The following is a 113577-nucleotide window of genomic DNA, read 5'->3' as shown; positions in this document are numbered from 1 at the left end:
ACGGCACCTATGAGCAGGTTTCTGCCGCCGTCGAGGAAATGGCCGTTCCGGGCAATGCCTTTCGCCACTCGGCGCGCGAGGCGCTCGGTCTTGCAGCCTACAAGGCTGGCAACATGGCGCAGGCGCGCCAGTGGTTCCAGTCGATCGTCGACGATGTGGACAGCCCGCGCGGTGTTGCCAATCGTGCCCATATGATGCTTGATCTCATCACCGCATCCGGCAAGGCGCCCGCCGCGCAGGGCTGAGCTTAAGGGAAAATAATGAGTTTTACGGTCGCCATCGTCGGACGCCCGAATGTCGGCAAGTCGACGCTTTTCAACCGGCTGGTCGGGAAGAAGCTTGCGCTTGTCGATGACACGCCGGGCGTGACCCGCGACCGCCGTCCGGGTGAAGCGCGGCTAATCGACCTGCGTTTTACAATTGTCGATACGGCAGGCCTCGAAGAGATGACGGATGAAAGCCTGCAGGGCCGCATGCGCCAGCAGACGGAAACGGCCATCGACGAGGCCGATCTATCGCTCTTCGTCGTCGATGCCAAAACCGGTCTGACGCCAGTCGATACGGCGCTCGGCGAGATGCTGCGCCGTCGCGGCAAGCCGGTTGTGCTCGTTGCCAACAAGTCTGAGGCGCGCGGTTCCGACAGCGGTTTCTACGATGCCTATTCGCTGGGGCTTGGCGAACCCGTGCCGATTTCGGCCGAACATGGGCAGGGCATGCTCGATCTGCGCGACGCCATCGTTGCCGCGCTCGGCGAGGATGTCGCTTATCCGTCGAAGGACGATGTTGCCGTCACCGACGTCGATCTGCCGCAGCCGACCGGTGAAGAGGGCGAAGAAGACGAAGAGCCCGCCTATGACGACACCAAGCCGCTGCGCGTGGCAATTGTCGGTCGTCCGAATGCCGGCAAGTCGACGCTGATCAACCGCTTCCTCGGCGAAGACCGGCTGCTGACCGGACCGGAAGCCGGCATTACGCGCGATTCCATCTCCGTGGAATGGGACTGGCGTGGCCGCACCATCAAGATGTTCGACACGGCCGGCATGCGCCGCAAGGCCAAGGTGATCGAGAAGCTGGAAAAGCTTTCCGTTGCCGATGGGCTGCGCGCCATCCGCTTTGCCGAGACCGTCGTCATCGTCTTCGACGCGACGATCCCCTTCGAGAAGCAGGATCTGCATATCGTCGATCTCGTGCTGCGCGAAGGCCGCGCGGCCGTGCTCGCTTTCAACAAGTGGGATATGATCGAGGATCGCCAGGCCGTGCTTGCCGACCTGCGCGAAAAGACCGACCGGCTGCTGCCGCAAGCGCGCGGCATCCGCGCCGTGCCGATCTCCGGCCAGACCGGCTGGGGCCTCGACAAGCTCATGCAGGCGATCATCGATACGGACCGTGTCTGGAACAAGCGCATCTCCACCGCCAAGCTCAATCGCTGGCTGGAGCAGCAGCAGGTCCAGCATCCGCCACCGGCCGTTTCCGGTCGCCGCATCAAGCTCAAATATATGACGCAGGTAAAGGCGCGCCCGCCGGCCTTCATGGTGTCCTGTACCCGGTCGGATGCCCTGCCGGAATCCTATACGCGCTATCTGATCAACGGGTTGCGGGCGGATTTCGATATGCCGAGCGTACCGATCCGGATCCACTACCGGTCGCCGGACAATCCGTTTGAGGGCAAGAAGAGGCGGACTTAGTCCGCTTCTGTCGCTTGCTGATATAGCGGAGCAGTCAATGCTCGGCGTAGGCTTGAGCAAAGGAAGATGGTGCAGGGCGTACTGGGTACGGTCTGCCGATCTGCTGTGTCGTGCCATCTGCAAAGCTGATCGCAAAAGAGCGTATCGACCGTGTATCGACTGTGATCTTGTCAGTAGAGCCGGCGAAAGTGATCGTTGTCTTATCGCCAGATACCGAGATGATGGTATTAGCGGCCGCGAGACCCGGACCAAGCGCTATGGTGTTGTTTTCACCCCGAAGCTTGATGCTATCCTCACCATCCCCTGCAGAAAAACGGATGGTTGAATCCGCTGTCGCAGTAATGGTGTCATTGCCCTTGCCGCCTTCGATCGTGCTTTCGTAGTCGCTACTAATGATATCGTTGCCCGAGCCGCCTTTGGCCGAGCTTTTGTACCCTGTCTCGATCCTGTCGTCGCCCGTACCGCCATCCACAGCGCTGTAATATTTAGTGGTGATGATGTCGTTACCTGCGCCGCCGCTGATAAGTCGCTCATAGATCGTCGCATTGCAGCCGGCGATTATGATATCGTCGCCGTCGCCACCATCGGCGCTGGTATCATTGCCGACAGTTAGCACGTCGTTGCCTTTCCCTCCGCGCATAGGGCTGTCGGCCACGCCGTAGTCGGGGCCGCTAACGAGGATATCGTCACCGTCGCCGCCATCAATCGTGGTCTCTGTGTCGCCAAGAATTATGTCCCTGCCGGCCCCGCCCTTAACGACGCTGTTGTGCCCCGCATGTATGGAGTCGTCGCCCGCACCACCGTTGACCGTGCTCCGCGAACCCGAGCGAATCTTATCGCTGTTGTTGCTGCCGTTGATCGTTGAACCATCTTCGCCGGCGGACGTGTTTCCGCTGCCAAAGAGCGTCTCGCTGATCGTTTTGAGGGCGTTCGCCATTGCTTCATCATTGACCGTATAAGATGCAAGAATACGTCGCGCCGTGTCTTGAGCTGCGTCTTCATATCCCGGATGGCGCGAGTCACGCAGAATGGCGAGAGCCGACAGGTTAAGTGGAGGGATGGTCGTCATTGAACGGTTCCTTTCAGCCCGGCCATCAACATTGATGTCGGGACTAAGCGAGCGTTTGGCTTCATGCCCAGAAAGGTAACCAACTGTTAACAATTTCGACCTGAAATTGCAACTTCTATATGCAATGAAAAATTGTTCTTTTATGTGGTGCTCTTATTCAGCGCTTCCCGCAGCGCGATGATTTCCGCCTGCAGCCGCGCAAGTTGATCCGTGTCGCGGCCGCTTGCGTCGATGATGCAACCCGGCACGGTCTCAGCTCTTTCCTTCAGACGCTTGCCTTCCTCCGTCAGGCGAAGCACGACGACGCGCTCGTCCTGCCTGCTGCGTTCGCGGCGGATGTAGCCTGCCGTTTCCAAGCGTTTGAGGAGAGGGGTCAGCGTGCTCGATTCCAGGAAGAGCTTTTCGCCGAGGCCGCCGACGGTCTGGCCGTCTTCTTCCCAAAGGGAAACCATCGCCAGATATTGCGGATAGGTGAGACCGAGTTCGTCCAGCAGAGGCTTGTAGACGCGGTTAAAGGCGTGGCTTGCGGTATAGACGGCAAAGCAGATGAAACTGTCGAGTTTCAGTTGGTTCGACATGGCACGATCTCCAAAACCGCTGGATATTATATCGCGCGATAAATAATCGTAGCCGCTTTTAATGCATGGCAGCTATGTAATAATTTCTATCGTGCGATAATTAGTCGTGTGCGATATAAATCTCGTGTTCAGGACGAACGCAACAAACCCGAAGAGGACACGACAATGTCGACGATCAAGACCGCAGTTTCCGCAGCAGCAATCCTGGCAGCTTCCGCCATTGGAGCGTTTGCCGATCCGGTACTGGAACCGACAACGCAGAAATTCATCGATAGCCTGGCCGGCTCCAAGCCGATCTACACGTTCTCGCCTGCCGATGCCCGCAACATTCTCGCCGGTGCCCAGAAGGGCGACGTGAAGAAGTTGGCGGCTCAGGAAGAGGATAAGGTGATCAAGGTCGGCCCGACGGGCAGTGTCAAGCTGCGCGTCGTCCGCCCTGAGGGCGCTAAGGGCACATTGCCTGTGATTATGTATTTCCATGGCGGCGGCTGGGTATTGGGCGATGCCGATACACATGACAGGCTGGTGCGCGAAATTGCCAATGGCGCGAAAGCCGCTGTCGTCTTTGTCGACTATGATCGTTCGCCGGAAGCGCGTTACCCGATCGCCATCGAACAGGCTTATGCCGCCACCAAATATGTCGCCGATCATGCCAAGGAATTCCACGTGGATGCAAGCCGTCTTGCCGTTGCCGGCGATAGCGTCGGAGGCAATATGGCGGCTGTCGTGACGCTGCTTGCCAAGGAACGTGGCGGTCCTGCTATCGACCAGCAGGTGCTGTTCTACCCTGTCACCGACGCTAATTTCGACACTGGCTCCTACAACCAGTTCGCCAATGGCCCGTGGCTGACCAGGGAGGCCATGAAGTGGTTCTGGAACGCTTACCTGCCGGACGAAGCCAAGCGCAAGGATCCGACCGCTTCGCCGCTGCAGGCCTCACTCGAGCAGCTGAACGGCCTGCCGCCGGCCCTCATCATCACAGATGAAAACGACGTGCTGCGCGATGAAGGCGAAGCCTATGGCCGCAAGCTCACTCAGGCCGGCGTGAAGGTCACATCGATCCGCTACAACGGCACGATCCACGATTTCGTGCTCTTGAATGCGATTGCCGAAACGCCGGCCGTGCGTGGCGCCATCTCCGTCGCCAACGATACGCTGCGCGCCGCCCTTCACAAGTAAGGGTCAATCAGCTGAAGAGAGAGGCCCGGCGGTATCGCCGGGCTTTCTGCTTCTTGGAAGGGATTTGGTGGCATATTGCCACGCCTTCTTCCATTTCGGCGTGATGACGCCGTTGGCGGCGCGGATATTGTTGATGAATTGCAGCGTTGCCGCTTCCCAGGAATATTGCAGGGCAAGCTCGCGTGCCTTCTCCCGCGAGCTGGAGAGGGCAGCAATGCAGGCAGCCTGCAGGTTCTCGTCCAGCGCGCCGACAAGGCTTTCTTCGCCGATGATATCCAGCGGGCCGGTAACGGGATAGGCCGCGACCGGGACGCCTGATGCAAGCGCCTCCAGAATGGTGTTGCCGAACGTATCCGTCAGCGACGGGAAGACGAAGACATCGGCCTGCGCATAGGCATTTGCCAGTTCTTCGCCGAATTTCACGCCGGTGAAATGCACATCCGGATAGCGTTCTTCGAGTTCGGCGCGTGCGGGGCCGTCGCCGACCACCACTTTCGAGCCGGGCAGATCGAGATCCAGAAAGGCCGGCAGGTTCTTTTCCAATGCCACGCGGCCGACTGTCATGAAAATCGGCCGGGGAAGGCCGAAGGGCTTTTCCTCCTGCGGCATCGGATGAAATTGCGTGGCATCGATGCCGCGGCTCCAGGGCATCAGGTTCTTGAGCCCCCTGGCAGCCAGTTCGCGGGCAAGGCTGGGCGTCGCCACCATGCAGCCGGCGCCGCCATTATGGAACCAGCGCACGAAGGCGTAGAGCCAGCTCTCGGGGATCGGCAGGCGAGCCGACACATATTCCGGAAAGCGGGTGTGGTAGCTGGTGGAAAAGGGCATGCGCTTGCGGATGCACCACCGCCGCGCCGACAGGCCGAGCGGGCCTTCCGTCGCGATGTGGACGTAGGAAGGATTGTGCTTTTCGATCTCGCGGGCGACGCGCCGGTACCAGGCGATCGACAGGCGGATCTCAGGGTAGGTGGGGCAGGGGATGCTGGCGAAACGCTCGGGCGTCACCATCGAGACTTCGACGCCCATCCTGGCCAGTTCGCGATTGGTGTTTTCGATCGAGCGGACGACGCCATTGACCTGCGGATGCCAGGCATCGGTGACGATCACAAGCCGCTCCGGCACAGCCCCAGCGGCTGCGGCACTAGCCCAGCTTTCGCCGCTATATGAATTTGACGGACGTTGCAGCATGTTTCCATTTCCATCAGCGTCGCTTAGTTTTGGCAACGCACAACCCCTGGCGGGGTTTCCGGAATGGCGATTCCCGCATTCTTATTTTGGCGGAAGTGCATGATGGAAATATTACAGCCCTGTACGAGTATTTACAGGAACTTGCGGCAGCCGGGGCCAGCAATTATGTCGGCGATGAATCGCCGAAAGGCGTTTGCGCCTTGAAAAGGAACGGCGCCGACGGGGAAGTCGGCGCCGCAGTAAAACTTAGGCTGCAGCCGAAGCGAAACCGGAAGTCGGGACTTCCGAGATGGTCTTCAGAACCTGCGAAGCGATCTGGTAGGGGTCGCCCTGGGAGTTCGGGCGGCGATCTTCGAGGTAGCCCTTGTAGTCGTTCTTGACGAAGGAATGCGGAACACGGATCGAGGCGCCACGGTCAGCAACGCCGTAGGAGAACTTGTTCCACGGAGCCGTCTCGTGCTTGCCGGTCAGACGCTTGTCGTTGTCGGGGCCGTAAACGTTGATGTGGTCCATCAGGTTCTTGTCGAACTGCGCCATCAGCGCTTCGAAATAGGCCTTGCCGCCGACTTCGCGCATGAACTTGGTCGAGAAGTTGCAATGCATGCCCGAACCGTTCCAGTCGGTGTCGCCGAGCGGCTTGCAGTGATACTCGATGTCGATGCCGTATTTTTCGGTCAGGCGCTGCAGCAGGTAGCGCGCCATCCAGATCTGGTCGGCGGCCTTCTTGGAGCCCTTGCCGAAAATCTGGAATTCCCACTGGCCCTTGGCCACTTCGGCGTTGATGCCTTCGTGGTTGATGCCGGCAGCGAGGCAGAGGTCGAGGTGCTCTTCAACGATTTCGCGGGCAACCGAACCGACATTCGAGTAGCCGACGCCGGTGTAGTAAGGACCCTGCGGAGCCGGGTAGCCGCTCTCGGGGAAGCCGAGCGGACGGCCGTTTTCGTAGAAGAAATATTCCTGCTCGAAGCCGAACCAGGCATCCTCGTCGTCGAGGATGGTCGCACGAGCGTTGCTTGCATGCGGTGTCACGCCATCCGGCATCATGACTTCGCACATGACGAGCACACCGTTGGTGCGGGCCGGATCTGGGTAGATGGCAACCGGTTTCAGCACGCAGTCAGAGCTGCGGCCTTCAGCCTGCATCGTCGACGAACCATCGAAGCCCCAGAGCGGGAGCTGTTCGAGCGTCGGGAAACTATCGAATTCCTTGATCTGCGTCTTGCCACGCAGGTTCGGTACCGGGGTGTACCCATCGAGCCAAATATACTCGAGCTTATACTTTGTCATCGCGACTCTCTCTGCTGCGAACTTGAGCAAATCCTGAGGCAGTAGACGCAAGGGTGCGCTCTCCCGCCAGGGGATGCCTCTTGTGAAGCACGTAGCGTGCCAGATCGGGCGGTCGACATAAAAAATTTACGAATCATCCCGCGGTCGCAATTTCGGAGCGGACGCGGCAGGAGGCGGATGGAGCCGGTATGTGGCTGTCCCGCTTAGAGATGAGCATTTTCCGCGTTGGAACCAGATGAAAATTCTGGCGTTGAGGCTGACGGATTAAGTTTTAAACAAATCAGCGCAAGCTTAATCAGGAAATGCTGCATCGATCGTTTATAATTGCAACATTGCTGTTATTTTGTGCAATTTGCATAAACTATGTGCATTGTGCTATTATACAGACCGTGAATGTTGATAGGCCGAACTGAAGAAAGGCTATCTCATGGCAATCGGTTTCCATCGTGAATCCGCGACAATCTACCAGTTTCCCGTCAAGGCCGTTCAGGCACAGAACCGCTTCGAGCGCTTTCGCATGATGGAGCGGGAGGCCGCTGATGTGTGTGACGCTGCGCTCGACAGCTGCTGGTATCACGACGAAGCCGTTCGCGCCGACGACAAGAAGCCCAATTCCTGATCTGACGATCGATGATGAATGACCGCTTAGGCGGGGGCCGGCCTGCGCGTGGCCGCGCGATAAGCGACATGCGCAGGCTTCATCATTATATCAGAGGCCGAGCTTTTCCTTCGGCACGAGTGCGCCATGTTCGCTGACCACGCGGGCGGCGATTTTAGCCCCGAAGCGAGCGGCTGCCGGGGCGTCCCGGTTTTCCAGATAATGAGCAAGGAATGCGCCGTTGAAACTGTCGCCCGCGCTCGTCGTGTCGACGACCTTTTTGACCTTTTCCGCCGGCACGTAAGCTTTCTCGTTGGCGAAGCTCAGCGTTGCACCTTCGGCGCCGTTCTTGACGACGACATGCGAGGCACCAAGCGCAAGATAGCGCGCAATGGTGGCGTCGATGGAAGCGTCTCCGAAATGGGCGGCCTCATCATCGAAGCTCGGCATGACCAGCGAGGAGGAGCGTGCGCCTTCATTGATTGTGATGTGCATCACGTCGTAGCTCGACCATAGGCGCGGGCGAATGTTGGGATCGAAGACGACGAATTTGCCGATGGCCTTAGCACGGCGGATTTCCGCGAGCAGCGTCTCGGCATCGTCTTGGGAGAGGATGGCGAGCGTGATGCCGGAGAAATAGACGACATCGGCACTTTCCACTGCTTCGCGCAGGCGGTCGGGATCGGTCGCGAGACTGCGGGCGGCCGAACTGTCGCGCCAATAGCTGAAGGAGCGCTCGCCGTTCCTCAGATTGATCATGTAAAGGCCGGGCGTCTTGCCCTTGATGCGGCGGATGAGATCCGTGCCGATGCCGGCCTTGCCCATGAAGGCGACCATCTCGTCGGACATCGGATCATCGCCGAGCGCGGTGAAGTAATCGACCGACCAGGCGGGGGGCAGGCAGGCGCGGGCATACCATGCGGTGTTGAAAGTATCGCCGGCAAAGCCTTTCCGCAGCAGGCCTTCACCCGCCTGCGAGAGCTCCACCATGCATTCGCCGATCGACAGAAACCGTCCGCTCAAGCCATCCTCCCGGATTTTTTCTGCTCTTGCGGATACGCGAAGAGGCGGGATGAGACAAGTCAACGAAAGCGGAAAGTCCATCGCCCCGATGGCGGGGCGATGGGGAATTCAGGTCAGGGCCTGTCCATATGATAGCAGGCAGCCGTCTGGCCGGGACGAACCAGTTCCGTCGGCGGCATCTCGGTGCGGCAGATATCCGTCGCCTTCCAGCAGCGGGGCGAAAAGACGCAGCCCTTCGGCGGATTGAGCGGCGAGGGCGGGTCCCCCTGCAGGCGGATGCGGCTGCGCAGGCGCGCAAGTTTAGGATCCGGGATCGGAGCCGCCGAGAAGAGCGCCTGCGTGTAGGGATGGGCCGGGTGTTCGAAGACCGTCGCGCAATCACCGGCTTCCACGACCTTGCCAAGATAGAGCACCAGCACGTCATCCGAGATCAGACGTACGACCGAGAGGTCGTGGCTGATGAAGATCAGCGTCAGGCCGAACTCCTTGCGCAGCTTGCGAAGCAGCGTGATGACCTGGCCCTGGATCGACACGTCGAGAGCGGAGACCGGTTCGTCGCAGATGATGAGCTTCGGCCGGGTGACGACAGCGCGGGCGATGCCGATGCGCTGCGCCTGACCGCCCGAGAATTCGTGCGGATAACGGTTGATCATTTCCGGCACCAGACCGACGGCGGTCATGATCTCCCGCACGCGCTCAAGACGCTGAGACCTTGTCAGCTTCGGCTCGAAGACGGTGAGCGGCTCGGCAATGATATCGCCGACCGTCATGCGCGGATCGAGCGAGGCGATCGGATCCTGGAAGATGATCTGCATGTCGCGGCGTGCGGCACGCATTTCCTCATCCGTCAGATCGAGCAGGTTGCGGCCCTGCCAGAGGATACGGCCCTTCTGTGCCTTCAGAAGACGCAGGATAGAGCGGCCGAGCGTCGACTTGCCGCAGCCGGATTCACCGACAATGCCAAGCGTGCGGCCTTCGGCGAGATCGAAGCTGACATTGTTGACGGCCGTCAGCATCAGCGGCGGCTTGAAGAAGGATTTCGAGGGGATCTCGAACTGGGTTGTCAGGTTCTCGACCCTCAGAAGCGAGCGTTCAGCCATGGATCAGCAACTCCTCGCGGCGGGGGAAGGGATGGAAACAGGCGGCGCAATGATTTGCCCCCTGCTGTTGAAGCTGCGGCGGGCGGTCGATGCAATCGTCCTGGACCTGCGAACAGCGCGGCGAGAAATTGCAGCCCTTCGGCAGGTGCTGCAGGTTCGGCGGGCGGCCGGGAATGACGACGAGGTCGTCGACGTCCTGGTCCGGGCGCGGGATCGAAGCATGGAGCGCGGCCGTATAGGGGTGGGCCGGGTTTTCGAAGAGCTCATCGACCGGAGCTTCCTCGACGATGCGGCCGGCATACATGACGGCAACCCTGTCTGCGAGACCCGCGACGACGCCGAGGTCGTGGGTGATCATTAGAAGCGCCGTGTTCATCTCGGCCGTCAGATCATTGAAGAGATCGAGGATCTGGGCCTGGATGGTTACATCGAGAGCTGTGGTCGGCTCGTCGGCGATCAGCAGTTTCGGCTTGGTGAGCAGCGCCATGGCAATGACGATGCGCTGGCGCATGCCGCCCGAAAGCTCGTGCGGATAAAGATTGAAACGGCGTGTCGGATCGGGAATGCCGACGCGCTTCAACATCTCCAGAGCCGCGGCAGAGGCCGCCTTGGCGGTAAAGCCGCGATGAATCTCAAGCTGTTCCGTCAACTGCCGGGAAATCCGGAGCGACGGGTTCAGCGCCGTCATCGGGTCCTGGAAGACCATGGCCATATCCTTGCCGCGGACATGGTCGAGCTCACGGGGTTTAAGCGCCAGCACGTCCTTGCCTTCGAGCAGAGCCTGACCGGTCGTTTTACCGTTCTTGGCGAGCAGGCCCATGATGCCGAGGAAGGTCTGGCTCTTGCCCGAACCGGATTCGCCGACGATGGCGATGCGCTCGCCGCGGCGCACCGTCAGGTTCATGTTGGAGACCGCCTTCACCTGCCCTTCGGGCGTTTCGAAGGTGATCGAATAGTCCTTCAGTTCGAGAAGGATATCGTTCTGTTTTTCTTTTTGATTTTCTGGGGTCATCCTATCGATCCTTCGGGTCGAACGCATCGCGCAGGCCGTCGCCGATGAAGAGCAGGCTCAGCAGCAGGGCCACGAGGAAGCTTGCCGGGAAAATCAGCAGCCAGGGCATGCTTTCCATGGCATCGGTGCCTTCGGCAATCAGTGTGCCGAGCGAGGTCAGCGGTTCCTGAACGCCGAAACCGAGATAGGAAAGGAAGCTCTCGGTCGCGATGATCTCAGGCACGGTCAGGGCGGCGAAGATGACGACGGGGCCGACGAGGTTCGGGATGATGTGCTTGGTGATGATCTTGAAGGGCTTCTGACCCGAAGCGCGGGCAGCCTCCACGAATTCACGGTGCTTGAGCGACAGGGTCTGGCCGCGCACGATGCGGGCCATGGTCAGCCATTCGAGCGCGCCGATCGCCGCAAAGAGCAGGTAGACGTTGCGGCCGAAGATGACCATCAGCAGGATGACGAAGAGGATGTAGGGGAGCGCATACATGATGTCGACGAAGCGCATCATGATGGAGTCCAGCCGGCCGCCAATATAGCCGGAGACCGCACCGTAGAGCACGCCGATGACGACGGAGACGAGGGTTGCCGTCAGCGCCACGGCCAGCGAAACGCGCGTGCCATAGAGCACGCGGGCGAGCAGGTCGCGGCCGTTCGGGTCGGTGCCGAAATAGTGGCCGCTTTCGAAGGAGGGCGGGGTGCGGAAGGCGGCCCAATCCGGGTCTTCATAGTTGAAGGGGATGAAGTTCGGGCCGAGGAAGGCGGCGAGGATCAGCAGCACCAGCACGCCGATGGAGATGACTGCCGCCTTGTTGCGGGAGAGACGGCGCAGGGCGTCTTTCGTCAGCGAGCGACCTTCCGGAGCCAGGCCTTCCGCTTCCAGCAATTCGGCTGCGAGCAGCTCTCTTTTTGCAGGATTGAGGATCATCTGTTTCTCACTTTCGGGTCCAGCCAGGCATAGGCGATGTCGACCAGAAGGTTCAGGAACACGATCAGCACCATGTAGAAGATGACCGTACCGAGAACCATGCCGTAATCGCGGTTCAGCGCTGCGTTGACGAAATAGCGGCCGATGCCGGGCAATCCGAAGATGCTTTCGACAACCAGCGAGCCGGTGAGAAGGTAGCTTGCCGCCGGGCCCAGATAGGAGACGACGGGCATCATGGCGGGCTTCAGCGCGTGGCGCATGACCGTCAGGCGCGGGCCGATGCCCTTTGCCTTGGCGGTGCGGATGAAGTTCTGGTTCATCACCTCGATCATCGAGCCGCGGGTGATGCGCGAGATGCGGCCGGCATGCGGTAACGCCAGAACGAAGATCGGCAAGACGAGGTATTTGATCGAGCCGTCACCCCAGCCACCGACTGGAAACCACGCGAGGTGGATGCCGAAGACGAGCTGCATGATGGGCGCGATCAGGAAGTTCGGGAGAACGACGCCTACGAGAATAAGGGCACCCAGAATATAATCCGGTGCCTTGTTCTGATAGAGCGCCCCAAGACAGCCGACACCCACGCCGACGATGATGGCGATCAGGAAGGCAGCCGTACCGATGGTGAAGGTGTAGGGCAGGCCGATCATGATCTGCTGGGTGACGGTGAAGTCCTCGCTCGCGAAGGAGGGGCCGAGGTCACCTTTCAGCAGGTCGCCGACATAGATCAGGTACTGCTGAATGAGCGGCTTATCCAGATTGTAGTGGGCCGCAAGGTTTTTCAGGATCACCGGCGGCAATGGCCTTTCGCCATCGAAGGGGCCGCCGGGGGCAAGGCGCAAAACGAAAAAGCAAGCTGTGACGGCGATCCACAGAACGGGGATCGTCGACAGCAATCGACGGAGTGCATATTTGATCATGGGCGTGGAGCGGCTCTTCCCGGGAGAACCGGGAAGAGCCTTTCATCCTTATTCCTTGATGGACAGCCAGCGGGTGCGGTGGATGTCCTGAACGTTGTCGACGAAGCCCTCGATCTTGGGCGAGACGACGTTCTTGGAGACGTAGTAATAGATCGGAAGTGCGGCGGAATCGTCCAGCGCGAGCTGTTCGGCCTTCTTGAAGATTTCGGCGCGCTTCGTCAGATCGGTCTGAGCGTTGCCGTCCTTGATCAGCTTGTCATAGTCGGCATTCGACCAGCGGCCGTAGTTCATCTGAACGCCCGTGACGAGCAGGTTCAGGAAGTTGTCCGGATCGTTGTAGTCGGCGAGCCAGCCGGCACGTCCGATCTGCACTTCACCACGCTGCAGCTGGTCGTAATGGACCTTCGTCTCAGCGTTGACGAGCTCAACATTCACGCCCAGCGGCTTCCACATGGAGGCGATCGCGACGGCGATACGCTTGTGGTTGTCGTTGGTGTTGTACTTGAGCTCGGTGGTCAGCGGATGATCCGGGCCGAAGCCGGCTTCCTTCAGCAGCTTCTTGGCTTCTTCAACCTTGTCCTTGTAAGGAAGGTCGTTCCAGGAAACGTAGGCCGGTTCGCCGTAATTTGCCGTGCCCGGCGGAACCCAGGAGTAAGCCGGCAGTTCGCCGGTGCCGAGGATCTGCGGGCCGATGACTTCGCGGTTGATCGCCATCGAGAGAGCCTGACGGACGCGCTTGTCGTTGAAGGGCGGCTTGGTCGAGTTGATGACGTAGTAGTAGAGGCCGGAGAAGGGGGCGACATGCGCCTGGCCCGGCAGGTTCTTCTTCATCCACTCGTACTGGTCGGTCGGGAAGTCGGTGAGGATGTCGAATTCGCCGGCGCGGTAGCGCTTCAGCGCGGCTTCCTGGTCTTCAAGCACGAAGAACTTCGCGCCGTCGATCTTCACATCCTTGGCACCGTAATACTGGTCGTTCTTGACGGTCGTGACGTGCGAACCGGGGACCCACTCGACCGGCTTGTACGGACCGTTGGTGACGATGTTGCCAATCTTGACCCAATCCTGACCTTTGGCCTCGACGACATGCTTCGGCAGCGGATAGGCCGTGTAGTGCATCAGGGCGTTGATGAAATAAGGGGTCGGGTTTTCAAGGGTGATCTCGAGCGTCTTGTCATCGATTGCCTTGACGCCGAGCTCGTTGAGATCGGTGATCTCGCCCTTATTGATCTTTTCTGCGTTCTTGACGGTGAACTGCAGATAGGCGTAGTCGGCCGCATTTTTCGGATCGATGAGGCGCTGGAAGGCGAACACAAAGTCGCCGGCCGTTACCGGTTGGCCATCGGACCACTTGATGCCATCACGGAGCTTGAAAGTGTAGACCTTGCCATCAGGGGAAATGGTCCAGCTTTCAGCCTGGCCGGGAACCGGGTTGTCCTTGGCGTCTTCGGTGACGAGGCCTTCGAAGATGTCGCCGGCAATACGGTTTTCCCAGTCGCCGGAGAGTTTTTGCGGATCCAGCGAGGTGGGGTCGCCACCATTATGGATATTCAGCGTGGCCGCATGGGCCGAAAATGCGAGCAATGAGCCAACCATTGCAGACGCGAGAAATTTTTTCGTGAAAAAGGACATACTGGGTCCACCTTTCTAGGCTTTTCGCCTTTTCTTTAGTCATTTGTTCCCGATTTGACCTGTTACGTGCAGGTCAACGGCACCTTAACGCAAAGGTTTGGCGTTGCAACCCCTAAACCGGTGGGTAGCATTCGGGTGTGGACAAGCTTATAAGCGTCTCCCTTTTGTCCGATCGCGACCGTCCATCATTCAAGTCCAAATGCGCTATTGCGCTGTTGTTTTTTGCTTCGCCGCCTTTAGTGTTGCGGGCGAAATGAAGCAGGAGGCGGTGGTCAATGGTGCTGCAGACAGGCGGGAATGCGGATTGGTGGCGCGGTGCGGTGATCTATCAGGTCTATCCGCGATCGTTTCAGGATACGAATGGCGACGGGCTCGGCGATCTCAAGGGGATAACCCGGCGCCTCTCCCATATCGCAAGCCTTGGCGTCGATGCCATCTGGCTCTCTCCCTTCTTCAAATCACCCATGGCCGACATGGGTTATGACGTCTCCGACTATTGTGACGTCGACCCGATTTTCGGCACGCTCGACGATTTCGATGCGATGATGGCAGAAGCTCACAGGCTCGGAATAAGGGTCATTATCGATCAGGTGATTTCTCATACATCAGACCGGCATCCGTGGTTTGTGGAAAGCCGTTCCAGCCGCACGAACGACAAGGCCGACTGGTATGTATGGGCCGACCCGAAGCCGGATGGGACAGCGCCGAACAACTGGCTGTCGATCTTCGGCGGGCCTGGCTGGGAATGGGACGGCGTGCGCCGGCAATATTACCAGCATAACTTCCTGACCTCGCAGCCCGACCTGAATTTTCACAGCACGCCGGTTCAGGATGCGCTGCTGCAGACGGTGAGGTTCTGGCTGGACCGCGGCGTGGACGGTTTTCGGCTGGATACGGTGAATTATTACTTCTGCGACAAGCAGCTCCGAGACAATCCGCCGCATGAGCCAGACCCGGATCAGCCCGGCCTCGATGCGCCCGACAGCAATCCCTATGGCATGCAGAACCACCTTTACGACAAGACGCAGCCGGAAAACCTTGAATTCCTCAAGCGCTTTCGGGCTTTGCTCGACCAGTATGAGGGGCGCACGACCGTCGGTGAAGTCGGTGACGGTGCGCGTTCGCTGAAGACCGTTGCGGCCTATACGACCGGCGGCGACAAGCTGCATATGTGCTACACCTTCGACCTGCTTGGTCCGGACTTCACGGCAGATCATATCCGCGGCTGTGTCGAGAGTTTCCAGCGCATGGTGAAGGACGGCTGGGTCTGCTGGGCCTTCTCCAATCACGACGTCAACCGCCACGTCAGCCGTTTCGCGCTGACGGAAGAGGAGCGTCCGGTCATCGCCAAGCTGGCGATTTCCGTTCTGGCAGCACTTCGCGGTTCGATCTGCCTCTATCAGGGCGAGGAGCTGGGGCTGCCGGAGGCGGAGCTTGCCTTCGAAGACCTACGCGACCCCTATGGCATTCGCTTCTGGCCGGCCTTCAAGGGCCGCGACGGGTGCCGCACGCCGATGCCATGGGAAGCCGGCAAGGCGCATGCCGGTTTCACCAGCGCCGAGAAGAGCTGGCTGCCGGTGCCCTACGAACAGGCGGCGCTTTCCGTGGACACCCAGGAAAACAATGACAGTTCCGTGCTGCACCATTACCGGCGTACGCTGGAATTCCGGAAAACCTATCCGGCGCTCGTCGACGGCAGCATGGAATTCGTTGGCAGCAATCAGGATCTCCTCGCCTTCGTGCGCGAGAAGGGAGACGATAAACTGCTCTTCGTCTTCAACCTGACGCGTGAGCCTGCGGAATTTCAACTTCCTGCCGGCATGGTGCTGGGCGCTCCATTGTCCATGCCAGGGTTCAAAGCCGTCGCCAGCATCAAGACAGTGCAGCTCGATGCGCTTGATGCCTTCTGCGCTCGTATCAGCTAACGCAGTCGTCAGCTGATCAGCGCGAAGCGATCGACGTCCACCATCCCCTTGTCCGAGATCTTCAAATGCGGGATCACGGGCAGGGGCAGAAATGCGACCTGCAGGAAGGGTTCTTCCAGCGTCGTGCCGAGGGCATAGGCAGCCTTGCGCAGATGGTGCAGCGTGTCGCGCACCGCCTCATAGGGTTCCAGGCTCATCAGGCCGGCGACCGGCAGGGCAATCTCGCCGGTGACCTTGCCGTCTTCGACGACGACGAAGCCGCCCTTGATCTCGCCGAGACGATTGGCCGCAAGCGCCATGTCATCCTCGCTGACGCCGACGACGCAGATATTGTGGCTATCGTGGCCGACTGTCGAGGCGATGGCGCCTTTCTTCAATCCAAAACCCTGGACGAAGCCGTTGGCGTGATTGCCGTTCTTGCCGTGACGCTCGATGACTGCGACCTTGATGATGTCATTGCCGAGATCAACGATGGTCTGGTTGCCCCTGGCCGGCAGGCGGTAGCGACGATGCTCGGTGATGATCTTGCCGGGCATGACGCCGATGACAGGCGTTTCGCCTTCCGAAACGGGTACGCCGAAGTGGGCCGCATTGACCGGCCGCGCCTTGACGCTGTCGAGGCCGACAGGCGAGACAGGCTTGCGGGTGGCAAAGAGCGCATCGGTGACGCGGCGGCCGGCCGAAAAGACCATCTCTGCCTTGCAATTCTCCAGGCTGTCGATAACGACGAGGTCTGCCTTCCAGCCGGGGGCAACGAGGCCGCGGTCACGCAGACCGAAGGCGCGGGCGGCGGAGATCGATGCGGCCCGGTAGATCGCCAGCGGCTCGACGCCAGCAGCGATCGCCGTGCGGATCATGTAGTCGAGATGGCCCTGCTCGGCGATGTCGAGCGGGTTGCGGTCATCGGTGCAGAGCGCGAGGTATGGCGAGAGGCGTTCGGTGATGATGGGCATCAGGGCGTACAGGTCCTTGGAGACGGAGCCCTCGCGCACGAGGATATGCATGCCCTTGCGGATTTTCTCCAGCGCTTCGACTGCATTCGTGCATTCATGCTCGGTGCGAATGCCGGTGGAGAGATAGCCGTTGAGATCGTTGCCTGAGAGCAGCGGTGCATGCCCATCGATATGGCCGCCCTGGAAAGCATCGAGCTTTGCCATGCAGACGGGATCCTTGTGGATCACACCGGGGAAATTCATGAATTCGGCAAGGCCGATGACCTTAGGATGGTCGCGATAGGGCAGGAGGCTTTCGACCGGCAGATCGGCGCCTGATGTTTCCAGATGCGTGGCCGGCACACAGGAGGAAAGCTGAACACGAATGTCCATGATCGTTTCGAGCGCTGAAGCGAGGAAGAACTCGATGCCTTCCTTACCAAGTACATTGGCGATCTCGTGGGGGTCGCAGATCACGGTCGTCACACCATAGGGCAGCACGCAGCGGTCGAACTCATGCGGTGTGACCAGCGAGGATTCGATGTGCAGATGTGTGTCGATGAAGCCTGGAACGACGATCTTGCCGGAGATATCGATCTCGGTCTCGCCGCTATAGGCGCCGCAGGTGCCGACAATACGCTCGCCACCGATGGCAATGTCCGATTGGATGAGTTCACCCGTCACGAGATCGAAGAAGCGTCCGCCTTTCAAGACGATATCGGCCGGTATGCGACCCACACCCTGATCGATGAGACGTTCGAGCTTGGCGGTCATGACTATCCTCGCGATACAATCGATTCCGCGAGTTATAGCGCATCTGTCTGCGGATTGGATGCCCGCAAACGAAACCGGACGCCAATGGCGCCCGGTCCCGTGTCTCATTCGTTTCGATTACTCGGCAGCAACGATCTTGCCGCCTTCCCACTTGTAGAGCGAGAAGCTCTGCGAGGTGAGGTCGCCGGTTTCGCCGTAGGTGAGCTTGCCGATGACGGTCGAGATCGGCTCACCGCCCTTCAGGGCAGCAGCAACGGCTTCCGCATCCTCGGCGCTACCGGCCTTTTCGATGCCAGCCTTCAGGACTTCAACGGCTGCATAGGCGTTGAGCGTGAAGGCTTCGGCCGGGATGTTCTTGGCGGCCAGTGCATCGGCAGCAGCCTTGGAGTCCGGGCTCTTGGTGGCGTCGGAGGCGTTGGTAAACAACGTGCCGGCTGCCGCATCCGTGCCGATCGACCAGAACTCGGTGTTGGAGAGGCCGTCGCCGCCGATGATCTGAGCGTTGACCGAGAGGTCATGCAACTGGCGGGCAAGCAGGCCGCCTTCCGGGTGGTAGCCGCCGAAATAGACGAGATCGACCTTCTCGGCCTTGATACGGGTCGTGAGTGCGGAGAAGTCCTTGTCGCCGGGCGTGATGGAGTCATTGATGACTTCGGTGACGCCGCCGGCGTTCAGCGTTGCCTTGAAGGCGTCGGCAAGGCCCTTACCGTAAGCGCCCTTGTCGTTGATAATGGCGACGCGCTTGTCCTTGAAGTGTTCCAGAGCATATTTGGCGGCGACTTCGGCCTGCTGGTCGTCACGGCCGCAGGTGCGCAGAACGTTGGTCAGGCCGCGCTTGGTGAGGTCAGGCGCGGTTGCCGTTGGCGTGACCATCAGCACGCCGTTTTCGGCCAGAACGTCGGAAACCGGGATTGCAACGCCGGAGGTGACCGGACCGACGACGAAGCGGATGCCGTCGGCGACAACCTTGTTCGCGGCGGAAACGCCCTGCTTCGGTTCGCCCGCGTCGTCAGCGAGTTCGATCACGACCTTCTCACCGAGAATGCCGCCGCTCTTGTTGATTTCATCGACGGCGGTCTGCGCGCCGTTCTTTACCTGGTCACCATAGGCTGCCACCGGGCCGGTCAGCGGTGCGATGAGGCCGATGACGATATCCGCATGCGCGAGTGGCGCAAATGCCAGCGAGGCGACAAGCGTCGCCGTCAGGGTCTTCAGGGTCATGTTCTCTCTCCTTGGGTAGGGTCGTCTTCGACCACCGGTTGCTTGCCGCGAAAGCCGTTTCTTTTGTCAGCGATCCCTTCGGGAGCGTGCCAAGGACGAGGAAAAGCTGCGCGATCAATGAGCCCCGCGGCCATATTTGGCTCGCGCGGCGCATGGCAAGATTTCTAGGAATTTCGGTGAGATTCCGCAAGATGATAACAAGATCAGGTTCGTTTTCGCCAAATCTGGAAAGATTGCGCCCGATTTTTTGATTTTTCAGTCCATTTCCCGCAATTTTCGGTCTGCCTTGTGTCGGCCCGCCAATGATCCTTGCGGTAATTCATATATTCAATCCAATTAATAATTGATTCTGAGAATCCCAGTATAACTGTCGTTCCTGTAGATATTGTTGCGGTGCAATAAAATATTCGATTTGTCGATATATGGATAGCGGGAACAGATATCTGGATGCTCAAGCGTATTGAAGCCAGGCAGGTGCGGACCGGAATGTTTATCGAGATGGTCGAGGGTATCTGGCACGATCCTCTTCTATCTCGGCGACGGTTCTTACTGCGACGCGAGAGCGATACGCTGAAGCTCAATGAGTGCGCGGATGCAGGTGTCGTGATCAACACCACCAAGGGCCTCGATGTCAGGAACACCTCACGCAAGATCGAGATCGACGTCAAGGCAGCGCGCGAGACCATTCAGAGATCCGTGGAGGTCCTGGAAGATGTCTTCGGTCGGCTGCAGGGTGGAGATGGGATCACCGTCGATCAGGTCGAGCCGGTGATTTCCTCCGTTTCCAAATCGATGGATGACCACCCTGCCGTCTTCATGAGCGTCACCCGGCTGAAGTCCAAGGATGAAGTGACCTTTCTGCATTCCCTTTCGGTCAGTGCCTTGATGATCCTTTTCAGCCGCCATCTCGGACTGGATGAGGAAGTGGTGCAGACACTCGGCACGGCTGGGCTGTTGCACGACGTCGGCAAGCTCGAAATTCCGCTCGAAGTACTCAACAAGGAAGGGCGCCTGAACGAAGACGAGATCCAGTTGATCCGTGATCATCCGGAAAAAGGGCATGCGATCCTGTCGCGTCAGGAGGGCATGTCGGAAATCGTTCTCGACGTTTGCCTCAATCATCATGAACGGATCGACGGCAAGGGTTATCCGCGCAAGCTGTCCCACGGCGAGATCAGCCTTCACGCACGTCTTGCCGCGATTTGCGATGTCTATGACGCCGTTACTTCGGTGCGCCCCTACAAGGCTCCGTGGAGCGCGAAGGAGGCGCTGAGCTGGATGCTTGCCAATGAAGGGCATTTCGACCGCCGGCTCGTCAAAAAATTCGCCCTCTGCCTGTCGATAGCCTCCGTTTCCTGAGCGTATCTGTCTCATCACACAAGGCTGCAGGGATCTGATCCGCCGCAGGCCGAATGTCTTCGTGATCCGTGGCTTCCCGAAAGCGCGCAGGATGAGGAAGCTGCTCTATTGATCAGCGAGCGCCTTTCCCAGGAAATCCGTGACCATGCTGGAAACCTGCTGGTGAATCGTTCCGCGATCCGCGCCAACACCATCCCGGCAGACGATGCTCTCCCCTGGCGCTTCCTTCTCGATCAGTTCGGCGGCGTCAGGTTTGCAGGACTGCATGAAGCTGAAATGCAGCGATCCGGGGATAAGGCTGTAGGTGGTGGTCGCTGGCGGCAGATAGCGGGCAAGGTAGCCGGAATCCTTGTTGGTGGCGGCTATGTCCGCCTCGGTTGCCGTCTCCGCATCGACATCCGCCGCAGCACCCAGCACCATGAGAGGGATATGGATTGCCGCAAGGCTCTCCGGTGTCAGCCCGCGGCCAGGTCCGAGGTCGAGCGTCACCGCGGCACGAATTCTTGCATCACCGAGATCGGCGGCCATCGCCGCGTTGGAAGCCGCATCGCGTCCGATGCCGAGCGCCTCGAATATCTTGCAATAGATCGCGCTGAATTCAGCCATGCAATTCTTCGTCACCTTGGCCGCGTCGAAGCGGCCGCCCGCCAGTTCGACGACCGTCCAGCCGCCGAGCGAATGGCCGATGGCGGCAATCCGATCGGATGCCACGCCGCCCGTCAGATCGGGATTGTCGAGCAGCGCATCGATCGTGCGGCTGAGGTCGCCAGGGCGCTTCCACAGTTTAACGGCATCGGGCTTTCGCATGTCGAGTGTGGTCGTGCCGGGATGATCGGGTGCGGCGACGACATAGCCCGCGTCAACGAGGTCGGCCGCAAGCCAGGCGAGGTTGCGCCAGCTGCCGCCATAACCATGGGAGAGGACGACCAGCGGATGCGGGCCGGCCACGGGTTCGGCGTCCTTGATGACAGGTTGGCCGACGAAGGCCGGTGTTTCGCCGAGAAGGACGGGTGTGGCGTCAGACGCGGTCGGATACCAGATGCTGACATGCATCGAGCGATCGGCGTTTTTGCCGGGCAGGGTGGTTTGGCGGAACCCGGTTCCGGCATGTGCTGCTGATACCAGCAGCAGGAGCAGAGGGAGGACAAAGGCGAGTCTTGGCATGGGATCTCCATTGGGTTGATTTGCCCTGTCTGGAGGAAATCCCTGAGGCTGGAGACCGATAACGCGATCGAGGTCGCCGATATCAAAAGAAAGGGCGAGGCCGAAGCCTCGCCCTTGAATTCAATCGGGACGATCGAGCTCAGATGTTGTTCTGCAGGATCGTACGCAGCTTGCCGAAGAGTTCGTCGATGTGCTTCTTCTCGATGATCAGCGGCGGTGAGAGAGCGATGATGTCGCCTGTCGTGCGGATCAGCAGGCCGCTTTCGTAAGCCTTGAGGAAGGCCGTGAAGGCCCGCTTGGTCGGCTCACCGGCGATCGGGTCGAGTTCGATGGCGCCGATAAGGCCGGTGTTTCTGATGTCGATGACATTGGGGCAATCCTTCAGCGAATGCAGCGCGTCGGCCCAGTAGTCGGAGAGTTCGGCTGCGCGGGTCAGCAGGTCCTCTTCCTTGTAGGTGTCGAGCGTTGCAAGAGCTGCGGCCGAGGCGATCGGGTTACCGGAATAGGTATAGCCGTGGAAGAACTCGATCATGTGCTCGGGGCCATTCATGAAGGCATCATGGATTTCCGAGGTCACGAAGACAGCACCCATCGGGATGACGCCGTTGGTTAGGCCCTTGGCGGTGGTGATGATGTCGGGCTTCACATCGTAGTACTGAGCAGCGAAGGGAGCGCCCAGACGGCCGAAGCCGGTGATGACTTCATCGAAGATCAGCAGGATGCCATGCTTGGTGCAGATCTCGCGCAGCTTCTGCAGATAGCCCTTCGGCGGGATGAGAACGCCGGTCGAACCCGCAACCGGTTCGACGATCACGGCGGCGACCGTGGATGCATCGTGCAGAGTGACGATGCGCTCGAGTTCGGTGGCGATATCGCCGCCAATTTCGGGTTCGCCGCGGGTGAAGTTGTTCTTGCCGGGCAGGTGGGTATGCGGCATGTGATCGACGCCGGTCAGCAGCGTGCCGAACATCTTGCGGTTGGTGACGATGCCGCCGACCGAGATGCCGCCGAAATTGACGCCGTGATAGCCGCGTTCGCGGCCGATCAGGCGGAAGCGTGAGCCATTGCCCTTCACGCGATGATAGGCGAGCGCCACCTTGAGCGCCGTTTCCACCGATTCCGAACCGGAATTGGTGAAGAGGACATGGTCCAAGCCCTCAGGCGCGATGTCGACCAGGCGGTTGGCGAGTTCGAAAGCCTTGGGATGACCGAGCTGGAAGGCCGGGGCGTAATCGAGTTCGCCGGCCTGTTCGCTGATCGCCTCGGTGATCTTCGGGCGGCAGTGGCCGGCATTCACGCACCAGAGGCCAGCCGTACCGTCCAGAACCTGACGCCCGTCATGGGTCTGGTAGTACATATCCTTGGCGCTCACGAAGAGGCGCGGTTCCTTCTTGAACTGGCGATTTGCGGTAAAGGGCATCCAAAAGGCGCGAAGGTCGTTTGGCGTTGCATTCAGGCGGTTGGACATGCTGTTCTCCTGGCCGTTGGGGAGGCCGTTCCCGTTCAAGGCTTGGTGCCGTTTATTTTTACTGCCCGGTCAAATTATCAGCGCCCGGCAAGGCGTCAAGCCGAAGAAGCGCCGCTGTCTGCCGTTGCCGGACACTTCGGGCGTCATCAATCCTTCGCCCGGCATTGCTACAAAAATCGATGGCCGCAATGGCCGAGGGCATTTCATTCATTTCCTTGAAATTCAACCATTTTTACCGGAGGTAGTCATGACGGACCGCCAGAAAACCAGACCGCGTCCCAATCCGCGGCGTGCATTTGCGCCGAGCTACGGCACCATTCTCGAAGAAGGCGTTCGTCGCCGTACCGTTCTCAAGGGCTTCATCGCCGCCATGGGTGCGGCTGCTTTTGCGCCGGCGCTCGAAGCAACGAGGGCAGAAGCTGCCGAGTCGACCCTTACTTTCCCCGAACTGAAGCGCGTGCGCGACACCGCCGACCATTGGCCTGATGGTTACGAGCGCCAGATCCTCATTCGCTGGGGCGACGCTCTCTTTACCGACAGCCCGGAATTCGATGTCGCCAAGCTGAATGGCAAGGCGGCCGAGCGCCAGTTTGGCTACAACAATGACTTCACGCAGTTCCTGCCGCTGCCGTGGGGCGAAAAGAGCTCCGATCACGGCCTGATGGTCGTCAGCCATGAATATGCGACGCCCTTTCTGATGTTCCCGGGCCTGACCGCTGACAACTACCGCGAGAAGACGACCGAGGATCAAATCCGCGCCGTCATGGCTGCTGTCGGCGTATCCGTTTTCGAAGTGCGCAAGGATGGCAATCAATGGCACGTGGTCAAGGACGGCAAGTATAACCGCCGCATCCACATGAGTACGGAGATCGGCATTTCCGGCCCGGCTGCCGGCGACGACCGGCTCAAGACCAAGGCCGATCCGACCGGCACGGTTGTCTTCGGCACGATCTCGAACTGCAATGGCGGCATCACACCCTGGGGCACGATGCTCTCAGGCGAAGAAGGCGCGATGGATGTTTTTGCCGGCGACTATACCAAGTTGCCGAACCAGGAACTGGTCGAGCGCCAGGGTTGGGACGAGGATGAGAACGACATCTATTCCGTCAGCCGCGTCGAGCCGCGCTTCAAGTTCGAGGAAGAGTCGAACGAGTGGATGCGTTTCGACTGGGTCGTCGAAATCGATCCCTTCGATCCGACGGCAAAGCCGGTCAAGCGCACCTCGCTCGGCCGCATGACACATGAAGGCGCGCAATGTTGCGTCGCGCCTGACGGCCGCGTCGTGGTCTTCATGGGCGATGACGACGATTTCGAATATATCTACCGCTTCGTCACCCGCGATCCGTGGAACCCCAACGATCGCGCCGCCAACAAGGATCTGCTCGATCACGGCACGCTGTCTGTCGCCAAGTTCGAAAGCGACGGCACGATGCGCTGGATCCCGCTGATCGCCGGCGAAGGCCCGCTGACGGCGGAAGCCGGCTTCAAGACGCAGGCAGACGTGGTTCTCGCCACCCGCACTGCCGCCGACCTTGTTGGTGCGACGCCGATGGACGGGCCGGAGGGCTTCATCCCGCATCCCGGCACCGGCAAGCTCTATGTGGCGATGACCGAAAACGAGGATCGCTTGCCGAAGGGCCAGGGGGACGACGAGAAGGAACAGGTCAACGTTGCCAATCCACGTGGCCCCAACCCGCATGGGCATCTGCTGGAGCTTGTAACGCCAGGCGGTCCTGATAAGCCCGATTACGCCGCTGAGAGCTTCAAGTGGGACGTCTTCGTGCTCTGCGGCGATCCGGCCAAGCCCGAAGACCAGGCGATGTTCCACCCGGCGACCACCTCGGCCGGCTGGTTCACCGACCCCGATAACCTTGCCGTGGATCCAGCAGGCCGCCTTTGGGTGACCACCGACGGCCCGCCGCCTGAGGGCATCGCCGATTCCGTCTATGTGATGGATACGGAGGGTTCGGGCCGCGCTTTGCCGAAGCTCATCTATATCGCGCCTGTCGGTTCGGAGACCTGCTCGCCGACCTTTACCTCGGACGGCTCCAGTGTCTTCCTCTCGGTCCAGCATCCGGGTGAATTGCGCATGGCCGATAACGAGGATGCGACCTCAATGGAAGATGCCGGCACTAACTGGCCGGACTTCAAGCCGGGTGTGCCGGCGCGTCCGTCGCTCGTCGTGCTGACGCGCGCTAGCAACGGAGTGGTGGGCAGCTAACCTGTCGTTCTGACACAGACGGGACCGGCAATTCTTGCGAATTGCCGGTCCCAAAGGTTTTACGTGCTGAAAATCGTTAAGCGGCGCCCGCGGAAGCATTTCCCTGGAACGCTGCTCAGACTGACATCATGTCAGCGCTGACATCAGGCTGCAGACCTGCTCCGGTTCTGAGCCACGTAGATATCCTCCAGCGTCGCGAGGATCTTCATGACCGGCTCGGAGTTGCTGGAATAGTAGATCGTCTGTGCATCACGACGGGTCTTGACCAGCTTCTGAGCGCGCAATTTCGACAGATGCTGGGAGAGGGCCGACTGGCTCAGGCCGACCTGGGTGGCGAGAACGCCGACAGGCACTTCTCCCTTTACCAGGCTGGTGAGGATCAGCAAACGCTTGGGGTTGGCCATGGCCGATAATAAAGCTGCCGCCACATTGGTGTGCTCGGCCAAATCAGAGGTTTCCATATTTTTTCTTCCTAATGCGAAACGTACATCATCCGTACAGGCACAGGCCGTCAGACGGTTCTTTGACTGACGGCGAAAACTAGCAATTGGGCTCGAAGATTGTATATACCTAAATTTAAGGTATCAGGTATGCTATTTTAGATATGTTTGAACAAATGTGATCTAAGTCCTCAGCGGGTATGTCGAACTCGCAACGCATCAATAAGTCACCTGAAATCATATCAAAACCTTCGGAATCGACCCCACATATGCGCCAGGGACCCGCTTCAGGTGCCTTCAGCCTGGATGTCAGCGCTAACATGAGGTCCGGATGGCGCGCTACTAAATCTTGCACTGCGGCGTCAGCTTTTTCAGCGATGTGATCATTTGCCTCGGAGTGAATCACGAGATCGCTGCCGTCCAAAATGTAAGCACGGCCGAATCCGCCATTAAGGCTGGCCGATTGCGGGATGAGCCGGAAGAAACGGAAATCAGGGAAATCGATATAGAGTTTCGCCTTGGCGTGACGGTTGAGGAAACGAGTGCGGATGCGCGCGTGGAGAGGCGTATCCCGCTCCACCTGTTCCGCACGGCATTGGGTCGTCAGGCGGGCATGGGCGAGCGGATCGCCCTTGCCGGGCTCGCCGGTCAGGAGCGAGGCCCTGGCATCGGCAGCGAGCGCTTTCGTGTGGGTCGAGAGCGCGGAAACGAGAATAACAGGCACGCCGTCTATGTCGGTGCCGAGGAGAACCCGGCTTGCGAAGGGAAAGCCGGTTTCGGGATCGAGAACGGCGAGGGCAGCATAGCGGGCGGAGCGCAAGAGAGTGCGCGCCAGCTTGCGGGCCTCGTCGTCGGTTTCGCGGAGCGTGGAGGACGGTTCTTTCATATCCGCGTTGTCGCAAAGCGGAGTGAAAGGATCAAGTCTAAAGCGTGTCGCGATGTCCAGGATTCGCTTGCCACGCTTTAGTTTTCGTTTTCACATGTCGTTACCGCGAAACCGCTGCACACTTTTGCGCGACATGCTCTATTCCTTCCGCTTGTGCCGCGTGAGGCCGGTGACGACATCCTGCGCCGAGATCGTGCCGACGATCTGGCCGTTGTCGACCACGCCGATACTGCCGGGCTGCCGGGAGAGGGCATCGAGGATATCGACAAGCGGCGTCGTGGGGCGCGCAGTGGCGCTGACCGACATGCCGATTGCGGCGTCGCCAAGCCCAGGCTGCATGATGTCAGAAGCCATCAGCATGTTGATCGGATTCATGTTCTGCACGAAGTCGGCGACATATTGATCGGCCGGGTTCTTGACGATCTCCTGTGGCGTTCCGCACTGGATGATGCGTCCGCCCTCCATGATGGCGATGCGATTGCCGATGCGGAAGGCCTCGTCGAGATCGTGGCTGACGAAGAGGATGGTCTTCTTCAGCCGCCGCTGGAATTCCAGCAACTCGTCCTGCAGGCGCGTACGGATCAGCGGATCGAGCGCGGAGAACGGCTCGTCCATAAGGAGGATCGGCGCGCCGGTGGCGAATGCACGGGCAAGGCCGACGCGCTGCTGCATGCCGCCGGAGAGCTCGTTGACCTTGCGGTCCGCCCATTTCGTCAGGTTGACGAGTTCGAGCTGCTCGCCGACCCGGCTCTTGCGCTCGGCTTCCCGTACGCCCGAGAGCTCAAGGCCGAAACCGACATTCTCGGCAACGGTGCGCCAGGGCAGGAGGGCGAATTGCTGGAACACCATGGAGACCGTATGCGTGCGCAGGTCGCGCAGCGCCTTGGCACTGCATTTGTAGGGGTTTACCGGCCCCGTTGCCGTCGAAACGGCGACGTCGCCGCGCACGACCGGCGCAAGCCCATTGACGGCGCGCAGGAGCGTCGACTTGCCGGAACCCGATAGGCCCATCAGCACGAGGATTTCGCCTTCCTCGATGGTCAGCGAGGCATTGGCGACGCCGAGAACAAGACCGGTCTCGGCCCCGATCTCGTCACGTGAGCGACCCTGGTCGACCATGGCGAGCCCAATTTCCGGACGGTCGCCGAAGATGATGTTGACGTCTCTGAAACTGACCGCGGTCATGCGCCGTCTCCTTCGCCTGCGGTGCGGAACATGCGGTCCAGAATGATTGCCAGAATGACGATACAGAAACCGGCCTCAAAACCCTTGGCGATGTTGACGGTGTTCAAGGCACGCACGACCGGTACGCCGAGACCGGGAGCGCCAACGAGGGCGGCGATCACGACCATCGAGAGGGAGAGCATGATGGTCTGCGTCAGGCCGGCCATGATCTGCGGCGTTGCAAAGGGCAGCTCGACCTTGCGCAGAACTTGGATCGGCGTCGCGCCGAACGCGACGGCGGCTTCGACGAGGGAAGGGGGCGTCGAGATAATGCCGAGGCGGGTAAGGCGGATGGGGGCGGGGATGGCGAAGATGACGGTTGCGATCAGGCCCGGCACCATGCCGAGGCCGAAAAGGATAAGTGCTGGAATCAGATAGACGAAGGTCGGAATGGTCTGCATGAGGTCCAGAACGGGCCGCATCGCGGCATAGATCCAGGCGCGGCGGGCAGCGGCAATGCCGAGCGGAATGCCGATCACCATGCTGACGAAGGTCGCGGCGAGTACGAGCGCCAGCGTTTCCGTCGTCTCCTTCCAATAGCCCTGGTTCATGATGAGCAGCAGCCCAAGACAGGTGAAGACCGCCACTGTTATCGATCGGCGCAGCCACCAGGCGACGAGGCTGATGGCAAGGATGGCAATCAGCGGATTGGGCGTCTGCAGCACGAAAAGCAAGGCATTGATGACGTGGGACAGCAGCGCGGAGAGTTGGTTGAAGAACCATTCGCCGTTTGTCGTCAGCCAGTCAACGAAGGACTTGGCCCAGGGGCCAATGGGAATTTTAGCGTCGGTGATCCAATTCACGAGGCGCGCCTGTCTTTTAAGAACGAAGATCGGGATGAAAACGAAAACGGGGCGGCAGATCCGCCCCGTTCATTTCATCAGAGGCCGAGGCCGGACTTGACGGCTGCGAGGCCATCGCTGCTGCCATCGCGCGTCTTGACGCCGGCAAGCCAGGGATCAACCGTGGACGGATTGGCCTTTAGCCATTCGCCCGCTGCCTTTTCCGGATCTTCGCCGTCGTTCAGGATCTTGTTCATGATCTCGTTCTCCATCTTCAGGGAGAACTTCAGATTCTTGACCAGCGTCCCGACGTTCGGGCACTCATCGAGATAGCCGGCACGCACGTTGGTATAGACTTCGGCGCCGCCGAAATTCGGTCCGAACGTGTCGTCGCCACCCGACAGATAGGTCATCTTGAAGTTGGTGTTCATCGGATGCGGTTCCCAGCCGAGGAAGACGATGGGCTTGCCTTCCTTCTCGGCGCGGGCGACCTGCGCCAACATGCCCTGCTCGGAGGATTCGACCAGTTCCATCTCCTTCATGCCGAAGGTGTTCTTGTCGATCATGTCGATGACGTGGCGGTTGCCGTCATTGCCGGGCTCGATACCGTAGATCTTGCCGTCGAGATCACTCTTGTGGGCAGCGATATCCTTGAAGTCCTTGATACCGAGTTCGGCGCCCTTGGCATTGGTTGCCAGCGTGTACTTGGCGCCGACGAGGTTCGGACCGTAAGATTCGACCGACTTGTCGTCGAGGTAGGGCTGGATATCTGCCTTCTGGGACTGCATCCAGTTGCCGAGGAACACGTCGATGTCCTTGTTCTTCATCGAGGTATAGGTGACCGGCAAGGAGAGAACCTTGATGTCGGTCTCATAACCAAGCTTCTTGAGGAGCAGGGAGGCGGTCGCCGTAGTCGACGTGACGTCCGTCCAGCCGATATCCGAAAGATGGACGGTGGAGCAGCTTTCAGGGTCTGCGGAGAAGGCGGCGGTCGCAACGGAGAGAGCTGCGACTGCAGTTGCGGTAATGAGTTTGAATGCGCTTGTTGTTTTCATTTTAGACTCCCAGTCTTACGTTCCCAAGCCAACCATCAATAGACCAGTTTTACAAGCGATCTCGGCGCGTTTGCGGCGTTCCGGACTATATGATTGCGACGCCTCAGCGTTTTTTGGGAAAGCTTGAATTTCAAGGCCTTTGGCGATTTCGCCACCAGGATTTCCTGTGATTATCGATTTGTCGGGGCTTTTCTTTGCGTTCTCCAGCTTTCAAGAAGCCAGATAAGGAGAATCCGATGGCAAAACTCTATTTCAACTACTCGACGATGAATGCCGGCAAGTCGACCATGCTGCTGCAGGCCTCCTACAATTACCAGGAGCGCGGCATGCGCACGGTTCTCTTGATCGCGGCCTTCGACGATCGGGTGGGGCGGGGCATCATCGGTTCGCGTATCGGGCTCGAAGCGGAGGCCATCCCCTTCGAAAGCGACAGCGATCTCTATGCGCTGGTCCGGAAACTCAGCAGCGAAGGACAGGCGATCTCCTGCGTCTTCGTCGATGAAGCGCATTTCATGACGCGCGATCATATTTGGCAGCTTGCCCGCGTCGTCGACAGGCTCGGCATTCCCGTGATGGTCTACGGCCTGAGAACGGATTTCCAGGGCAAGCTCTTCCCGGCCTCGCAGGAGCTGCTGGCGATTGCCGACGAGATGAGGGAGGTGCGTACCATCTGCCATTGCGGGCGCAAGGCCACCATGGTCGTGCGGCTCGATGCCGAGGGCAAGGTGCTGCACGAGGGCGCGCAGATCGATGTCGGGGGGAACGAGAAATATGTTTCGCTCTGCCGCCGCCATTGGGATGATGCAATGAACGGCGAATGGATTGCCGAGCCGGTCTGAACGGATCGACGCCTGTTTTCTTTAGCGCGGCAAGTGAATAGTCTGGAAGACGGAGATTCCATGGGAGTGCCCGGTGCGCAAGAGCCCGCCCTTCGATAGCCAGTATGATGCTGCCCGTGACCTTGCCGAGGCCATGGCCGGCGAAGCCGACTATTGCGCCGCCTGCATCACAAGTTTCGATGGTGACGAGTCGCGCTCATCCGACGAGATTTTCCTGGAGCAGAATGCGCGCTTCCAGGCCTTCTTGAACGACAGTGCCACGCTCGATGTGCTGCTTGCGGAACTCGTCTTCTCCCTCGACCGGCTGACGGCCAAGGTTTCGGCCGATCTCGACAGTTTTCGCGGGCTGACGCGGCGTGAAAAGATGGCCGGATGGTTTTCCCGACAGCGCATGTGGCGCATGCATAGCGCGCGGGTGCGCGAGGCGCCGGTCGTGGAACAACTGCTCGATCTTCTGACGAAATCCGATCTGCTGGCGACGCTGCTTAAAGGCCAGAGGCTGTCCCTTGTCGAGCGTCACAAGAGCGCCGAATTGAGCCTCATCGACATTGTCGAGCATCGGCGGCGGCTTGTTGACGAGATCGACATTGCGCGGATGCGGATGAAGGAGCTCAACGCCAAGGCATTGAACACGCAGGGGCGCATCGGCGTCTATGGCAACAAGGCGCACTGGGAGCAGATGGAAGCGGAGCGCCTAGCGTTAAAGGCGGAGGCCGAGCGCATTTCCGTCGAGGAACATGCGATGCGCGACGAGAGCCAGCGGCGCGAACGCTTCATCGGCATGTTCCAGGCCTTCGTCGACAGGCTTAATGGCCGTATCGCCGGCTGCAACGTGCTCGTCCGCAAGCTTTCGGTCGATACCGAGGAGCGGCTCATCATCTATCAGGCGCAGGTCGATACCGACCGTCCGGGCATGAAGGTGAGGATCAAGCCGGAGCTTTTCCCGAATATTGCCGCATCTATTGCGCTTTTCGAAAAGGGCATGCTGGTGCCTCAGGATCTGGTCCAGCGAAAGAGCCGTGCAGATCAGGAATTTGCCCGGAAATTTCCCGCCTATGCCGAGGAGCCCTCGGAGGCGCCGCTGATCGATGTGGTGCGAAAATCTCCGATGTTCGGCCTCGGATTCCTCCGTTCGCTGCGCTCCTAACGGGGCGGCGAGGGAAGGCGTATCCGATCTGTCGCGTCTGGCTCGCACTCCGTTGGCCGAAATATCCTTGTCTGTTGTTGTACTTGGGCGATCGAGCGCATATGTGGATGGAAAGGATATCCCTGTTTTCGCCGCCTGACAGGAGACGACGATGCTCGACCGGATTGCCGGTTTTTTCAGACTGATCGGCCAGACGATCAGCCGCTGGGTTCGCCTTTTTGCCGCCTGGGCGATCTGGCCATTCATGGCCGCGCACGGATGGTATGCGCGGCGGACCTGGATGATCCGGCTGCCGATCATCGCGTTTCTCGCACTTCTCGTCGTCCTTTACGGCTATTTCATCTGGCAGACGCAGGCCTGGTCGAATTTCAATACGAACTTCGTCGATCAATATCGCCTTTCGGATCGCAAGGTGCCGGCAGGACAGGAAATTCCGGCGGCCGACGGAATTGCTGCCAAGACCTGCCAGCGCTCGGCGATCGTCGATGTCGCGGCCGATCTGACGGATTTCAACGTCAACCAGAATGCCTGGATATCGTCGATGGTGCTCTACAAGATGGGCCTGTTCGGCATCGATTGGGATCACACGCCCTTCCTGGACAACAAGGCATCCTTCCAGCGCGGCATCAACCAGGCGGTCCGGCGAACTTCGGCGGAGCTTGTTGATACGCTCGGGCGCGTGCGAGGCACGTCCGGCATCAACAATGATCTGCAGAGCGCGCGCGGCAATCTGCAGTTCGATGAACACAGCTGGTATTTCGGGCTCGATCCCTTCGGACTGAAGACGCCGACGCCTGCCTATTATCGCACGGCCATCAAAGACTTGCGCAAGTTCAACACTGATCTCGCCGCCTGCAACGCAGTTTTCGACGGTCGCGCGGACAACCTGATGCAGTTCATCGACCGCATCGCCAACGATCTCGGCAGCACCTCCGACATGCTGGCCGAGCGCTCGGAAAACCATAATCGCGGCTGGTTCGACACGCGGGCGGACGATCGATTCTGGTTCGCCTACGGGCAGCTCTACGCTTATTACGCGATTCTGACGGCCGCACAGTCTGATTTCTCTCAGGTTGTGTCGGAGCGAAACCTCGGGGCGATCTGGGCCGGCACGACACGGCAATTCCAGGCAGCACTTCGCATCCAGCCGGCAATCATTTCCAACGGACGGGAGGATGGCTGGATCATGCCGAGCCATCTCGCCACGATGGGCTTTTATATGCTGAGAGTGCGGTCGAACCTGGTTGAAATCCGCTCGGTGCTGGACCGTTAAGCCGGAGTGCCGCCGTCCTCGAAGCCAAGGATGCGCAGCTTCTCGACGAATTCATAGGTGATACCGACGATACCGCCGCCGCTGGCGTCGTCGCGGAACTTGCCGACGGAGCGCACCATCTTGTAGCCGCCGAGCCCGTTGTCGACGCGATAGACATAGTGGAAGCCGACCCGGTAGAGGCTTGCCTGCTCGAAGGTTTCGGCAATCAGCAGCCGGTCTTCCGCATGGATGCGCGACATGAGTTCGGTCAGGTTGACCGGACCTTCGCTGTAAGGAAGATCGAAGATCTGGTGTACGTCTTCGCTGGCGAAGAAATGCCCGGTCTCGAGGTTCATCCGCCAGAAGCCGAAGAGGCGGTAGGCAGCGAACATGGTCAGCGCTTCTGCATCGGTAATTCCGATGTGGGCACGGGATTGCAGCCGATGTTCGACGGCTGACTGTTCGAAACGAAGAGGCACGGTTTCCCCCTAATTCGGGATGGCGCGCTGATTCTCTTCTGATTCCTCAGTTGATCAGCTTCAATCGGATGGCTTTTGCTACCAACTGGGTGCGGTTGACGCAATCGAGTTTTTTAATTGCGTTGGTCATATAGGCATTTACCGTGTGATCCGAGAGCGCCAGGATCTGGCCGATCTCGATCGAGGTCTTGCCCTGCGCTGTCCATCGCACGACCTCAAGCTCGCGGGCCGAGAGCGCGCTATGGGGGCTCTCCTCATTGCGCTTGACGCTGTTGTAGGTATCGACGGCGTGGAGAACGATCATCGCGAGTTCGTTGATCTCGCTCTGGCCGAGGGATGCACGTTCGCCGCCAAACCAGAAGACGAGGCGCTGTCCATCGGCCGAATTGATCGGCATGGCAATGCCGGCGCTCATGCCGTGCTGCAGCATCAAGTTTCTGGTGCCGGCAGGGAAAGACTGGGCATGGCCGGGATCGTTAAGATGCCATACCTGCGGTACGGCTGATTCCCTCATGCGTGCGGCAAAGGGACAGGCGCGCAGCATATGCGCTCGATCGAAATCCCTGATGTAGGAAACCGGCAGCGAGCTCTCGATGATCAGCGGCTTGAGCAGCAAATCTTCTATCGTCGGCGCGTTCAGCAGGGTGGCGTGCTCAAAACCGAATGCGGCCGCCACCCTTCCAAGCGCTTGTGCGAACAGGCCGCGCGTGCGCGCCACTGCCAGTTCGCTCGATAGTAATGACTGCCTTTCAGAGGTAGTCATGTAAGACATTATATGCCCCCGCAAGTCCCTATGTTACCGCTATCAAATACATAAATCCGCCTGCATGCTAGCCCTAATTGACTTAGCACACGCTGATTAATTCATTTTGTGAAAAATTAACCAGATGAAAAACGCGCTTAAGTTGATTTTCGAGCTATACGGGTAGAAGGGCTGTGCCTTTTACCTCCTCCATGACCGCATAGGTGTGTGTTTCGCGTACGCCGGGGAGGGAAAGAATCACCTCCGAGAGGAATTGGCGATAAGCCTCCATCCCCGCCATGCGCGCCTTCACAAGATAGTCGAAACCTCCTGCGACCATATGACATTCCATGACGTCGTCGCTGCGTTTTACTGCCGCAGCAAAGGCATCGAAAACGTCAGGCGTGGTGCGGTCAAGTTTCACCTGTACGAAAACGAGGAGGTTGCGGCCGAGTTTTTCCGGCGAAAGGATTGCCATATAGCCCGTGATATAACCGTCTCGGGTTAGCCGCTTGACGCGCTCGGCAGTGGCCGTGGGAGACAGGTTAACGCGTTCGGCGAGCTCTATGTTGGAAAGTCGTCCTTCCTTCTGCAGCGCACGCAGAATCTTGCGGTCGAGACGGTCGAGCTCTTTCATTTTTCGCGGCCTTTCAGGCGGTCGGTAGGCGAAGATCGTGTTGGTCGGCCTCAGTTTAGTGAAAAACACCACGAATGAACAGCTATGTTGCCGAAATCACGGAGAACACTTCATGCCGACCCAGATTTCCACGCCTTTTGCCCTGTTCAACGCTCCATTTGCCGGTGACGATGATCGCCTGCTGCATGGTTTCGCCGAAGGTTTGCGATTTTCGGCCTCCCAGGATGTTGCGATCGACAAGCGTGCCGGGGGCATGATCGAGGCGATCCGCAGCAATTCGGGATCGATCGGCGGCGTAGAGGATTTCCTCAGGGAATACGGGCTTTCCACCAAGGAGGGTCTGGCGCTGATGGTGCTTGCCGAAGCGCTGCTGCGCGTGCCCGACGCGTTGACGCAGGACAAGCTGATCGAGGACAAGCTGAAGGAAGGCGGCTGGAGCGAGCATGAGGGCAAGGCCGACAGCTGGTTTGTCTCGGCATCCGCCTGGGCGCTCGGCGTTTCAGCCCGCATCATCCGCCCCGGTGAGACGCCCGAGGGCGTGCTTCGCGGCCTTGTCAAACGCATGGGCCTGCCGACCGTTCGCAATGCCACCAAGCAGGCCATGCGCTTCCTTGGCCATCACTTCGTGCTCGGCGAAACCATCAAGGACGCTCTCAACCGCGCGGCCAAGAGCGAGGAGAAGGGCTATCGCCATTCCTTCGACATGTTGGGCGAGGGCGCACGGACGGCCGAAGATGCCAAACGTTACTGGCAATCCTACGCCATGGCGATCGAAGCGATCGGCGGCTGGATGGCGAAGAACGCCAAGGGCAAGGATTTGCCCGATCGCATGGGTATTTCCGTCAAGCTTTCGGCGCTGCATCCGCGTTATCTGGCCACTCACCGCGATCGCGTGATGAAAGAACTCGTGCCCGACCTCCTGAAGCTTGCGCAGATGGCCAAGGCACATCAGCTCAATTTCACCATCGATGCCGAAGAAGCCGACCGGCTGGAACTTTCGCTCGACGTGATCGCCGCGGTCTTTTCCGATCCGTCGCTTGCCGGCTGGGATGGTTTTGGCCTTGCAATCCAGGCCTATCAGAAGCGCGCGGTCGCCGTGATCGATTATATTGATGAACTCTGCGCAAAGCTTGGCCGCCGCATGATGGTGCGCCTCGTCAAGGGCGCCTACTGGGATACCGAGGTCAAGCGGGCGCAGGAACGCGGGCTTGACGATTATCCGGTCTGGACGCGCAAGCAGGCGACAGACCTTTCCTATCTCGCCTGCGCGCAGCACATGCTCGCCAAGCGGGCGCGTATTTTCCCGCAATTTGCCACGCATAATGCACTGACGGTTTCCACCATTCTGGAGCTTGCCGGCAATGACCGTACCGGCTTCGAGTTCCAGCGCCTGCATGGTATGGGCGAGAGCCTCTACAATCATCTGCTTGATACCAACGACCGGATCGCCTGCCGGATCTATGCGCCTGTTGGAGGCTACCGCGATCTGCTCGCCTATCTTGTCCGCCGTCTTCTCGAAAACGGCGCCAATTCCTCCTTCGTTGCTATGGCCGGCGACAAGAATGTGCCGATCAAGGCATTGCTGGAGCGTCCGGCGGACAAATTGCAATTCGATGTCGGCGCCAGTGCCCGCAACAGCAAGATTCCGATGCCGCTGCAGCTCTACGGCAAGCGCAAGAACAGCGCCGGACTGGAATTCGGTCATCGTGCAACGCTTGAAAAACTGATGGAGGCGATCCGCAAGGGTCTTCCCCCCATCGCGGCGACGCCTCTCATCCCCGGTGTGGTTGCCAGCGGTTCGGAAACGCCCGTCGTTTCGCCGTCCGATCGCTCCAAGACCGTCGGCTCGGTTCGCAATGCCACCGCTGCCGATGTCGACAAGGCCTTTGCCGTTGCCGCCAAAGGCTACAAGGCATGGTCGCGCCGTTCGGTCGAAGAACGTGCATCTGCGCTGGAGCGCATGGCCGACCTTATGGAAGAAAATCGCGGTAGGCTGCTTGTGCTCCTGGCCGCAGAAGCCGGCAAGACGCTCGACGACGGCATTGCGGAAATACGCGAGGCGGTGGATTTCTGCCGCTATTACGCCAGCGAGGCGCGCCGGCTCTTCGGTACCGCGACCAAGATGCCGGGGCCGACCGGAGAGGATAATCGGTACCTGTGGCGTGGTCGCGGGGTTTTTACCTGCATCTCGCCCTGGAACTTCCCGCTGGCGATCTTCCTTGGGCAGGTTTCGGCCGCCCTCGTTTCCGGCAACGCCGTGCTCGCAAAGCCTGCACCGCAGACGCCGCTGATTGCCTATGAAGCAGTGAAGCTGTTCCACAAGGCCGGCGTGCCGGAAGACGCGCTGCTCTTCGTGCCTGGCGGTCCCGACGTCGGTGCCGCTATCACGGCGCATGCAGCGCTTGCCGGCGTTGCCTTCACCGGTTCGACGAAGACGGCATGGGCAATCAACCGGGCGCTTGCCGCCAAGGACGGACCGATCGTGCCGCTGATTGCCGAAACCGGCGGACTCAACGCCATGGTGGTCGATGCGACGGCGCTCGGCGAGCAGGTGGCCGATGATGTGGTCCTATCGGCCTTCCGTTCGGCCGGTCAGCGCTGCTCCGCACTCCGCCTGCTTTTCCTGCAGGAAGACATCGCCGAACATATGACGCAGATGATCGAAGGCGCTGCGCGCGAACTGCAGCTTGGCGATCCCGCATTGGAAACGACTGATGTCGGCCCGATCATCGACGAGAAGCAGAAGGCGATGCTGGAAGCCCATATCGCCGACATGCAGAAAACGCAGAAGGTGCGCTATGCCGGCAAGGCGCCTGATGGCGGAAGCTTCTTCGCGCCGCATATCATCGAGCTCGACAAGCCTGCGGCACTGACCAAGGAAGTCTTCGGGCCGGTGCTGCACATCGTCAGATGGAAGGCGAAGGAATTGCCTAGGGTGCTGCAGGATATCCAGGCCTCCGGCTACGGCCTGACGCTTGGCGTTCACAGCCGCATCGAATCCACGATCCGCACCGTCACCGATGCGCTCGATACTGGCAATGTCTATGTGAACCGTAACATGATCGGCGCCGTCGTCGGCACCCAGCCCTTCGGCGGTTCGGGTTTATCCGGCACCGGCTTCAAGGCTGGCGGGCCGGCCTATCTGCAGCGTTTTGCGCTGGAACAGGTGATCTCCGTGAACACGGCAGCTGCAGGTGGTAATGCCAGCCTGATCGCGATGGGCGAATAAAGTAATAAGGCGGCGGCAAGCCCTCGGAATCCCGCTTGCTGCCGTTTAATCCAATTGCTAAGTGTATGGTCAGGTGCAACTAAGGCGATCTAATCGTGCGCTTTGCAGTTTCTTTTTTGGTGAAGTGCCTATCCTTCCGATCATTACTTATTTTGTTTCTTTTGAACTTGCCGATCGGAGCTACTGCCTCCGAAGCTGCCAAGCAGAAACAGGCGGGGCAGCCCCCGATGGATTTCATTCTCGTGCACAGCCTCTCCTGTCTGGAAGACTGTCCTGAATGGATATCGGCGGAGGGGCGTGTAACGTCAGATACGCCAGCGCGGCTGAGAAAATTTCTCAAGAAGATCGGCGACCGGAAAGTACCTGTCGTCCTCCGCTCGGAGGGTGGCGAAGTCGATGCCGCCTATGCGATGGGGCGGATGATCCGCAAGGCCGGTCTTGAAACGGCAGTCGGCGGTACGCAGCTGAAGGATTGCCCCGATGACAATAGGCGCTGCGCTGCGGCTATCGCAAAGGATGGCACTGCGGTCGGGGACACTTATTCGGACGGTGCGTTCTGCTATTCCGCGTGTCCTCTGGTGCTGGCTGGTGGCACGTCGCGCGCCTCGTCGCAGTGGGCCTATATCGGCGTCCACCAGATCACGACCGTCTATCAGAAGGTGCGTATCTCTTACCGGATCGAATACAAAATGGTGAACGGCAAGAAGACGGAAGTCTCCCGCAAGGAGGTTGGACGAAAGGCGGCTGGGCAGCGCAGCTCCACCAAGCTGGGCAAGAAGGCCACTGCTGCCCTTACGGGCTATTTGAAGGAAATGGGCGTCAGTGGTGATCTGGTCGATGTGATGATGGCTACCACCCCTGCAAGCATCGCAGTCATACCGCCTGAAGACGCAGTTCGAATGGGTCTTCTCACGGATGTGCTGACATTCAGTGAGTGGCCCGGTATGCCGCTCTGTCCTAAAGACGCTGCGGCGAGCGCCGTCTGCTATCGCCATCCTGTGGCCGAGGTGGCTATAGCGCCGGCGCCTGTGGCGGAGGCACCGGTGAAGCGTGCGACCGTATACACAAGCGGCGGTCTGCCTAACACCCATCCTATGGACTTTCTCGTGATGTACGATGGCAATTGCCAGGACGAGTGTACGCAGTGGATTTCTGCGGATGGGGACATCACGCCGGATACGCCGGCTCAGCTGGACGCGATCTTGAAGACGCTCGGAGAAAAAAAGCTGCCCGTCATCTTTCAGTCCTATGGCGGCGACAGAGATGCTGCTTTCGCGATGGGGCGTATGATCCGCGCCGCAGGTCTCGATACGTCGATTGGTAGAACGCGCTTGCCGAATTGTCCGATGCAGGATCCGCGTTGCACTGCGAGTATGGCCAAAAACGGGCCGACCGAAGGTGAGGTCTTTGCCGGCGGTGCGTACTGCTTTTCGAGCTGCACGCTTGCCTTCATGGGCGGAGAGTTGCGGTTCGTCGGAAAGACTTCTGCTCTTGGCCTCAGCCAGCCGGCGATCGAGGTTACGGAGACCGAGCGCGGAAAATTCATTGCCTATTTCAGCGAGATGGGCATCAGTCCCGAGACATTCGACACGATGATGATAACGCCGTCATTCGGGAGAGGCGATATATATCCACCTCAGGCGCTCAAGCTTGGCATCATCGATGGTGTGATTCCCTACGATGAAGAGCCGGGCCTTCATCTCTGCGGACCGAACGCGAAGGAAAGCGTCCGGTGCCCCAGGAGATCCGGTGTGGAAACTGTGCCGGTTGCGGCCACGGTCAATTGATGCCGATATCCGAAAAGATGCGCCGCCGCGATACGGCACTTTTGCTTTGTGCGGCTCTCGTTCGCCGGATGTGTCCGGCTTGACGCCGCCTTACGCCTTGTCCTTCAAATCATTCTTCGAGGTCACGCTCATCAGCTTCTCGAGGAACCCGAGCATGACCGCCGAGACGACAAAGGCGAGATGCATGAGGGTCAGCCACATGATCCTGCCGTCGGTATATTGATCGACGTTGAGGAAGACCTGCAGGAGGTGGATGGAGGAGATGGCGACAATCGAGGAGGCGACCTTGATCTTCAGGCTGCCGGAATCGAGCTTGCCGAGGAAGGAGACTTCGCCTTCTTTTTCGGCCTCGTCGAAACGGCTGACGAAATTCTCGTAGCCGGAGATCATGACCATGACGATGAGGCTTGCGACGAGTGCCGCATCGATGAGACCGAGCATGGCGAGGATCATTTCCGCCTCGCCGAGTTCGAACACGCTTCCTGCGACCTTCAGGAACTTGAAGGCGAAAGATACGGCATAAACGGCCAACGCAAGCACAAGGCCGATATAGAAGACCACCAGCAGCCAGCGGCTGGAAAGAATGATGCGCTCGACCAGAAGTTCGAGTGATTTCATGATCTACCCCGTAAATCCCAGAATCGTTGGCCCCTAATAAACAATGGAATAGGCGGACTGCAAGGCGCAGTACTATTCACAGGTTCGGGATATTTCGCTATCCGATTGAAATAAACGCCGAGTCCGTTGTGCTGAGAGAATGAGGACACGATCCATGGCTGCCATCAAATCCGATATCGAAATCGCACGCGCGGCGACGAAGAAGCCGATTTTCGAAATCGGCGCCAAGCTTGGCATCCCCCCGGAACAGCTTGTTCCTTATGGACATGACAAGGCGAAGATCAGCGCCGAGTTCATCGCCGCCCAGGAGGGCAAGAAGGACGGCAAGCTCATCCTTGTTACCGCCATCAACCCGACGCCGGCGGGCGAGGGCAAGACGACGACCACCGTCGGTCTCGGCGACGGGCTGAACCGCATCGGCAGGAAGGCGATCGTCTGCGTGCGCGAGGCCTCGCTTGGTCCCTGCTTCGGTGTGAAGGGCGGGGCGGCAGGTGGCGGATATGCCCAGGTCGTGCCGATGGAAGACATCAACCTGCATTTCACGGGCGATTTCCACGCGATCACCTCGGCACACAATTTGCTGGCCGCAATGATCGACAATCACATCTACTGGGGCAACGAAGAGAATATCGACCTGCGCCGCATCACATGGCGGCGGGTGATGGACATGAACGACCGGGCGCTACGCAGCATGGTGTCTTCACTCGGTGGGGTTTCCAACGGCTTTCCGCGGCAGAACGGCTTCGATATCACCGTCGCCTCTGAAGTGATGGCAATTCTCTGCCTTGCGACCGATCTCAGGGATTTGGAACGTCGCCTTGGCGACATCATCATCGGCTATCGCTTCGACAAGACGCCGGTTTATGCCCGCGATCTCAAGGCGGATGGGGCCATGGCCGTGCTCCTGAAAGACGCCATGCAGCCGAACCTCGTGCAGACCCTGGAGAACAATCCTGCCTTCGTTCACGGCGGTCCTTTCGCCAATATTGCTCACGGCTGCAATTCGGTGATTGCGACGAAGACCGCGCTGAAGCTCGGCGAATATGTCGTGACGGAAGCGGGCTTCGGGGCCGATCTCGGCGCAGAGAAATTTTTCAACATCAAGTGCCGAAAGGCAGGGTTGAAGCCGAGTGCTGCCGTGATCGTGGCGACTGTCCGGGCGCTGAAGATGAACGGCGGCGTGAAGAAGGACGATCTCGGCGCGGAGAATGTTCAGGCGCTGGTTCGCGGCTGCTCCAATCTTGGCCGCCATATCGCCAATGTGCGCCGGTTCGGCGTGCCTGTCGTCGTTGCGATCAACCATTTCACCTCGGATACGGATGCGGAAATCGCTGCTGTCAAAGATTTCGTCGCGCGTCACGGAGCGGAAGCCATCCTCTGCCGTCATTGGGCGGAAGGGTCTGAAGGCATCGAGGACCTCGCCTATAAGGTTGTGGAGCTTGCCGAATCCGGACAGGCGAAGTTCGAGCCGCTCTATGGCGACGACCTCCCGCTGCTCGAAAAGATCGAGATCGTCGCCTCGAAGATCTATCACGCTGGCGAGGTGACGGCTGACAAGGCTGTACGAGACCAGCTAGCGGCCTGGGAGGAACAGGGCTACGGCAACCTGCCGGTCTGCATGGCGAAGACGCAATATTCCTTCTCCACCGATCCGAACCTGCGCGGTGCGCCCGAGGGGCATATCGTAACGGTGCGCGAGGTGCGCTTGTCAGCCGGCGCCGGTTTCGTCGTGGTCATCACCGGCGAGATCATGACGATGCCCGGTCTGCCGAAGTCGCCGTCGGCGGAGCGGATTTACCTCAATGATCAGGGTTATATCGAAGGACTATTCTAGGCCGCCGCCACTTCACAAGCCGATTCAAGGCTTTCGCAACCGGATTCCGATCTCGCGATCAAACATTGATCTGTCTCGTATTTCAGTGACAGTAACGAAAGTCGCCCTTTCTCTCGATCACATCGAGATGGAAGTGGGTTTCGTGGGCAGCATCGCTCTCGGGATCGAGCACGGTGGTGAAATAGAGGCAGCCTGCGGCGCTGACGGTGCGCTGGAATGCCCCTGTCAGCGTCGAATCCTCGCGGCGCGAGCGGACGGCAACATCCTCGCCCTTCTTGAAGCTGAAGCTTGCGATATCGATGGCATTGCCGCGGGCATGTTCGGAGATCTTGCCGGTGTCGGCGCCGTTGCGCAGGCGGCAAATGTAGGCGGAAGCCTGATTGATGGTGGTGATATCGCCGCTTTCCGGCAAGGCGACCGAGGCTGTGGGAATGACGCTTCCCTTCATCCATCGTGCGAGCGCCAGTGCCGTCGGGCAGCGTAGTGTGGCTTCAGGCTTCAGCGTGATGCCGGGCAGCGCTTGGGAGACGATGATCGGCTTGTCGATGCCGCAGCCGTTGCCGTCGTCGATGCGGGGTGTCTCGCGGAAGACGACGCCGAGGCTCTGCAGTTCTCTAGTGCATTCGGCATGGTCCGCGTCGCTTTCCGGTTCGATGGTCAGATGCTGCTCTTCGAGCGTCGGTTCAGTCGGGGGCTTCGCCCGGTCTTCCGGTGTGGGAGAGGGTGGACCAAATTTTTCGCCGGCTGGCGCGGCCGGGGTCTCGCTCGGTTTGGGCTGCGGTGTCGGAACCTCGGAGGCGGCCGGCGGTGTTTCGGGGTTTTGCGCAGGCGCAGGTTCGGGCTGAGGCTTGGGAACCTGCTCTTCTTCCTGTTTCTTTTCTGGCTGAGGGGCCGCAGGCGCTTCGATTGCTGCTTCTGGCTTTGCCTGAGGCACCGGGCCGGTTCGCGGCAGTCTTGCGCCGGGGAGCAGGGCGAGTGCGGCCAGAATGACCGCCATCTTCCGAAATTCTCTCACACGTCGTTTCCCGTTGATCGAGCGGAGGGGAAACGCAAGAACGGCGAATTCGTTGCAATTGCGCAACGTTTCCTGAGATCCTTAAAACTTGACGTTATTATTCAACATAAATCGGCGGAATATATTGACAATAATACTCATGTTTTTTATGCGGCAAAAAGAAGGCGGAAATCTCCGCAGTCGTCCGCAAGCCTAGCCAGCCCCTCGAGCGTCTGAAACGCCACGACAGCCAGCCCGGTAATTTTCATTTGAGGGTAGGTTATGATCGTCCGGCATTGGCGCTCGGTTCTAATGGTCTGCACAGCAGCCGCACTTGTTCTTCCCGTTTCACAGTCTTTCGCTCAGAGCGCTCCGGCGACCACGCCGGCCACGAATGCTGAAGGCGCAACTGTCCTTCAGAAAATCGTCGTCAAGGGAAACCGTGCGGCCCCCGGCAGTGTTGCCGACACGCCGCTTGCGACCCAGATCGACAAGAAGGAACTGGAAAAGAAGCAGGTCACGAATTACGACGATATCGGCCGCAGCGTCGATGCAACCGTGAATTATTCGCGCGCCGATGCCGGTTTCAATCTGCGTGGCCTCTCCGGCCCGCGTATCCTGACGACGATCGACGGCATCCCGATTCCGTATGTTTCCAATAGCTCGCGTCAGGGTGCCTTTGCGACCAGCAACGCCAATGGCGGCGGCGATACCTTCGATTTCGATTCACTGTCCTCTCTTGATATCGTGCGCGGTGCGGATTCGAGCAAAGGCGGTTCGGGCATGCTCGGCGGCGCCTTCGTCCTCAACACGCTCGAGCCGGAAGACCTGATCCCGGAAGATCGCGACTGGGGTGCGATCGTCAAGTCGACCTATGACAGCGAAGACCGCAGCATTGCCGGCTCCGCCGCCGCCGCCAAGAAGGTCGGCAACACGTCGATCCTCTTCCAGGGCGCCTATCGCAAGGGCCATGAGCGTGACAGCAAGGGCGACATCGACGTCTACGGCAAGCCGAGGACCGAGCCGGATCCGGCCGATTTCGACCAGCACAACCTGCTGTTCAAGGTGCGTCAGGATCTCGAAGGCGGCCATCGCATCGGTTTGACGGCTGAACGCTTCCGGCGCGACCTGAAGACTGATCTGCGGGACCTGCAGGGCACGCCTCCGATCCGCAGCTATCTCGTCGGTAACTATGACGGTCGGGAACTGCGCGACCGTGACCGTGTTTCACTGGATTATGATTACGAGGCGCAGTCTTCCGATGCATTCTTCAGCACTGCGAGAGCCACCCTCTACTGGCAGGATCTGAAAAAGGAATCCGGCAGCCAGGGCCGGACCGCAGCCAATGTCGTTTCTGGCCGCAATAACAGCATCGAAAACGAAACCTGGGGCTTTAGCGGTACGGCGACGAAGGACTTTGAATATTCCGGCCTCAGCCACTCCGTTCGTGTCGGCCTCGACGTCGGGGTATCGAAATGGACGCAGTACAGTTCGGCGCTTTGCCCGACGCCGACAACCTGCCCGGCACTCAACAACCAGTCTGAAGTGCCCAATGTCGACAGCACGAACCTCGGCGTGACATTCGAAGACAAGATCGAGATCGGCAATAGCGGCTTCGCGCTAACGCCCGGCTTCCGCTTCGATTGGTTCAACTACCGGCCGTCGACGGGTGGCGGTTTCGAGAGCAACCCGGCGCTTCCCCGCTTCGGTGCGGTTTATGATCGTACGGAAGCCGGCATGTCGCCGAAGTTGCTCGCGACCTACGATCTGACGCCTGATGTTCAGCTCTATACCCAGCTTGCCGTCGGCTTCCGTGCCCCGACCGTCGATGAACTCTACAGCCGCTTCTACAACGCGACGCAGGGTTATGCGCAGCTTGGCAACCCAAACCTGGATCCGGAAATCGGCCGCGGCATTGAGATCGGCGCTAACTTCGATACTGGCGGTCTGCAGGGTCGCGTAGCGGCATTCCATACCCGGTATCAGAACTTCATCGAAACCGTGACGACAAGAGATCCCACCACCGGCTTCATGACGTTCGCCTACACGAACGTATCCTCGGCCTCCATCTCCGGTCTCGAAGCGAATGTGATCAAGACGTTCGACAACGGTATCAATCTTCATACCTCGCTTGCCTATACCTATGGCCGGAACGACGATACGCAGGAGCGGCTGCGCTCAGTCGCGCCGTTTAAGGCCATTGTCGGCGGCGGCTGGAGCAATGACGAATACGGCTTCGACCTCTCCTCCACGCTCTCGTCGCAGATGACCGGCAACGACAATGCTCTGACGTCGTTCGATGCGCCCGGCTACGGCATCGTCGATCTGACCGCATGGTGGACGCCAGAACAAGTCAAGGGTCTGCGTATCCAGGGCGGGATCTACAACATCTTCGATCAGGAGTATTACAACGCGCTCGCTGTTCGCGAGGTCAATCTGAGTGCAACCGCTTCGCAGCCGAAGGAATGGTATTCGGAGCCGGGCCGTACCTTCAAGATCTCCGTTACCAAGACCTTCTGATTGACAATTGCCTGTTCAAGGCTGGGGTGGGGCGGCTTTCGAGCCGCCCTTTTTCGTCGGCCAATGGCCTCTTGCGCTTGGCTTAATCTCAGGCTAACAATTTCGCCCATGAAGAAGTCTGTGAACATTGCAGTTTGGTGGTGGGCTCGCTGAGGCGGCCTCGACCAATCGTGTCCAAAGACGACGAACGAGCCGCCCGAAACTTCGAGGCGGCTTTTTTGTTTCAAGGCCGCCTTTCGTCCGGGCCCGATAACGGAGTTGAACTATGGTAACGATCCTGCGGGATGATGGTGCGGAAATCTACGAGACCAAGGGCGGTATTACCGTCACCCGGCAGAGGCGGGCCATTCCCTATGCCGATGCTGTTTCGTCCTATGTCGACAAGCTCGATGAGCGGCGCGGCGCCGTCTTCTCGTCGAACTATGAATATCCGGGTCGTTATACGCGCTGGGATACGGCTGTTGTCGATCCGCCGCTCGGTGTTTCCTCCTTCGGCCGCAATGTCTGGATCGAAGCCTATAACGAGCGCGGCGAGATCATCCTCGACTTCATCGTCGAGCGGCTTAAGACCGTCAGCGAACTTGAACTCGGCTCATTGACCGCGCGCCGGCTCGACCTGACGGTCAAGTTGCCCGACCGTGTCTTCACCGAAGAAGAGCGCTCGAAGATGCCGACGGTCTTTACCGTCCTTCGCGCCATCACCGATCTTTTTCATTCGCAGGCGGATGCCAGCATCGGTTTCTATGGCGCCTTCGGCTACGATCTCGCTTTCCAGTTCGATGCGATCAACCTGAAGCTGGAGCGTCCTTCCGATCAGCGCGATATGGTGCTCTACCTGCCGGACGAAATTCTCGTCGTCGACAACTACGCCGCCAAGGCGTGGGTCGATCGTTACGACTTCGCCAAGGACGGCAAGACGACGGAGGGCAAGGCGGGCGATATCGCTGCCGAGCCGTTTATCCGCACGGATGCCATTCCGCCTAAGAGCGATCACCGCCCGGGCGAATATGCCGAACTCGTCGTCAAGGCGAAGGAGAGCTTTCGCAAGGGCGATCTTTTCGAAGTGGTTCCCGGCCAGAAGTTCATGGAGCGCTGCGAAAGCAAGCCTTCGGACATTTCCAAGCGGCTGAAGGCGATCAATCCGTCGCCCTATTCCTTCTTCATCAATCTCGGAAACCAGGAATATCTGGTCGGCGCTTCGCCGGAAATGTTCGTGCGCGTCTCCGGCCGCCGTATAGAGACCTGCCCGATCTCCGGCACGATCAAGCGCGGCGACGATCCGATCGCCGACAGCGAGCAGATCCTGAAGCTTCTGAATTCCAAGAAGGATGAATCCGAACTCACCATGTGCTCGGATGTCGATCGCAACGACAAGAGCCGCGTCTGTGAGCCGGGTTCCGTCAAGGTCATCGGCCGCCGGCAGATCGAGATGTATTCGCGTCTCATCCACACAGTTGACCATATCGAGGGCCGTTTGAGGGACGACATGGACGCCTTCGACGGCTTCCTCAGCCACGCATGGGCTGTCACCGTAACCGGGGCGCCGAAGCTCTGGGCGATGCGCTTTATCGAATCCCATGAGAAGAGCCCCCGCGCGTGGTATGGTGGGGCGATCGGTATGGTCGGCTTCAATGGCGACATGAATACCGGCCTGACGCTGCGCACAGTGCGCATCAAGGACGGCATTGCCGAAGTGCGCGCCGGTGCGACACTGCTGAACGATTCCATTCCCGAGGAAGAAGAAGCCGAAACCGAATTGAAGGCCTCCGCCATGCTTTCCGCAATCCGTGACGCCAAGACGGGCAATTCCGGCAAGACCCAGCGCGATGTCGCCTCCGTCGGCAAGGGCGTCAATATCCTGCTGATCGACCATGAAGACAGCTTCGTTCACACGCTGGCGAATTACTTCCGCCAGACGGGCGCCACGGTTTCGACCGTTCGTACGCCGGTGCCCGAGGAAGTTTTCGATCGGCTGAACCCGGATCTCGTCGTGCTGTCGCCTGGTCCCGGCAATCCTAAGGATTTCGACTGCAAGGCGACGATCAAGAAGGCGCGCGCGCGCAATCTGCCGATCTTCGGTGTTTGCCTCGGTCTGCAGGCGCTGGCGGAAGCCTACGGCGGCGAGCTTCGTCATCTGGCGCTGCCGATGCATGGCAAACCGTCACGCATCCGCGTACTGGAGCCGGGTATCGTGTTCTCCGGCCTTGCCAAGGAAGTGACGGTCGGTCGTTATCACTCGATCTTTGCCGACCCTTCGACGCTGCCGCGGGAGTTCATTATTACCGCGGAGAGCGAGGATGGCACCATCATGGGTATCGAGCATGCCAAGGAGCCGATCGCAGCGGTGCAGTTCCATCCGGAATCGATCATGACGCTCGGCGGCGATGCCGGCATGCGGATGATCGAGAATGTGGTGGCGCACCTTGCCCGCCGGGCCAAGACCAAGGCGGCCTGATGCCAAAGGTATAAGCAATAAAAAACCCGCCTGAATGGCGGGTTTTTTATGTGCGTTGGTTTGTTCGTCTATACGCGCCGCATGAGCCGGGCGACGATGGATACGACGAACAGCACCAGGAAGATGAAGAACAGGACCTGGGCGATCGAAGCGGATGCGCCGGCAATGCCGCCAAATCCAAGGACGCCTGCAATCAGGGCTACGACGAGAAATACCAGAGCATAGTACAGCATCGCGATCTCCTTTGTCGGTTGCTGGCAATATAACGGAAGCGTGAGCCGTTCGTTCCATTGTCGCTGCGACAATTGAATTGTGTGCTGATTTAAATCTGCTCAGCCGAATTGCAGATCGGTATTGAAGGAGCGGTCTCCATCGCGCGGCATGGGCGGTTCTGCTGCTGCCAGATAGGATCTCGCCGGGCCGGTCAGCACGAACCAGAGGCTGGCGCCGATCATGAAATAGGCGGCCGTCGGATCATCCGAGCGTGAGACGAAGGGAAGGCCGATGGCGGTGAAGAGGATGGCGAGCCGCACGGCCCATTCCGCCTCGCGTTTCATGAAAGCCCTGGTTCTCAGCTTCTTGTAGGCGGCGACGTTATAGCTGTCTGTCTTGCGACTGGATGTGAAGAGCATCCAGACCGAGGGGAGGGTCAGCATCACGAGACCGCCGTAACACAGAAGCAGGGCCGGTCCCGAGAGGAAGTGTCCGGCGGTAAAGAACAGAAAGCCTGTCACGGCAATGCTCCAGAGCGGCTCCAGCCGTTCCGGCGAAAGGCCGGTTCGGATATGCCAGGCCCGCAAGGAACTGGCCGCACCGTCGAGCAACGGTTGGTCGATGTAACGATTGATCCAATGCATGTCTGCGCGGTCCCCAATTGACTGCAGGGCCGTCAACACCATGCAATTGGGACGCTATCATGGCGCAAATGGGCAAAAGCGTGAGCCTGCGGCGTTTTGGTCAGCTTATGCGTTGCGCTTGACGACGCGCAGGTTCATTTCCGACCGCAGCTTGAAGCCGAGTGCCTTGTAGAGCGTTATGGCTGAAGTGTTGGTGTAATAGGCATGAAGGAAGACGGTGTCCCCCCTGGCGGAAATTTCGCCGGCGACGAAGCGGAAGAGCAGGGTGCCGAGGCCTTGCCCCTGAAAATCAGGATGGGTGCAAAGGCCGCTGAGCTCGCCAAATCCGGGATGTCGCAGGCGCTGCCCGGCCATGGCGACAAGCCGGCCGTCGATCTTGACGCCCCAGAAGGTGCCAAGTTTTTGGGCGCCAAGTGTGAAGGGGCCGGGTTTGGTCAGCATGGCGAGTGCCAGCATCTCATCCGCATCGTCGGGGGTCAGCGGCTGCAGCCGGCTGTCGGAAATACGCTCGTAAGGCCGCTCGGCGATCATCTGCACCAGCTTTCCCTCGGAGACGACCGTCAATCCCTGCGGGATGGTGACGGGTCCGGCTTCGACAATCGCCATGACCTCATCAGCGGCGGGAAGGTTTTCGAGTGCTTCGAGGCTTTCGCGGCTATCGTCGGCGGTCGCTGCGAAGGGGACGATCGAGGGCGGGTAGCGCATCGCGTATTCGCCGCCTTCGGCAAGCTCGGCATGCGCTGTTTGCAGCGCGTTCCAGATCGGTCGGTCGAGAATATGGCTCATGGTGTCTTCTCCTGTACGGCGCTACAGCATCGGCCCGAAAATCGGGACCGATTTTCGGAAAGCCTGATGTGTAGATTCAAAAAATTAGAGCGTCCTTTGTGCGTCCGAATGGACGCACGGCGCTCTAACGCGGCGGATCAGCGGTGATTCGGCGAGCCCGTCCTCCATCGCGGCAAGCTGCTCGAGCAGCGAGCCGTCGAGATCCCGGCAGAGATCGGCAACGGCGGCTGCGATGAGCGGCCAGACCTGTTGCTTCGAATAGTCAACGAGTTCCTGTCCTTTTGGTGTCAGCGAAACGACTCTGCGCCGCTGATCTTCGGCAGATGGTTGCATATCAAGGAATCCCAGCCCCATCAGCTGGGAAGCGGTGCGCGTTGCGCCGGGCTGGGTGATGCCCACTGCCTGTGCCAATTCCCCGATGGTCAGCGGGCCGAGCCTGTCGATGGCACCAAGGAAGGGATATTGTGCGGCCTGGATGGAGACGCCCAGTTCTTCGATCACCTGTTGCGTGTCGGCCTGCAGACGTTCGCCGATCCGGCGGAAGCGGCTGCCGAGGCAAAGGTAGCCCAGCGATTTCACGACATCTTCGACCAAGGCATGTTCTCTATTCTTGTTGCATAACAAGTTATATAACTGCTTATGTATTTATCGTCAATTGCACAAGCGGGTTGGGGCCGTTCACATGGAGATGACCTCGCCTTTGTCCTGTCAAAACCTTTGACATTTTGGGCCTGATTGCCCATATCACCCGCATTGGCCGCCTGCGCGATTCCCGCGCGGGCGGTTTTGCGTTTCAATGGCTTAAATGCTGCAATTCATTCGCATCCGCAGGGGGATGATATGAACGAAGAAGGCAATCTCACGGTTCGGAAACTGGCGTTCTGGGGCATTCCCCTGTCGCTCGGCGTTCTAGGGCTCAAGATGGTCGCCTGGTGGGTGACGGGCTCCGTGGCGCTGCTCTCGGACGGGCTGGAATCCTTCGTCAATGTCGTGGCGGCCTTCATCGCCTTTTTCGTCATCCGCTACGCGCAGAAGCCCGCCGACCACGATCATCCCTTCGGCCACCATAAGGCGGAATATCTTTCCGCCGTCACCGAGGGGGTGATGATCGTCGTCGCCGCGCTGCTGATCGTGCAGGAGGCCGTGAACCATCTCGCAGATCCGCGCATGCTCGAGGCACCGGTGCTCGGTCTTTCGATCAACTTCGCGGCCGGTGTCATCAATGCCGTCTGGGCGCGGCTTTTGATCCGCACGGGGCGCAAGCATCGCTCTGCGGCACTGACGGCGGACGGGCAGCACATCATGTCGGATGTGGTCACTTCCGTCGGCGTTCTCGTCGGCCTGCTTCTGGCGCTTGCAACCGGCTATGCGATCTTCGATCCCATTCTCGCGATTCTCGTCGCGCTCAACATCCTCTATCAGGGCTGGAAGGTGATCTCGCAGTCGATCGGTGGGCTGATGGATCAGGCGGTCGAACCGCAGGAGGAAGAGGCGATCAAGCAGGCGATTGCCACCCATGCGGCAGGCTCGATCGGCGTGCATGACCTGAAGACGCGGCGCGCCGGGTCGGTGACCTTCGTCGATTTCCATCTCGTCGTGCCCGCCAAGATGACTGTGCGGGAAGCGCATGATATTTGCGATCGCCTTGAAGATGCCATTCGGGCCGCGCATTCGGGCTCGACAATTGCCATTCACGTGGAGCCGGAGGGCGAAAAGGCCCATGGCATCCGCGTCAAAGTGATCAAGGAGGCGTAATGCCCAATACAGACGTTTCCAGCCTTTCGATGCTGGGCCAGCAGACGGAAACCGCCAGGAGTCCCGAAGAGGCGGTTCTGGAAAAAGTGCCGTCCAATCATGCCGGAACCGACTATGTCGTGCGCTTCACCGCGCCGGAATTCACGTCGCTCTGCCCAATGACCGGACAGCCGGATTTCGCCCATATCGTCATCGATTACATTCCGAACGAATTCCTGGTGGAATCGAAGTCGCTGAAGCTCTTCCTGCATTCCTTCCGCAATCACGGCGCCTTTCACGAGGATTGCTCGATCTATATCGCCAAGCGGATCGTCGAGCTTCTCGATCCGAAATGGTTGCGCATCGGCGCGTACTGGTATCCGCGCGGCGGCATTCCAATCGACGTCTTCTGGCAGACAGGCAAGCCGCCGGAAGGTGTGTGGCTGCCGGATCAGGGCGTTGCGACCTATCGTGGGCGTGGGTGAGCCATGGTCGGGCGCAGCCCGAGCAATCGATGCACTGCTTTGTTCTTCGCAATTCCGGACGAAAAACCGCTTGGCACTTTTTCTGGAATTGCTCTGAATCGATTGCAACGGCGAACGCCCTGAGCTTAAGGCGAAGGGCCGGGAAACGGTGCGGCAATTGAAACCAACTGCCGCTCTTTCCTTACAGCTAAATCCTAGACATCCGTGGTGTCGTCGCCGGAGTCATCTGTAAAATCGTCGTTGTCGTCGTAATCGGCCTGCTGGATATTGTCGTTATTGTCGGCTTGGTTGTCGTCGGCCTTATTGTTGTCGCCGTAGTAATTGTTGATAACGGTTTCCTCGGTGGGCGCGCTCGCATTGCCGAAGGGATTGGCGCCGCCGAAAGGTGAACCCAAGCCGAGTGACGACATGTGGTTGCCGAAAATGCCACTGAGCGAATTGGCAAGCAGCATGCCGCCGGCAACGCCGGCTGCCGTGCCGAGGGCGCCGCGCAGGAAACTGCCGCCGGCGGACGGTGCATAGGCCTGCTGGCTCCAGGGGCCTGACGGTTGTTGCGGCGCCTGGCGGGTATTGTCGTAGCCGCGTGGCTGCTCGTAACTGTCTCTCGGAGCGCCACCCCATGGGCCGGGTGCGGGCGCCGGCTGTTGCGTCTGCGTGTTGCCGAAGATGGAGCTCAGAAAGCCGCCTTGTTCGGCCCGGCGGTGATCGGTTTCGCCCGCTTCGAGCTGGCGAACGCGTTCTTCAAGCTCCTTGATGTGATTGGCAGCAGCTTCCAGGCCCTTTTCCTGCACGATGACGGCCTGCGCCAGATAATAGGTGGCGGAGGGTTGTGCACGGGTCGCTTCTGATATCAGCGTTTCGGCTTCCGGATCGCGCGGCGTGGCGGCGGCGGTGCGCACGCGATCGAAGAGGGCGGTCAGCAATTGGCGTTCTTCCGGTGACATGTCCTGTCTCCTCTAAAGTTCTGCGGCTTTAACATTCGGCGGATGGGCCGCTAAGGCTGAGTTAGGAAGCGATTGGGGCATTTCAAAGCCTTGGCAACTTACATTTCAGTAAGCTCAGGCCTCCTTCAGCCAGATGCGCAGCGGCCCCAGAAGTTCGAAGCCCACGCGCAGCGCTTCGTCTAGCTCGTCGCCGCGTTCGTAGCCGACAAGCGGTTCTCGCGGATAGAGTTCGGCCGCCTGCGCAATCAGCCCGCGGCGGATGGTTTCACCGTGCCGGCCCTCGGCAAACAGGTTCGAATGGCCGACGACGCCGGCGTGGTGATTGAGGATGCCGCCCCCGACCGGTTGGCCGTGTTCGAAGCCGAGCAGAAAAGCGATTTCGGGATCGTGGAGTAGTGGTTCGGTAAAGATCTTCTGCGTTACCGGGCCGTTCGCCTTGCCCCATTCCGCCTCCCATCGCGCAAGGTCAGCAGCGCTTTCCACGCGCTGCCAGGTGATTGGGGACGTCGTTGAGACTGGCATGCGCATGCCGATCCATTCAGCTTCGAACAGCAGCTTGAAGCCGAGCGGCGCAAGATCGAGGGCCGCATAGCTGTCCTTGATCGCCCAGTCCCGTTTCTCGCTATTGATCAGCGTCGCGATCGTCTCTGTTTGTTCGCCGTCGGCCTCCGTCAGCGTTACGGCATCGGGATAGAAGGGCGGCGTGCCTCGACGATGAAACCAGAGTGTGGCCGTAAACTCACCGGGCGAGCCCAGCGCCTTGCAGACGGCATCGCACCAGAATGCATTGTTGCTGATGGCAGCACGCAGAAAGGAGGAGGTCATTTTGCGTTTCTCCCGGTCTTTTCAGAGGATGCGATGATATCGTCCGTTTGTCATAAGAATATCTTCACCGCTTCCTGCTTCCTCTTTTTCCCGCATTGTTTTACGCATTGAGTCGCACTATGTGCGAGGAACCGCATTAGACGTGAGAGAGGTTCGAATGAACGACGAAGAAGAACAGGACGACAAGACGAAGGAACTGCCGCTCGGCAAGGAAACGGAGGCGAACCTTTTCAAGTCGCGTTCGATCTTCATCTATGGGCCGATCACGCAGGAACTGGCGCAGAAGGTTAGCACCCAGCTCGTGGCGCTTTCAGCCGCCAATGACGAAGATATTCGTATCTATGTGAATTCGCCCGGCGGTCACGTCGAATCCGGCGATTCCATCCACGACATGATCAAGTTCATCAAGCCGAAGGTCTGGATGATCGGCACGGGCTGGGTTGCCTCGGCTGGTGCGCTCATCTACGCCGCGGCTCCGAAGGAACGTCGTATCTGCCTGCCGAACACCCGCTTCCTGCTGCACCAGCCGTCCGGCGGCACACGCGGCATGGCTTCGGACATCGAGATCCAGGCACGCGAAATCATCAAGATGAACGAACGCCTCATCAAGATCTTCTCGAAGGCAACCGGCCAGTCGGAAGAAAAGATCGCCAAGGACATCGACCGTGATTACTGGCTCTCGGCTGAAGATGCCGTCGCCTACGGTCTCGTCTCTCGCGTCGTGACCTCGCAGAGCGAAATCTGATCTTTCGCCATCTAGCTTTTTGAATATACGCCCCGTCTGCCAGTCGCAGGCGGGGCGTTTCCATATCTACCGAGATAGCGCCGTGTTATATGGGGGATTGCCGCCGAAGCGAACATTTCCGGCGGCAATCCGGCTTGCGCGCCTCCCGCTTATGCGGCTCCATGCGCAATCTTCGCAGCCGGAGTCGCGTTATGCTCAAAGATTTTTCCGTCCAGAGCCTGTTCATGGGTCTTCTGACGGCTTTCGTCGGGTTTACCAGCTCCTTTGCGGTCGTGTTGCATGGATTGCAGGCAGTGGGCGCGACGGATTCGCAGGCGGCCTCCGGGCTGATGGCGTTGTCAATCTCGATGGGGCTTTGCGCCATCGTGCTCAGCGCCGTCACGCGTCTGCCGGTCAGCATCGCCTGGTCGACCCCAGGGGCAGCACTGCTTGCCAGCATCGGCACGATCGACGGCGGCTTCAATGCGGCGGTTGGGGCTTTCATTCTTTGCGGTTTGCTCATCGTCATTGCCGGGCTGTTCAAGCCGCTCGGACGGGCGGTTGCCGCCATTCCGGCGCCGCTTGCCAATGCAATGCTGTCGGGCGTGCTGCTCGGTCTCTGTTTTGCCCCGGTCAAGGCCATTGCCTTCAATCCGCTGTTAGGCCTGCCGATCATTCTGACCTGGATTGTGGTCGGCGCCTTCAAGCGGCTGTGGGCGGTGCCGGCAGCGCTGGTGGCCTTTGCGCTGGTGCTGGCGTTCGGCGTCGATATTCCCGAAGGGGCGTTTGCATCACTCGAACAGTCGCTGGTGCCCGTTATCGATATCGTTCACCCGGTCTTCAATCTCGCCGGTTTCGTGTCCATTGCCCTGCCGCTCTTCATCGTGACGATGGCCTCGCAAAATATTCCCGGCATCGCGGTGCTGAAGGTCAATCACTATGATCCGATGCCAGGCCCGCTCTTTGCCGTGACCGGCGTCTTCTCGCTTCTGGCGGCGCCCTTCGGCGGGCATGCGGTCAACCTGGCGGCGATCACGGCAGCGATGTGCGCCGGGCAGGATGCGCATGCCGATCCTTCGCGACGTTATTGGGCAGCGCTGATTTCGGGTGTCGGTTACGTCATTTTCGGCCTGCTTGCCGGGGCGGTGACCGCCTTTGTCGCGCTGGCGCCGCCGATTCTGATTGAGGCCGTTGCCGGTCTTGCACTGGTCGGCGCCTTCTCCGGTTCTGCCATGGCTGCCTTCCAGGCGCCGGAGTCACGTGAGGCGGCGGCTATCACCTTTCTTGTCACGGCTTCCGGCGTTTCCTTCGGTGGTATCTCCGGCGCCTTCTGGGGCCTGATTGCCGGCGGGCTGATGCTTGCGCTGTCCCGGATAGTGCAGGCGCGGAAAAAATAGGCGAGGGGTTGCCGGAATTTGCGGCGAAGGCTATAAGCGCGGTCATGAAGAGCACGAGCGCACGGATTTCCGAGACGATTGCACGCAGCCGCACGGCCCTGCGTGACAATACGCGCGCCCTGACCTCGCTTCTTCTCCTCGGCCTTACGCGCGGTTGCCGGGTCCTTTGAGGAGCGCCCGGCGGCCGAAAGCCCGCCCGGCCATCGCTCCTCGCGACTCACTCTCAAAATTGACCAAACGACCGAGTAAAGGTCCGCATTTGCAGTCGCCAAGCCAGATATGATCGGCTAAGACGCGGGGCAAATGCCGGGACGAGGAGACAAGACAATGGATACGAACACCAGCCGATCCTCCGCAAGCGCTGCTTCCGCCAAGGGCATGCCCGACGCCGCCGTGAAGTACCGGCCTTATCCGCAGGTAAACATTCCCGACCGCACCTGGCCGACCAAGACCATCACCAAGGCGCCGATCTGGTGCTCCGTGGACCTGCGCGACGGCAATCAGGCGCTCGTCGATCCGATGGGCCATGATCGCAAGGCCCGCATGTTTCAGCTGCTGCTGGAAATGGGTTTCAAGGATATCGAGATCGGTTTCCCCTCTGCCTCGCAGACAGATTTCGATTTTGCCCGCTGGTGCATTGAAGAGGGCAATGTGCCCGATGATGTCTCGCTGCAGGTGCTGGTGCAGTGCCGGCCCGAGCTGATCACGCGTACCTTCGAAGCGCTGGAAGGCGCCAACCGGCCGATCGTGCATTTCTATAATTCGACCAGCGAATTGCAGCGCCGCGTTGTGTTCGCCAAGGATGTGCAGGGCATCAAGCAGATCGCCGTCGATGCCGCCAAGATGATCACAGATATGGCTGCCAAGGCCGGCGGCGGCTACCGTTTCGAATATTCACCCGAGAGCTTTACCGGCACCGAGTTGGACGTGGCGCTGGAAATCTGCAACGCCGTCATCGACGTGGTGAAGCCGACGCCTGACAACAAGCTCATCATCAATCTGCCCTCGACCGTCGAAATGGCGACGCCGAACGTCTATGCCGACCAGATCGAATGGATGTGCCGCAATCTCGATAACAGAGAAAACCTGATCATCTCGCTGCATCCGCATAATGACCGCGGCACCGGCATTGCCGCCGCCGAGCTGGCGTTGCTGGCAGGCGCCGATCGCGTTGAAGGCACGCTCTTCGGCAATGGCGAGCGCACTGGCAATGTCGACGTCGTCACCATGGCACTCAACATGTTCACGCAGGGCGTCGATCCGGAAATCGACTGCTCGAACATCGAACGCATCAAGGAAGTGTTCGAATATTCGAACCAGATGGCGATTGCCGATCGTCACCCTTATGTCGGCGAACTGGTCTACACGGCCTTTTCCGGTTCGCATCAGGATGCGATCAACAAGGGCATGAAGGCGGCGCAGGTTGCCAACCATCCAGTCTGGGAAGTGCCTTACCTGCCGATCGACCCGCGTGACGTCGGCCGCTCCTACGAAGCGATCATCCGCATCAATTCGCAGTCGGGCAAAGGCGGCATCGCCTATATCCTGCAGCAGGATTACGGGCTCAACCTGCCGCGCAATCTGCAGGTCGAATTCCGCGAAGACATCCAGCGCATCACCGATGAAGAGGGCAAGGAGCTTCCTTCGAAGCGTATCCACGACCGCTTCATCGAGCGCTATGTGACCCAGCCGGGCGCCCGTCTCCGGTTCGTCGATCACCACACCTATCCCGATACAGAGCACAAGGGACAGCGGATCGTGGCGGCCGAGATTACCGACAATGGTGAGATCAAGCGTATCGAAGGCCGTGGCAACGGCCCGATTGATGGCTTCATCAATGCGCTGTCGCACTATCTCGGTATCGAGATGTCGGTCGAGGATTATTCGGAGCATTCGCTGCAGCACGGCTCGAATGCCGCCGCCATCTCCTATGTCGAGACGTCCTATCCGGGCGGCAAGCTCTTTGGTGCCGGCATCAACACCAATATCGTGGCGGCATCACTCGAAGCGATCGTCTCGGCTGCCAACCGCGTGCTCGACGTGAAGGCCGGCAAGGCCTGACTATTCTGATCAGGCCGCGATCGCTTCGGGGTGACGCGGCCTGACGATGCAATCGGCGAGCTCATCGAGCTCGCCCTGCGCTTGCGCGTGGTTTTGTCCCCATTGGCAGAGGGCGAGAAGGATCGGCTCCAACCCGAGGCCAAGTTCAGTCGCGGTATATTCCACGCGTGCGGGCACCTCTGCAAAGACTTCTCGGCGTACAAGGTCGTGCTCCTCCATCTCCCGCAACTGCTGGATCAGCACCTTCTGAGTGATCTCGGGCATCATGCGCTTGAGCTCTGAAAGCCGTTTCGATCCTGAGAAGACATGATAGAGGATGACGGGTTTCCATCGCCCGGAAATAACCTTCAAAGCCCGTTCTACAGGCAGTTTCGGCAGTCTTTTCATAGGCTCGGCCATGGTCACCTCCTGGTGGGTATGGCACTCATATGTGTGTATTTTGAACCGGAAATCGAGTGCTAGAGCCTGCCTTACGCCATCAAAACGTGAGGTCTGCCATGAAAGCCGTTCAGTTCACTCGCTTCGGCCCGCCTGAGGTTCTCGAAACTGTAGAGGTGCCGATCCCGAAGCCCAAAGGCGGCGAAGTGCTGGTGCGCGTCCATGCCGCCGGCGTCAATTTCTTCGAAGTTCTGATGCGGGCGGATCGCTATGCCGTAACGCCACCGCTGCCTGTCTTTCCCGGTGTGGAAGTGGCAGGCAACATCGAGGAACTTGGGGCGGAGGCAGATCCGTCGCTACTTGGCGCGCGTGTCGCCGTGCCGCTTTTTGCAATCGGTCGTGGCTTCGGCGGTTATGCCGAATATGTGGCTGTGGATGCTGGAGCGGCGGTGCGTTTGCCGGACGACCTTTCCTTTGCGGATGCGACGGCATTGATGGTGCAGGGTCTGACGACTCTGCACATGGTGCGTCGTAGTCCGCCGAAGGGAAAGGTGGTGCTCGTCAACGCTGCTGGCGGTGGGGTCGGGTCTCTGTTGCTGCAGCTTGCCAGGCTCGAAGGTGCGAGCATGGTAATTGCTGCAGCCGGCAGTGAGGCGAAGAGGCATCTTGCACTCTCCCTCGGCGCCGATGTGGCGGTCGATTACACCGCCGAAGAGTGGACCGGTTCGGTCAGGACAGCGACCGGAGGGCAGGGGGCCGATGTCATTTACGAGACGGTCGGCGGCGATATCGCGAGGGCGTCTCTGACTGCTCTTGCTCCCGCCGGAGAAATGCTGTTTGCAGCCATGGGGCGGTTCTCGCTGGAGCTTTCCGAGATCGGCTCCATGCTCAATATGAACCAGTCGCTGAAGGGCTTTTCACTCTTGCCGCTGATTGCGGCTGACAAATGGAAGGGCGATCTCGCTGCTCTCTTTGATCTTGCCGCATCCGGAGCGCTGAAGGTCGTGCACGGCGGTCGGTTTTCGCTTGATGAAGCCGCTGAGGCGCATCGTGCGCTTGAGGAGCGTCGGGTCAGCGGAAAGGTCGTGCTGGTGCCGTAACCGTCAAATGGCGGCGGCGATTTCCATGGCGAGCTGGCTGAGCGTGGCTTCGGCAGAGGGGCCTGCCAGCACATAGGACGTGCCGGCATTGTGCCAGGTTACAAGGCCGATCTCGTCGCGGATCGTTTCCTTGAAGTCTTCCGTTTCCGGTGGCTGCGCATCCTTTCGGAAGCAGATCGAGATGATATCGCCATCGGCATTGGAATAGACGAGCTGGCCGACAGGTCGGCTGTCGCCAAGGATCACGCGCGCGCCCTGGAAGGTCCAGGATTCGGCCGAGAGATCCGGCACGCGAAACGGCACTCCGATCGCGGTCGTCAGCCAGGAGGAGATTTCCTCGGACTGTGAGGCCGGCACTTCGACGAGGTGACGCTGCTGGCGCACGAGAAGCCGCTGGAAGGCGGTGACGTCACCCAGCCAGTCATTGGTGTTGATCTGGGGGGCTGCGATCGGTGTGGCGTCATCCGTATCCCGCGCATTGCCGATAAAATAGCCGATGCCACCGCCGACGACGAAGAGAATGAGGGCTGCGGCAAGCGCCTGGCGGCCATTTGGCGCGAGCTTCAGCTGCGGGCGCGCGTTGCGCTGGGCGATCGGCGTCTTCGGTGGCTGCGTGCTCTTGATCGAGCGAACAAGCGCCAGCGGAACAGGTTCCTTCAGCATGTCGTCCAACTTGCGACGGCCGAAATCGACGCCGTGGCGGAGCTTGTCGTAGATTTTACGGGCGTTTTCATCCGTTGCCAGCCTGCTTTCCAGTTCCAGCTTCTGTTCCGGTGTGGTTTCGCCGTCAAGGAGGGCGGCAAGCTGGGCTTCAAGCGGCTGTTTTTTGAAATCGAGCAAATCAGTCAGTACCTGTGGACGGGCGGATTGTGACCGGACAATGCGGCGAAATGGAGTCGTGCGGTCGCAAGCTGACCGGCAATGCCGCCAATCGCAATGCCCATGATTTCGGCTGCCTGCTGATAGGTATGACCTTCCACGTCGATCAGCACGAAGATGCTGGCCACGCCCTCGGGCATTTCCGCGAGCATGCGGTGCAGGGCGTCGGTATCGACGAACGCTGTACGGTCGCGAATGGCATCGCGGATATCGGTTACATTGCCCCGTGCGACCGGACGCGGCTTGCGCTTGCGGCTGTCGTCGGCCCATTGCTGGCGTGCAAGTGTATAGATCCAGCTTTCCAGCCGGCCTTCGCCATTCCACTGATGCCCTTTGGAAATTGCGCGCAGACAGACCGCCTGGACCAGCTCATCGGCCGCAGCCGTCTCTCCCGCGAGCGTGATGGCAAAGCGGCGGAGGCGGGGCAGGAGACCGACGAGATCACGCCGGATATCGGTGGTGGTGGCGGGTTGGCGCATGGTTTTTCCAAGAAGCATTCACATTGGCCGAAACTCATACCAGCTTCAAATATGGGCCAGCTTCGCATGCGGGCCTTGCCCGGCGGGTGCGAAGCCATCGTATTCATCCCGGCCATGCAGGCGGCTTTTATGGAACAAGTCGCCTGTATTTCGCAAGCGCGGGGTTCAATTCATCCATCCCATCCCAAGGGATTTCCGCACCATACCCCGCGGAGCTTGCCTCAATATGTCCTGTAGCCGTTCAGGCTCTGCAGCAGAGCGCGATAGGCCCAGGTATTTTCGCCGCCGCGATCGCGAATCTCGACGAGCTGGACGCGGGCGCCCTGAATGTCTCCCTGCTCGGCGAGCGCCATGCCCATATAGGAGCGGGCGAGGATGTAATTCTCATCCTGCTGCAGCGCCTTCTTATAGTAGGACATGCCGAGCTCCATGCGGCCGGCCTTGCGGTTGGCATAGCCGAGATAGTTCAAGATGCGCGGATCGTTCTGGTTTTTGGCGAGATTGAGCACCGTAATGGCGTTCTCATACTGGCCGGTATAGGCAAATTCGCGGGCGAACTTGTAGAGATCGTCATCGTTGAAGCTCTGCTTCTTCGGATCGACGCATTCCTTCTTCTTGGCATCCCAGACCTTGCCCTTGGTGCAGGTCTTGGTCGTTTGGGTCTTCTGCGGCGGCGAGGTGTCATCGTTCCCGCCGCCGACCGCGAAAGCCGACGTGGCGAGGCCGAAAGCAAAGACGGAAACAAGCGAAAGTCTGCACAGGCGATGAAGAGAAGCAGTCATCGGGCGTACTCCGTTTTGAAGCGCTGCGGTTGTTGAATTGTACGCCGACGTTTAAAAATACCAAGAGCCCCGGCGGCCTTTATTGCCAATGTTGCGACATTGGCGATCGCTCTTCACATGTTGATTCAACAACTGCCGAAATTGATTCCGCAATCGCCTCTAAAGCGCGAAAATATCTGCACTTTCCGGCATCATTCCGTCGCCCGTATCATTTATGCTGAAGCGCTCGCCTTTCACTTCCCAAGCGCCGGGAGAACCGGAAATGGAGAAGAGATTGTAGGCGGCGCGCGGCTTGATGCCGCCCGGTCCTTGCGATGCCGAAGCGATGCCGACGACGGGTACGGGGCCTGTCTGTCCGCGCAGCCAGTGGAGTGTGTTGAGATGGGTATGGCCGTGCAGCACGAGCTCGGCTCCGCCGGTGGAGACGACGGCGGCAAAGCGGCGGATGCCGATCATGCGTTTATAGAAACGGGTCGCGCCGCGGATCGGCGGATGGTGGATCATGACGACACGGAACAGACCGGCCTCGCCGGCAGCACGCAGCATGTTGACCGTATCGCGCGCCTGGCGCGCGCCGAAGAAGCCGGAGGCCGCGAAGGGCGGAGTTGCAACGGCAGTCGAGCAGCCGACGATTGCGACTTTGTCGCGGATGCGAAGATAGGGAAAGATGTGCCGGTTTTCTTCCCATTCCGGTGGCGCAAGGTCGCCGCGCACATAGTCATACCAGGCGCGCATCGACTTCTCATAGGAGCCCGGCACATAGGCATCGTGGTTGCCAGGGACGACCGATGTCGCGGCGGGATCGCCGAGTTCGCGCAGCCAGGCTGCCGCGCTCCGAATCTCGATGCCGCTTGCGAGGTTGACGAGGTCGCCGGTCACCGCCAGATGGTCGGCCTTGTGTGAGCGGATATCGTCCAGAAGCAGATCGAGCGTGCTGCCGAAAAGATGCTTGCGCCGGTTGCGGTGCCAGTTCACAAAGCCCGTAATACGTTTTGAGAAAAGTTCGTGAATGGAAAGGCGGGGCAGGGGTCCGAGATGGACGTCGGAGATATGCGCGAGCTTGAACATGCAACGACACATAGACCAGCTTATTTACAATTCAAACACATCCCCGCGATGAGAGTATGAAAGAACCCATGGCAGACAAACAAACATGGCCCCTTCACATGAAAGTGTTGGTGCGATTGCTGCACGTGTATTTTTCCGTCGCGCGCGGCATGACGATGGGGGTGCGTGCAGCCTGTTTCGACGAGCAGGGGCGCCTCTTTCTCGTTCGTCACGGCTACACCGGCGGATGGCATATGCCAGGTGGCGGGCTGGAACGAAACGAGACGGCAGAAGAGGCGCTCATCAAGGAGTTGCGGGAGGAAGGCAACCTCAAGATCGTGGGCAAGCCACAGCTCTTTCACGTCTATTTCAACACCAATATCACCCGGCGCGACCATGTGGTCTTCTACCGAGCCATCGTGGAACAGACCGCGCCGCGCTTGCCGGATTGGGAAATTGCCGAGAGCGGCTTTTTCGAAATCGACAAGCTGCCGGCGGAGACGACTGAAGCGACGCATAGAAGGCTGGCTGAACTCCGCGGTGAGGCGGAGCCGGCGCATTACTGGTGAGGCTCAGGCAGCGGCTGCGAGCCTGTCCCGGCCGTGCGGCCGATCGAGATCGAGTGCCGGGCCGGCTGGCACGATGCCGGTCGGGTTGATGGTCTTGTGACTGCGGTAATAGTGCTCCTTGATGTGGCGCAGGTTCACCGTCTCAGCGACACCGGGAGTCTGATAAAGGTCACGCAGATAGCCCGACAGGTTTTGGTAGTCATCGATGCGGCGGATGTTGCACTTGAAGTGGCCGACATAAACAGGGTCGAAACGCACGAGCGTCGTGAAGAGCCGCCAGTCGGCTTCGGTCTGGCGATCGCCGAAAAGGTAGCGGCCCTTGCCGAGACGCTCATCGAGCTTATCCAGCGTTTCGAAGAGCTTGACGACATTCTCCTCGTAAGCCGCTTGCGTGGTGGCAAAGCCCGACTTGTAGACGCCGTTGTTGACGGTGTCATAGACGATGTCGTTCAGTGCATCGATATCGGCCCGCAGGTCTTCCGGGTAATAATCTGCCGTCGAGCCCGTCAGATGATTGAAGGCGCTGTTGAACATGCGGATGATTTCAGCCGATTCGTTGTTGACGATCGTGCTCGTCTTGATGTCCCAGAGAACCGGTACGGTGACGCGGCCGGAATAGTGCGGATCGGCCTTCACGTAGATTTCCCAAAGTGCCTCGGAGCCGAAAAGGTGATCGCCGGTGGCGCCATTGCCGACTTTGAACTCCCAACCATTTTCCACCATCAGCGGATCGACGACCGAAACGGAAATCAGGTCTTCGAGCTTCTTCAGCTTGCGGAAGATCAGCGTGCGATGCGCCCAGGGGCAGGCGAGGGAGACATAGAGGTGATAACGGCCCGCCTCGGCTTTAAAGCCGCCTTTGCCGCTGGGACCGGCCTCTCCGTCAGCTGTAATCCAGTTGCGGTACTGCGAGGGCTGACGCTTGAAATGGCCCTTCGTTTCCTTCGTATCGTACCAGACGTCATGCCAGACGCCGTCCACCAGCATGCCCATGTTTTGTACCTCTGAAATTGTTCGTTTCGCATAGATATCGCAGCACACCGCTTTTTGCAGGTCGGCAAAAATTGAACACTGCGTCTCGGTCGCTTAATTCTTGGCCGAATTTTTGCAATGGACGACGGAAATTTTTCCTGCTATCCGCCTTCCTCACAAATTTCTGGAATCCTGCTTGATGTCTATTCTCAGAGGCCTGCGACGACGCTGATGCTCCCGAACGCCCGACGGCGTGTTCGCGAACCCACATCTGCGTCTATACGGTCTCTGTTCCCATGCTCATGTACAAGCACGATCTCGTCTACCTCACTGAGGATGCGTCTCACGACGCGGCTATTGAACTCATCAACGAAGAAGCATTCGGCCCCGGCCGGCACACGCGCGCCGCTGCCCGTATTCGCGAGCAGGGACCGCATGACCTGTCGCTCTCCTTCATCTGCGCCGATGACGGCGAGACGATCGCTTCGGTGCGGATGACGCCGGTTCTGGCCGGAACGGTGAAAGGCCATCTCCTGGGACCGCTTGCCGTGCGGCCGTCGCACAAGAGCAAGGGCATTGGCCGCGAACTGGTGCGCATCGCGGTCGAGGCCGCCAAACGCAAGGGTTCGGAAGCCATCATCCTCGTCGGTGATCCGCCGTATTACGGCCCGCTCGGCTTCGAGAAGGTCGCATATGGCGCACTGACTTTTCCCGGTCCCGTCGATCCGGGCCGTGTGCTCGTGGTCCCGATCGCGGAAGATACGCATGCGCGGCTGAAAGGCACGATCGCCTGGCGGCGATAGAGCATTTCCGTTCTTCTTCGGATCACGGAAACACTCTATCTCTTTGTTCTTACGCAATTCCGGACGCAAAACAGCTGCGCACTTTTGCTGGAATTGCTCTCGTCAGAGCCTCTTCTTGAGGAAGGTCCGCGTCCTGCCCTCGGGAAAATCGGGCAGTTCGCCAAAGACTTCATAGCCCTGACGCTTGTATGCGCTGAGCGCATGCGGGTTGAACGTATCGATCCAGGCGCCACGGCAGCCCCGGGCGGCGGCTTCTTCTTCCGCCTTCGCGAGGATCTTGCCTGCCATGCCACTGCCGCGCAGCATGTCGGGAATGTAGAGCATCTGCACGAAGAGCCAGCCCCAGGCGGTGTAGCCCGACAGACCGCCGGAGACCTTGCCATCTGTATCACGGATCAGAACGGCAAGCGCCTGCCGTTTGGACGGGCCAACATCTTCCGTGTTGAAGGCTGTCAGGCCGTCGGTGATGATCGCGAGCTCTTCCGGTGACGGGGAGGCGGTGAGCTCGAATTCCGGCATGTCAGATGCCTTTCCTGGTCAGATTGAAGCATTCTGCCGGGCATCTTTCCGCCAGGATCGGAAGCGATCGGCTTGGACGTACCAGGAGGTATGCCCTTCGCCAATCACCTCCGCCCTGACGAAAATCTGCTCCGACAGAATGCTTCAATCTGACCAGGAAAGGCATCTACCGTCCTTCACGCCACCACATGGCACCAAAGGCGAGGAGCAGGATTCCGACACCTGCGAAGCCCGCAAAGAGCGGCAAGGTATTGATGCCCTTCAGCACGGTTTCATTGGTCATGCGGATCGTCATGCGATCATTGTCGGCCACACGCACCTGGCCGCGCACCGGCAGGATCGGCGGGACGGTAATGGCGCCGGCATTGTTGACGACGCGTGTGACGAGACCGCGGCTCTTGTCGGTGATCGGCTTCAACGCAGCGGTCGTCGAAATCATCGCCTTGAATTCGGGCGCATCGACGGCGCCGACATGGGCGAGCGTGGTCAGATCGCCGTTGCGGACTTCGAAAAGGCCGATTTCGTCCATGCGCTTTTCGGCCTTGTAGAGGCCGGGCTCGGTCTGCGTCAGCGGCAGGTTCTCGGTCCTGCCCGAGGGGTAGCGGACGACCGCGTCTCCGGGGGCATCGCCAATCGTCTGGCGGGTGATTTCCAGTGTTCGGCCGGAGGTGCGCGCCGTCAGCGCCTCTTCCTCCAGTGCCGGTTCCTTCATCAACCAGTGGGCGATGCGGCGATAGAGCGAGACGTGCGGGCCGCCGCCCTCGAAGCCGCGCGCCCAGAGCCAGCCCTGATCGGAAAGCAGCATGGCGACACGGCCCTGGCCGGCGCGGTTGAGCACCAGCAGCGGATGGTTGTCGGCACCGACCATGACGGTCTGGCCCTGCGGCCGCTCGACATCGACGCTTCGGAACCAGCGGCCCCAATGCGGCGGCTCATCGCCGGAGCCGTCAAGCCCGCGAGTGACGGGATGCTTGCGGCCCTGTTCGGAAAGACGGGGATAGAAGGCTTGCTCGATCATCCGGCCGGTTGGCTCTGCCGGCAGTACGGAAGCAAGCGGGGTCATGGCGATCGACTCCGGGCTTGCATGCTCAGGACCGGCGGCGATCAGCAATGCGCCGCCATTTTCCACATATTGCGCGATGTTGTCATAATAGAGCATCGGCAGCACATTGGCGCGATCCTGATAGCGGTCGAAGATGATCAGGTCGAAATCCTTGATCTTGTCGACGAAGAGCTCTCGGGTTGGGAATGCGATCAGCGACAGCTCGTTGATCGGCGTGCCGTCCTGCTTTTCCGGCGGGCGCAGGATGGTGAAATGCACGAGATCGACTGACGCGTCGGACTTCAGGAGATTGCGCCAGGCGCGCTCGCCGGCATGCGGTTCGCCCGAGACGAGAAGGACGCGCAGGTTCTGGCGGATGCCATCGATGATGTGCACGGCACGATTATTGGCATCCGTCACTTCGCCGGGAATACCGGCGACGGAGAATTCCAGCACGTTCGGGCCGCCGCGGGTCACCTTGAAGGAGAAGGGTGTATCCTGGCCGGGTGTTGCCTGCAGGGTGGCGATCTCGTCGCCGTTGAGGCGCACCGTCACATTCGCAGCGCCGCCGGGGCTCGGGCCGTCGTCGAAGACGCGCAGCACGAGCTGCTGCTCCTCGTTGACTATGCCGAAGCGGGGCGCCTTGATGACCTCGATGCGGCGATCGAACTCGTTCGGCTTGCCGGTGATGAGACCGTGGATCGGCGCGTCGAAGCCGAGCGCTTGATTGACGCCGGGCACATCATGCACCTCACCATCCGTCAGCATGATCGCGCCGCCGACGCGCGAGGGTGGTACATCGGCGATCGAAGCCGACAGGGCGTCGAAGAGGCGTGTGGAGGGCACGTCGGAATTGCGGTCCTCGTTCACGTCCACGAAGCGGGGCTCGATCTGCGGAAAGCGGGCGAGCTGGGTTTTCAAGGATGCCAACGCATCATCCGTCATCTTCATGCGGTCAGCCGTCTGCTGGCTCTGGCTGCGGTCGACGATGACGGGGACGATGGTCGAAAGCTGGTCGCGGTCCTCCTGCAGCAGTACCGGGTTGGCAAGTGCTGCCAGTAGCGCCAGCGCCGCAAGCGTGCGGATCCATGCGCCGCGTATGCCGCGCCAGATCGCGAATACGGCGATCAGGAGGACGATGCCGGTCAGTACCGCCAAAAAGGGCCAGGGCAGGAAGGGTGAATAATCGAGCGTCATATCACTGCCCCAGCCGTTCGAGCAGGTCGGGCACGTGAACCTGGTCTGTCTTGTAGTTGCCGGTCAGCATGTACATCATGATGTTGACGCCGGCGCGGAAGGCATATTCGCGCTGCGTCTCATCCGGCGGCACAGTGGGCAGCAGCGGGGTGTCATTGTCGTCAACGGCCCACGCGCCGGCAAAATCGTTTGCGGTGATCAGGATCGGCGAGACGCCGTCTGCGGCAGCGGCCGGCCTATTGGCGCTGTTCTGGTTCTGGCCGCCCTGCCGCGCCTCGATCCAGAGCGGGCTGCCGGCGTAGCGGCCGGGGAAGCTGGACAGAAGATAAAAGGACTTGGTCAGCACATGATCGTGCGGAACGGGTTCCAGCGGCGGAATATCCAGATTGGCGAGGATCTGCTGCAGGCGCTGGCCGTTGGCGGTCGTGTCGCTGCCCCCTTCGAGGGAGTCGAACTGGTCGCGCGTGTCGAAAAGCACCGTTCCGCCATTGCGCATATAGGCGTCGATACGGCTGATGGCGGCGTTGGACGGCATCGGCGCGGTTGCCGAAATCGGCCAGTAGATGATCGGGTAGAAGGATAACTCGTCCTTATTTAGGTCAATGCCAACGGGTGGGGACGGCTCCAGCGTGGTGCGGTAGGTCAGGAATCTCGTGAGGCCATTGAGCCCCTCTTCAGAAATATTGTCCACATCTTGTTCGCCGGTGACGACATAGGCGAGATGGGTATTGTCGAGCCGCTGCATGATGACGTCGTCGCCCGGCTGGGTGTCATTGGCATGCGAGATGTCCGGCTGCAACATCAGGCCGGCCGCAAGTGCCACGGCGATCGTCGCCGCAGCCCGGGCGCGCGGCCGCAGGCGGGAGAAGGCGCCATTCATGAAGAGCACGATCAGGCTATCGGCCAGAAGCAGCAGGAAGGCGATGAAGAAGAGCAGCGGCTTGGCCGACCAGCTTTCGCCACCGATAAGGCCGGCGCGCACGACATTGACGCCATCGATGTCGAGCGGTTTCAGCTCGGCATTGTCGGGCAGAACGTTCAGTGCCGTGAAGCCATCTTCGGAGCCATAGAGGCCGGGTGGATTGTCGAAATTGGCAACGGGTGCTGCCTTAGCATTCGGGATCAGTGGACGGGCATTGCCGGTTTCGGTGACCAGGATGCCCTTGGCGGTCAGCATGCGAAAGGGCGGCAGGGTTTCGGCAACGCGCGCACTGCCCGATGATTCCGAGGTTACTCCGCCGGAACGGGAGATCTGGATGAGGTGGCGCAGCATTTCGACGAAGGTGCCAGAAATCGGCAGGTTCGACCAGGTCGCTTCGGCACTCACATGGAAGAGCACGATCTGGCCGGCATTCATCTTGTTCATGGTCACGAGCGGCGTACCATCGGCAAGGCTTGCCCATGTGCGTTCGGCGAGATCGGGTGTCGGCTCTGCCAGCACCTGGCGGTTGACCGTCACGTCGGTTGGACGCGGTATGCCGGCAAACGGGCTGAATCCAGGGAATTCGGCGAGCGCTTGCGGCTCGCTCCAGGACAGACTGCCGCCAAGCGCACGTTCCCCCTGGCGCAGGGTGACAGGGATCAGCGGATCTTCGGCAGGTGCCGCGGCAAGGCGCGGGCCGGCAAAGCGCAGCAGCATGCCACCGTTCGATATCCAGCGCTGCAAGGGCGCGTAGGTATCCTCCGGCAGGCGGCCGATATCGGCCATGATGATGATCGAAGGATTATTGGCGAGCAGCTTCGGGATCGCGACCGAAAGATTGGCATCGGTCGGCCGCACGAGGTCCGCGTAGGGTTCGAGCGCCCGCTGGATGTAGTAGAGCGGGGAGAGCAGCGGCTGGAATTCATCGCCGCTTTCGCCCGAGAGAAGCACGACCCTGCGGCGCTTGAAGGCATCGTCGAGCAGATGCACCGCGCCTGCGGTGGCGCCGGTATTGATGCTGACGCGGGCAAAATCGTTGCGCATCTCGAAGGGGGCGGAAATGCCGGCATTGACGGCCGTCTGGCCGGGGGCGAAGTCGGCCCTGCCGGTGGCGATCACGCGGCCCTGCGCGTCCTGTGCATTGAGCGGGACGGAGGCCGCGCCACTGGCACTGAGGCGGGTCAGTTTGACCGTCATCGCATCGGCCGTATTGGTGGCGCCCGAGATTGCTACCGTCTGGGCAGCATCGCCTTCGATCACGCGCAGTTCGGCGGGCCGAAGGTCGGAGAGTTGACGGACGATAGCATCGTTGTCGCTGCTTGCTGCACCGTCGGTGAGGAAGGCAAGCGTGCCGGGATGCGTGCCGTTCAGGGCGGCGCGCAGCGCTTCGAAAGCCCGCTGGCGATCCGGCACGAGCGGTTTCGGCACGGCGGCGCGCAGCTTTTCGCGGGCGGCGGCGGCAGTGCCGGGTGTCGCGTTATTGGTCGGGTCGGCGGTGAAGGCGATGGAGACGACAGCGCCGGCAGTTTCGGCATCGTCGATCAGCGCATCGGCCGTCTGGACGCGGCGCTCCCAATCGGGTGCCGAAGCCCAGCTATTGTCGACGAAAAGGACGAGCGGACCACCCGATGCGAGCGAGCTGGTGCGCGGATTGAAGACCGGATCGGCGATCGCGAAGATGATGGCGGCTGCCAGAAGCATGCGCAGCAGCGTCAGCCACCAAGGGCTTTTCGCCGGCGTTTCCTCGCGCTTCAGCACAGTCGCGAGGATTTTCAGCGGCGGAAAGACTTCCGCCTGCGGGCGCGGCGGGGTGAGCCGCAGCAGCCACCAGATGACGGGCAGGGCAATCAGCGCGCCGAGGATAGCGGGATAGGCGAAGGCGAAGGGAAGCGCGCTCAAAACTGTCCTCCATGCGTTGCCTTTGCCGGCATGCCGGAAAGATACATATGGACGGCAACCAGCGCTTCGGACGCCAGGTGATCGGTGCGGTGGCTGACGAAGGTCCAGCCGAGATGGCGCAGCGATTGGCCGAGATCTTCGCGTCGCGCGAGATAGGCGTTGCGATAGGCCTCCCGCAGGCCCTCCGCCCGCCCGGAGGTCAGCCTGTCGCCGGTCTCGGGATCGGTGAATTCGGTGCGGCCGTTATAGGGAAAGATTTCCTCGGCCGGGTCGGCGATCTCGACCACGTGGCCACGCAGGCCCCGGCGGGCAAGCGGACCGAGACGAGCCATGATGGAAGGCGCGTCATCGAGGAAATCGCCGATGAGGATGAGATCGCTCCAACCGCGCACCATCGCGGTTTCGGGCAGGCCGCCAGTCAGCGGCGTGTGCATCAGGGCGGCTGCCAGCCTTTCGGCTGCATTGCGGGCGGAGACAGGTTCCATCACGCCGGGGCAGCCGATGCGCTCGCCGGAGCGGGCGAGGATCTCGGCAAGCGCCAGCATGATGACCAGCGCCCGGCTTTCCTTGGAAACGCTGCCATAGGTCGACTTGTACATCATGGAGGGCGACATGTCGGCCCAGAGCCAGATTGTGTGGGCAGCCTCCCATTCGCGGTCACGCACATAGGTATGGTCGTCGCGGGCGGAGCGGCGCCAATCGATGCGCGACAGGCTTTCACCTTCGCTATAGGGGCGGAACTGCCAGAAATTCTCGCCGATACCGCGTTTACGGCGGCCATGCCAGCCGGCAATCACGGTGTTGGCGATGCGCTTGGCTTCGACCAGGCAATCCGGCACGAGGGCAGCCCGCTGCCTTGCGCGGGAAAGGGCATCGCTGCCGGGCGTCGGGTTGACGATCTGTCCGATGGATGCCACGCGCAGCGCTTCCTTATCCCTTTGCCTGCTTGACCAGTCCGGCGATGACGTCGCGCACCGACATGCCCTCGGCGCGGGCGGCGAAGGTCAGTGCCATGCGGTGCTCGAGAACGGGCTCGGCCAGAGCGTAGATATCGTCGAGCGAGGGCGCCAGACGGCCCTCATAGAGCGCGCGGGCGCGGGCGCACAGCATCATCGCCTGGCCGGCGCGCGGGCCAGGCCCCCAGGCCACATGCTTGTCGGTGGAGGCATTGCCCTGGCCTGGACGGGCTGAGCGCACGAGCGAGAGGATGGCATCGACGACGGTATCGCTGACCGGCATCTGGCGTACGAGCGTCTGGATTTCGGACAGGCGTGCCGCATTGATGACCGGTTCGGGTTTGGCTTCGGTGAGACCCGTCGTTTCCAGAAGGATCTGGCGCTCGGCGGCAAGTTCGGGATAGTGAACATCGACCTGCAGAAGGAAGCGGTCGAGCTGGGCTTCGGGAAGCGGATAGGTGCCTTCCTGCTCCAGCGGGTTCTGCGTTGCGAGAACGTGGAAGGGTGAGGGCAGGTCATAACGCTGGCCGGCAATGGTGATATGATATTCCTGCATCGCCTGCAGAAGTGCCGACTGGGTGCGCGGCGAAGCGCGGTTGATTTCGTCGGCCATCAGAAGCTGGGCGAAAACCGGCCCCTTGACGAAACGGAAGGAGCGGCGGCCGCTCCCGTCCTGGTCCATCACTTCGGAACCCAGGATATCCGAAGGCATCAGGTCGGGCGTGAACTGGATACGGTTTGCGGCAAGGCCGAGGACTTCGCCGAGCGTCGTCACGAGCCTCGTCTTGGCAAGGCCGGGAACACCGACGAGGAGGGCATGACCACCGGAGAGAACGGCGAGAAGCGTGTTTTCAACCACGCTTTCCTGACCGAAGATGACCTTGGAAACTTCCGTGCGGATGGCGGCGATATCGGATAGCGCTCTTTCTGCGGCGGCGACAATCGCCTGTTCATCGAGGCTGGCTTCGGTCTTGATCATACCCACGGGCATCTCCAACGGCTGAAATCATTCGGCTGCGAATCGTCTGACTTTAATAGGCGTGCCTCATACCCGATACAGTTATGAAGATGTTGCGGGCTGACAAGTTTGTTTCAAATGACTATCTCGTGACTTTATTTTGTTAAGAGCAAACCGGGACAGAAGAATGGCAGCCGAGGAAATGAGGCATACGGCAGATGCGGCGGGGCTTGCCGCGCTGATTTTGCGCGCTTCCGAGGCGAAATCCGGCAAAAAGCGCGGCTTGCCGCCTGTCGAGAAATGGAATCCGCCCTTTTGCGGCGATATCAACATGGAAATTCGGGCGGATGGCACATGGTTCTACATGGGCACGCCGATCGGCCGGGCTCCGCTGGTCCAGCTCTTTTCGACCGTTTTGAGGAAGGACGAAGACGGGAAAACCTATCTCGTAACTCCTGTGGAAAAGGTCGGCATCAGGGTCATTGACGCACCCTTTGTGGCCGTCGAGATGAATGCAAGTGAGCGAGATGGCCAGCAGGTTCTGACCTTCCGCACCAATGTCGGCGATGTCATCGAGGCCGGCAAGGATCACCCTCTGCGCTTTCCGGATCATGGGCCAGAGTATGGGAAAGACAGTGAACTGAAGCCCTACCTGCATGTGCGGGGCCGGCTTGAAGCATTGGTGTCACGCGCCGTGATGTATGAACTGGTCGAACTCGGCGAGGTGGCCGAGGTCGCCGGCCGGGAGATGTTCGTCGTTCGCTCCGGTGGTGAGATTTTTCCGATCATGCCGGCCGATGAACTGGAAGCAGCCTCCCGATGAGTGAAGCGATCAGCAAGACCTATCCCCCGTTTTCGGCTGCCGAGTTCCGTCGCCGTGCGCTCAACCAGATCGGCGCACCCATCGATCACGCCTGGCGCGACCATGGCGACCATGTGCTCAATCCCGATATCGTTGCGCTGGCCGAGACCTTGAAACTCCGTGATGCGGCCGTGCTGGTGCCCGTCGTCGATGATGGCGAAGAGGCGAAGGTGATCTTCACCAAGCGAACGTCGACACTTCGCAAGCATTCCGGCCAGATCGCCTTTCCCGGTGGTTCGATCGATCCCGAGGATGTCTCGCCCGAGATGGCCGCGATCCGCGAAACCGAGGAGGAGATTGGTCTTGGCGGCGGCTTCGTCGAGACGGTCGGCCGGCTGCCGAACTATCTGTCGTCCACCGGGTTCCGCATCACGCCCGTTCTCGGCGTTGTGCAACGCGGTTTTTCGCTGCAGCTCAATCCGATCGAAGTGGACGACGTTTTCGAGGTGCCGCTTTCCTTCCTGATGGATCCTGCCAATCACACACGGGACAAGCGGGTAGTTGATGGTATCGACCGGCATTTCTACCGCGTGCCCTATGAAACGCGGATGATCTGGGGCATCACCGCCGGCATCGTCCGCACGCTTTATGAAAGGCTTTATGCATGACCTCTGTTGCCGACCAGGCATGGTTTCAGGATCCGGCGCTCGGTCGGGTCTTTGCGCTACTGAACGCTGATGGCGGGGAAGGGCGTGTGGTCGGTGGCGCGGTGCGCAACAGCCTGATGGGGCTTGCGGTCGCCGATATCGATATCGCCGCCACGCTGCTGCCGGAAACAGTCATGGAGCGGGCCGCTGCTGCTGGCGTCAAGGCGGTACCGACCGGCATTGACCACGGAACGGTGACGCTCGTCATCGATGGCCGCCCCTTCGAAGTGACGACGTTGCGTACCGATGTGGAAACGGATGGCCGTCGCGCCAAGGTGGCCTTCAGCGCGGACTGGCAATCGGATGCGGAACGGCGCGACCTCACCATCAATGCACTTTACGCAAATGCTGCGGGCGAGGTGATCGATCTCGTCGGCGGGCTCGATGATATCGAGAAGCGCAATATCCGCTTCATCGGTAATGCAGCGACGCGGATCGCCGAGGACTATCTGCGCATCCTGCGCTTCTTCCGTTTCTTCGCCTGGTACGGTTCCGGACGGCCCGATGCAGAAGGGCTGAGAGCGTCATCCTCAGCGCGTTCGAAGCTGAAAACGCTGTCGGCCGAACGGGTCTGGTCGGAGCTCAGAAAGCTCCTGTCGGCGGAAGATCCAGGCCGCGCGCTTCTCTGGATGCGGCAGGTTGCAGTTCTCTCGGAAATCCTGCCGGAAACGGAAAAATGGGGCATCGATGCCATCCCGGCGCTTGTTGCGACCGAGAAGGCGCTCGGCTGGGAGCCTGATCCGCTGCTGCGGCTGGCCTCGATCATTCCGCCCGATCCGGTGCGGCTGGAGGAATTGGCAGCACGGCTGAAATTTTCGAATGCGGAAGCCGCCTATTTCAGGGCCTGGGCAAAAGCCGCCCCGGTCAATGACGAGATTTCCGCTGCCGCCTTCGAGAAGCTGCTCTACAGAAATGGCGCAGACGGCATCATCGTGCGGCTGAAACTGGCGCTTGGCATTGCTCGGGGCAAGGCAGAGAATGGTAGTTTTGATGAGATGAGCCGTTCGGCGCGCCTTTCGAAGCTTCTGGATCATGCGCGCATCTGGAAGAAACCGCAGTTTCCGCTGAACGGCGCAGACGTGATGGCCAAGGGCATACAGGCCGGCCCGAAGGTCGGTGAAATCCTGTCGACCTTGGAAAACCAGTGGGTGGAAGAGAATTTTGTCTCCGACCGGGCGGCATTGCTCGCCCGGCTCTCGGAGATTGCAGGTTGAGATCAGGCCGCGTTCGCTTCGTCGCGGATGCGGGCCTTGATATTGTCCACCATGTTTTCGCGAATGGTCGTTTCGCCGTGGGCTGTTCTCATATGTTCGACGGCGCGGCGAACGACTTCAGCGTCATTGTCGGCCCTGGTGTGCCAATCGCATCCGGGAACGAGTGTACCGCATTCGAAAAGTCGCATGGTTCTTCTCCTGTCTCTGAAATGCAAAACCATCGCGCTTTCGCGCGCTTGAGAAATGTGCGGCAACGGAGAAGGTTCCGGGAGAGAAAGCTTCGGCCGACTTGGACGCCGGCCGAAAGGCTCTGTTTATTGATGCGGCATTGCCCAGGCCATGTAAGTCTCCGAAAGGTGCGCAGGCTTGTTGCTGTTGGCAGCACCTGTTGCCTGCTGTTGAAGTTCTTCCGGAGTCTTGCCGCCTGCCAGCTGCAATTTCACCTGCTCGACAAAGCAGGAGAGCGGCAGGTCGGAACCGCTTTTCGCTCTCAAGTCTTCGGCGATGCGCGTTAGAAACTCGGGCGCTTCGATTGCGCGGGACGTTTCCTGGATATCTGCAGAAGCAGGCGAGCTGCTTTGTACCGTCATGACAATCCTCCTCCGATTGTAACGCACAGAGACTAATTTAGGACGCACTCAGTTCTGATGAAGGCCGTTCAACGCGATTTTACCGGAATAGTATTTCAAATTTATCAGCAGGTTTGCCTTTGTCAGCATGCCGGTCTTTGCCCGCATGCTTGGCGCCGGCTTATGGCCAGCGCACGACGGGCGGCAGGGAAGAAAGAATGGATTCGACATTGCCGCCGGTTTTCAGGCCGAAGATCGTCCCTCGGTCGTAGAGCAGATTAAACTCGACATAGCGGCCACGGCGAATCAATTGTTCGTCACGGTCGGCCTCCGTCCAGTCCTTGTTGAAGTTTGAGCGGACGATCTTGGGGTAAACCATGGCGAAGGCCCGGCCGACGTCACGTGTGAAGGCGAAATCGGCTTTCCAGCCGCCGGCTTCCTCGTCGGAATGCAGCCAGTCGTAGAAGATGCCGCCAACACCGCGCGCCTCGTTGCGGTGCTTGAGGAAGAAATAGTCGTCGCACCATTTCTTGTAGGCATCGTAATCGGCGACCGCATGGTTACGGCAGGTGATTTCCATGGCCTTGTGGAAGAGCTGTGTGTCTTCATCTTCCTGCGTGCGGCGGCGACCGAGAACCGGGGTCAGGTCGGCGCCGCCGCCGAACCAGCGGCTGGTGGTGACGACCATGCGGGTGTTCATGTGAACGGCCGGCACGTTGGGATTGACCGGATGGGCGATCAGCGAAATTCCCGACGCCCAGAAGCGCGGATCTTCGGCGGCGCCCGGTATCTGTGCCCGGAAGTCGGGCGCGAATTCGCCATAGACGGTGGATGTATGAACGCCGACCTTTTCGAAGACGCGGCCTTCCATCATCGACATGCGGCCACCGCCGCCGGCACCGTTTTCGCGGGACCAGTCCTTGGCGACAAAGCGGCCGGGCTCCTGATCGGAGAGGGGACCTTCTAGTTCATCCTCCAGCGCTTCGAAGGAAGCGCAGATCGTGTCCCGCAGCCCCTCGAACCATGTACGGGCGGCAGTCTTTTTGTCCTCGATGTCTTCGGGCAGGCCGATCGGCAGTTCCGGTCTTTCCATGCGATTCGCTCTTTGTTGATTACAATCCCGGTTTAGCAGGTGCAGCAGAAGCCTGCCAGCAGTGGAAAGCGCCTGCAAGATTCGACTCGCAAAGGGCGGATTTCGATACTACTTTTCATGCAGAGGTAGGTTTTATGGCAAAAATTCCGGGGCCTCCGCCCTTCGAAGGCTTGAAGCGCAGAATAGCAAAGCATCGGGCAGAGGCGTCCGCCCGCGAGCGGGATCATTTTGTCCGCGAAACATACCGGATGGGGCTTTTGGAAGCCCGCGCCAAGGCGCGCGAATGGTTCGACGAATATCCGAAAGCCGCCTATTGGACCGAAGTGGAAAGCTGGCGCCAGCTGGAAGGCGACCAGATCGAATTCACCATGCGTCGCTTGCCATCCGCCGATTGAACTTATTCGGCTGCATCACGCAGGCGGCTTTCGATCAGAAGGCCGCTTTCGTCGAGGATCGGATGCGCCACTGAGACGATGTGCGCATTGATACGCTTCAGGTCACGCAGCATATCGAGATGAAGTGAGCTCGTCTGGAGGCTGTCGGCACGCCCGTCGCGCAGCCGCTCCAGGTGCCGCTCGGCCGATTGCTTTTCCATGCGGCGGACCTCCACCTTCACTTCCATCATCTGCCGGGCGAGATTGAAGTCGCGGGTGACGAAGATCGTCTGGGCGACGCGCAGGTTGTCGATCGTCAGATCAAACAGTTTGCGCAATTCCCTGTAGCCGTCTTCGGAGAATTTCAGGCCGAGCGAGACCTTCTTGCCGACCTGCTCCAGCAGGCCTTTCTCGATGATGTCGCCCATATGCTCGAGGTTGATCGCATAGTCGATGATAACGATAGAGCGGCGGGCATTCTCGTCGCTAAGACCGCCACGGCCGAGCTTGGAGAGATAGACCTTCACCTCCTGCTGCAGCAGATCCACGCGTTTTTCGAGCGCAGGGATCTCGGCGAGCTTGGACATGTCATTGTGTTCGAAGGCATCGGAAGCGCGCAGGAGCATGCGTTCGATCAGATCGCCGACGCCGAGCACTTCGCGCGTCGCGCTGGCAAGGGCCACGACGGGCGTCGACAGCTCCTGCATATCGAGAAACTTGGGACCCTGATCCGGCTGCACGTCATCGGGCACCAGGCGGGCGGTAAAGATAGCCAACATCCGCGAAAAGGGCCAGGCAACGGCGGCAAGAAGGATGTTGAAAATCAGATGCGTATCGACTGGCAGCTTGGCGGGGCCGAAGGGCAGCATTTGGAGCAGCGGCGCTGCATAGCCGGCAAGCGGCAGCGCAATCAGGCAGCCCGCGGTGCGGACGATGAGATTGCCGAGCGTGACGCGTCTCGCCGAGGCAGGGCCGGAGAGGGTGGCGACAACGGGCGGAATCGCGCCGCCGAGATTGGCGCCGAGGACGAGAACGATGATCAGTTCCGGGGACACGATGCCCGTTGACGCGAGCGACAGGATCAGGACGACGACCGCAAGGCTCGACGACGAGATGAAGGCAAGCGCTGCGGAAAAAAACAGAGCGACCGGCCAGGCATCGCCGAGCAGGCCGATGAAGGCAGCCAGTGCCGGCGATGTCCGCATGGGCTCCGTCGCATTGCTCAGTAGATGCAGGGAGAGCAGCATCAGGCCGATGCCGATCATGGCCGCGCCGCCGCCGTGGCGGGCGCTGGACTTTCCGCGATAGAGCACGATGCCGCCAAGAATAAGCAGCGGCGAAAGCCATTCGATGCCGGTAGCGACTATCCAGGCGGTCACGGCAGTCCCGACATTGGCGCCGAGCAGCACGATCTGGGCCATGCGCGGCTTGATGAGGTCGCGCTCCACGAAAGAGGCCGTCATCAGGGCCGTCGCGGTCGAACTCTGCAGGGCGATGGTTGCCAGGAAACCTGACAGGATCGAGCGCGGCCCGTTCGCCGTGCCTGTCGCAAGCCCGGTCCTCAGGCGTGCGCCGAAGGCACGCGTAACGCCGTCCTTGACCTGCGCAAGGCCGAAGAGCAGCAGCGCAATCGCGCCGAACAGATTGATCATGACGATCGTGGATTCCATGGCCTTGGTCTTTTTCTTCTTCTTGAGAAGGTTTTCTCGGTTCTACGTTTCCGTAGTCGAGTAAATCATTGGAATCTCACTGCTTGTGCAGAATTATTGATTGCCTGGCTAATTAATATAGGCGCTTTTGCGTCGATTCAAAGCGTTGTTTGCGACATCAAGGCCGCCAAGGATCGGCATGGGCCGGTTCACGACCAGACGGTCTGCCGCATTGCCTCGCCTGTTATCATCGCGGCGGAGACGGCAAGGTTGATCGAACGCTGGCCTTCCACCATCGGAATCAGAATGCGCCCATCGGCGCGTTCATGCACATGATCGGGCACGCCGGCGCTTTCACGGCCGAAGAGCAAGATATCGTCGGGACGGAAGACGAAATCCGTGTAGCGCTGCGATGCCTTCGTGGTGGCGAGGATCAGGCGGCGGCCGGTGGCTGCGCGCCATTCCTCGAAGCGTTCCCAATTGACATGGCGGGTGAGGGCGGCGGCGGCCAGATAGTCCATGCCCGCGCGCTTCAGATTTCGATCGGAAATGTCGAAACCGGCGGGCTCGATGATGTCGACCGCAAAACCCAGGCAGGCGGCAAGGCGCAGGATCGTTCCGGTATTGCCTGGGATATCGGGTTGATAGAGCGCCAGTCTGAGGTCTGCCATGGGAAATTGTCCGTTGAGATGATAAGCAACTTGCCTATCCGAACTGTGATTTTGAGGCAACAGAACGCTTTTTGACCTGTCGATGGCCACTTTCCGAGCGGTCGGGGCTGGAAATTTAGGCATTTTCGCGTTATCGGTGCATATCTTCAATCGCCAACAGGGAGCGCCGACATGGATATATTTGTGCTGATGCGTCTCCCGCCCGTGATGCCACGCTTGGCGATCTGGCGCATATAAGGCGCTTTTCTTTCCCCAATTGCCCATTTTGAATAATTGCGCGGCCATCACGGCCTCGCCCCTTGAGCCTCCGGTTCCCATATGTGCTTTCGTGCGCCCTAAGAGCGCAAAGCCGGGGCCGGAACGCGGAAGTTCTGGAGCGATTTCATGTTTGACTGGTTCGAACGGCGACTTAATCCCTATCCGAGCGAGGAGCCGGTCGCTCCCCCGAAGGGTCTTTTTGCCTTCTGCTGGCACTACAGCAAGCCGGCGGCGGGATGGCTTGCGCTTATGGCCTTCTTGACGGCGCTGATCGCAGTCGGTGAAGTGGCGCTCTTCCAGTTCCTTGGCGATATCGTCGACTGGTTGACGAATGCCGATAAGGCGACCTTCCTGCAGAATGAGGGTCACAAGCTGATCTGGATGGGCGCGCTGGTGCTGATCGGACTGCCGCTCATTGCCGGTCTCGATTCGCTGATCATGCACCAGATGATGCTCGGCAATTATCCGATGATCGCGCGCTGGCAGATGCACCGCTTCCTGCTGCGCCATAGCATGACCTTCTTTGCCAACGAGTTCGCCGGACGCGTTGCCACAAAGGTCATGCAGACGTCGCTTGCCGTGCGCGAAACGGTCATGAAGATCCTCGACGTCTTCGTCTATGTCGTGACCTACTTTCTGTCGATGATCGTCATCATCGCGGCTGCCGACTGGCGGCTGATGCTGCCGATCCTCGCCTGGCTCGGCATCTATGTCGGCATCGTCGCCTATTTCGTGCCGCGGCTTCGCAAGATTGCGGCGCAGCAGGCGGATGCTCGCTCGCTGATGACTGGCCGCGTAGTGGACAGCTATACGAACATTGCCACCGTGAAGCTGTTCTCCCATGCAGGCCGTGAAGAGGTCTATGCCAAGGAGAGCATGGACGGCTTTCTTGACACGGTGCACAGGCAAATGCGCAAGGTGACGCTCTTCCATATGAGCGTCTACATGAACAACTGCATTTCGCTGTTTGTCATTTCCAGCCTGTCCATCTGGCTGTGGCTGAACGGCACGATCTCGGTCGGCGCGATTTCCATCGCCATCGGCCTTGCGATGCGCGTCAACGGCATGTCGCAGTGGATCATGTGGGAAGTCTCGGCGCTCTTCGAAAACATCGGCACCGTCTATGACGGCATGGAGATGATGTCGAAGCAGCACGATATCGTCGACAAGCCGGGTGCGCCTGCGCTGACGGCGAAGAAGGGTGCGATCCATTACGAACGCATCGGCTTCCACTATGGCAAGGGCAAGGGCATCATCGACAACCTGTCGCTCGATATCAAGGCCGGCGAGAAGGTCGGTCTGGTCGGTCGCTCCGGCGCAGGCAAGACGACGCTGATGAACCTGCTCCTGCGTTTCTACGATCTGGAAGCCGGGCGCATCACCATCGACGGCCAGGATATCTCAGATGTGTCGCAGGATAGCCTGCGCTCGTTGATTGGTGTTGTGACGCAGGATACGTCATTGCTGCATCGCTCGATCCGCGACAACATTGCCTATGGGCGTCCTGACGCAACCGATGAGGACGTCATCGAGGCGGCAAGACGGGCGAATGCCTGGGAGTTCATCGAAGGGCTTGTCGACATGCACAGCCGCAAGGCGCTTGATGCGCAGGTCGGCGAGCGCGGTGTGAAACTTTCCGGCGGCCAGCGCCAGCGTATCGCGATCGCCCGCGTCTTCCTGAAGGATGCGCCGATCCTGGTGCTCGACGAGGCGACCTCGGCGCTCGATTCCGAAGTGGAAGCGGCGATCCAGGAAAACCTCTTCGCGCTGATGGAAGGCAAGACTGTCATCGCGATCGCTCACCGCCTGTCGACGCTAACCGAGATGGACCGGCTGATCGTGCTGGACAAGGGCCGCATTATCGAAAGCGGCACGCATGGCGAACTGGTCAGCCATGGCGGTATCTATGCCGATCTATGGAATCGCCAGTCCGGCGGCTTCCTCGCCGATCACGAGGAAGAGGCCGAAGTCGCAGCCCAATAAAATAAGCCCTTCCCGTTTCTGCGGGGAGGGCTTTTCTTTTGTCCTGCCGAAGAAATCAATTTTCCGCTTAGAGCGTGCGGACTCGGTCGGCGCAGAGGCTGTCGGCCCAGTCGATGACGCGATGATGCTCCACGACGATGATCGAGTTCGAAGCAAGCGACTGAAGCGTGAAAATCCGCAGCCGTTCCTCCCGTTCGATCCAGCTTGCGATGGCTTCCGTCACGATGCTGTCGCGCGGCACATCCAGCGCGTCCGCCAGGGCGTCGAGCTTTTCCGCAAGGGAAAGCGGAAGATGCGCATTGAGCGTTTTCGTTTCCATATCTGCGGTCTCCGGTAAGGCGCGATCATGGCACGAGATCGTGGCTGCTTCCACCCGTATCAAGGGAGATGACGCCGATATTACCGATCATTACGAAAATATAAGGTTGCGTCCGCCTTATATTCTCTTTGCCGCAATTCTGAACGGGCCTATATCGCGGTGATGCTGCTCACTCCGATCCTTCGCCTGTTCGAAACTTGGATAGATCCTTTCCGCGCCAGCGACAATCTTCAGCCGCCGCGCAATACTTTCGGATTCATCTGGTTCTACATCGGTCAGGCCAGGTGGCCTTTTATCGCCATGCTGGTGCTCGGCGGCATGTCGGCGGCAATCGAAGCAGCCCTCTTCTGGTTCGTCGGGCGCCTCGTCGACATCCTCAGCACGATCAAGCCCGGAGCCGGCTGGGGCACGCTTCTGGCCGCCCATGGCGGCGAGATTTTCGGCATGCTGGCGCTGATCGGCATTGTCCGTTTCGTCGTTGCCTTCCTGATCGCGCTGATCGACCAGCAGGTGATCACGCCGGGTTTCTATAATCTGGCGCGCTGGCAGTCCTATCTGCATGTGTCGCGCCAGTCGCTTGCTTTCTTCCAGAGCGATTTTTCCGGCCGCATCGTTACCAAGGTCTGGTCGGCGGGGCAGGCGACGGGCGATCTCGTGACATCGCTGATGGAAAGCGTCTGGTTCGTCGGCATCTATGCCGTCACCACGCTGGTTCTGGTCGGGCAGCTCGATTTCTCGCTGGCGGCGGTGGTTCTCTTCTGGCTGGCGGCTTTCAGCGTGCTTGCCCGCTATTTCGTGCCGCGCATCCGCTATCACTCGCGTGAAACCGCAGAGGCAGCCTCGCTGCTCAATGGCCGCATCGTCGATGCCTACAGCAATATCCAGACGCTGAAGCTCTTCGCACGCGACGAGGAGAGCGACCGCTACATGCTTGACGGCTTCAACGCCTATCAGGAAACGGTGCTGAAGTTCACGCGTTTCATCACCGGGGTTCGTGCGTCTATGGCGCTGCTCTCGGGCCTGATGATCGTCACCATGGCCGGCCTCAGCATCGATCTGTGGCTGCGCGGGCTGATCAGCTCGGGTGGGGTCGCCTTTTCGCTGACGCTGGTTCTGCGGTTGAACTTCCTTCTCGGCCGATTGATGACCCAGTTTAACGGCATCATGCGCAATCTCGGCACCATTCAGAATGCGGCCGAGCTGATTTCCCAACCGCTGCATCTCGTCAACCGCCCCGATGCGAAAGAACTCGTCATCAAGCAGCCCGGTATCCGTTTCGAAAATGTTTCCTTCCACTACGGCAAGGAGAATGCGGTCATCGACAATTTTTCGCTGACGATCCGTCCTGGCGAAAAGGTCGGCATCATCGGCCGCTCCGGTGCGGGCAAGTCGACGCTGGTGAATATTCTCCTGCGTCTTTACGATCTCGAAGGTGGACGCATTCTGATCGATGGGCAGGATATCGCCGCCGTCACCCAGGAATCATTGCGTATGCAGATCGGCATGGTCAGCCAGGATACGTCGCTGCTGCATCGCTCCGTGCGTGACAATATCCTCTTCGGCCGGCCCGATGCCGGAGAGGAACGCCTTGTCGAGGCTGCCGGACGCGCCGAAGCGCTCGATTTCATCGAGCGGCTGCGGGACCAGCAGGGCCGCAAGGGTTTTGACGCGCATGTCGGCGAGCGCGGGGTCAAGCTCTCGGGCGGCCAGCGCCAGCGTATCGCCATTGCGCGTGTGATGCTCAAGGATGCGCCGATCCTTGTTCTCGACGAGGCGACGTCAGCGCTCGATTCGGAAGTGGAAGAGGCGATACAATCGAACCTCAACCGTGTGATGGAAGGCAAGACGGTGCTTGCGATCGCCCACCGGCTTTCGACCATCGCCGCACTCGACAGGCTCGTCGTGATCGACCGCGGCAAGATCATCGAGGAAGGAACGCATGATGCGCTCCTCAAGCAGGGTGGGCTCTACGCTGAACTCTGGGCACGTCAGTCCGGCGGCTTCCTCGCTTCCGATGACGATACGCGCTCAGTATTCGCGAACGAAATCGCTGACTAGGCCGTAATGGTTCGAGCCGAAGCTGTCCTCCAGCCGGCTCGTCGAGCGGATGAGCAGCGGCGGTCTTGCGAAGATATGGTCGATGCTGATGCCGAACGAGCCGGCGCTGACCGGCCAGGTGGTTGGTTCCGGGAAATCTGTGGTCAGGCCGGTTCCGCGCAGAAAGTGCTGAATCGTCGGCGCGAGGATCGAGGAATTGAAGTCTCCGGCGACCACCAGAGCCCCCGTGTGAGATTGCATGAAAGTCGGGAGATCCTGGAGTTCGTCAGACTGGAAATCATCAAAATATGGCTTGGACAGGTGAGGGAACAGGAAATCGACAGGCGTTCCATCGAAGTCGATCGAAACCGACACGAGCCGCTTTTTCCAAAGCTCGCCGATGTCATGGATCTCCTGCTGGACAAAGGGACGCTTCGACAGCACAAGCGTATCGCATGTCTCGCTCGCATCGCAGCCGATGCGGTAGGGATAGAGTTGCAGCAGCCGTGGCAACTGCGCAAAGACCGGCTCGGCCTCCATGATGTCGACCACATCGGCGCCTGAAGCCAGTATGGCGTCGGCAATCCGCTCACCGTTTTCAAAATTGTCATTCTCGATGTTGAAGGACATTAGCCGGAAAAGGCGAGGGGCATTCTCCGGAGGCGTCCTGCCGGCGAATTCGCGCAGCATGATGACACCGTGGATATTCAGGAAGGTTGCCACCGCCAGCATCAGAAAGCCATACCAGTGCCGCTTGAAAAAGAGGGCAATGACCGCGCCGACGGCGCAAACGATGCTGAGATGAATCTGGAAGCTGTAAACGAGCGAAAGCAGCCAGAAATCGGTAAAATAGCGGAGCGAAACGAGGGCCAGGACAATGGTGATGAGGACGCTCAATACGCAGAAAACAGTATGCCTCATCGGCGCAAATCCAAATTCATATGGCAAACTCACCAGCGCCTAACACGCCCCCTCGTTTGTTGCAACGCAGCAAAGTTGCAAGCCAGTGATTGCCTTAAAAAATTCACTGAAATTTCCCGCGACATTGTGCCCCCATCCCCTTGCCAAGGCTGGACATAATTTGCGATCAAGCATAGAACGCGCCGGATTGGTGGGGAATCTATGGCCGAAATTTGTTCTGATAGATTCGCCGCCTCTGGAGGGGCAGGGCGGAATTCCGCGACAATTGCGCAGAGGATGGTTAAGCCGTGAGCGAACACGTAACGACAAGCGAGGCTTCAGAGCCCACTCGCCGTGATTTCCTTTATCTCACCACTGGCATGGCTGGTGCGGTCGGTGCCGTTGCGGTTGCATGGCCGTTCATCGACCAGATGCGCCCGGATGCGTCGACGCTGGCATTGGCTTCCATCGAAGTCGATGTCGCAAGCCTTACGCCCGGCATGTCGCTGACGGTCAAGTGGCGCGGCAAGCCGATCTTCATCCGCAACCGCACGCCGGAAGAAGTCAAGGCCGCCGCTGACGTCCAGCTGTCGGATCTCAAGGACCCGATCGCTCGCAACGCAAACCTTCCTCCCGACGCTCCGGCAACGGGCGCCGACCGCTCGGGCGGCAAGGATAAGGAAAACTGGATCGTCATGATCGGCACCTGCACCCATCTCGGCTGCGTTCCGCTCGGTCAGGCCGGTGAATACAATGGTTGGTTCTGTCCCTGCCATGGCTCGGTCTACGACACGGCCGGCCGCATCCGCAAAGGTCCGGCGCCGCAGAACCTGGCGATTCCGACCTTTTCGTTTTTGTCCGACACGAAGATCAAGATCGGTTGAGGGGAGACTGATTAATGAGTGGCCATTCCAGCTACGAACCATCAACCGGCCTGGAAAAGTGGGTCGATGCGCGCCTTCCGCTGCCGCGCATGGTCTATGACAGCTTCATTGCCTATCCGGTTCCGCGGAACCTGAACTACGCTTACACTTTCGGCGCCATGCTCGCCGTCATGCTGATCGTACAGATCCTGACGGGCGTCACGCTCGCCATGCACTATGCCGCCGACACGACGATCGCCTTCAACTCCGTTGAAAAGATCATGCGTGACGTCAACCACGGCTGGCTGCTGCGCTACATGCATGCCAACGGCGCTTCGTTCTTCTTCGTCGCCGTCTACCTGCACATCGCCCGCGGCCTCTACTACGGCTCCTATAAGGCGCCGCGCGAAATCCTCTGGATCCTCGGCGTCGTCATCTACCTGCTGATGATGGCAACCGGCTTCATGGGCTACGTTCTACCCTGGGGCCAGATGTCCTTCTGGGGCGCGACTGTTATCACCGGCTTCTTCTCGGCCTTTCCGCTGGTCGGCGAATGGGTTCAGCAGTTCCTTCTCGGCGGCTTCGCCGTCGACCAGCCGACGCTGAACCGTTTCTTCTCGCTGCACTACCTGCTGCCCTTCATGATCGCCGGCGTCGTTGTCCTGCACATCTGGGCTCTGCATGTGGTCGGCCAGACGAACCCGACGGGCGTTGAGGTCAAGACCAAGACGGACACGGTTCGTTTCACGCCTTACGCAACGCTCAAGGATGCGCTCGGCGTCTCGGTCTTCCTGATCGTCTATGCCTACTTCGTCTTCTACCTGCCGAACTATCTCGGCCATGCCGACAACTACATTCCGGCCGACCCGCTGAAGACCCCGGCCCACATCGTTCCGGAATGGTACTTCCTGCCGTTCTACGCCATGCTGCGTTCGATCACCTTCAACGTCGGTCCGATCGACTCCAAGCTCGGCGGCGTCCTCGTCATGTTCGGCGCGATCCTCGTGCTGTTCTTCCTGCCCTGGCTCGACACTTCGAAGGTGCGCTCGGCGGTTTATCGTCCGTGGTTCAAGCTGTTCTACTGGCTGTTCGTGATCAACGCGATCATCCTCGGCTGGCTTGGCTCACAGCCTGCAGAAGGCCTGTACACGACGATCTCGCAGGTCTGCACACTCCTCTACTTCGCCTTCTTCCTGGTCGCGATGCCGGTTCTCGGTCTGGTGGAAACACCGCGCCGTATTCCGAACTCGATCACTGAAGCGGTGCTCGAAAAGCGCAACAAGATTGCTGCGGCCAAGGCCTGAGCGAGCGACGGGAAGGAATAGAAACATGAAAAAGCTTGTTGCAAGCATTCTGTCGCTCGCGGTCACAGCCGGTGTTGCCGGTGTGGCTTTTGCTCAGGAAGCAGCGGCTCCGGCCGCTCATCACGAGGAAAGCGCTACGCCGCATTATCCGCTGAAGGAGCCCAAGGAAATCGACTGGACCTTCGCGGGTCCGTTCGGTCACTACGACAAGGGCCAGCTCCAGCGTGGCTTGAAGGTCTACACGGAAGTCTGTTCCGCCTGCCACTCGATGAACCTCGTACCCTTCCGCATGCTGAGCGAGCTCGGCTATTCGGATGCGCAGGTGAAGACCTTCGCGGCCAATTACGAAGTCCAGGACGGCCCGGATGCCAGCGGTGAAATGTTCACCCGCAAGGCGGTTCCGTCTGACCACTTCCCGTCGCCCTATCCGAATGTGGAAGCGGCTGCTGCCGCTAACAACGGTGCGGCTCCGCCTGACATGTCGCTGCTCGCCAAGGCGCGCGAAGTCGAGCGCGGCTTCCCGCAGTTCGTCTTCGACATCTTCACGCAGTATCAGGAAAGCGGCCCCGACTACATTCACGCGCTGCTGACCGGCTACGAAGAGCCGCCGGCGGGCGTCAAGGTGGCGCAGGGCTCGCATTACAATCCGTATTTCCATGCCGCTGACGTGCTCGCCATGCCGAAGCCGCTCTCCGACGACCAGGTCACCTATGACGATGGTTCGCCGCAGACGGTCGATCAGTATTCCAAGGATGTCTCGTCGTTCCTGATGTGGGCGTCCGAGCCGCACCTCGAAGAACGCAAGCGCACCGGCTTCATGGTCATGATCTTCCTGCTGATCTTCACCGTGCTGATCTACCTGACCAAGCGGTCGATCTATTCCCGGACCGATCACTAAGCGGCCCCTTAGTCCCGAGGAAAAGGCGGCTTTTTAGCCGCCTTTTTTATTTGGTTTGATCCGACGCAGTTGATAGTGTGCGGGCGCTTTGTGCCCCTCGCAGATACGGATTATCGATGAACAATACGCTTTCGGAGCTTGCGGCCAGCATCCGCTCCATTCCGGATTACCCCAAGCCCGGCATCATCTTTCGCGACATCACCACGCTGCTCGGCAATCCGCGTGCCTTTCGCCGGGCGGTCGATGAGCTCGTGCAGCCCTATGCCGGTCTGAAGATCGACAAGATCGCCGGCATGGAAGCGCGGGGCTTCATCCTCGGCGGCGCGGTTGCGCATCAGCTTTCCTCGGGCTTCGTGCCGATCCGCAAGAAGGGCAAGCTGCCGCATGACACGGTGCGCATCGCCTATAGCCTGGAATATGGCGTGGACGAGATGGAGATGCACCGCGATGCCGTCCAGCCGGGCGAGAAGGTAATCCTCGTTGACGATCTGATCGCCACGGGCGGCACTGCTGTGGGCGCAACACAGCTTCTTCGCCAGATCGGCGCGGAAGTGGTCGGTGCCTGCTTCGTCATCGACTTGCCGGATCTCGGCGGCCGCAAGAAGCTCGAAGATCTCGGTGTCGACGTGCACACGCTCGTAGAATTCGCCGGCCACTGAGCATCTCAATTTCAGTAGAGCCGTTGCAAGCTCTGCTGAAATTGCTCCAGCCGGATCATTCGAATTCCAGCACGCTGCTTTCGAAACGGATGACGGGAATACCGTCCTGATTGACGCCTTCACAAAGAATGGTGTTGAGATGCCAGCCCGGCCGCGACGCAAGCGGCCGGCCCGAGAGAAAGGTCACGGAGTAGCTGACCGTCTCATCGACAAAAACCGGCTTCAGCCATTGCAGCTTCTGGAAGCCGGGTGAGGGGCCAAGGTTCGGCGGTTCCAGGCCCTCCTTCTTCAGGCGGTCAATCTCCGCCATCCAGTATCTGAGGAAGCATTGCATCCAGGCGGCCGTCGTGTGCCAGCCAGAGGCGCAGAGCGCGCCGAACATGGTGTCTTTCGCGGCCTGGCTATCGGTATGGAAACGCTGCGGATCGTATTTACGTGCGAAGCGGAGGATATTTTCCTCTGTAAAGACGTAGGTGCCGATCTCAACCTTGTCGCGGGCAGCGTAAAGTTCGGTCATTCTCATAAGCCAGCCTCCGGGCTACCACGCATGCCGAAGATGACGGAATTTTCCGACAGACAGACCAGTTCGCCGCGCTGGTTTTCCACCTCGTGGCGGAATTTGACGATGCCGAGGCCTGGACGCGAGCGCATCGGACGCGCCTCCAGCACCGTCGAATGGCCGGAGAGAGTGTCGCCTGCCAGCACCGGTTTGCGCCATTCCATGAAATCGACGCCTGGTGCACCTTCGCAAAGCGAGTTCAGCACGAAACTGTCGGCCATCATGCGCATGAACATCGCCGAAGTGTGCCAGCCGGAGGCGGCAAGGCCGCCGAGGATGCTGGCGCGGCCTGCCGCTTCGTCCAGATGCATCGGCTGCGGGTCGAACTCCGCGGCGAATTCGATGATTTCGGGTGCCGTTACCGGCTTCGGGCCGAGCGGGAAGCGCCGGCCGGGCTGGAAATCCTCATAGGCGAGCTTTTCTGCAGGCATCAGGGTCTCTCATCATAGGCAGGCCTCATTGCTTACAATAGCATCCGCGCGGGCTCAATGATTCCCTGGGGGCGAACCAGAATGGCAGAACTAAGGTCGATACTCGATGAGGCGGCGCGGGAGGGGCTGATTACCGCCGAGGCCGGCGAGAGGCTGGCGCCGTTCCTTGCGGCGCGTGGCGTGACCGTCGAGGCGCAGGCGGCCGGGCCTGAAGAGCCTGCCTGGTCTGATACCGAGACACCGCGCTTCGTGCGCGGCTTCCACGATGTACTGATCACCATCGGCATTCTCATCGCACTTGCGGGCCTCTGGGGGCTTGTCTCGCTCTATGCGGTGCTGCCTGCGATCCTGGTGCTGGCGGAAATCCTCGTGAAGCGCCAGCGCCTCGCGCTGCCGGCTGTCGTGCTGACGCTGGCGGTTTTTGCCTGGACCTTCCGGATGATGCTGTCGGTCTATCCCTCCAATGCCGATCTGTGGCTGACCGGTGATGGCATCGATAGGTTCATCGTCGCATTCCCTGTCATCATGGGGCTTTTCTATCTGCGCTACCGTGTGCCGCTTGCGCTTGCGCTTAGCATCTTCTCGGGGCTGGCCCTCGTCCTCGCGCTTGTCTTCCGCCTGCTGCAATGGGGGAGCGGCGACGATGCCTTCATTCTCAACCATCCGACGCTCGTGTCGATCATCCTGTTTGCCAGCGCCGTTGGCCTGTTCGTCGCCGCACTCGGCTTCGATCTCAGCGACAGGTTCCGCCGCACGACGCGATCGGATGTCGCCTTCTGGCTTCATCTCGTCGCCGCGCCGGCTCTGCTTTACAGCATCCGGATATTGCTCTCACTAGACGGCGGCTGGCTGGATATCATGGACGCCAGCTCCTTCAAGACGCCTGTTGTCGTCGTGATCGTCGCGCTGCTGATGCTGATTGGCCTGATCATCGACCGGCGCGCTTTCGTGACGTCCGGCCTGCTGACACTGGGACTGGCGATCTATGGGATATTCCAGCAGGGGAGTGCGACCGTCGATACTTACATCTTCGGAACGCTTGTTGTCGTCGGCGTGATCGTGCTCGTCATCGGTACGGGCTGGATGCCGCTTCGGCGCATCGTGCTGCGCGCTTTGCCCTCAGGCGTCGTGGAAAGGCTGCCGCCGGGCTGAGCAGCATTTAAAGCATATGGCGACCTGAAAGATCACCACATGCTTTAAGTCTTTGTCCTGCACATGTCGTTGTCGCAAAACCGCTGCACACTTTTGCGCGACATGCTTTGGTCAATCAGGTGTTGAAGCGGAAGTGGATGACGTCGCCGTCCTGGACAACATATTCCTTGCCTTCGTCGCGCGCCTTGCCGGCTTCCTTGGCGCCGACTTCGCCGCCGAACTGGATGTAGTCGTCATAGGCGATGGTGTTGGCGCGGATGAAGCCGCGTTCGAAATCCGAGTGGATGACGCCGGCCGCCTGCGGCGCCTTGGTGCCACGCTCGATCGTCCAGGCCCGCGTTTCCTTCGGGCCGACCGTGAAATAGGTGATGAGATGGAGCAGCTTGTAACCGGCGCGGATCAGGCGGTCGAGGCCCGCTTCGTCAAGACCGAGGGCCGAGAGGAATTCCTTGGCCTCCTCGTCCGGAAGCTGGGCGACTTCGGATTCGATCGCCGCCGAGATGGTGACGGTTTCGGCACCCTGAGCCTTGGCCATCGCAGCGACGGCCTCGGTATATTTGTTGCCGGTCGAGGCATCGCCTTCGGCGACGTTGCAGACGTAGAGAACCGGGTGCGATGTCAGAAGGTTGAGGCCCTTCAGTATGTTGGTCTCTTCGGCATCGAGCTTCGAAAGCAGCGTGCGGACTGGCTTGCCGTCCTGCAGCAGCGCCAGCGAGGCTTCCATGATCGGCAGCATTGCCATGGAATCCTTGTCCTTGCCAGTGGCGCGCTTGCGCGTCTGCTCGGTACGGCGCTCGAGGCTGTCGAGGTCGGCGAGCATCAGTTCGGTCTCGATCGTATCGGCGTCGGCAACCGGGTCGATGCGGCCTTCCACGTGGGTGATGTCGCCGTCTTCGAAGCAGCGCAGCACATGCACAATGGCATCGACTTCGCGGATATTGGCAAGGAACTGGTTGCCGAGACCTTCACCCTTCGAGGCGCCGCGCACGAGGCCGGCAATATCGACGAAGTTGATCCGGGTCGGAATGAGTTCCTTCGACTTGGCGATATTGGCAAGCTTCTGCATGCGCGCGTCGGGAACGGCCACTTCGCCGGTGTTCGGTTCGATCGTGCAGAAAGGATAGTTCGCCGCCTGTGCTGCCGCCGTCTTGGTGAGCGCATTGAAGAGGGTCGATTTGCCGACATTCGGCAGGCCGACGATACCGCATTTGAAGCCCATGGCTGAAACCTGCTGTTCTCTAGAATTCCTTGGCCGTGCCTATGGGATAAAGGAGGGGAGCGGTCAAGTCTTAGAGAGCTTTTCTCGCGGCTCCCTTGCCGACAGGGTCTAGTGGCCTTATTCTTATTGCGGCGGGATTTTTGCCGACACCGAGTGTCGAAATTCTGCAATCGAAATAGTTTAGTTAGATCGAACCCCCTTCCCATGTCATCAAGGGCGGATTTCCGATGGTTGACAACGATATTGCCTTGAAACCCAAAACCAGAACGAAGCTCAAGCTGGACAAGCCGAAGCTTTACAAAGTCATTCTCGTCAATGACGATTATACGCCGCGCGAGTTCGTCATCATGGTGCTGAAGATCGTCTTCCGCATGAGCGAGGATACCGGCTACCGCGTGATGATGACGGCGCACAAGCTCGGCTCGTGCGTAGTGGTTGTCTGCACTAAGGACATAGCGGAAACAAAGGCCAAAGAAGCCATCGACCTTGCCAAGGAGATGGACTTTCCGCTGATGTTCACCACGGAGCCTGAGGAATAAGGGCCTGAGAAATAGGACAGGCGTCTCAAGACGGCCGGCGGATATGGTAGCCGGTCTTGTCCTGCATGAAACCGCAATTTTCATAGAAACGCAGTGTCGCCGGATTTTTCGATCCGGTCAGCAGCATGACCTTGTAGCAGCCGGCATTCCAGGCTTGCGCAATCGCATGCCGGATGACCCTGCCGGCATAACCTTGCTTGCGGTGATCGGCGTGGGTGACGACGTTTTCGATCAGTGCGTAAGGGGCGCCATTGCGCGTCAGGTTGGGCACGATGATCAGCGTGACGGTCGCAGCAGCAATCTCGCCGGCAACGCCAATGAGGACCGTCATGCCGGGCTGCGCGAGAATGGCGGAGAAACGTTCCATTGCCACATCAGGCGCGAGGACCGGATCGGTCGGGCTGAGGTGCTGGTAAAGGGTGATCAGGTTCTGCAGATCGCCGACGACCGCAGGTCGGATGATGAAATCCCCGCCAGCCATAGCGTTCAGTCGCCCTTGTTGCCGAACATCTTCTTCAGCATCTCGGCCATGGGACCGGTTGCAGGAAGCTTCTGCTGGCTCTGATTGCGGGCCTGATGGATATGGGACTTTCCCGCCGGCTTCTTCTCCGGTTTCGGCTTTTCCTCTTCCGCTTTACCGCCCAGCGCCAGCGCGATCTTGTTCATGAGCTGGGAATCCTCTTTGCGGACCAGCATCTCGGCATTGTCGGCAAGCGTGTCGAGCAGTGGCTCCAGCCAGTCGCTGTCGACTTTGGCGAAATCGCCGAGCACATGGTTATGCACCAGTTCCTTGACGCCGGGATGGCCGATGCCAAGGCGCAGCCGGCGATATTCCTTACCGCAATGGGCGTCGAGCGACTTGATGCCGTTGTGGCCGCCATGGCCGCCGCCGGTCTTCAGCCGCGCCTTGCCGGCCGGCAGATCGAGCTCGTCATAGATCGCCACGAGATCGGAAGGCTGCAGCTTGTAGAAGCGCATGGCTTCGCCGACTGCTTCACCCGACAGATTCATGAAGGTCTGCGGCTTGATCAGCAGCACCTTCTCACCCGCCAGTTCGCCTTCGGAAATCTCTGCCTTGAACTTCTTCGACCAGGGCGAAAAGCTGTGGCGGCGGTAGATGGCATCCACCGCCATGAAGCCGATATTGTGCCGGTTGCCGGCATATTTCGCGCCGGGATTGCCGAGACCCGCAATGATCAGCATGGCCTGTCTTCCTTGCAAGAGCTGTTGGCGTTCACCACCGCGAAATGGCGGCAAAGTCAAGTGGCAAAGGCAGGTGTGAACGGCAGGCGGCCGATCATTTCAGCAGATGCAGACCATATTTCAGGAAGATCTGCTTCTGTTCGCCGCTGGCGATCAGCTTGTCCAGCGAGGCCTGCATGCGGGCCAGGAGATCGTCCGGGAAATTCTTCTCGCAGGCAATACCCATCGGCTGGGAGGACAGTATCGTCACCATTTCCAGCGGCTGGTCGGCCTTCAGCTTGTCGAAATAGAGTTCGGAGATCGGCATCATGTCGATGCGCCCGCCAAGCAGCTTTCGCAGCGTTGCGTTGAAATCGCTGGCGACGTCGAGCTTGGTAAAGCCCTTCTCCTTCAGCGTCACTTCCGTGTAATCGTCGCGCTGTGTGCCGATGACGTATTTCTTTGCCTCTTCAAGATTGGTGGCAGAGACGCCCGAACCCTGGCGGGTGATCAGGATGTTGCGGTCGATGAGAAGCGGCTCGACCCATTTGAACAGGCCGTCACGCGCGGCATTGTGGGCGGTTGCGAATACGCAGGTCATGGGTGTCGCGCGCGCGAGACTGAAGGCGCGGGCCCAGGGCATTATCTCGATCGTATACTCGACGCCGATATCGGCCATGATCTTCTCGACCTGCTCGACGGTCGCGCCCTTGATGACTTTTCCGTCGCGGTAGTTGAAGGGGGCGTATTCCTCGGTCACGAAGGATACCGTCTCGGCCGAGGCAGATGTGGCAAAGCAGGGTAGGGTCAAAAGTGCAAGAAGCAGCAGCTTTTTCATCGCGATACCTCCCATATTTCGTCAGTTCATGAAGCGCGTGCCACGTTCGGCAGCGAGCTGCTTAGTTCCTCGATCAGCTTGGCGGCATTCTGCGGACGGTGGAACAGATAGCCCTGACCATAATCAAGGCCCATCTGGTGCAGCGTACTGCATTCCTCCTCCGTCTCGATGCCTTCGGCGATGACGGTGCAGTTCATCTTGTGCGACAGCGTGGTGATGCCTTCGATCAGCATGCGGCTCTTCTGGCGCACGTCATCGTCAGCATCATTGATGGCGCGGGTGAAGGACTGGTCGATCTTGATGATGTCGACCGGGAAGCGGTTGAGATAGCTCAGCGACGAATAACCGGTGCCGAAATCGTCAAGCGCTATGCGGCAGCCGAAACGGCGGAGTTCCGTCACGATCATGCGGATCTGCGGGTTGTCGTGCATCAGCACAGCCTCCGTGATCTCGACGACGATACGATCCGGCAGGATGCCGTGGCGGCCGAGGATGGCGGCAAGGCGGGCAGCGAGCGCCGGCTCGAACTGCAACGGCGAGAAATTGATCGCGAGATAGGTGTCCTGCATGCCGGGCAGGCGAGAAATCTTCGCCAGATTGGCGATCGCCTTTTCCATGATGACATTGCCGACCCGGACGATCTTGGCAGTCTCTTCGGCCACGCTGATGATCTCGGCCGGTGGCATGAGACCCTTCTGCGGATGATTGAGGCGCATCAGCGCCTCGAAGCCGGCGATACCGCGGCCGTTCAGGTTGACGATCGGCTGGAGATAGGCCTCGAACCAGTCGTCGGCGAGGCCGGCTTCGATATGGGCTTCGATCTCGGCGCGGCGGCGGGCATGATCGAGCATGCCGCTATCGAAGATCTGTGCGCCGTTCTTGCCATCGCGCTTCTTGGCGTACATGGCCATGTCGGATTTCTGCAGCAGTTCGGCGGCGGTCGCAGCGTGGCGAGGATAGATCGCAATGCCAACAGAGGCGCTGAGATGCATGTCCGGGCCGAAGGGCGTCTCGAAGATCGAAGCGATCTGGTCGCACATGGCGCGGGCGCGTTTTTCTGCATTCTTTGCCGGCAGCAGGATGGCGAATTCATCGCCGCCGAGACGGGCGGCTTCATCGGAGGGAGCAAGCAGCGTCTTCAGCCGCTCGACGAGTTCGATGAGGGCGGCATCACCGGCGGCGTGGCCCATATTGTCGTTGATCCACTTGAAGCGGTCGAGGTCGACGAATAGGCAGGCGAGTTCCTGATCGGCGGCATCGGCGGCTGCGATCTTGCTGTCGAGCACGGCTTCGAAGCCCTGGCGGTTCAGGAGGCCGGTCAGATGGTCAGTGATTGCCTGGCGATGGTTGCGGTCTTCGGAGGCCTTCAGCTCCGTCACATCGGTCATGACGGAGAGCGACTGACCTTCCTCTCCGTGAGTCGTGAGCGCCGATTCCATGATCAGGACGTCCATGATGCGGCCGTCCATGCAGATGAACTTGACGGTGACGCCGCCGGTGCCGTTCTCACGCTGGCTCTTGCGCTTGATGAACTTGTCGCGGGTGAAGGAGGTAACGAGATCGGAGAAGTTCCGGCCGATGACGGCGGCGCGGTGATAGCCGGTCGCAAACAGCCAGTAGTCGCTGACGGCGGTGATGTGGTCTTCCTCGTCGAGGGAGAAGAGCATGGCGGGCGTCAGGTTGTAGATATCGGTGGTGCGGCGATGCGCAAGCTTCAGCTCGGTTTCCTCGTTTTCAAGCTTCGTCTGCATTTCGTTGAAGCTCTGGGCGAGGCGGCCCATTTCGTCGTTCGACTGCCAGTCGACATGGTGGCGGGAGCCGAGCTGGCGTGTCGCCTCGATCGCAGCCGTCAGGCGCATCAGAGGCTGGATGACGAAGATGCGGTTGCCGATGAGTGCGGTGGCAAAAACGGCCAGCACCGCGAAAATGAAGATCGAGATGAAGACGACCTCTTCCTGCTTCAGGCCGGAAAACAGGCCGAGCGCCGGATAGAAGACGGAAATGCTGCCGAGGTTCTTCGGTCCATCGACGGTGTTGTAGATGATGGCGCGGGAAACCTGAACCAGCTTGCCATCGAAGGACCTCGGAATGGTCGACTGGCTGACGTCGAGCTCGCCGGACTGGTCGCGGACTTCCACCTTGACGATGGCGCCCTGCGAAACGACCGTCGCGCTGATCTGGGTCACGCTATCGGCATCGAGATCCCAAAGCGGCTTGGCGAGCGCCTGGGCGTTCGCCACAAGAAGAACGGAAATATGGTCGCGTATTTCCTTGTCGGCACGCTCAGAGGAAAGGAAAAGAAAAAGAACAAAGAGGGGAGCTACAAAAACAAGCAGCGCGCCGCAAACAATCGCAAAAAATCTGTTCTCAACGGAATTATTCATGGTTCCGTTTGCTCCACGGGGTCGGAATATTCTGCGGTCACGCAGCAGGGCGGGGACTTCGCAACCAGCCGGAGCATGCTTCCATAAATGTGTTAAATGTTGCTGAAATAAGCCTTTTTCGGCAATGAAAAAGCCCGTCTTCCTCACGGAAAACGGGCCTTATGCTTTACAAATTGGTAGAAGCGATCAGGCTTCTGCTTCGCCTTCGGCCGCAGCTTCGTCGATGCCGCCAGCCGGAGCAATGATCGTCGCGATGGTGAAGTCGCGATCGGCGATGACGGGCGTTACACCCTTCGGCAGGGTGACTTCCGAAATATGAATGCTGTCGCCGATCTTGTGACCGGAAAGGTCAACAGTGAAGAATTCCGGGATGGCGTCAGCCGGGCAGTGAACTTCGACTTCGTGACGAACGATGTTCAGAACGCCGCCGACCTTGAGGCCCGGGGACTTGTCTTCGTTGACGAAGTGAACCGGGATTTCAACGGTAACCTGGGTGTTGCCAGATACGCGCAGGAAATCGACGTGCATCGTGAAGTCGCGGACCGGATCGAGCTGATAGTCCTTCGGCAGAACCTTGTACTTCTTGCCGTCGACGTCGATGGTCGCAACGGTGGTCATGAAGCCACCGGCATGAATGCGCTTCGTCACCTCATTGGTGTTGATAGCGATAGAAACTGGGGCCTGCTTGTCACCATAGATGACAGCGGGAATAAAGCCGTTGCGGCGGAGTTCACGGGCGGACCCCTTACCAACCCGTTCGCGCGCCTCGGCCTTGAGCTCGTAAGTTTCGTGGCTCATGGCAAGTCCTTTCGAGGTTATTTGGAGAGCCCGCGGCGAGCTTGAAGCCTTGTGCCGTCGGACCGGAGGCGGGCAAGCCCATCCTCATCCGCGTTGCCTCCAAGGGTGTCTACGCGGACGCGTGGCCTATAATATAAGTGTCACGCAAACGCAAGCGGTGACAGGCTCGGTCGACAGGACCAATGCCGTTGGCCGTATCCGCTGATCGCGCCTCATCGGCACTACACCCGAAAGATCGCGAAATGCAATCCCTGGTGTTTTGCAAGTAATTCCAAAAACCGCTGATAAGCCTTCGTTGTTTGGCCGTTAATCACAAAGTCGAACAGAAGGTTCCACTTTACCTGTGAAGACGCCGGATTATCCCTTCTTTAACGCGGCAAGACCGATGTCAGGCTTGAAAAGAATGGGTTTTCTCATGTTTGCGATCGTATACTGCCTGACATACCAACATGACTATACGCTGGTTCTGGTAGCTGCCGTCCTATGCCTTGTGTCCAATCTCGGAACGATCCTGTTCCTGAGAAGCGCTGGCAGATCAAACGGCGTGCCGCGCTGGATCTGGCTTTCCGTGGCGGGGGCGGCAGGCGGCTTCGGCATCTGGTCGACGCATTTCGTTGCCATGCTCGCCTATGATCCGGGCATCGTCGTCGGTTATGATCGCGACCTGACGCTTATTTCGCTCGGCGCAGCCTTCGCCTCTACCTTTGTGGCCGGCCTTGCCGCGGTATCGCTTCCGGGTTCCCAAGCCAATATTGCTGCAGGCCTTGTCTTTGGCGTCGGCGTTGCAGCCATGCATTTCGTCGGTATGGCCGGTCTGCAGGTTCCTGGGACCATCGTCTGGGATCAGCATCTCGTTACTGCTGCGCTGATCGTATCGGCTGCCATGGCGACCTGGGGGTTCACGCTCACAAAGAACTGGAAAGGTTCGAACTGGAGCATTCTCGCTGCTGCATCTGCATTGTCGCTCGGCATCGTCTTGATGCACTTCACCGCAATGGGCGCGCTAACGATTATCGAAGGGGGCGCAAACGCGATCGAGCCGCAGGCGCTTTCCAAGCCGTTCCTTCTGGCGATCATTCTCGTCGTATCGATCTCAATGCTCGCCTCAGGCATTTCGGCATCGATCATTGCGTTTCGGGCGGCCAAGCAGGCGAGTGCGAGTGAAACCAAGTTTGAGCTGCTTTTGCAGGGCGTGACGGATTACGCAATCTACATGCTCGATCCTTCAGGCGTCGTGACGAACTGGAATACGGGGGCGGAACGCGCGAAGGGTTATAGCGCCGCTGATATCGTTGGCCAGAACTTCGCCCGGTTCTACTCCATAGAGGATCAGCAGAATGGCCTTCCGCAGAGAGCGCTCGAATCCGCTCTCGCCAACGGCAGATTTGAGGCAGAGGGGCTGCGTTTTCGCAAGGACGGATCCTCGTTCTGGGCACATGTCGTCATCCAACCCGTGTATGACGATGGCCATGATCTCATCGGATACGTGAAGATTACCCGCGATATCACGCAGGCAAAGATCGACGGGGATCGCATCAAAGAAGTATCGAGGAACCTCGATCTGGCACTGGAGAACATGAGCCAGGGCATCTCGATGTTTGACCGCAATGAGCGGCTGATCCTCGCAAACGCCAGGTATAGCCAGCTCTTCGGGTTCCCTGAGAATTTCATTCGCCCAGGTCTTGTCTATTCCGAGATCGTTCGCAACGGCTATCAGATCGTTTTAGGCGATTGTGACGCCGCGGATTCGAGGGCGACCGATCACTATCGCAGGCATATGGCGACCATGCGCTCCGGCCAGAAGACCCTTGTGCATCAGACGACGAGCGGCCGGTCAATTCTTGCGACGTTCAATGTTCTCGCGGATGGTGGCTGGGTTACGACATTCGAAGACATTACCGAGCGGCTGGCGCGCGAAGAGAAAATCGCGTTCATGGCCAAGCACGATGCTTTGACCGGTCTGCCGAACCGTCCCACCTTCAATGACTATCTCTCACATCAGCTGACAATTGCCAAAAGGCTGTCGACCAAGGTTGCGGTGATTGGCATCGATCTGGATAAATTCAAAGAGATCAATGACCAGATGGGCCATGTGGCCGGAGATTTCGTGTTGAGCACATTGGCTGCACGATTGAACGGGATACTGCGTGACGAGGAACTCGTCGCTAGGCTTGGCGGTGATGAGTTCGCGGCCGTGAAGCGCTTCAATGACAGGGCAGAGCTAGACGACTTCGTTGCGCGGCTGGAAGCCACGCTCATGGAGAAGATGGATTTCGAGGGGCATCACATCGTCCCCGGCGCAAGCGTTGGTGTCGCACTTTACCCCGACGCCGGCGAAAGCGCCGAAACGCTTCTCGCAAACGCAGATCTGGCCATGTATCGCGCAAAACACGAGGTCGGGCGCAATGTCTGCTTCTATGAAGAGTCCATGGATGAAGTGTCGCGCGACAGGAGAAGGCTGGCGCGTGACCTCTGGGTCGCGATCGAGCGCGACCAGATGTACCTTCACTATCAGGTGCAGAAGTCGGTCGCGACCGGCAAGACGACCGGCTACGAAGTGCTGCTCAGGTGGAACCATCCTGAACGCGGAAATATTCCGCCCGTCGATTTCATTCCGATTGCCGAGGAATGCGGTGCAATCATGCCTATCGGAGAATGGGTCCTTCGCGAGGCATGCAGGGAAGCGGTCAGCTGGAAGGACGACATCAAGATCGCCGTCAATATTTCGCCCATCCAGATCGCCCATGCAAACATCGCCGAACTGGTTCGCTCCGTCCTCCAGGAAACGGGCCTGCCAGCATCGCGGCTCGAACTTGAAATAACCGAGTCATCGATCATCGTCGACAAAAGCAAGGCGCTGCTTGCAATGCGTGCGCTCAAGCAGCAGGGCGTTGCGATCGCCATCGACGATTTCGGAACAGGCTATTCGTCGCTCGAGACCCTTCGCTCGTTCCCCTTCGACAAGATCAAGCTCGATCGCAGCTTCATGAACGAAGTCGAGACCAGTCAGGAAGCAAAGGCGGTCATTCGCTCCATCCTGGCGCTGGGACGCGGCCTGTCGATCCCTGTGCTTGCTGAAGGGGTCGAAACGTTGAGCCAACTCGAACTATTGACGTCGGAAGGCTGTGACGAGGCCCAGGGCTACTATTTCGGTCGCCCGGCGCGAATGGAACAACAATCGGTTACCCTCAACACTGCGGCCTGACGCACGGCGAGATCAGAATCGAGGGCCTTCGCGTGCGGTAGTGCCCGGCAGGATACGTTCACTCTCAGCCGTGGTCGCAAAATAACATTTGTCCAAACGTGCCGGGTTGACACCGGAAGATATCCGATCTTCCTATGGCCGCATTCAAAGCGGCTGAGGAGAGTGTGAATGCGTCTCAAACTTGTCACGACAACGAGCCTTGTTGCCCTATCGCTGTTCGGGGCAGCGCAAGGGGCTGAGATCAATCAGGATGGAGCGAACAAGCTTCGCGACAGCCTGACGGGCTTCCTGCCCGAGGATTTCGCCAAGAGTGGTTTTGTGACCGTCAACCCGGCGGGTACCCGCTATGAGGTTATCTACGATCTTGCCAAGCTGCTTTCGAAAGTGGATACGACCAAGTACGTGGTGAACGGGCTGACGCCCTGGTCGGTCTTCGCCACACCGCTCGACAGCGGGCTCTGGAATCTCGAAGGCAACAACAGCTTCAACATCTCCGGCAACGTCAAGGGGCCGGACGACAAGAGCACCGATTTCACTTATTCCATTGCCTCGATGGTCTATAACGGTGTCTTCGATCCGGCGATCGCCTATCTGCGTTCCGGCGATTTCAAGGCCAGCGATATCCGCCTCACGTCGAAGTCCGAAGCCGATCAGGTCGATGCGAGCTTTGCCGGCCTGAATTACAGGCTCGATTCGACTGACAGCGCCAGCGGCAATGGCCGGCTGGACTTCAAGGCGAGTGGCGCGTTTACCGCGCTGTCGGAGACGGTTACCAGCGCGCAGACGCCGCCGGTCACCATCAAGGCGGATTCGATCGACTTCAATGCCGATGTGGCCAGCCTGCCGGCGAAGGAAATTCGCGATATCGTCTTCTTTATCCTTGACCATGTGGATGAGAAGGAGCTCAGCAAGGAAGACGGCGAAAGGCTGAAGTCCGTCCTCAAGGCATCCTTTCCGCTGTTCTCCTCCGCCAACGAAACGATCACGGTCAATAATCTGGCGGTCGGCACCGTCGCCGGAAGTGGCGGCGCCAAGGCCTTCGGCTATAATTTCTCGGTCGACGGGCCGAGCGATGCGGTCCGATTTGCCTTCGGGATGAATGCCCAGGAGGTCACGCTCGACAGCCCGGTCGTGCCGGCGAGCTACCATGCCTTCCTGCCGAAGAGCATCGATATGCAGATCGCCGTGCCGGACATGGATTTCGCCGCTTTCGGCGATGAGTTCATGAAGATCGATTTCTCGTCGGGCAACAATTCGGAAGAAAGCGGCAAGCTGGCTGCCGAGAAGCTCTTCCACGACGGCGTCGTCGTCGTCGACCTGCCGAAGTTCACAGCGGTCTCGGATGTCTACGATATTGACGTCACCGGCAAGCTGCAGGGCCGCGTCGATACGCAGAAGGATTATTCGCTCCAAGCTTCGATCCTGGCGCGGGATCTCGACAAGTCGATCGCCGCCATCCAGGAGCTTGCCAAGAACGATCCGAACCTCCAGCAGGTCTCCTTCGGCATGATGATGGCCAAGGGCTTTGCCAAGACGGACCCGGATGGCCGTTCGCGCTGGGATATCAGCGTCGCCGGCGACGGTTCCGTGGCGATCAACGGCCAGCAGATCAAGGGGCCGGATGCCGAGGAACCGGATCAGGATCAAGATCAGGGGCTGGAGCCCGAACAGGAGCAGGGGCAGGAACCGGAGCAGGGTCAGCCGCAATAAGTGCTCTGAACTGCAGCCTGAAACGAAAGGAGCCGGCCTCGTGCCGGCTTTTTTGCGTCTGGTGTCACAGGCATATTGGTCGACAAATCGATTGCCACCGTTCAGGAGTTCACAAGAAAGGCACCTGATCTCAGCGAGGTCGGCTTTGGGATGATGATGACCAAAGGCTTTGCTGACACCAACAGTTCGGACGGCAATGGTGCGCGGACGGCGAAGTGACCGTTGATGGTCAATCTTTGAGAGGACAGCACGGATCAGCGGTAAATGTCAGAGAACTGCAATTCGAAGATCAAAAGAGCCGGTCGAATGCCGGCTCTTTTAGTCGAAGAGGCTGGAGACGGATTCTTCCTGGGCCGTGCGGCTGATGGCTTCGCCGATCAGTGGTGCTGTCGTCACGACGCGGATATTGTGGGCCGAGAGCACGGCCGTGGTCGGCTGGATCGAGTCCGTAATCACGAGTTCGCGCAGCTTCGAGGAGGTGACGCGGGTGACCGCGCCGCCGGAGAGGACGCCGTGGGTGATATAGGCGGTGACGCTGGATGCGCCCTTGGCGAGCATCGCATCGGCCGCGTTGCACAGCGTGCCGCCGGAATCGACGATGTCATCGATCAGCAGGCAGTCTTTGCCGGTGATGTCGCCGATAATGTTCATGACTTCGGATTCACCCGGCCGATCGCGACGTTTGTCGACGATGGCCAGAAGACAGTCCAGGCGCTTGGCGAGCGCGCGGGCGCGCACCACGCCGCCGACGTCAGGCGAGACGACCATGACGTTGCTGAGGTCATAGTGGCTCTTGATGTCGCGTGTCAGCACGGGAAGAGCGAAGAGATTGTCTGTGGGTATATCGAAGAAGCCCTGGATCTGCCCGGCATGGAGATCGAGCGTCATGACGCGGTCGGCGCCGGCTTCGGTAATGAGGTTTGCAACCAGCTTGGCGGAGATCGGCGTGCGGCCGGAGGCGCGGCGGTCCTGACGGGCATACCCGAAATAGGGGAGAACGGCCGTGATGCGGCGAGCTGACGAACGACGCATCGCGTCGATCATGATCAGCAGTTCCATCAGGTGGTCGTTGGCGGGAAAGGCGGTCGGCTGCACGAGGAAAACGTCCTCACCGCGCACATTTTCCTGGATCTCCACGAAGATTTCCTGATCGGCAAACCTTCGGACACTGGCTTTCCCTAAGGGAACATTGAGATAGTTGCAGATCGCTTCGGCGAGTTGCCGGTTCGAATTGCCTGCGAAAACCTTCATCTTGGTCCGCCTGTTATGCGCTGATAGCCGCGCTTTTTAGCCAGCTTCCCGGTGAATGCAAGGGCTAAGGCGTCACATACTTTTATATTTATAAAAAGCTTGTGACTAACCGCCCTGGCTTTGCCGCCAGGATGTGAACTCGGTGATCGTCTTTGAGGCGATCTGCTGCATCACGGAGGCGGGCACGCCGGCCCAGGGATCGGCCGCCGCCGTCGGCACGCTTTCCTGTCCCTGAATGCGGTGCAGGCGGGCGCCGGCATTGTCAAGCACGTCCCAGACATAGACCACGGTGACCTTGCCCTCGTCGCTGAAAGCGGAGAGGTAACCCTTCAGAATATAGTCGCTGCTGGTGTCGTTGGAGCTCTTGATGGCAAGGCCATGAGCGCGCGCCTCCGCGCCAAGCTGGCGGGACAGCGGGGTGACAGCTTGTACGGGCGCACCGATGATGGGCAGGAAGCGCACTGTATTGCCGCGTACCGAGGTCGATGATGAAACCGAAGGATCAAGCGCTGCTGTCTGCGTCGGCTGCTGCGGTGCCGGTTGCTCGACAGCGGCGGATGGTGGCGCCAGTGATTGGCCTTCGATCGGTCCGGAGGCAGCGGGCGAAGAGCCGTCACGGGAAAGCGCATCGGCCTGGGCCTGCATAGTCGTCGGCGGAGCGCCGGTGCCGGGCCGGTAGGCTTGCGCTTGGTAGTTCGGCTGGGTCGGATAGGTCTGCTCGCTGTAAGCTGGCGTATAGCTGTTCCGGCGGGGTGTCGCCGGGAAGGTCCGCTGCGGCGCTCCGGCCATACGCTCGGCTTCGCTCTGCGTCACCGGTGTGGATGAGCGCTGATCTATTGAGGAGTTGCCGATTTCCATCGGCGGCGTGAGCGTCAATGCATCGGTCGTGTTGCAAGCAGAAAGCAAGGCAAGACAGATCAGGAGCGTGGGTGCAGTCGCAACTCGCGTCATCCCTCGGTTCGTCCTTCCCACATTCGCGTCAGCCCCGTGCGAATTTATGGGGGTGGGGGGACCTGTCTGTCAATTCCGGATTCTTGCCGGTGATTGCGGAGGTTAGACCCCGATGAAATCCAGCGGATGGCGCGAAAGTGCACGAGGAGCTTCACCTGTCGTCAGATAGGTCTGTCCGAGGGTCATGGCTGTGCCGGTGTCGGAATCGGCGATGATCATGTGCACGAAGAGCGACATGCTCGGCTCGATCGGCTGCGGATTGCCGGCATGGAACATCTGGTGCTCCATCCAGGACGGCGAGAAGCGCGCGCCGAGCGAATAGCCGCAAGCATTCAGGCGATGGCGGGCGAGGCCGCGCTCATCCATGATCCTGGCATGCATGTCGAAGACATCGCCGAAGGTATGGCCAGGCTTCAGCACGGTCTCGATCGCCTGGATCGTTTCGAGGCAGGCATTGTAGAGTTCTCGGTGGCGATGCGTCGGCTCGCCGATGACGATCGTACGCATCATGGCGGCATGATAATGTGCGTAAACACCGGCCCATTCGAGAGTCAGCTGGTCATTGGCGTCGAGCTTGCGGCGGCCGGCCTTGTAACGGCAGAGCAGTGCATCCGCGCCGGAGCCGATGATGAACTCGTTGGCCGGATAGTCGCCGCCGCCGGAGAAAACCGCGCCTTGCATGGCGGCTAGGATATCGGCCTCATCGGCACCGGGCTTGGTCAGGCGGATCGCTGCGTCCAGCGCATCGTCTGCCAGCACGGCGGCATGCTCGACATAGGCAACCTCGGTCGGGCTCTTGATGAGGCGCAGCCGGCTGACGAGGTAGGAAGCGTCACTGATCTGGCCGAAGGTCGTCAGTTGCGCGTCGAGCAGCCGGGCGATGCGGCCGGTCATGCCGTGCGTGTCGTACTCGACGCCGATGCGGGTGCCGAGCAGGTCCATTTCGACAAGCAGGTTCTTGAGGTCCATCGTCGGATCGGCATTGACGCGGTCGACCCAGACATGGATGTCCTCGATAACGGAGGTGTGCCGGGCCTGACGCAGGTCGGCCGAGCGGGTGAGGAGCGTCATTGTGCCGTCAGCCTTGACGACCAGCGTCTGAAAGAAGCAGTAGCCGAACGTGTCGTAGCCGGTCAGCCAGTACATGCTCTCCTGCGCAAAGAGCAGCAGGGCATCGAGCTTTTCTTCCTTCATCCTGTCCGTCAGGCGGGCAAGCCGGCTTGCGAATTCAGCCCGTTCGAAATGAAGTGCCATGCTGCTTACATCTCCCTGATGCTGATCGCCGAAATCTGGCGGCCGTAATCCGGCTCCTTTTTATGTGTGGTCCGCCGATAGGAAAAAAAGCGCTCGCTATCGGGATAAGTGCAGAGACCGAGGCTTTCGGCGCGCACGCCCGCGTTTTTCAGCCGATCGACGGTCAGGCCTGGCAGGTCGAACATGGCGTGACCCGCTGTCGGGGAGGGGATGAAGTAACGCTCATAGGCCGGATCATAGGCAAGGAAGCGCTCGACGAATTCCGGGCCGACCTCATAACTTGCCTGGCTGATCGAGGGGCCGAGGCAGGCGACTATATTGGCCCTGTCGGCACCAAGCGCTTCCATGGCATTTATGGTGTTTTCAAGCACACCTGTCAGCGCGCCCTTCCAGCCGGCATGGGCAGCACCGATGACGCGGTTTTCGGGGTCGGCGAAGAGGATCGGGCCGCAATCGGCGGCGAGCACCCCAAGTGCGATACCCGGTGTCGCACTGACCATCGCGTCCGCCGGCGGCCGCACACCATCATAGTCGGACCCGATGGTGACGACGTCAGGCGAATGGACCTGATGGACGGTTACCAGTCGCTCTATCGGCAGGTCGAACCAGGCGGCGACGCGTCTGCGGTTCTCCTGCACATTTTCGCGTTCGTCATGCGAGCCGAGGCCGACATTGAGGCCGCGATAGATGCCCTGCGAAACGCCGCCTGCGCGGGTGAAATAGCCGTGGCGGATCGCGCCGCCGGTCGCTTCGTTCAGCAGCGCGCTTTCAATCGGTGCGGGAGAGGCCGCGTCTGTCATCTGATAATATTCCGGGGCTTTGGAGAGGGTTCGACGTCATCCTGGCCGGACATTGTCCGGCGAAGCGGTGTCATTTTGCGGCGGATGTTGGCGAGCGTAAGGCTGGCTGTCAATCCACCGGACGGAACGGCATCAGGTCGATCGCCGGATAGGAGACGGCGAGCACCTTGAAGAGTTCGCCCATGCGGCCTTCACCTGCACCGGCGAGCCGATCGACCGCGCTCTGGATGATCTGCTGCGTATTCGGCTCGCGGTCGCGGCCGAGGGCTGCGGCGCGTTCGAGGATGCCGAGGCCGGTCAGGAAGTCGCCCTGATGCAGTGCGCCGTTAATGTGGACGCCGGCAGACGCTGCCGTCTCCGCCAGCTGCTGGAAATCGACATGGCTGGTCAGATCCGCTTCGCCGGGATGGGCAAGCGGCGGATCGAATTCGTGCATTCGCACGGCCTGCAGCGTATCGCCGAAACCGGTGACGAGATGCCCGTAGTCGATCGCAAGCGCTGTGCCGCTGAAGATCCGCAGCCTTTCGCAGATGGCGCTCATGACCGCCTGGCGGGCAGGCGAAATCTCGAACAGGGTGCCGGCCGGCACGTTTTGCGCGGGTTCCGGCAGCAGCGTTGGATCGAGGCCGGCGACGCCGGCCGCAAACATCAGTTCGCCATCGGCGTCGAGGCCGACCATGCGTTCACGAAAGCCGGTCGAGGTGCGGATGAACTGGCGGATCGGGATCGCGTCGAAGAGTTCGTTGGCGACGATCAATGTGAAGCCGGGGGGCACTTCGTCGAAGCCAGCATGCCAGCTGATCTTGCCTTCATAGGCTTCCAGCGTCTGGCTCTGGATATCGCGCAGGCGTTCGCTGGTTTCGACGAGATGGATCGTCATGTTGTCGAAGAGCGGCGGGGCGATGCGCGAAATCACGCGCAACATGTCCGCCATCATCGTACCGCGGCCGGGCCCGATCTCGACGAGGCGGACGCCTGCAGGCGTTGCGTGGCGCTGCCAGGCGTGGACGACGAAGACGCCGATCATTTCGCCGAAGAGCTGGCTGACCTCAGGTGCGGTGACGAAATCGCCCGAACGGCCGAAGGGCTCGCGGGTGCGGTAATAGCCGTGTTCGGGATCGGCAAGGCAGAGCGAAAAATAGTCGGTGACGCTGAGCGGCCCGTTTGCCTGGATGATCGTCTTGATCTTTTCGCTTAATGCGGTGGTCATGGCGGTCGTTCCGGGAGCTTCAGTGCTGCAGGGCAGCAGCCTGGCGGCGGGCGCGGAAGATCGCCCAAAGGCCGAGCAGGATCATCGGGAGGGACAGGACTATGCCCATCGTCAGCCAGTTTGTGCCGAGCAGGTAGCCGAGCTGCGCATCCGGCTCGCGGAAGAATTCCACGAAGATGCGTGAGAGCGCGTAGCCGCAGACGAAGACGCCGGTGATGAGCCCGGGGCTCTTCAGGGCCTTGGCGCCGTAGACGAGGGCGGCAAGAACGAGCAGCAGGACGATGCCCTCGAGGCCGGCTTCATAGAGCTGGCTCGGATGGCGGGCGAAGGGGCCGCCAGTCGGAAAGACGACTGCCCAGGGCACATCCGTCAGCCGGCCCCAGAGCTCGCCATTGATGAAATTGGCGATACGGCCGAAGAACAGGCCACAGGGCACGACCGTCGCAACGATATCGAAGAGGCTCCATATCGGGATGCGGTTGCGGCGGGCAAAGAGGATCATGGCGATCGTCGTGCCGGTCAGGCCGCCATGGAAGGACATGCCGCCGTTCCAGATCTGCACGGCGCGGATCGGATTTTCGATGATGGCGCCGAGATCGTAGAAGAAAATGTAGCCGATGCGGCCGCCGAGAACGATGCCGAGGGCTGCCCAGACGATGAAGTCGTCGAGCTGGGACCTTGATATGGGCGAGGTATTGTTCGGCCAGAGTGCATGGTTTGCAGCAATGCGGCGGGCATAGGCCCAGCCGAGCAGGATGCCGGCGACATAGGCCAGGCCATACCAATGAATCGCCAGCGGGCCGATCGAAAAAGCGATCGGGTCGATATTAGGGAAAGGCATTATAGCAAGAAGATCAGCAGCTATCGGCAAGGTTTTCCCACCCGTTGAGATGCGCGGAACATGGCGCTGCGATCTTTGGCGGTCAAGTACATTGTTCGTCACGGCCCCGTGCGCAAGGGCTTATCCCGTGCAAAGCGCTTGCATCCTTAACGGCGAAGCCCTACCTCCATTTCAGTGGCCGCAAGGCCTGACATTCACGTCGTGCGAAGGGAGAAATACGCCATGACGACCGGAACGAACCGCATCATGGATGAATTCGCCAAGCTGATGACCGATGCGGCAGGTGCCGCGCAGGGTGTGCGCAAGGAGGTCGAGACCGCCTTCAACGCTCATGCCGAGCGCTGGCTGAACAGCATGGATGTCGTCAAGCGCGAGGAATTCGAAGCCGTGCGTGAAATGGCGATCAAGGCCCGTGACGAAAACGAGGCGCTCGCAGCCCGCATCGCTGCGCTCGAGGCCAAGCTCGCTGCAAAGGGCAAGTGACTCAGCTTAAAGAAGATGCTGTATAAGGTGCGGCGTGGCCCATATGTTACATGCCGCATCTTGGATAAAAAAATCGGGTGTGATTTTTCACCTGTGGACACTGCCAAAAAAGCCAATGGGCAGAGTCTTTTACCTCCCCCGCTGAATTTGATTCCATAAGTGCTTTCCACAGCAGGCCAGGCCAAATTTCCGTGAAGGGGGCTGGCAGGGTGCAAGGGGCATTATACACTGATTTTAAATGATGATTCGAAGCGAATTGGTAAGCTCCGGGCAGGTTCACTGCGTTAGTCTGGCAGCGGTTCAGCGATCATCCCCAGTGGTTGTTTCCGGTATTGCGTGTGTCTCGTTTTGTGTTTTTCACGAAGTTAGGCCGCATTCATTCCGGTCAAGAAGGTGCTGCATGAGCCTTATGGAATTGGAAGTCGAACGCCAGTCGAACCCGGTCGACATGATCGAGTACGTGGCTTCAAACAATGACTGGGCCTTCGAGCGCTCCGGCGAAGACGAGATCGCGATGACGGTCGAAGGTCGCTGGGCCGACTATCACGTCTCCTTCTCGTGGATGGAGGAATTCGAAGCGCTGCATCTTGGCTGCGCCTTCGACATCAAGGTTCCCGAAATCAGGGTCAACGAGGTGGTGAAGCTGCTCTCGGCGATCAACGGCCAGGTGCTGATGGGTCATTTCGACCTGTGGCGGCAGGAAGATGTCGTCATCTTCCGCCAATCGCTGCTGCTTGCCGGCGGTGCCGAGCCCACGAACCGTCAGGTGGAAGTTCTGCTTTCCAGCGCGCTCGATACCTGCGAAGCTTATTTTCAAGCTTTCCAGTTCGTCGTCTGGTCCGGTATGGAAGCCAATAAGGCGATGGAAGCGGTCCTCTTTGAAACCGTCGGTGAGGCGTAAAACATGCCTGCGAATGCCTTTTCCGCTGCCAATCCGGTCGTTCTCATCGGTGCCGGCAATATGGGCGGAGCGATGCTCTCCGGCTGGCTGAAGAGCGGCGTTCCGGGTTCAGCCGTGGTCGTGGTCGATCCCGGCCCATCGCCGGCGATGCTGGCGACCATTGCCGATGCGGGTGCCTCCCATGTCACGGCCGCTCCCCCCGGTCTCAAGGCTGGGGTCCTGTTCCTTGCCGTGAAGCCGCAGGTAATGGAAGCCGTGCTTCCGGCGGTCAAAAGCGTGGTCGGGCCTCAGACGGTGGTGGTTTCGGTCGCTGCCGGCAAGACGCTCGCCTTCCTTGAAAAGCATCTCGGCGAGGCGGCCATGGTGCGCGCCATGCCGAACACGCCTGCCATGGTCGGGCGCGGTGTGACCGGCGCCTATGCCAATGCGCGTGTCAGCGCTGAACAGCGCGATGGCGTCAATGCTCTTCTTCGTGTGTCCGGCCCTGTCGAATGGGTGCCTTCCGAATCCGATATCGATTCGGTGACGGCGCTGTCGGGCAGCGGGCCTGCTTATGTGTTTTATCTCGTCGAATGTATGGCAGAAGCGGGCCGTAAACTTGGCCTGCAGGCGGACCTTGCCATGCGTCTTGCGCGGGAAACAGTCGCGGGGGCTGGTGAGCTGCTGCACCAGTCCCCCGACGACGCTGCGCGCCTGCGCCAGAATGTCACCTCTCCAGGCGGCACGACTGCGGCTGCACTTTCCGTATTGATGGCTGAAGATGGCATGCAGCCGTTGTTCGACGAGGCGCTTGCGGCTGCCCGCAAGCGCGCCGAAGAGCTCGCCGGCTGAGAAAGACTGTGATGGCTGAAGAGATCACTTTTGCTGATTTCGCGCGCGTGGATATCCGTATCGGGACCATCATCGAGGCAAATCCCTTTCCGGAAGCACGCAAGCCGGCGATCAAGCTGCTCATCGATTTCGGCTCCGAGATCGGCGTCAAGAAATCTTCGGCGCAGATCACGGTTCATTACTCGCCGGAACGGCTCGTCGGGCGACAAGTGCTCGCCGTCGTCAACTTTCCGCCGCGCCAGATTGGCCCGTTCCGCTCGGAAGTGCTGACACTCGGTTTTGCCGATGAGAAGGGCGATATCGTCCTTGCGGCTGTCGAGCGGCCGGTGCCGAACGGCCAGAAGCTGATGTAGGCCGGCCAGACCGGTCAGCTGCGTTTTGCTATTGCATAAATGATCTGGTCTTCGCCGAAGCGCGAAGCGCATTTGCGGTTGACCTCGGCAAGCAGGCTCAGTGGATCTCGCGAGAGAGCGGGTCGTTCAATGTGAAATCGTGGAAGACGGCTTCGAAGCCGGCGCGTTGCGGCGAGCAGAAGACGGGACCGACCAGCACCTCTTTGAAAGCGGGATCGAACCAGGCGAGGCGGGCCATGCGCCATTCGTCCATGGTGTCCGTGCTGTACTGAATGAACAGGGCGTCGCCGTTGCGGGTGGCGCGGACCGAGATGGCATCGAAGTCATGGCCGATGCGGAAGGCCGACCAGTCGGAATTGCCGTTGGTGACCACTGTGCTGAAATGCCTGGCCCCATCGGTATATTCGATGCCGCATTTCACCCAGTGCTTCTCGTCGGCACGGATCATCAGGCCGGCCTGATCGTAGAGCGCTTCATAATTGCCGGAGAAGGTGACCTCGGCGGTGAAGTCACCCTTGCGGCTTTCCTGCAGAAAGTGGCCGTCGTCGCGGTGGAAGCCGTAATAGGTGCCCTGCCAGAAATCGGTCTTTTCGCCGGAGCGGACATGGAGCGCGCCGTCACGTTCCTCGAAGAATGGTGGCGGGTTCAGCCAGCTCATATGTTTCACGTTCAGATCTCCCGCAGGAAGGGGTTTTCACGGCGTTCGTCACCGATGCGGCTGCCTGGGCCGTGACCGCAGATGAAGCCGACATCGTCGCCGAGTGGCAGCACTTTGTCCCTGATGGAATCGAGAAGCTGGGGATGATTGCCACCGGGCAGGTCGGTACGGCCGATCGAGCCGTTGAAGAGTACATCGCCGAGATGGGCGAACTTCTGGGCGCGGTTGAAATAGATGACATGGCCCGGCGCATGGCCCGGCGTGTGATAGACTTCGAATTCGTGAGAGCCGAAGGAGATCTTGTCGCCATCCTTCAGCCAGCGGTCGGGCGTGACGTTCTGCAGGCCCTGTATGCCATATTTCTCGGCCTGGGTTTCTATGCGCTGCAGGAGCGGCAGGTCGTCCTCATGCGGGCCGACGATATCGACACCGAGCTTTTCCTTGAGCTCCTTGGCGCCGCCGGCGTGGTCCAGATGACCGTGGGTGAGCCAGATTTCCTTGATCTTGAAGCCCTGCTCTTCGATCACGCCCGAAATGACAGAGACGTCGCCGCCGGGATCGACGACCACGCCTTCCTTCGTATCGGGGTCGAAGAGAATGGTGCAGTTCTGCTGGAAGGGGGTTACCGGAATGATGCCGGCCTGGAGCATGCCCATGAATGCCTCGCTTCGCGTCTTTCAATTGCCTGTCTCTATAGGCGCAAACGCAGCCGAAGGCAGCCTGAATTTTCGGCCGGCTCACGCGAAAAGACAGGCTGCAACAGGAATTTATCGGCTTTCGGAGAGCGGCGCTGCGCTGCCTACAAGTGAATTTTTGAAGCGATTTCAGATGCTTGCTTCGGCCTTCTTTATGCCATTCTTCAGCCACGCCGGCCGCGGCGGAACAACCACGCAACCCGTGCGTTCTCAGCCCATCGCAACAAGGAGACCTAGAATGACCTTGAAGAGAAACCTTCTGCTGGCCGGCGCCTTTCTGGCTGCGAGTGCCGGCCTTGCTCAGGCGGAGATGGTGGCGAGGTCCATCAACGACCTGAACATCCGCTCCGGGCCTGGCCCGCAATATCCCTCCGTCGGCCTTGCCACGCGCGGCTCGACAGCCGTGCTTGACGGCTGCATTGAAGGCAGCCGCTGGTGCCGCGTCGATGTAAACGGCGTGCGCGGCTGGGTCTATGCCGAATATCTGCAGGTCGATCAGGGTGGCTCGCCTGTCATCGTAGAGCAGCATCGCGACGATCTCGGCGT

At 59.8% G+C, this 113577-nt stretch carries 106 protein-coding genes and 1 pseudogene (2 of these 107 running past the window's edge); 43 read left to right on the top strand and 64 right to left on the bottom strand.

Going from position 1 to position 113577, the window contains the following annotated elements; genetic code table 11:
* Both AB8B33_RS16000 and der read left to right on the top strand, forming a co-directional pair.
* A protein-coding gene (locus tag AB8B33_RS16000; protein WP_439016100.1) for a tetratricopeptide repeat protein crosses the window boundary here: on the top strand, positions 1-245 show its final stretch. The gene continues 439 nt to the left of window position 1, outside the view; 245 of the gene's 684 nt are visible here — the last part of the coding sequence; the start codon falls outside the window, past its left edge; its stop codon occupies positions 243-245.
* 15 nt (positions 246-260) lie between these two features.
* Positions 261-1685: a ribosome biogenesis GTPase Der gene (der, locus tag AB8B33_RS15995; RefSeq protein ID WP_113321959.1), complete on the top strand. Its 1425-nt coding sequence runs from the start codon at positions 261-263 to the stop codon at positions 1683-1685.
* Between the two features lie 34 nt (positions 1686-1719).
* On the opposite strand, the gene AB8B33_RS15990 is transcribed toward der, so the two are convergent.
* Together AB8B33_RS15990 and AB8B33_RS15985 are read right to left on the bottom strand one after the other, a co-directional pair.
* A complete protein-coding gene (locus AB8B33_RS15990) occupies positions 1720-2754 on the bottom strand; it encodes a hypothetical protein (protein WP_439016099.1) in 1035 nt (344 codons plus the stop codon).
* A 140-nt stretch (positions 2755-2894) separates the two neighbouring features.
* Positions 2895-3332: a MarR family winged helix-turn-helix transcriptional regulator gene (locus AB8B33_RS15985; protein ID WP_439016098.1), complete on the bottom strand. Its 438-nt coding sequence runs from the start codon at positions 3330-3332 to the stop codon at positions 2895-2897.
* 165 nt (positions 3333-3497) lie between these two features.
* Between AB8B33_RS15985 and AB8B33_RS15980 the strand changes: the two genes are divergently transcribed.
* Positions 3498-4511 (top strand): alpha/beta hydrolase, encoded by a 1014-nt coding sequence (locus tag AB8B33_RS15980; protein ID WP_113321961.1) that lies wholly within the window; start codon positions 3498-3500, stop codon positions 4509-4511.
* A 3-nt stretch (positions 4512-4514) separates the two neighbouring features.
* Here the strand turns inward: AB8B33_RS15980 and AB8B33_RS15975 are convergent, their stop codons facing one another.
* Entirely contained in the window at positions 4515-5699 is a 1185-nt protein-coding gene (locus tag AB8B33_RS15975) for a glycosyltransferase family 4 protein (protein WP_439016097.1), read from the bottom strand.
* Positions 5700-5945: 246 nt separating this feature from the next.
* Positions 5946-6986, bottom strand: coding sequence for a glutamine synthetase beta-grasp domain-containing protein (locus AB8B33_RS15970; protein WP_113322021.1), 1041 nt, complete (start codon positions 6984-6986; stop codon positions 5946-5948).
* Positions 6987-7413: 427 nt separating this feature from the next.
* On the opposite strand from AB8B33_RS15970, the gene gstI reads away from it, so the two are divergent.
* A complete protein-coding gene (gene gstI, locus AB8B33_RS15965) occupies positions 7414-7605 on the top strand; it encodes a glutamine synthetase translation inhibitor GstI (protein ID WP_113321963.1) in 192 nt (63 codons plus the stop codon).
* A 90-nt stretch (positions 7606-7695) separates the two neighbouring features.
* Here gstI and AB8B33_RS15960 read toward each other — a convergent pair whose 3' ends face one another.
* The 6 genes from AB8B33_RS15960 to AB8B33_RS15935 form a co-directional block, all read right to left on the bottom strand.
* Positions 7696-8607: a sugar kinase gene (locus tag AB8B33_RS15960; protein ID WP_113321964.1), complete on the bottom strand. Its 912-nt coding sequence runs from the start codon at positions 8605-8607 to the stop codon at positions 7696-7698.
* A gap of 113 nt (positions 8608-8720) precedes the next feature.
* Entirely contained in the window at positions 8721-9707 is a 987-nt protein-coding gene (locus tag AB8B33_RS15955; protein ID WP_113321965.1) for an ABC transporter ATP-binding protein, read from the bottom strand.
* Entirely contained in the window at positions 9700-10719 is a 1020-nt protein-coding gene (locus AB8B33_RS15950; protein WP_113321966.1) for an ABC transporter ATP-binding protein, read from the bottom strand. Before AB8B33_RS15950 ends, AB8B33_RS15955 begins: the two co-directional genes overlap by 8 nt.
* A 1-nt stretch (position 10720) precedes the next feature.
* Complete coding sequence (locus AB8B33_RS15945) at positions 10721-11638, bottom strand: ABC transporter permease (RefSeq protein WP_007824543.1); 918 nt, start codon at positions 11636-11638, stop codon at positions 10721-10723.
* Positions 11635-12558 (bottom strand): ABC transporter permease subunit, encoded by a 924-nt coding sequence (locus AB8B33_RS15940; RefSeq protein WP_113321967.1) that lies wholly within the window; start codon positions 12556-12558, stop codon positions 11635-11637. Before AB8B33_RS15940 ends, AB8B33_RS15945 begins: the two co-directional genes overlap by 4 nt.
* A gap of 48 nt (positions 12559-12606) precedes the next feature.
* Positions 12607-14187, bottom strand: a complete 1581-nt coding sequence (locus AB8B33_RS15935) for a peptide ABC transporter substrate-binding protein (protein ID WP_439016096.1) — start codon at positions 14185-14187, stop codon at positions 12607-12609.
* Positions 14188-14462: 275 nt separating this feature from the next.
* On the opposite strand from AB8B33_RS15935, the gene bglA reads away from it, so the two are divergent.
* Positions 14463-16112 carry a beta-galactosidase BglA gene (gene bglA / locus AB8B33_RS15930; RefSeq protein ID WP_439016095.1) on the top strand — a complete coding sequence of 550 codons (1650 nt, stop codon included), beginning with the start codon at positions 14463-14465 and terminating at the stop codon, positions 16110-16112.
* Positions 16113-16120: 8 nt separating this feature from the next.
* On the opposite strand, the gene ade is transcribed toward bglA, so the two are convergent.
* Entirely contained in the window at positions 16121-17818 is a 1698-nt protein-coding gene (gene ade, locus AB8B33_RS15925) for an adenine deaminase (RefSeq protein WP_439016094.1), read from the bottom strand.
* Between the two features lie 117 nt (positions 17819-17935).
* Positions 17936-19039, bottom strand: a complete 1104-nt coding sequence (locus tag AB8B33_RS15920) for a branched-chain amino acid ABC transporter substrate-binding protein (protein WP_439016093.1) — start codon at positions 19037-19039, stop codon at positions 17936-17938.
* Between the two features lie 447 nt (positions 19040-19486).
* On the opposite strand from AB8B33_RS15920, the gene AB8B33_RS15915 reads away from it, so the two are divergent.
* On the top strand, positions 19487-20398 hold the full coding sequence (locus tag AB8B33_RS15915) for an HD-GYP domain-containing protein (protein ID WP_439016092.1): 912 nt from the start codon (positions 19487-19489) through the stop codon (positions 20396-20398).
* Between the two features lie 105 nt (positions 20399-20503).
* Here AB8B33_RS15915 and AB8B33_RS15910 read toward each other — a convergent pair whose 3' ends face one another.
* Complete coding sequence (locus AB8B33_RS15910; RefSeq protein WP_439016091.1) at positions 20504-21562, bottom strand: alpha/beta hydrolase family protein; 1059 nt, start codon at positions 21560-21562, stop codon at positions 20504-20506.
* Between the two features lie 139 nt (positions 21563-21701).
* A complete protein-coding gene (locus tag AB8B33_RS15905; RefSeq protein WP_439016090.1) occupies positions 21702-23030 on the bottom strand; it encodes an aspartate aminotransferase family protein in 1329 nt (442 codons plus the stop codon).
* Positions 23031-23277: 247 nt separating this feature from the next.
* Between AB8B33_RS15905 and AB8B33_RS15900 the strand changes: the two genes are divergently transcribed.
* The gene (locus AB8B33_RS15900; RefSeq protein ID WP_439016089.1) at positions 23278-25251 is read left to right on the top strand and encodes a PhoX family protein; all 1974 of its coding nucleotides are present in this window, start codon (positions 23278-23280) and stop codon (positions 25249-25251) included.
* Positions 25252-25394: 143 nt separating this feature from the next.
* On the opposite strand, the gene AB8B33_RS15895 is transcribed toward AB8B33_RS15900, so the two are convergent.
* The 5 genes from AB8B33_RS15895 to AB8B33_RS15875 all read right to left on the bottom strand — a co-directional run bounded on the left by AB8B33_RS15895 (position 25395) and on the right by AB8B33_RS15875 (position 29638).
* A complete protein-coding gene (locus AB8B33_RS15895) occupies positions 25395-25712 on the bottom strand; it encodes an ArsR/SmtB family transcription factor (RefSeq protein ID WP_007824533.1) in 318 nt (105 codons plus the stop codon).
* Positions 25713-25827: 115 nt separating this feature from the next.
* The gene (locus AB8B33_RS15890; RefSeq protein WP_439016088.1) at positions 25828-26577 is read right to left on the bottom strand and encodes a HugZ family protein; all 750 of its coding nucleotides are present in this window, start codon (positions 26575-26577) and stop codon (positions 25828-25830) included.
* A 138-nt stretch (positions 26578-26715) separates the two neighbouring features.
* The gene (gene choV, locus AB8B33_RS15885) at positions 26716-27762 is read right to left on the bottom strand and encodes a choline ABC transporter ATP-binding protein (RefSeq protein ID WP_439016087.1); all 1047 of its coding nucleotides are present in this window, start codon (positions 27760-27762) and stop codon (positions 26716-26718) included.
* Complete coding sequence (gene choW / locus AB8B33_RS15880; RefSeq protein WP_439016085.1) at positions 27759-28604, bottom strand: choline ABC transporter permease subunit; 846 nt, start codon at positions 28602-28604, stop codon at positions 27759-27761. Before choW ends, choV begins: the two co-directional genes overlap by 4 nt.
* Positions 28605-28681: 77 nt before the next feature.
* On the bottom strand, positions 28682-29638 hold the full coding sequence (locus AB8B33_RS15875; protein WP_113321977.1) for a choline ABC transporter substrate-binding protein: 957 nt from the start codon (positions 29636-29638) through the stop codon (positions 28682-28684).
* 236 nt (positions 29639-29874) lie between these two features.
* Here AB8B33_RS15875 and AB8B33_RS15870 point away from each other — a divergent pair, with 236 nt between their 5' ends.
* From AB8B33_RS15870 to AB8B33_RS15860, 3 genes are all read left to right on the top strand, one after another.
* On the top strand, positions 29875-30477 hold the full coding sequence (locus tag AB8B33_RS15870) for a thymidine kinase (protein ID WP_113321978.1): 603 nt from the start codon (positions 29875-29877) through the stop codon (positions 30475-30477).
* 73 nt (positions 30478-30550) lie between these two features.
* Positions 30551-31624 carry a hypothetical protein gene (locus tag AB8B33_RS15865; RefSeq protein WP_439016084.1) on the top strand — a complete coding sequence of 358 codons (1074 nt, stop codon included), beginning with the start codon at positions 30551-30553 and terminating at the stop codon, positions 31622-31624.
* Positions 31625-31775: 151 nt separating this feature from the next.
* Positions 31776-32897 carry a DUF2333 family protein gene (locus AB8B33_RS15860; protein WP_439016083.1) on the top strand — a complete coding sequence of 374 codons (1122 nt, stop codon included), beginning with the start codon at positions 31776-31778 and terminating at the stop codon, positions 32895-32897.
* Here the strand turns inward: AB8B33_RS15860 and AB8B33_RS15855 are convergent.
* The 3 genes from AB8B33_RS15855 to AB8B33_RS15845 form a co-directional block, all read right to left on the bottom strand.
* Positions 32894-33355, bottom strand: coding sequence for a diguanylate cyclase (locus AB8B33_RS15855; protein ID WP_113321981.1), 462 nt, complete (start codon positions 33353-33355; stop codon positions 32894-32896). The genes AB8B33_RS15860 and AB8B33_RS15855 overlap by 4 nt on opposite strands.
* 46 nt (positions 33356-33401) lie before the next feature.
* Positions 33402-34127, bottom strand: coding sequence for a helix-turn-helix transcriptional regulator (locus tag AB8B33_RS15850; protein WP_113321982.1), 726 nt, complete (start codon positions 34125-34127; stop codon positions 33402-33404).
* Between the two features lie 145 nt (positions 34128-34272).
* Positions 34273-34734 carry an Lrp/AsnC ligand binding domain-containing protein gene (locus tag AB8B33_RS15845; RefSeq protein WP_007824522.1) on the bottom strand — a complete coding sequence of 154 codons (462 nt, stop codon included), beginning with the start codon at positions 34732-34734 and terminating at the stop codon, positions 34273-34275.
* A gap of 112 nt (positions 34735-34846) precedes the next feature.
* Between AB8B33_RS15845 and putA the strand changes: the two genes are divergently transcribed.
* On the top strand, positions 34847-37963 hold the full coding sequence (gene putA, locus AB8B33_RS15840) for a bifunctional proline dehydrogenase/L-glutamate gamma-semialdehyde dehydrogenase PutA (RefSeq protein WP_439016082.1): 3117 nt from the start codon (positions 34847-34849) through the stop codon (positions 37961-37963).
* 95 nt (positions 37964-38058) lie between these two features.
* Positions 38059-39750 (top strand): hypothetical protein, encoded by a 1692-nt coding sequence (locus AB8B33_RS15835; RefSeq protein ID WP_439016081.1) that lies wholly within the window; start codon positions 38059-38061, stop codon positions 39748-39750.
* A gap of 90 nt (positions 39751-39840) precedes the next feature.
* Here AB8B33_RS15835 and AB8B33_RS15830 read toward each other — a convergent pair whose 3' ends face one another.
* A complete protein-coding gene (locus AB8B33_RS15830) occupies positions 39841-40368 on the bottom strand; it encodes a TIGR00645 family protein (RefSeq protein WP_007824518.1) in 528 nt (175 codons plus the stop codon).
* A 154-nt stretch (positions 40369-40522) separates the two neighbouring features.
* On the opposite strand from AB8B33_RS15830, the gene AB8B33_RS15825 reads away from it, so the two are divergent.
* On the top strand, positions 40523-42202 hold the full coding sequence (locus AB8B33_RS15825) for a formate--tetrahydrofolate ligase (protein ID WP_439016080.1): 1680 nt from the start codon (positions 40523-40525) through the stop codon (positions 42200-42202).
* Between the two features lie 82 nt (positions 42203-42284).
* Here the strand turns inward: AB8B33_RS15825 and AB8B33_RS15820 are convergent, their stop codons facing one another.
* Positions 42285-43199, bottom strand: a complete 915-nt coding sequence (locus AB8B33_RS15820; RefSeq protein WP_439017261.1) for an extensin family protein — start codon at positions 43197-43199, stop codon at positions 42285-42287.
* Positions 43200-43478: 279 nt separating this feature from the next.
* On the opposite strand from AB8B33_RS15820, the gene AB8B33_RS15815 reads away from it, so the two are divergent.
* Both AB8B33_RS15815 and AB8B33_RS15810 read left to right on the top strand, forming a co-directional pair.
* Positions 43479-45716: a TonB-dependent hemoglobin/transferrin/lactoferrin family receptor gene (locus AB8B33_RS15815; RefSeq protein ID WP_439016079.1), complete on the top strand. Its 2238-nt coding sequence runs from the start codon at positions 43479-43481 to the stop codon at positions 45714-45716.
* A gap of 265 nt (positions 45717-45981) precedes the next feature.
* Positions 45982-48171, top strand: coding sequence for an anthranilate synthase (locus AB8B33_RS15810; RefSeq protein ID WP_113321987.1), 2190 nt, complete (start codon positions 45982-45984; stop codon positions 48169-48171).
* Between the two features lie 68 nt (positions 48172-48239).
* Here the strand turns inward: AB8B33_RS15810 and AB8B33_RS15805 are convergent, their stop codons facing one another.
* The 4 genes from AB8B33_RS15805 to AB8B33_RS15790 all read right to left on the bottom strand — a co-directional run bounded on the left by AB8B33_RS15805 (position 48240) and on the right by AB8B33_RS15790 (position 50408).
* Entirely contained in the window at positions 48240-48404 is a 165-nt protein-coding gene (locus AB8B33_RS15805; RefSeq protein ID WP_007824505.1) for a DUF1328 domain-containing protein, read from the bottom strand.
* 99 nt (positions 48405-48503) lie between these two features.
* A complete protein-coding gene (locus tag AB8B33_RS15800; RefSeq protein WP_439016078.1) occupies positions 48504-49028 on the bottom strand; it encodes a hypothetical protein in 525 nt (174 codons plus the stop codon).
* Positions 49029-49133: 105 nt separating this feature from the next.
* On the bottom strand, positions 49134-49814 hold the full coding sequence (locus tag AB8B33_RS15795) for a GNAT family N-acetyltransferase (protein WP_439016077.1): 681 nt from the start codon (positions 49812-49814) through the stop codon (positions 49134-49136).
* An 84-nt stretch (positions 49815-49898) separates the two neighbouring features.
* Positions 49899-50408 (bottom strand): MarR family winged helix-turn-helix transcriptional regulator, encoded by a 510-nt coding sequence (locus tag AB8B33_RS15790; protein ID WP_439016076.1) that lies wholly within the window; start codon positions 50406-50408, stop codon positions 49899-49901.
* Positions 50409-50654: 246 nt separating this feature from the next.
* Between AB8B33_RS15790 and emfA the strand changes: the two genes are divergently transcribed.
* On the top strand, positions 50655-51569 hold the full coding sequence (emfA, locus tag AB8B33_RS15785) for a CDF family cation efflux transporter EmfA (RefSeq protein ID WP_113321990.1): 915 nt from the start codon (positions 50655-50657) through the stop codon (positions 51567-51569).
* A complete protein-coding gene (gene queF / locus AB8B33_RS15780; protein ID WP_007824496.1) occupies positions 51569-52033 on the top strand; it encodes a preQ(1) synthase in 465 nt (154 codons plus the stop codon). Before emfA ends, queF begins: the two co-directional genes overlap by 1 nt.
* A 194-nt stretch (positions 52034-52227) precedes the next feature.
* Here queF and AB8B33_RS15775 read toward each other — a convergent pair whose 3' ends face one another.
* Positions 52228-52977, bottom strand: coding sequence for a DUF2076 domain-containing protein (locus AB8B33_RS15775; RefSeq protein WP_439016075.1), 750 nt, complete (start codon positions 52975-52977; stop codon positions 52228-52230).
* 114 nt (positions 52978-53091) lie between these two features.
* Positions 53092-53802 carry a hypothetical protein gene (locus tag AB8B33_RS15770; RefSeq protein ID WP_439016074.1) on the bottom strand — a complete coding sequence of 237 codons (711 nt, stop codon included), beginning with the start codon at positions 53800-53802 and terminating at the stop codon, positions 53092-53094.
* Between the two features lie 157 nt (positions 53803-53959).
* Here AB8B33_RS15770 and AB8B33_RS15765 point away from each other — a divergent pair, with 157 nt between their 5' ends.
* The 4 genes from AB8B33_RS15765 (at position 53960) to leuA (ending at position 57984) form a co-directional block, all read left to right on the top strand.
* A complete protein-coding gene (locus AB8B33_RS15765) occupies positions 53960-54547 on the top strand; it encodes an ATP-dependent Clp protease proteolytic subunit (protein ID WP_113321993.1) in 588 nt (195 codons plus the stop codon).
* A gap of 161 nt (positions 54548-54708) precedes the next feature.
* Positions 54709-55923 (top strand): benzoate/H(+) symporter BenE family transporter, encoded by a 1215-nt coding sequence (locus AB8B33_RS15760; protein ID WP_439016073.1) that lies wholly within the window; start codon positions 54709-54711, stop codon positions 55921-55923.
* A gap of 44 nt (positions 55924-55967) precedes the next feature.
* Positions 55968-56093 carry a hypothetical protein gene (locus AB8B33_RS15755; protein ID WP_280110109.1) on the top strand — a complete coding sequence of 42 codons (126 nt, stop codon included), beginning with the start codon at positions 55968-55970 and terminating at the stop codon, positions 56091-56093.
* Between the two features lie 157 nt (positions 56094-56250).
* On the top strand, positions 56251-57984 hold the full coding sequence (gene leuA / locus AB8B33_RS15750; RefSeq protein ID WP_439016072.1) for a 2-isopropylmalate synthase: 1734 nt from the start codon (positions 56251-56253) through the stop codon (positions 57982-57984).
* 9 nt (positions 57985-57993) lie between these two features.
* Here leuA and AB8B33_RS15745 read toward each other — a convergent pair whose 3' ends face one another.
* On the bottom strand, positions 57994-58383 hold the full coding sequence (locus tag AB8B33_RS15745) for a winged helix-turn-helix transcriptional regulator (protein ID WP_439016071.1): 390 nt from the start codon (positions 58381-58383) through the stop codon (positions 57994-57996).
* A gap of 98 nt (positions 58384-58481) precedes the next feature.
* Here AB8B33_RS15745 and AB8B33_RS15740 point away from each other — a divergent pair, with 98 nt between their 5' ends.
* Positions 58482-59462 carry a quinone oxidoreductase family protein gene (locus AB8B33_RS15740; RefSeq protein WP_439016070.1) on the top strand — a complete coding sequence of 327 codons (981 nt, stop codon included), beginning with the start codon at positions 58482-58484 and terminating at the stop codon, positions 59460-59462.
* Positions 59463-59465: 3 nt separating this feature from the next.
* Here AB8B33_RS15740 and AB8B33_RS15735 read toward each other — a convergent pair whose 3' ends face one another.
* The 4 genes from AB8B33_RS15735 to AB8B33_RS15720 form a co-directional block, all read right to left on the bottom strand.
* Positions 59466-60302, bottom strand: a complete 837-nt coding sequence (locus AB8B33_RS15735; RefSeq protein WP_439016069.1) for an anti-sigma factor family protein — start codon at positions 60300-60302, stop codon at positions 59466-59468.
* Between the two features lie 5 nt (positions 60303-60307).
* Positions 60308-60820 carry an RNA polymerase sigma factor gene (locus AB8B33_RS15730; protein WP_310386912.1) on the bottom strand — a complete coding sequence of 171 codons (513 nt, stop codon included), beginning with the start codon at positions 60818-60820 and terminating at the stop codon, positions 60308-60310.
* Between the two features lie 221 nt (positions 60821-61041).
* Positions 61042-61602 (bottom strand): hypothetical protein, encoded by a 561-nt coding sequence (locus tag AB8B33_RS15725; protein ID WP_113321999.1) that lies wholly within the window; start codon positions 61600-61602, stop codon positions 61042-61044.
* 159 nt (positions 61603-61761) lie between these two features.
* The gene (locus AB8B33_RS15720) at positions 61762-62670 is read right to left on the bottom strand and encodes a metallophosphoesterase family protein (protein WP_113322000.1); all 909 of its coding nucleotides are present in this window, start codon (positions 62668-62670) and stop codon (positions 61762-61764) included.
* A gap of 68 nt (positions 62671-62738) precedes the next feature.
* Here AB8B33_RS15720 and AB8B33_RS15715 point away from each other — a divergent pair, with 68 nt between their 5' ends.
* Positions 62739-63218, top strand: a complete 480-nt coding sequence (locus AB8B33_RS15715; RefSeq protein WP_113322001.1) for an NUDIX domain-containing protein — start codon at positions 62739-62741, stop codon at positions 63216-63218.
* 3 nt (positions 63219-63221) lie between these two features.
* Here AB8B33_RS15715 and AB8B33_RS15710 read toward each other — a convergent pair whose 3' ends face one another.
* Positions 63222-64211 carry a glutathione S-transferase family protein gene (locus tag AB8B33_RS15710; RefSeq protein WP_439016068.1) on the bottom strand — a complete coding sequence of 330 codons (990 nt, stop codon included), beginning with the start codon at positions 64209-64211 and terminating at the stop codon, positions 63222-63224.
* Between the two features lie 210 nt (positions 64212-64421).
* On the opposite strand from AB8B33_RS15710, the pseudogene AB8B33_RS15705 reads away from it, so the two are divergent.
* Positions 64422-64993 (top strand): annotated as a pseudogene (locus AB8B33_RS15705) (GNAT family N-acetyltransferase).
* 102 nt (positions 64994-65095) lie between these two features.
* Here the strand turns inward: AB8B33_RS15705 and AB8B33_RS15700 are convergent.
* The 5 genes from AB8B33_RS15700 to AB8B33_RS15680 form a co-directional block, all read right to left on the bottom strand.
* On the bottom strand, positions 65096-65512 hold the full coding sequence (locus tag AB8B33_RS15700; RefSeq protein ID WP_310386918.1) for a GNAT family N-acetyltransferase: 417 nt from the start codon (positions 65510-65512) through the stop codon (positions 65096-65098).
* A gap of 166 nt (positions 65513-65678) precedes the next feature.
* Positions 65679-67751 carry a hypothetical protein gene (locus tag AB8B33_RS15695; protein ID WP_439016067.1) on the bottom strand — a complete coding sequence of 691 codons (2073 nt, stop codon included), beginning with the start codon at positions 67749-67751 and terminating at the stop codon, positions 65679-65681.
* 1 nt (position 67752) lies between these two features.
* Positions 67753-70572 (bottom strand): DUF4159 domain-containing protein, encoded by a 2820-nt coding sequence (locus AB8B33_RS15690; RefSeq protein WP_439016066.1) that lies wholly within the window; start codon positions 70570-70572, stop codon positions 67753-67755.
* Complete coding sequence (locus tag AB8B33_RS15685; protein WP_439016065.1) at positions 70569-71489, bottom strand: DUF58 domain-containing protein; 921 nt, start codon at positions 71487-71489, stop codon at positions 70569-70571. The genes AB8B33_RS15690 and AB8B33_RS15685 overlap by 4 nt, the downstream gene beginning before the upstream one ends.
* A gap of 13 nt (positions 71490-71502) precedes the next feature.
* Positions 71503-72513 (bottom strand): AAA family ATPase, encoded by a 1011-nt coding sequence (locus AB8B33_RS15680; protein ID WP_439016064.1) that lies wholly within the window; start codon positions 72511-72513, stop codon positions 71503-71505.
* Positions 72514-72673: 160 nt separating this feature from the next.
* Here AB8B33_RS15680 and AB8B33_RS15675 point away from each other — a divergent pair, with 160 nt between their 5' ends.
* Genes AB8B33_RS15675 through AB8B33_RS15665 form a run of 3 tightly spaced genes read left to right on the top strand, consistent with a single transcriptional unit; the run spans position 72674 to position 75209 of the window.
* A complete protein-coding gene (locus tag AB8B33_RS15675; protein WP_439016063.1) occupies positions 72674-73309 on the top strand; it encodes a DUF1285 domain-containing protein in 636 nt (211 codons plus the stop codon).
* Positions 73306-73956, top strand: a complete 651-nt coding sequence (locus tag AB8B33_RS15670; protein ID WP_439016062.1) for a CoA pyrophosphatase — start codon at positions 73306-73308, stop codon at positions 73954-73956. The genes AB8B33_RS15675 and AB8B33_RS15670 overlap by 4 nt, the downstream gene beginning before the upstream one ends.
* Positions 73953-75209 (top strand): CCA tRNA nucleotidyltransferase, encoded by a 1257-nt coding sequence (locus tag AB8B33_RS15665; protein ID WP_439016061.1) that lies wholly within the window; start codon positions 73953-73955, stop codon positions 75207-75209. Before AB8B33_RS15670 ends, AB8B33_RS15665 begins: the two co-directional genes overlap by 4 nt.
* Before the next feature lie 2 nt (positions 75210-75211).
* Here the strand turns inward: AB8B33_RS15665 and AB8B33_RS15660 are convergent, their stop codons facing one another.
* The 3 genes from AB8B33_RS15660 to hemF all read right to left on the bottom strand — a co-directional run bounded on the left by AB8B33_RS15660 (position 75212) and on the right by hemF (position 76871).
* Entirely contained in the window at positions 75212-75397 is a 186-nt protein-coding gene (locus AB8B33_RS15660; RefSeq protein WP_007824454.1) for a DUF1059 domain-containing protein, read from the bottom strand.
* A gap of 126 nt (positions 75398-75523) precedes the next feature.
* Positions 75524-75799 carry a hypothetical protein gene (locus AB8B33_RS15655; RefSeq protein ID WP_310386932.1) on the bottom strand — a complete coding sequence of 92 codons (276 nt, stop codon included), beginning with the start codon at positions 75797-75799 and terminating at the stop codon, positions 75524-75526.
* Positions 75800-75959: 160 nt separating this feature from the next.
* Complete coding sequence (gene hemF, locus AB8B33_RS15650) at positions 75960-76871, bottom strand: oxygen-dependent coproporphyrinogen oxidase (protein ID WP_439016060.1); 912 nt, start codon at positions 76869-76871, stop codon at positions 75960-75962.
* Positions 76872-77005: 134 nt separating this feature from the next.
* Between hemF and AB8B33_RS15645 the strand changes: the two genes are divergently transcribed.
* Positions 77006-77266, top strand: coding sequence for a hypothetical protein (locus AB8B33_RS15645; protein WP_037100062.1), 261 nt, complete (start codon positions 77006-77008; stop codon positions 77264-77266).
* A gap of 2 nt (positions 77267-77268) precedes the next feature.
* Here AB8B33_RS15645 and AB8B33_RS15640 read toward each other — a convergent pair whose 3' ends face one another.
* Positions 77269-78915 carry a Na/Pi cotransporter family protein gene (locus tag AB8B33_RS15640; RefSeq protein ID WP_113322009.1) on the bottom strand — a complete coding sequence of 549 codons (1647 nt, stop codon included), beginning with the start codon at positions 78913-78915 and terminating at the stop codon, positions 77269-77271.
* Between the two features lie 188 nt (positions 78916-79103).
* Positions 79104-79565: a TrmH family RNA methyltransferase gene (locus tag AB8B33_RS15635; RefSeq protein ID WP_029868585.1), complete on the bottom strand. Its 462-nt coding sequence runs from the start codon at positions 79563-79565 to the stop codon at positions 79104-79106.
* Positions 79566-79949: 384 nt separating this feature from the next.
* Between AB8B33_RS15635 and AB8B33_RS15630 the strand changes: the two genes are divergently transcribed.
* Complete coding sequence (locus AB8B33_RS15630; RefSeq protein WP_439016059.1) at positions 79950-81806, top strand: ABC transporter ATP-binding protein; 1857 nt, start codon at positions 79950-79952, stop codon at positions 81804-81806.
* Positions 81807-81873: 67 nt separating this feature from the next.
* Here the strand turns inward: AB8B33_RS15630 and AB8B33_RS15625 are convergent, their stop codons facing one another.
* On the bottom strand, positions 81874-82125 hold the full coding sequence (locus AB8B33_RS15625) for a CopG family ribbon-helix-helix protein (RefSeq protein WP_007824443.1): 252 nt from the start codon (positions 82123-82125) through the stop codon (positions 81874-81876).
* A gap of 162 nt (positions 82126-82287) precedes the next feature.
* Here AB8B33_RS15625 and AB8B33_RS15620 point away from each other — a divergent pair, with 162 nt between their 5' ends.
* On the top strand, positions 82288-84183 hold the full coding sequence (locus AB8B33_RS15620) for an ABC transporter ATP-binding protein (RefSeq protein ID WP_439017260.1): 1896 nt from the start codon (positions 82288-82290) through the stop codon (positions 84181-84183).
* Here the strand turns inward: AB8B33_RS15620 and AB8B33_RS15615 are convergent.
* Entirely contained in the window at positions 84154-85083 is a 930-nt protein-coding gene (locus AB8B33_RS15615; protein ID WP_439016058.1) for an endonuclease/exonuclease/phosphatase family protein, read from the bottom strand. The two genes, AB8B33_RS15620 and AB8B33_RS15615, sit on opposite strands and share 30 nt — an antisense overlap.
* A gap of 287 nt (positions 85084-85370) precedes the next feature.
* Between AB8B33_RS15615 and petA the strand changes: the two genes are divergently transcribed.
* From petA to AB8B33_RS15595, 4 genes are all read left to right on the top strand, one after another.
* Positions 85371-85946 carry a ubiquinol-cytochrome c reductase iron-sulfur subunit gene (gene petA / locus AB8B33_RS15610; RefSeq protein WP_310386946.1) on the top strand — a complete coding sequence of 192 codons (576 nt, stop codon included), beginning with the start codon at positions 85371-85373 and terminating at the stop codon, positions 85944-85946.
* 14 nt (positions 85947-85960) lie between these two features.
* The gene (locus AB8B33_RS15605; RefSeq protein WP_310386948.1) at positions 85961-87229 is read left to right on the top strand and encodes a cytochrome b; all 1269 of its coding nucleotides are present in this window, start codon (positions 85961-85963) and stop codon (positions 87227-87229) included.
* A gap of 25 nt (positions 87230-87254) precedes the next feature.
* Positions 87255-88127 carry a cytochrome c1 gene (locus tag AB8B33_RS15600; RefSeq protein ID WP_113322015.1) on the top strand — a complete coding sequence of 291 codons (873 nt, stop codon included), beginning with the start codon at positions 87255-87257 and terminating at the stop codon, positions 88125-88127.
* 116 nt (positions 88128-88243) lie between these two features.
* A complete protein-coding gene (locus AB8B33_RS15595) occupies positions 88244-88786 on the top strand; it encodes an adenine phosphoribosyltransferase (RefSeq protein ID WP_310386951.1) in 543 nt (180 codons plus the stop codon).
* A gap of 55 nt (positions 88787-88841) precedes the next feature.
* Here the strand turns inward: AB8B33_RS15595 and AB8B33_RS15590 are convergent, their stop codons facing one another.
* Together AB8B33_RS15590 and AB8B33_RS15585 are read right to left on the bottom strand one after the other, a co-directional pair.
* On the bottom strand, positions 88842-89309 hold the full coding sequence (locus tag AB8B33_RS15590) for a MaoC/PaaZ C-terminal domain-containing protein (RefSeq protein ID WP_310386953.1): 468 nt from the start codon (positions 89307-89309) through the stop codon (positions 88842-88844).
* Positions 89306-89776, bottom strand: a complete 471-nt coding sequence (locus AB8B33_RS15585) for a MaoC family dehydratase (protein ID WP_439016057.1) — start codon at positions 89774-89776, stop codon at positions 89306-89308. Before AB8B33_RS15585 ends, AB8B33_RS15590 begins: the two co-directional genes overlap by 4 nt.
* Before the next feature lie 81 nt (positions 89777-89857).
* Between AB8B33_RS15585 and AB8B33_RS15580 the strand changes: the two genes are divergently transcribed.
* On the top strand, positions 89858-90928 hold the full coding sequence (locus AB8B33_RS15580; protein ID WP_439016056.1) for a hypothetical protein: 1071 nt from the start codon (positions 89858-89860) through the stop codon (positions 90926-90928).
* Positions 90929-91043: 115 nt separating this feature from the next.
* Here the strand turns inward: AB8B33_RS15580 and ychF are convergent, their stop codons facing one another.
* On the bottom strand, positions 91044-92147 hold the full coding sequence (gene ychF / locus AB8B33_RS15575) for a redox-regulated ATPase YchF (protein ID WP_439016055.1): 1104 nt from the start codon (positions 92145-92147) through the stop codon (positions 91044-91046).
* Positions 92148-92374: 227 nt separating this feature from the next.
* Between ychF and clpS the strand changes: the two genes are divergently transcribed.
* Positions 92375-92686, top strand: a complete 312-nt coding sequence (gene clpS / locus AB8B33_RS15570; protein ID WP_037100028.1) for an ATP-dependent Clp protease adapter ClpS — start codon at positions 92375-92377, stop codon at positions 92684-92686.
* Positions 92687-92711: 25 nt separating this feature from the next.
* On the opposite strand, the gene AB8B33_RS15565 is transcribed toward clpS, so the two are convergent.
* The 5 genes from AB8B33_RS15565 to AB8B33_RS15545 form a co-directional block, all read right to left on the bottom strand.
* Entirely contained in the window at positions 92712-93167 is a 456-nt protein-coding gene (locus AB8B33_RS15565) for a GNAT family N-acetyltransferase (RefSeq protein ID WP_310386962.1), read from the bottom strand.
* A gap of 5 nt (positions 93168-93172) precedes the next feature.
* A complete protein-coding gene (gene pth / locus AB8B33_RS15560; RefSeq protein WP_037100023.1) occupies positions 93173-93889 on the bottom strand; it encodes an aminoacyl-tRNA hydrolase in 717 nt (238 codons plus the stop codon).
* 94 nt (positions 93890-93983) lie between these two features.
* The gene (locus AB8B33_RS15555; protein WP_439016054.1) at positions 93984-94706 is read right to left on the bottom strand and encodes a substrate-binding periplasmic protein; all 723 of its coding nucleotides are present in this window, start codon (positions 94704-94706) and stop codon (positions 93984-93986) included.
* Positions 94707-94732: 26 nt separating this feature from the next.
* Positions 94733-97090, bottom strand: a complete 2358-nt coding sequence (locus AB8B33_RS15550) for an EAL domain-containing protein (RefSeq protein WP_439016053.1) — start codon at positions 97088-97090, stop codon at positions 94733-94735.
* Positions 97091-97276: 186 nt separating this feature from the next.
* Positions 97277-97888: a 50S ribosomal protein L25/general stress protein Ctc gene (locus AB8B33_RS15545; protein WP_439016052.1), complete on the bottom strand. Its 612-nt coding sequence runs from the start codon at positions 97886-97888 to the stop codon at positions 97277-97279.
* 415 nt (positions 97889-98303) lie between these two features.
* Between AB8B33_RS15545 and AB8B33_RS15540 the strand changes: the two genes are divergently transcribed.
* A complete protein-coding gene (locus AB8B33_RS15540; protein ID WP_439016051.1) occupies positions 98304-101093 on the top strand; it encodes a bifunctional diguanylate cyclase/phosphodiesterase in 2790 nt (929 codons plus the stop codon).
* Positions 101094-101261: 168 nt separating this feature from the next.
* Positions 101262-102803, top strand: coding sequence for a hypothetical protein (locus tag AB8B33_RS15535; RefSeq protein WP_439016050.1), 1542 nt, complete (start codon positions 101262-101264; stop codon positions 102801-102803).
* A gap of 318 nt (positions 102804-103121) precedes the next feature.
* Here AB8B33_RS15535 and AB8B33_RS15530 read toward each other — a convergent pair whose 3' ends face one another.
* The 6 genes from AB8B33_RS15530 to lgt all read right to left on the bottom strand — a co-directional run bounded on the left by AB8B33_RS15530 (position 103122) and on the right by lgt (position 109140).
* Entirely contained in the window at positions 103122-104054 is a 933-nt protein-coding gene (locus tag AB8B33_RS15530) for a ribose-phosphate pyrophosphokinase (RefSeq protein WP_007824382.1), read from the bottom strand.
* Between the two features lie 105 nt (positions 104055-104159).
* Positions 104160-105005: a hypothetical protein gene (locus AB8B33_RS15525; RefSeq protein WP_439016049.1), complete on the bottom strand. Its 846-nt coding sequence runs from the start codon at positions 105003-105005 to the stop codon at positions 104160-104162.
* A 102-nt stretch (positions 105006-105107) separates the two neighbouring features.
* On the bottom strand, positions 105108-106259 hold the full coding sequence (locus tag AB8B33_RS15520; RefSeq protein WP_439016048.1) for a M24 family metallopeptidase: 1152 nt from the start codon (positions 106257-106259) through the stop codon (positions 105108-105110).
* Positions 106260-106264: 5 nt separating this feature from the next.
* Entirely contained in the window at positions 106265-107059 is a 795-nt protein-coding gene (gene pgeF, locus AB8B33_RS15515; protein WP_439016047.1) for a peptidoglycan editing factor PgeF, read from the bottom strand.
* Between the two features lie 109 nt (positions 107060-107168).
* Positions 107169-108269: a class I SAM-dependent methyltransferase gene (locus AB8B33_RS15510; protein WP_439016046.1), complete on the bottom strand. Its 1101-nt coding sequence runs from the start codon at positions 108267-108269 to the stop codon at positions 107169-107171.
* A gap of 19 nt (positions 108270-108288) precedes the next feature.
* Positions 108289-109140 (bottom strand): prolipoprotein diacylglyceryl transferase, encoded by an 852-nt coding sequence (lgt, locus tag AB8B33_RS15505; protein WP_439016045.1) that lies wholly within the window; start codon positions 109138-109140, stop codon positions 108289-108291.
* Positions 109141-109332: 192 nt separating this feature from the next.
* On the opposite strand from lgt, the gene AB8B33_RS15500 reads away from it, so the two are divergent.
* The 4 genes from AB8B33_RS15500 to AB8B33_RS15485 all read left to right on the top strand — a co-directional run bounded on the left by AB8B33_RS15500 (position 109333) and on the right by AB8B33_RS15485 (position 111678).
* A complete protein-coding gene (locus AB8B33_RS15500) occupies positions 109333-109593 on the top strand; it encodes an accessory factor UbiK family protein (protein ID WP_113185736.1) in 261 nt (86 codons plus the stop codon).
* 400 nt (positions 109594-109993) lie between these two features.
* Positions 109994-110494 (top strand): YbjN domain-containing protein, encoded by a 501-nt coding sequence (locus AB8B33_RS15495; RefSeq protein ID WP_113323648.1) that lies wholly within the window; start codon positions 109994-109996, stop codon positions 110492-110494.
* Positions 110495-110497: 3 nt separating this feature from the next.
* Positions 110498-111325 (top strand): pyrroline-5-carboxylate reductase, encoded by an 828-nt coding sequence (proC, locus tag AB8B33_RS15490; RefSeq protein ID WP_439016044.1) that lies wholly within the window; start codon positions 110498-110500, stop codon positions 111323-111325.
* Positions 111326-111336: 11 nt separating this feature from the next.
* Entirely contained in the window at positions 111337-111678 is a 342-nt protein-coding gene (locus AB8B33_RS15485; RefSeq protein ID WP_439016043.1) for a tRNA-binding protein, read from the top strand.
* Positions 111679-111775: 97 nt separating this feature from the next.
* Here AB8B33_RS15485 and AB8B33_RS15480 read toward each other — a convergent pair whose 3' ends face one another.
* Positions 111776-112336 carry a DUF1349 domain-containing protein gene (locus AB8B33_RS15480; protein WP_439017259.1) on the bottom strand — a complete coding sequence of 187 codons (561 nt, stop codon included), beginning with the start codon at positions 112334-112336 and terminating at the stop codon, positions 111776-111778.
* An 11-nt stretch (positions 112337-112347) separates the two neighbouring features.
* The gene (locus AB8B33_RS15475) at positions 112348-112992 is read right to left on the bottom strand and encodes an MBL fold metallo-hydrolase (RefSeq protein ID WP_439016042.1); all 645 of its coding nucleotides are present in this window, start codon (positions 112990-112992) and stop codon (positions 112348-112350) included.
* A gap of 277 nt (positions 112993-113269) precedes the next feature.
* Here AB8B33_RS15475 and AB8B33_RS15470 point away from each other — a divergent pair, with 277 nt between their 5' ends.
* On the top strand, positions 113270-113577 hold the start of the coding sequence (locus tag AB8B33_RS15470) for a DUF1236 domain-containing protein (RefSeq protein ID WP_439016041.1). The gene runs 310 nt beyond the window's last position; 308 of the gene's 618 nt are visible here — the first part of the coding sequence; its start codon is at positions 113270-113272; the stop codon falls past the right edge of the window.

Origin of the sequence: Rhizobium sp. 768_B6_N1_8 (assembly GCF_051811225.1) — a bacterium.
Classification (GTDB): Bacteria; Pseudomonadota; Alphaproteobacteria; order Rhizobiales; family Rhizobiaceae; genus Rhizobium.
Note: the sequence above shows the minus strand (reverse complement) of the source record. Positions and strands in the feature narration are given on the sequence as shown.

Coding starts and splice junctions, on each gene's coding strand:
- AB8B33_RS15605 (WP_310386948.1), top strand. CDS start 85,961: ATGAGTGGCCATTCCAGCTACGAACCATCAACCGGCCTGGAAAAGTGG.
- emfA (WP_113321990.1), top strand. CDS start 50,655: ATGAACGAAGAAGGCAATCTCACGGTTCGGAAACTGGCGTTCTGGGGC.
- AB8B33_RS15640 (WP_113322009.1), bottom strand. CDS start 78,915: ATGGAATCCACGATCGTCATGATCAATCTGTTCGGCGCGATTGCGCTG.
- AB8B33_RS15860 (WP_439016083.1), top strand. CDS start 31,776: ATGCTCGACCGGATTGCCGGTTTTTTCAGACTGATCGGCCAGACGATC.
- AB8B33_RS15480 (WP_439017259.1), bottom strand. CDS start 112,336: ATGAGCTGGCTGAACCCGCCACCATTCTTCGAGGAACGTGACGGCGCG.
- AB8B33_RS15550 (WP_439016053.1), bottom strand. CDS start 97,090: ATGAATAATTCCGTTGAGAACAGATTTTTTGCGATTGTTTGCGGCGCG.
- AB8B33_RS15710 (WP_439016068.1), bottom strand. CDS start 64,211: ATGGGCATGCTGGTGGACGGCGTCTGGCATGACGTCTGGTACGATACG.
- AB8B33_RS15805 (WP_007824505.1), bottom strand. CDS start 48,404: ATGCTGTACTATGCTCTGGTATTTCTCGTCGTAGCCCTGATTGCAGGC.
- AB8B33_RS15660 (WP_007824454.1), bottom strand. CDS start 75,397: ATGCGACTTTTCGAATGCGGTACACTCGTTCCCGGATGCGATTGGCAC.
- AB8B33_RS15655 (WP_310386932.1), bottom strand. CDS start 75,799: ATGACGGTACAAAGCAGCTCGCCTGCTTCTGCAGATATCCAGGAAACG.
- AB8B33_RS15730 (WP_310386912.1), bottom strand. CDS start 60,820: ATGCGCCAACCCGCCACCACCACCGATATCCGGCGTGATCTCGTCGGT.
- AB8B33_RS15510 (WP_439016046.1), bottom strand. CDS start 108,269: ATGACCACCGCATTAAGCGAAAAGATCAAGACGATCATCCAGGCAAAC.
- AB8B33_RS15935 (WP_439016096.1), bottom strand. CDS start 14,187: ATGTCCTTTTTCACGAAAAAATTTCTCGCGTCTGCAATGGTTGGCTCA.
- AB8B33_RS15625 (WP_007824443.1), bottom strand. CDS start 82,125: ATGGAAACGAAAACGCTCAATGCGCATCTTCCGCTTTCCCTTGCGGAA.
- clpS (WP_037100028.1), top strand. CDS start 92,375: ATGGTTGACAACGATATTGCCTTGAAACCCAAAACCAGAACGAAGCTC.
- AB8B33_RS15830 (WP_007824518.1), bottom strand. CDS start 40,368: ATGAAATCACTCGAACTTCTGGTCGAGCGCATCATTCTTTCCAGCCGC.
- putA (WP_439016082.1), top strand. CDS start 34,847: ATGCCGACCCAGATTTCCACGCCTTTTGCCCTGTTCAACGCTCCATTT.
- AB8B33_RS15630 (WP_439016059.1), top strand. CDS start 79,950: ATGTTTGACTGGTTCGAACGGCGACTTAATCCCTATCCGAGCGAGGAG.
- AB8B33_RS15895 (WP_007824533.1), bottom strand. CDS start 25,712: ATGGAAACCTCTGATTTGGCCGAGCACACCAATGTGGCGGCAGCTTTA.
- AB8B33_RS15615 (WP_439016058.1), bottom strand. CDS start 85,083: ATGAGGCATACTGTTTTCTGCGTATTGAGCGTCCTCATCACCATTGTC.
- gstI (WP_113321963.1), top strand. CDS start 7,414: ATGGCAATCGGTTTCCATCGTGAATCCGCGACAATCTACCAGTTTCCC.
- AB8B33_RS15720 (WP_113322000.1), bottom strand. CDS start 62,670: ATGTTCAAGCTCGCGCATATCTCCGACGTCCATCTCGGACCCCTGCCC.
- queF (WP_007824496.1), top strand. CDS start 51,569: ATGCCCAATACAGACGTTTCCAGCCTTTCGATGCTGGGCCAGCAGACG.
- AB8B33_RS15740 (WP_439016070.1), top strand. CDS start 58,482: ATGAAAGCCGTTCAGTTCACTCGCTTCGGCCCGCCTGAGGTTCTCGAA.
- AB8B33_RS15715 (WP_113322001.1), top strand. CDS start 62,739: ATGGCAGACAAACAAACATGGCCCCTTCACATGAAAGTGTTGGTGCGA.
- AB8B33_RS15580 (WP_439016056.1), top strand. CDS start 89,858: ATGGCAGAACTAAGGTCGATACTCGATGAGGCGGCGCGGGAGGGGCTG.
- AB8B33_RS15900 (WP_439016089.1), top strand. CDS start 23,278: ATGACGGACCGCCAGAAAACCAGACCGCGTCCCAATCCGCGGCGTGCA.
- AB8B33_RS15545 (WP_439016052.1), bottom strand. CDS start 97,888: ATGAGCCACGAAACTTACGAGCTCAAGGCCGAGGCGCGCGAACGGGTT.
- AB8B33_RS15990 (WP_439016099.1), bottom strand. CDS start 2,754: ATGACGACCATCCCTCCACTTAACCTGTCGGCTCTCGCCATTCTGCGT.
- AB8B33_RS15975 (WP_439016097.1), bottom strand. CDS start 5,699: ATGCTGCAACGTCCGTCAAATTCATATAGCGGCGAAAGCTGGGCTAGT.
- pth (WP_037100023.1), bottom strand. CDS start 93,889: ATGCTGATCATTGCGGGTCTCGGCAATCCCGGCGCGAAATATGCCGGC.
- AB8B33_RS15950 (WP_113321966.1), bottom strand. CDS start 10,719: ATGACCCCAGAAAATCAAAAAGAAAAACAGAACGATATCCTTCTCGAA.
- AB8B33_RS15525 (WP_439016049.1), bottom strand. CDS start 105,005: ATGACGCGAGTTGCGACTGCACCCACGCTCCTGATCTGTCTTGCCTTG.
- ade (WP_439016094.1), bottom strand. CDS start 17,818: ATGACCGCCAAGCTCGAACGTCTCATCGATCAGGGTGTGGGTCGCATA.
- AB8B33_RS15800 (WP_439016078.1), bottom strand. CDS start 49,028: ATGCATTGGATCAATCGTTACATCGACCAACCGTTGCTCGACGGTGCG.
- AB8B33_RS15985 (WP_439016098.1), bottom strand. CDS start 3,332: ATGTCGAACCAACTGAAACTCGACAGTTTCATCTGCTTTGCCGTCTAT.
- AB8B33_RS15540 (WP_439016051.1), top strand. CDS start 98,304: ATGTTTGCGATCGTATACTGCCTGACATACCAACATGACTATACGCTG.
- AB8B33_RS15980 (WP_113321961.1), top strand. CDS start 3,498: ATGTCGACGATCAAGACCGCAGTTTCCGCAGCAGCAATCCTGGCAGCT.
- AB8B33_RS15695 (WP_439016067.1), bottom strand. CDS start 67,751: ATGACGCTCGATTATTCACCCTTCCTGCCCTGGCCCTTTTTGGCGGTA.
- AB8B33_RS15645 (WP_037100062.1), top strand. CDS start 77,006: ATGGCAAAAATTCCGGGGCCTCCGCCCTTCGAAGGCTTGAAGCGCAGA.
- AB8B33_RS15565 (WP_310386962.1), bottom strand. CDS start 93,167: ATGGCTGGCGGGGATTTCATCATCCGACCTGCGGTCGTCGGCGATCTG.
- AB8B33_RS15845 (WP_007824522.1), bottom strand. CDS start 34,734: ATGAAAGAGCTCGACCGTCTCGACCGCAAGATTCTGCGTGCGCTGCAG.
- AB8B33_RS15520 (WP_439016048.1), bottom strand. CDS start 106,259: ATGGCACTTCATTTCGAACGGGCTGAATTCGCAAGCCGGCTTGCCCGC.
- AB8B33_RS15600 (WP_113322015.1), top strand. CDS start 87,255: ATGAAAAAGCTTGTTGCAAGCATTCTGTCGCTCGCGGTCACAGCCGGT.
- AB8B33_RS15595 (WP_310386951.1), top strand. CDS start 88,244: ATGAACAATACGCTTTCGGAGCTTGCGGCCAGCATCCGCTCCATTCCG.
- AB8B33_RS15920 (WP_439016093.1), bottom strand. CDS start 19,039: ATGACCCTGAAGACCCTGACGGCGACGCTTGTCGCCTCGCTGGCATTT.
- AB8B33_RS15530 (WP_007824382.1), bottom strand. CDS start 104,054: ATGAAGGTTTTCGCAGGCAATTCGAACCGGCAACTCGCCGAAGCGATC.
- AB8B33_RS15815 (WP_439016079.1), top strand. CDS start 43,479: ATGATCGTCCGGCATTGGCGCTCGGTTCTAATGGTCTGCACAGCAGCC.
- AB8B33_RS15755 (WP_280110109.1), top strand. CDS start 55,968: ATGAAGAGCACGAGCGCACGGATTTCCGAGACGATTGCACGCAGCCGC.
- AB8B33_RS15535 (WP_439016050.1), top strand. CDS start 101,262: ATGCGTCTCAAACTTGTCACGACAACGAGCCTTGTTGCCCTATCGCTG.
- ychF (WP_439016055.1), bottom strand. CDS start 92,147: ATGGGCTTCAAATGCGGTATCGTCGGCCTGCCGAATGTCGGCAAATCG.
- bglA (WP_439016095.1), top strand. CDS start 14,463: ATGGTGCTGCAGACAGGCGGGAATGCGGATTGGTGGCGCGGTGCGGTG.
- AB8B33_RS15555 (WP_439016054.1), bottom strand. CDS start 94,706: ATGAAAAAGCTGCTGCTTCTTGCACTTTTGACCCTACCCTGCTTTGCC.
- AB8B33_RS15940 (WP_113321967.1), bottom strand. CDS start 12,558: ATGATCAAATATGCACTCCGTCGATTGCTGTCGACGATCCCCGTTCTG.
- AB8B33_RS15700 (WP_310386918.1), bottom strand. CDS start 65,512: ATGCCGGAATTCGAGCTCACCGCCTCCCCGTCACCGGAAGAGCTCGCG.
- AB8B33_RS15850 (WP_113321982.1), bottom strand. CDS start 34,127: ATGTCTTACATGACTACCTCTGAAAGGCAGTCATTACTATCGAGCGAA.
- choV (WP_439016087.1), bottom strand. CDS start 27,762: ATGACCGCGGTCAGTTTCAGAGACGTCAACATCATCTTCGGCGACCGT.
- AB8B33_RS15955 (WP_113321965.1), bottom strand. CDS start 9,707: ATGGCTGAACGCTCGCTTCTGAGGGTCGAGAACCTGACAACCCAGTTC.
- der (WP_113321959.1), top strand. CDS start 261: ATGAGTTTTACGGTCGCCATCGTCGGACGCCCGAATGTCGGCAAGTCG.
- AB8B33_RS15810 (WP_113321987.1), top strand. CDS start 45,982: ATGGTAACGATCCTGCGGGATGATGGTGCGGAAATCTACGAGACCAAG.
- AB8B33_RS15910 (WP_439016091.1), bottom strand. CDS start 21,562: ATGCCAAGACTCGCCTTTGTCCTCCCTCTGCTCCTGCTGCTGGTATCA.
- AB8B33_RS15770 (WP_439016074.1), bottom strand. CDS start 53,802: ATGACCTCCTCCTTTCTGCGTGCTGCCATCAGCAACAATGCATTCTGG.
- AB8B33_RS15890 (WP_439016088.1), bottom strand. CDS start 26,577: ATGAAAGAACCGTCCTCCACGCTCCGCGAAACCGACGACGAGGCCCGC.
- AB8B33_RS15760 (WP_439016073.1), top strand. CDS start 54,709: ATGCGCAATCTTCGCAGCCGGAGTCGCGTTATGCTCAAAGATTTTTCC.
- AB8B33_RS15590 (WP_310386953.1), bottom strand. CDS start 89,309: ATGAGAATGACCGAACTTTACGCTGCCCGCGACAAGGTTGAGATCGGC.
- proC (WP_439016044.1), top strand. CDS start 110,498: ATGCCTGCGAATGCCTTTTCCGCTGCCAATCCGGTCGTTCTCATCGGT.
- AB8B33_RS15485 (WP_439016043.1), top strand. CDS start 111,337: ATGGCTGAAGAGATCACTTTTGCTGATTTCGCGCGCGTGGATATCCGT.
- AB8B33_RS15820 (WP_439017261.1), bottom strand. CDS start 43,199: ATGGCGGTCATTCTGGCCGCACTCGCCCTGCTCCCCGGCGCAAGACTG.
- leuA (WP_439016072.1), top strand. CDS start 56,251: ATGGATACGAACACCAGCCGATCCTCCGCAAGCGCTGCTTCCGCCAAG.
- AB8B33_RS15500 (WP_113185736.1), top strand. CDS start 109,333: ATGACGACCGGAACGAACCGCATCATGGATGAATTCGCCAAGCTGATG.
- AB8B33_RS15620 (WP_439017260.1), top strand. CDS start 82,288: ATGCTGCTCACTCCGATCCTTCGCCTGTTCGAAACTTGGATAGATCCT.
- AB8B33_RS15905 (WP_439016090.1), bottom strand. CDS start 23,030: ATGTCCAACCGCCTGAATGCAACGCCAAACGACCTTCGCGCCTTTTGG.
- pgeF (WP_439016047.1), bottom strand. CDS start 107,059: ATGACAGACGCGGCCTCTCCCGCACCGATTGAAAGCGCGCTGCTGAAC.
- AB8B33_RS15665 (WP_439016061.1), top strand. CDS start 73,953: ATGACCTCTGTTGCCGACCAGGCATGGTTTCAGGATCCGGCGCTCGGT.
- AB8B33_RS15635 (WP_029868585.1), bottom strand. CDS start 79,565: ATGGCAGACCTCAGACTGGCGCTCTATCAACCCGATATCCCAGGCAAT.
- AB8B33_RS15670 (WP_439016062.1), top strand. CDS start 73,306: ATGAGTGAAGCGATCAGCAAGACCTATCCCCCGTTTTCGGCTGCCGAG.
- AB8B33_RS15795 (WP_439016077.1), bottom strand. CDS start 49,814: ATGAGCCATATTCTCGACCGACCGATCTGGAACGCGCTGCAAACAGCG.
- AB8B33_RS15945 (WP_007824543.1), bottom strand. CDS start 11,638: ATGATCCTCAATCCTGCAAAAAGAGAGCTGCTCGCAGCCGAATTGCTG.
- AB8B33_RS15775 (WP_439016075.1), bottom strand. CDS start 52,977: ATGTCACCGGAAGAACGCCAATTGCTGACCGCCCTCTTCGATCGCGTG.
- AB8B33_RS15870 (WP_113321978.1), top strand. CDS start 29,875: ATGGCAAAACTCTATTTCAACTACTCGACGATGAATGCCGGCAAGTCG.
- AB8B33_RS15475 (WP_439016042.1), bottom strand. CDS start 112,992: ATGGGCATGCTCCAGGCCGGCATCATTCCGGTAACCCCCTTCCAGCAG.
- AB8B33_RS15970 (WP_113322021.1), bottom strand. CDS start 6,986: ATGACAAAGTATAAGCTCGAGTATATTTGGCTCGATGGGTACACCCCG.
- AB8B33_RS15675 (WP_439016063.1), top strand. CDS start 72,674: ATGGCAGCCGAGGAAATGAGGCATACGGCAGATGCGGCGGGGCTTGCC.
- hemF (WP_439016060.1), bottom strand. CDS start 76,871: ATGGAAAGACCGGAACTGCCGATCGGCCTGCCCGAAGACATCGAGGAC.
- AB8B33_RS15725 (WP_113321999.1), bottom strand. CDS start 61,602: ATGACTGCTTCTCTTCATCGCCTGTGCAGACTTTCGCTTGTTTCCGTC.
- AB8B33_RS15875 (WP_113321977.1), bottom strand. CDS start 29,638: ATGAAAACAACAAGCGCATTCAAACTCATTACCGCAACTGCAGTCGCA.
- AB8B33_RS15825 (WP_439016080.1), top strand. CDS start 40,523: ATGGCTGCCATCAAATCCGATATCGAAATCGCACGCGCGGCGACGAAG.
- AB8B33_RS15915 (WP_439016092.1), top strand. CDS start 19,487: ATGCTCAAGCGTATTGAAGCCAGGCAGGTGCGGACCGGAATGTTTATC.
- AB8B33_RS15745 (WP_439016071.1), bottom strand. CDS start 58,383: ATGGCCGAGCCTATGAAAAGACTGCCGAAACTGCCTGTAGAACGGGCT.
- AB8B33_RS15765 (WP_113321993.1), top strand. CDS start 53,960: ATGAACGACGAAGAAGAACAGGACGACAAGACGAAGGAACTGCCGCTC.
- AB8B33_RS15585 (WP_439016057.1), bottom strand. CDS start 89,776: ATGCCTGCAGAAAAGCTCGCCTATGAGGATTTCCAGCCCGGCCGGCGC.
- AB8B33_RS15495 (WP_113323648.1), top strand. CDS start 109,994: ATGAGCCTTATGGAATTGGAAGTCGAACGCCAGTCGAACCCGGTCGAC.